This is a genomic window from Pseudomonas sp. GD03944 (assembly GCF_029839275.1).
In the GTDB taxonomy this organism is placed as follows: domain Bacteria; phylum Pseudomonadota; class Gammaproteobacteria; order Pseudomonadales; family Pseudomonadaceae; genus Aquipseudomonas.
In genome coordinates, this window is sequence record NZ_JAOCAH010000002.1 from 113,499 (window position 1) to 225,259 (window position 111,761).

Below are 111,761 nucleotides of genomic sequence, written 5' to 3' on the forward strand. Positions count from 1 at the left end.
CACGGCGGACGATCAATTTTTTCGCTTTCGTCTTATAATCGCGCCCCGATTATAAGGTCGTCTCCTGATCGGGCCCCGCTGTCCCGCTGATGCCCCTGGCAATCAGCCCCGCCCCAGAGAGTCGCCCACTTCGCGCTGCCTCACCGGTTAGCCGTCTTACCCACCCCGCAGAACGCCTTGCCTACGCGCACGGGCCTTGTGCGCGAACGAAAAGACAGGCCTGGCAAGCGAGCTTTTTTGAGGTTCACGGCTCCAAAAGAGCGTGAAAAGAATGGTTTCAACAACTTCACAAGAGTGTGGCGGATATGAACAATCGTGCGGCTGGTAACGCCCCCAACCCCTTCCCCAACCCCAATCTGCGGTTTGGCGACCACTGACAGGCATCGCTTCATGCCGAGGCCTCGGGCCGTCAATTGGGTGCTGCAATTTCTGGAGACGTGGTAATGGCGCAAAACGATTACGAAACTGTGGATGTGGTGCTGGTCGGTGCCGGCATCATGAGCGCAACCCTCGGGGTGATGCTCAAGGAGCTCGATCCGGCGATCAAGCTGGAAATCGTCGAACTGATGGCGTCCGGTGCGGTTGAAAGTTCCAACCCGTGGAACAACGCCGGTACCGGCCACGCAGGCCTGTGCGAACTGAACTACACGCCGGAATCGGCCGATGGCTCGATCGACATCAAGAAGTCGGTGACCATCAACACCCAATTCGAAGAGTCCAAGCAGTTCTGGGCCTACCTGGTCGAGAAAGGCACCTTCGGCTCGCCCAAGACCTTCATCAACCCGGTTCCCCACCTGAGTTTCGTGCGCGGCGATTCCGGCATCGAATACCTCAAGAAGCGTTTCAAGGCGCTGACCGCCCACCACGCCTTCGCGGAAATGGAATACACCGAAGACCGCGCCACCATGGCGCAGTGGATGCCCCTGATGATGCCGGGCCGCGATCCCAACGAGCCGATCGCCGCCACCCGTGTGATGTCCGGCACCGACGTCAACTTCGGCGCCCTGACCAAACACCTGCTCGACTACCTGGGCAGCAAGCCTGACGCCCGTGTCACCTGCAACCAGAAGGTCACCGGCCTCAAGCGCAACGATCAGGGCTGGCGCGTCAGCATCAAGAACCAGGAAGACGGCAGCCACCGCGAGATCCAGGCCAAGTTCGTCTTCCTCGGTGCCGGCGGCGGCGCCCTGCCCCTGCTGCAGCTGTCCGGCATTCCGGAAGGCAAGGGCTTCGGCGGTTTCCCGGTCAGCGGCCAGTGGCTGCGCTGCGACAACCCGGAAGTGGTCAAGCAGCACCAGGCCAAGGTCTACAGCCAGGCCGAAGTCGGCTCGCCGCCGATGTCGGTCCCGCACCTGGACACCCGCGTCGTCGACGGCAAGACCTCCCTGCTGTTCGGCCCGTACGCCGGCTTCTCCACCAAGTTCCTGCGCCATGGCTCGCTGCTCGACCTGCCGCTCTCGGTGCGCCCGAACAACATCGGCCCGATGCTGGCCGTGGCCCGCGACAACTTCGACCTGACCCGCTACCTGATCAAGGAAGTCATGCAGTCCGAAGAAGCGCGCCTGAAGACCCTGCGCGGCTTCTACCCGGAAGCCAAGGCCGAGGACTGGCGCCTGGAGATCGCCGGGCAACGCGTGCAGATCATCAAGAAGGACCCGAAGAAAGGCGGCATCCTGCAGTTCGGTACCGAACTGGTGGCGGCCCAGGACGGCTCCATCGCCGCCCTGCTCGGCGCCTCGCCAGGTGCCTCGGTGACCGTGTCGATCATGCTCGACCTGATCCAGCGCTGCTTCCCCGAGCGCGCCAAGTCGGCCGAGTGGACGAGCAAGCTCGACGAGATGTTCCCGGCGCAAGGCAAGGTGCTGGCCGCCGATGCCGAGCGCTACCGCGAAGTCCAGGCGCGCTCCAACGCCCTGCTGCAGCTCGCCGAGCCTGCTGCGATCTGACGCGTTGCGCTGAAATGAAAAAACCGCCTTCGGGCGGTTTTTTCATTTCAGCCAGCCTGATCGACCGACACAAGGCAACTCAGGCGTTGAAGCCCGCATCCACCGTGACCACCGAGCCGGTCATGAACGCGGCTGCCGGGCTTGCCAGGAACGTCACCGCCGCCGCCACGTCAGCCGGTTTGCCGTATCGCCCCAGGGACGTCAGGCTGCGGTTGATGTCCGCCCAGGCGCCGTCCGCGGGGTTCTGGTCGGTGTCGATCGGCCCCGGCTGCACCAGGTTCACGGTGATGGCCTGGGGCCCGAGTTCACGCGCGAGCCCACGGGTAAAGGCAAGCAACGCGGACTTGGTCATCGAGTACACCGTGAGCCCCGGAAACGGCACCCGCTCGGCAACGCAGGAGCCTACGGTGACGATGCGCCCACCCGACTTCAGGTGAGGAATGGCCGCTTGCGACGCCAGCACGGCGGCGCGCGCGTTCACGTTCATCAGGGCGTCGATATCGGCCAGGCTCATGTCGACGAAGGCACCATCACGGGCAATCCCGACGTTGTTGACCAGAATGTCGAGGCCGCCCAGTCCCTTGACCGCTTCCTCGATCGAGCGCTTCACCGCAGCCGGGTCGGCGCTGTCGGCGCGAATGGCCAGCGCCCGCCGGCCTTTCGCCTCGATCGCCCGCACCACGTCGGCGGCGCGGTCAGGCGAGTTCAGGTAGGTGATGACCACATCCGCGCCTTTGTCCGCGAGCGCCAGGGCGATGCCCGCGCCGATGCCCCGTGAGGCACCGGTCACCAGCGCGCGCTTGCCCGCCAGATCCTGCGCCGGTTTCGCCTCGCCGGGTTGAACGGTAGAACTCGCGGCAGCGGCCGACGACGCCGCGATAGCGGCCAAGCCGGCGGCCGCGCCGATCAGGGCAGTGCGCCGGGTAATGCCGTACGTATTCTTCTCTTGCATGGTGCTCTCCGCACATCAGGGGCGATTGAGGATTGCTGTGGTCATCGGCACGCGGCACGTACCTGTAGGGCGAGCGGGAAATGACCGTCCCACGCACGGCGCGTGATACGCCTTGCGTCAGGTGTTCAGGCCACCGTCGACCGTGAGGATGGCACCGGTGATCTGCCGCGCGGCCGGGCTCGCGAGAAACGCCACGGCAGCCGCCACATCTTCGGGTTCGCCGAAGCGGCCGAGCGGCATCAGGGCACGCTGGATATCGGATAAGGCGCCGTCCGCGGGATTCATGTCGGTATTGGTCGAGCCGGGCTGGACCAGATTGACCGTGATGTCGCGCGGCCCGAGTTCGCGGGCAAGACCGCGGGTAAGCGAATGCAGCGCGGATTTGGTCATGTAGTACACCGCACCGGTGTCACCCACGATGCGCTCGGCACCGACCGACCCGATGTTGATGACCCGCGCGCCCGCCTTCAGATAAGGAATGGCAGCCTGGGCCGTAAGGATGGGCCCACGCACGTTCACATCCAGCAGCGCATCGATGTCTTCGACGGAGAACTCGGCAAAGGTGTTGAAGAGCGCGATACCGGCGTTGTTGACCAGGATATCGAGGCCGCCGAGGGCCTGGGCCGTTTCATCGACCGACCGCTTGATCGCGACCGGATCGGCGCTGTCGGCCTGAATGGCGATCGCTGTGCGCCCCTTGGCTTCGATCGCCCGCACGACCTCGGCGGCCCGTTCGGCCGACCGCTCGTAGGTGATCGCCACATCCGCCCCCTTGTCGGCCAGCGCCAGCGCGATGGCCGCGCCGATGCCTCTGGACGCCCCGGTTACCAGCGCGCGCTTTCCACGTAATTCACTCATGACAGTCTCTTTATGTGTTGATCGATACAAAAATAGTAAGAAGGCGCAGCGAGGACTGTCAATTTATTTTGTATCGATTGACACAAAATAAATCACCTTACGTTGTGAGGGGTTGGCGATGGTCTTACAATGCCGCCATGCAGACGCCAGACGACACCGCGAAAACCGACACGACGTGCACGCCCCGTACACGCGGACGGCCGCGCGTTTTCGATCGCGAGGCCGCGCTGGCGCAGGCCATGCGGATCTTCTGGCTCAAGGGCTATGAAGCGACGTCGCTGACCGACCTCACCGAAGCCATGGGCATCCGCTCCCCCAGCCTGTACGCCGCGTTCGGCTCCAAGGAAGCGCTGTACGCCGAGGCGCTGCGCCATTACGCCAGCACGTACGAAACCATCGGCTGGAATGAGTTCTATACCGCCACGACGGCCCGTGAAGCGATCCTGGCCTGGCTGCAGGGCGCCGCGGCCTTCCTGTCCGGCTCGCTGACGGACACCCCACGCGGCTGCATGGTGACGCTGTCGACCGTCGCCAACGAGGGCCACAAGGAACTCGGCGAGCTGGTACAACAGGCCCGCAGCGTGCCGTTCGAGCGGGTGAAGGCGCGCATAGCCCTGGCCATCACCGACGGTGAAATCCCGGCCTCCGTCGATCCCCACGCCCTCGCCCGCTTCGTCCAGGCGGTGCAGAACGGCATGTCGATCCTGGCCCGTGACGGCGCGAGCCAGGCGGAGCTGGAAGCGGTGGTCGACGTCGCCATGCTTGGCTGGGATGCCCGCACCCGCGTGCAGTGAGCGAGGCCCCGTCAGGGGTCACAGGCCGCAGCAGCCACAAAGGGCACATGAAGGGATGGAGAGATGAGCGTGGGCCGAAGGCACCACGCCAGCTTCGCTACGTCAGGCAGATGCCGCCAGCGGTTTGAAGCTGAAGTAGAAGCGCAGGGCGTCGACCATTTCGACGTAGTCGGCCGGCGGTGCCACCAGGGAGAAGCCGGAGTCGAAGCCACCCGGGGTCACGTCCTCGCGGCACCATTGGCAGGTGGCGGAGAAGTCGATGAAGTGCTGGGTATCCACGCCCGGAATCTTCAGGCGCATGTCGAAGCGCGCGCCCACCAGCATGGGCAGCGGGCTGATCAGCATCAGGCCGTCCAGCGAGACGTTGCCGATGTACCCCATGGGCTTGTCGGTGATGCGGTTGAACACCTTGAGGTAGTAAGGCAACTGGTGACGTTCTATACGGCGATGGATATACATGCTGGCAAATCGCTATAGATGGCCCTTGAGTATGGCCCCGTGGCCTGGCTTAAACCAGATTCAACTGCAGCGTTCGGATACTCGGTCACGAAGCTGACGACGAGCGGCATCGAGTTGTTCGTCACTGTAGTAGGTACGATCGCCGTTCGCCTCCTGGCGAAAGTAGCGGCGTCCCTCGGGCATCTGGGCCAGCCGATGGCGCAGTTCGCTGCATTCCTGCTGCTGTTTGGAGCGGCGCTCCGCCGAGGCGGCCGAATCCTGGGCCTGTTCCTGGCGGCGGGCGTCATAGAACCGCTCCATGCGTTCCATGCGCTCGCGGGTGGCCTGATCGGTCTCGACCACCTGAGGTTTCACCTGGATCTGCTCCGCCCCTTCGACCGCAGGGCGCTGGCCGAAATGCACCCGCCCGTTGGCGTCGGTCCAGCGGTAGATTTCCGCAGCCACCAGGCCAGGCACCATCAGCAGCAGACACAGCAATACGCGCATGTTCTTCCTCCGTGAACGGCCACGTCCCTCCCCGTTCACGCGAAGAGAGGACTCAGAGCGCGGCAGGCGACGCCTTGGCCGGCTCCGGCAACGTACTGTGCCCCAGTTGACGCAAGGTATCCAGCCGGGCGCGGGCGCGGTAGGCGTACTCGCTGGCCGGGTAGCGGCCGATGATGAACTGGTAGGTCTGCGCCGCGTCGACGAACAGGCTCTGGCGCTCCAGGCACTGGCCGCGCAGCAGGGAGATTTCCGGCTGCAGGTAGTTGCGCGAGCGGCTTTTGCGTTCGGCCTGGGACAGCTCCAGCATCACTTTGTCGCACTCGCCCTCTTCGTAGGCGCGGTAGGCGTTGTTCAGGTGATGGTCGAGCGACATACGGGTGCAGCCAACGGCGCTCAGCGCCAGGGTCAGGATCAACAGGGTTCGCATGGGGATTCTCCTTCAATGTGCAGCGTATCGGCTGGCCCGCAGAAAACTGCAGGGGCGCCGAACGGCCCGCCACATCGACTCGCCACGGTGAGGCGATGAGTATATGCCGGCCGCTGCGCGCCGCCAGCAGGCGCCCTCGTTTTTGGCACCCGGCACAACCGCGCTGGCGGATTGCCCGAAAAACAGGCGCCAAGGTAGTGCAGCAGAACAATGACTACAGCGCCGCGCCGTAGTAGCCTCGCCGACAGCTTCAACTCAGGAGTCTGCGCATGACCTTTCGTCGTACCAAAATCGTCGCCACCCTCGGCCCGTCCAGCAACTCGCCCGAAGTACTCGAACAACTGATTCTCGCCGGCCTCGATGTGGCCCGTCTGAACTTCTCCCATGGCTCGCCGGCCGAGCACAAGGCCCGCGCCCAGCTGGTACGCGACATCGCCGCCAAGCACGGCCGCCATGTCGCGCTGCTCGGCGACCTGCAGGGTCCGAAGATCCGCATCGCCAAATTCGCCAACAAGCGCATCGAACTGAAAGTCGGTGACCGCTTCACCTTCTCCACCAGCCACCCGCTGACCGAAGGCAACCAGCAGGTCGTCGGCATCGATTACCCGGACCTGGTCAAGGATTGCGGCGTCGGCGACGAGCTGCTGCTCGATGACGGCCGTGTCGTCATGCGCGTCGAAACCGCCACTGCCGACGCCCTGCACTGCGAAGTGATCATCGGCGGCCCGCTGTCCGACCACAAAGGCATCAACCGCCGTGGTGGCGGCCTGACCGCGCCGGCCCTGACCGAAAAAGACAAGGCCGACATCAAGCTCGCCGCGGAAATGGAGCTGGATTACCTGGCCGTGTCCTTCCCGCGCGATGCCTCGGACATGGAATACGCCCGTCAATTGCGCGACGAAGCCGGCGGCACCGCCTGGCTGGTGGCCAAGATCGAACGCGCCGAAGCCGTGGCCGACGATGAAACCCTCGATGGCCTGATCCGCGCCAGCGACGCGGTCATGGTGGCCCGTGGCGACCTGGGTGTGGAAATCGGCGACGCCGAGCTGGTGGGCATTCAGAAGAAGATCATTCTGCACGCTCGTCGCCACAACAAGGCCGTGATCACCGCGACCCAGATGATGGAGTCGATGATCCAGAACCCGATGCCGACCCGCGCGGAAGTGTCCGACGTCGCCAACGCCGTGCTCGACTACACCGACGCTGTGATGCTCTCGGCCGAAAGTGCCGCCGGCGCTTACCCGCTGGAAGCCGTCCAGGCCATGGCACGCATCTGCCTCGGTGCCGAAAAGCACCCGACCAGCAAGAAGTCCAGCCACCGCATCGGCACCGAGTTCAACCGCTGCGACGAAAGCATCGCCCTGGCGGCCATGTACACGGCCAACCACTTCCCCGGCGTGAAGGCGATCATCGCCCTGACCGAAAGTGGCTACACGCCGCTGATCATGTCGCGCATCCGTTCCTCGGTGCCGATCTTCTCGTTCTCCCCGCACCGCGAAACCCAGGCGCGCGCCGCCATGTTCCGCGGCGTCTACACCGTGCCGTTCGACCCGGCTTCCCTGCAACCGGGCGAAGTCAGCCAGGCGGCGGTGGACGAGCTGCTCAAGCGCGGCGTGGTGGAGCAAGGCGACTGGGTGATCCTGACCAAGGGCGACAGCTACCACACCATCGGCGGCACCAACGGCATGAAGATCCTGCACGTGGGTGAAGCGCTGGTCTGACCCGCGCCACGCTGAACGAAAAAGGCCGCTCATCGAGCGGCTTTTTTTGTGGGCGACGAAAACAACGCTGCATACCGGGCGTAGCCTGGGTAGAGCGAAGCGACACCCGGGTCAGCAGGCCCTAGGCGAACCGCGAGAAGTCCGCCGGGCGCCGCTGCATGAAGGCGGTCAGTGCCTCGATGGCTTCCGGCGAGCGCAGGCGCTGGCCAAACAGCGCGCCCTCCTCCTCGATCACCTGGCGCAGCTCCTCGCGGCCCGGCGCACGCATCAGGCGCTTGCTGTCGATCACCGCCGACGGCGCCAGCTGCAGGAAGCGCTGGGCCATTTCGCGGGCCTTGGCGAGGGTCGCGGCCTCGTCCTCCAGCGCCTGGTTGGCGATGCCCCAGGTTGCCGCCTGTTCCCCGGTGAACGAGGTACCCAACAGCAGCAGTTCGGCGGCCCGGGCATGACCCAGCAGGCGCGGCAGGATCAGGCTGGAGCCGTACTCGGGGCACAGGCCCAGGTTGACGAAGGGCATCTTCAGGGTCGCGTCGCGGCTCACGTACACCAGGTCGCAATGCAGCAACAGGGTGGTGCCGATGCCCACGGCCGGGCCGCTGACCGCCGCCACCACCGGCTTGCTGAATTCGAACAGCGCCTGCATGAACTGGAACACTTCGCTGTTCAGGCCGCTGGGCGGCGCCTGGATGAAATCGGCCACGTCGTTGCCGCTGGTGAAGCAACCCTGGCTGCCGGTCAGCAGGACCGCGCGCACGGTGCGGTCCTGGTCGGCCTGCTCGAGCACCTCCGCCATGCCGCTGTACATGGCGCGGGTCAGCGCATTCTTCTTGTCCGGTCGGTTCATGCGCAGGGTCAGCAAGCCGCCCTCGCGCTCGACCTGCAGATGCTCGTTCATGCAACAGCCCTCGATAGGCACCGAAGGCCGAAGCGGGCGTCAGTGCGCGTGCGGTAGAAACAGGTCCGAGTACATCTGGCCACGGGGCAAGCCGGCGAGATACAGGCGCCGAGTGAAGCCTTCGACCCGGTCGGGATGGCCGCAGAGTAAGGCGATGGTTTGCCGTGAAACAAGCCGCAGTTCCGCCAAAGCCGCAGGCAGCTCGGCCGCCGTCCACAGCTCGACCTGCACCTGCGGATGGTCCGCGGCCAGCGCTGCCAGCGGCTCCGCGAGGTAATGCCCGGCCTGGTCATGGGCCAGGTGAATGACCCGGATGGCGCCCTGATGATCCTGGCGCAAGGCTTCGCGCAGCACGGCGTACAGCGGCCCCAGGCCGGTGCCGGCGGCCAGCAGCCACAGTGGGCGCGCCTGCCAGTCCGGGTCGTACTGCAGGGCGCCGCCACGCAGCTCGCCCAGGCGCAGTCGATCGCCCACCTTGAATTGCCGGGCCGCATCGCTGAAGGCCCCGCTGCGCCGGCAATCGAGGTGAAACTCCAGCCAGGGATCGTCCCCCGGCAGGCTGGCCAGGGAATACGGCCGGGCGATGCCCGTTTCGGTCCACAGCACCAGGTGTTGGCCGGCCCGGTAGCGCAGCGGCCGCTCCGGTTGCAGGCGCAAGCGCAGCACCTCGCCGAGCCAGTCGCACTGCTCGACACGCGCCGGACTGCCGTCGCGCAACGGGTCGAACAGTTCCACCTGCAGGTCATCGACGATGCGGCACTGGCAGGCCAGGCGCCAGCCGGCATCGCGCCGGACGTCATCCAGCGCTTCGGGCTTGCCGTCCAGCGGCTCGCCGCGCACGCAACGCACCAGGCAGGCGTGGCAACTTCCGGCCCGGCAGCTGTAGGGGATGGCGACGTTGGCCTCGAGCAAGGCGTCCAGCAGGTTGCGCGCGGGGTCGACGCTCAGGCGTCGCTCACCCACCTGGAGTTCAGGCATCGGCGTCCTCCCAGGCGGCAGCGCAGCGGTTACGCCCGTTGCGCTTGGCCTGGTAGAGCGCCTGGTCGGCACGTTGCAGTGCCTCGTCCAGGTCATCGTGCTGGTTCAAGAGGGTCATTCCGACAGACAAACTGAGATTATCCACTTTCACCCCCAGCGGTTCAGCCCGGCTGAAGGCCTCGCGCAACCGCTCGCAGCAGGCGGTGAACTGATCCGCGTCGGTATTGGGCAGCAGCAGCACGAATTCCTCACCACCGTAACGCGCAATCACGTCGTCGTCACGCAGGCAGGCCCGGGCGACCCCGGCGAAGGTCTGCAGCACCCGGTCCCCCGCGGCGTGGCCGTGGATGTCGTTGATGCGCTTGAAGTGGTCCAGGTCGATCAGCGCCAGGCCATGCTGGCGGCCGCCGCGCAGCCCTTCCAGCTCGCGCCCCGCCAGGCGCAGGAAGTGCCGCCGGTTGAACAGGCCGGTCAACTCGTCCGTCGCCACTAGGTCTTCAAGCTGACGCATCATGCCGCGCAGGGTGTCCTGGTGGGCCTGCAGGGCGAAGCGCCGCTGCCGCATGCGCTGGCGCATGGCCTGGATGTAACTGGCGAACAGGCTCAGCCAGACCAGCACGATACCCAACGCGCACGCCTGGAGAATGGCATGGGCCGGATCGGCCAGCTGGTAGGTGTAGGCCTCGTAGAGGTTGAGCCCGACGAAGCCGGAGAATGCCAGCACCGCACAGCGGGCGAAGACCCGTGGCTGCAGCTGAAACACACCGAACAGCAGCACCAGGATATAGACCAGTAACAGGCTGCCGCGCGCTTCGCCGAACATCGCCAGCAACACGGTTTGCCAGCCCAGGCCCACCAGGACCTGCGCCTCGGTCAGGCTGGGGTCGCGAAAGCGCAGGTTGCGGCCGCTGAGGAACATCGCCAGGAACGCCACCTGACTCAGGGCGACCGCGCCGAGAAACAGCAGCACCACGCTCATCGGTGCGTGGAACAGGTCGTAGAGACCGGCGACCAGGCACACCAGCGACGTCAGGAAATACGTCGCCGCTGCCATGCCGAAACGCTTCAGCAGCAGGTTTTGCAGAGATCGCTGAGTGACCCGCTGGCTGCTTGCGCTCAAGGGCTCCATCCCATACCGGCATCTAGCCACTACTGTAACGCCGTGATCACAAATTTCCTAGCTGGAAGTAGGGGTATGACCGACCAAGGTCGACCGTCGGCGGGTGTCCCCCCTGCGCGCTGCGCGGTATACTGCCGCGCCTTTTTTACCGCACTCCATGCGCCGGCTCGTGATCCGGCGCCTCAAGAAGTTCCTGCCCTACAAAGGAGCGCCAAGCATGACCGTGATCAAGCAAGACGACCTGATCCAGAGCGTCGCCGATGCCCTGCAGTTCATCTCCTACTACCACCCCGTGGACTTCATCCAGGCCATGCACGAGGCCTACCTGAAGGAAGAGTCGCCGGCCGCCCGCGATTCCATGGCCCAGATCCTGATCAACTCGCGCATGTGCGCCACCGGTCACCGCCCGATCTGCCAGGACACCGGCATCGTCACCGTCTTCATCAAGGTCGGCATGGACGTCCGCTGGGACGGCGCCACCATGAGCGTCGACGACATGATCAACGAGGGCGTGCGCCGCGCCTACAACCTGCCGGAAAACGTCCTGCGCGCCTCGATCCTGGCCGACCCGGCCGGTGCCCGCAAGAACACCAAGGACAACACCCCGGCGGTGATCCACTACTCCATCGTCCCGGGCGACAAGGTCGAAGTGGACGTCGCGGCCAAGGGCGGCGGCTCCGAGAACAAGTCGAAGATGGCCATGCTCAACCCGTCCGACTCGATCGTCGACTGGGTACTCAAGACCGTGCCGACCATGGGCGCTGGCTGGTGCCCGCCGGGCATGCTCGGCATCGGCATCGGCGGCACCGCCGAGAAAGCCGCGGTGATGGCCAAGGAAGTGCTCATGGAGCACATCGACATCCATGAACTGCAGGCCCGCGGCCCGCAGAACAAGATCGAAGAACTGCGCCTGGAGCTGTTCGAGAAGGTCAACCAGCTGGGCATCGGCGCCCAGGGCCTGGGCGGCCTGACCACGGTGCTCGATGTGAAGATCATGGATTACCCGACCCACGCTGCCTCCCTGCCGGTGTGCATGATCCCAAACTGCGCCGCCACCCGTCACGCCCATTTCGTGCTCGACGGCTCCGGCCCGGCCGAGCTGGAAGCGCCGGACCTGGACGCCTACCCGGAAATCGTCTGGGAAGCCGGCCCGAGCGCCCGCCGTGTCGACCTCGACACCCTGACCCCGGAAGACGTGCAGAGCTGGAAGCCGGGCGAAACCGTCCTGCTCAATGGCAAGATGCTCACCGGCCGCGACGCCGCGCACAAGCGCATGGTCGACATGCTGAACAAGGGTGAAACCCTGCCGGTGGACCTCAAGGGTCGCTTCATCTATTACGTCGGCCCGGTCGACCCGGTGCGTGAAGAAGTGGTTGGCCCAGCGGGCCCGACCACTGCGACGCGTATGGACAAGTTCACCCGCCAGATCCTCGAAAGCACCGGCCTGCTGGGCATGATCGGCAAGTCCGAGCGTGGCCCGATCGCCATCGACGCGATCAAGGACAACAAGGCCGTGTACCTGATGGCCGTCGGCGGCGCCGCCTACCTGGTGGCCCAGGCGATCAAGAAGTCCCGCGTGGTGGCCTTCGCCGAGCTGGGCATGGAAGCCATCTACGAGTTCGAAGTGAAAGACATGCCGGTCACCGTGGCCGTCGACACCCAGGGCGAATCGGTGCACATCACCGGCCCGGCGATCTGGAACAAGAAGATCGCCGACAGCCTGGCGGTGGAAATCAAGTAACACCCGCTGCACATGAAAAAGCCCGGCCAATGCCGGGCTTTTTCATGCACCAAAGAAATGCCTGTCGCGGTAGGAGTGGCTTGCTGTAGGAGCGGGCTTGCCCGCGAGCTCTTCATCACCCCACCACCTACGTGCCTACCACGCCCCAACCATCCCTACCCAATAACCGAACCCGATCACCCCGATAGCGACAATCCAGTTCACCGCGCCCCCTGCCTGCGTCGATCATCGCCCTCCACATTCATCGCAGAGGGAACACCCCATGACCTTGCTCAAGCACCTCGTTCAGCGCATTCGCCCAACGTCCCAGTCCGCTGCACCAGAAGCCCAGGAACCGCACCCCAACTTCTGGATGTATCAGTGAGCCTCAACCGGCGCTGCTCACCACCCGCAACGGCTGCACCCGCCCGGCCTTCTGCGCCAGGAAACGGCTGCAACTGACCCGCAGGAACGAGGCGAAGTTGACCACCTCGCCCCGGTACTCCATGACCTCGTCATAGAGTTTGGTGATCAGCTGGTTGGTGGTCATGCCGTCGGTTTCGGCGATCTCGCGCAGGATGTCCCAGAACTGGTTCTCCAGGCGCAGGGTGGTCACCACCCCGCGGATGCGCAACGAGCGCGAGCGCGACTCGTAGAGAATCGGGTCGGCTTTGACGTACAGCTCGCACATGGCGGCCTCCGGTCAGGGTTTGATTTCGGTCCCGAGCACCTGCAGGAAACCCGCCAGCCAGGTCGGGTGCGCCGGCCAGGCCGGGGCGGTCACCAGGTTGCCCTGGATGTGGGCGTGGTCCACCGCGATCTCCATGTAGGTGCCGCCGGCCAAGCGCACTTCAGGCGCACAGGCCGGGTAGGCGCTGCACTCGCGGCCCTTGAGCACACCGGCCGCCGCCAGCAGCTGCGCGCCATGGCACACCGCCGCGATGGGTTTCCCGGCCTTGTCGAAGGCTTGCACCAGCGCCAGCACCTCCGGGTTCAGGCGCAGGTACTCCGGCGCCCGGCCGCCCGGGATCAGCAGTCCCTGGTAATCCTCAGCGCTGACCTTGGCGAAATCGAAGTTCAGGGCGAAGTTGTGCCCCGGCTTCTCGCTGTAGGTCTGGTCGCCTTCGAAATCATGGATGGCGGTGCGCACCGCCTGCCCGGCGACCTTGTCCGGGCACACCGCGTGCACCGTATGGCCGACCATCTGCAGCGCCTGGAACGGCACCATCACTTCGTAGTCCTCGACGTAATCGCCGACCAGCATCAGGATCTTTTTCGCACTCATGGCCGTTCTCCGGGCTCGGTGGATGAGCCAGCAGTATTCGCCGCTTTCGCAGCCGTCGGGTAATAGCCTAGAACTACGTGGAAAAAAATCCGGCCGGCGGATTAGCGGCGGCGATCGAGCAAATTGACCACCAGGCGATCCAGCCAGCCCCACACCCGCTGCTGCGCCCGCCGCCACCAGGGCCGTGCGCGCCAATGGGCCATGTCCACCTCACGGCTTTCGGCGAAATCCGCCTGCAGGCTGGCCATCACCGCCGCGGTCAGCTCCGGGTCGAGGGCCTCGACGTTGGCGTCTAGGTTGAAACGCAGGTTCCAGTGATCGAAGTTGCACGAGCCGACGCTGACCCAGTCGTCCACCAGCACCATCTTCAGGTGCAAAAAGCGCGGCTGGTACTCGAAGATCTTCACCCCGGCCTTGAGCAGGCGCGGGTAGTAGCGCTGGCCGGCATAGCGCACCGGCGGGTTGTCGGTGTAGCGGCCGGCGAGCAGCAGCCGCACGTCCACGCCCCGGGCGGCGGCCTTGCGCAGGGCCCGGCGGACCTTCCAGGTCGGCAGGAAATACGGCGTGGCGAACCAGATACGGCCTTTGGCGTGCTGCAGGGCGCGCACCAGCGACTGCAGGATGTCCCGGTGCTGGCGCGAGTCGGCGTAGGCCACGCGCCCCAGCCCTGCCTCCGCCGCCGGAATCAGCGGCAGGCGTCCCAGGCCCATGGGCAGCGAGGGACGCCAGGCGAAGCGCGCATGGCAGGCGTGCCACTGGTGGTCGAACAGCTGCTGCCAATCCAGCACCAGCGGGCCGCTCATCTCGACCATGGTTTCGCGCCAGGCGCTCTGTTCGTCACCCGGCACCCAGAATTCATCGGTGGCACCGGTACCGCCGACGAAGGCCGATTGCCGATCGACCACCAGCAGCTTGCGGTGGTCCCGGTAGAAATTGCGCCAGCCGCGGCGCCAGCGCAGCGGGTTGTACCAGCGCACCTGGACCTTGGAAGCCAGCAGGCGATCGCGGTCGGCGGGCAGGATGCCCTGGGCACCGAAATCATCGAACAGGCAGCGCACCGCAACGCCCCGCTCCGCCGCGGCTATCAGCGCGGTGAACAGCACCTCGCAACAGGCGCCCCGTTCCAGCAGGTACAGCTCCAGTTCGACCTGGTGCTGCGCGGCGTCGATGGCCTCGAGCATGCGCGGGAAGAACACCGGCCCGTCGTTGAGCAACGCAAACCGGTTGCCACTGCGCCAGGGGAACACCATGCCGGGCATCAGCGCTCCGTGAAAATCAGCACGGCACTGACCGGCACGGCCAGGCTGATCGCCGACAGGCCGGCCACTTCGCGCAGGCGCTCGACGCCGGGCGCGAGGTCGAAGGCATCGAGGTGCAGCACCAGCGGCGCCAGGGTCACCACCTGGAAGCGGCGGTCGTCCAGGCGCGTGGCCAGCAACTCGGCGTCCAGGCGCTGCTCGCGACCGTGCAGGCTGATGGTCAGTGGTAGGCGCAGTTCCAGCTGGGCACCGGGGGCCAGGGTGCTGATCGGCCCCAGGTCTAGATCGGTCTCGACCTTCGCTTCGGCGAACTGCCGGGTGTCGAACAACAGGCTGCGCAGGCGCTCGTCACGCAGGGCGATGCCGGTGCTGACCGACTCCAGGTCCACCCGCAGGCGCGCCTTGCCGGCGTCGCTGACCTGGCCGTGCAACGTCAGGAAGCGATGCACTTCCGAGACGTTGACCGCCTTGGTGGAAATGAACGACAGCCGCGACGACTCGTTGTCCAGGTACCAGCCGGCCTGTGCCGGTAGCGCCATGCATGCCGTCGTGATCAGGGCGAAGAGCCTGCGCATAAATCCTCGAACATCAACCGATCCAGGCGCCACGATAGCGACCCGGCCGGTGCGTTGCAAAGCCCGTTACGGCCCTCAGCGTTCCGGCAGCGGCAGCGCCTCGGGCAACAACTGGCAGCCCTGGCGCGGGCTCAGCCACTGCGCGCTCTGGGTGCTGCCCAGGCCACGGGCGGTCACGCGCTTGTTGGCCGCATCGTCGAAGAAGCCGCTCAGGGGCACGTACTGCTCGACGTAGGCCAGGCAGTACTCCGCCGGGTTGTTCATGACGTAGCGGCAGGAGCAGTACTCCTTGGCCGAATAGGCCCCAATGATGCCGGGGAACGCCTGCAGGTGGGTGCGGTTGCTCCAGGCCAGGGCCAGGAGCAGCACAACGACCAGCAGCAACAGCGAGGTGAACGGACGGCGGCGGATCATGGCTGCACCTCCTCGGCAAAGGCGGCGGTCACGCGTTTCAGCAGTTCGTTGTGCTGGTAGCTGCCATCGCGGTCATCGGCGTAGCGCACCACCACCAGCTTTTCTGTCGGCAGCACATACAGCGCCTGCCCCCAGTGGCCGAGCGCGGCGAAGGTATTGCCCGGTGCATCCGGCCAGGGCTTGGCGATGGCGCCCACGGCGGCGTTCAACCACCACTGGCCACCGGGCACCGCGTCGCCAGCCTTGTCCGGTTGCGGCTGGTAGTTAGCGAACGGCGTGCGGTTGAACTCGACCCAGGCCTTGGGCAGCACCTGGCGCTCCTGCCAGCGGCCGTCGCGCTGCATCAGCAGGCCGATGCGCGCCAGGTCGCGGGCGGTGAGGTAGGCGTAGGACGAACCGACGAAGGTCCCGGCGGCATCGGTTTCCCAGACCGCCGAGGTGATGCCGATCGGCTCGAACAGCGCGGTCCAGGGGTAGTCAGCGTAGTTGCCCTGGGGCCCCAGCATGCCGCGTAGCGCGGCGGACAGCACGTTGCTGTCGCCGCTGGAGTAACGGAAGCGCTGGCCCGGCGCGGCATCGGCCTCATGTTCGGCGGCGAACTGCGCCATGTCGCTGCGACCGCGGGTGTAGAGCATCGCCACCACCGAGGATTTCAGCGGCGCGTATTCGTAGTCTTCCTGCCAGTCGAGCCCGGAGGCCCAGTTCAGCAGGTGGCCGACCTTGACCCCGGGGTGCCGGGCGAACGGCGGGTAATACTCGGCGGCCGGCGCATCGAGCTTGAAACGCCCTTCGCCATAAGCCACGCCGAGCACGGTGGCCATGATGCTCTTGCTGATCGACCAGGTCAGGTGCGGCGTGTCGACCTGGGTCGGCCCGGCATAACGCTCGTAGACCAGGATGCCGTCGCGGATCACCAGCAGGGCGTCGGTGCGCACGCCCTGGCGGGTCGCGTCATCACGCGCGGGGAAGGCATAGGCGTCCAGCGCCTCGATGGCCGGGCTGCCGGCGATCTTGGTCCGCGGCCACTCGGTGGTGGGCCAGGCCTCGGCCAGGGCCAGTCCAGGGGTCATCGCCACGGTCAGCGCGAGCGTCAACCGGCGCAGCAGGGAAGCGGGCATTGGAACGCCTCTCACGAATCAGGAGGCCGGCACCCTATCACGGCTGAAATGACAGTAAAAAGCGCCGAACGCGCCGAGTCAGCGGGCTATTCGGCGCAAAACGTCAGTTCACTTGGGCAGGCGGTAGTCGTCCGGCCCCATCAGGTCCAGGCCGCATTCGAGGTTTTCGATCCAGTACAGGAATGCGCTGATCATTTCTTGTCCCACGAACGGCCGGCCGTGCTGCGGCACGATCATCTCGATGTCCATGTCCCGCACCATCGCGGCCCACAGGCGGCAGGCCTTGTTGCCCGCCATGTAGCGGCGGTGGAAGCCCTCCATGTTCGGCACATGGTTGACGAAGTCCTGCACCGGACTGGCGTCGTCCACCATCGAGGCGCCCATGTCGCCGGAGAACAGGATCTTGCTGACCGGGTCGTACAGCTGGAAGTTGCCCACCGAGTGCAGGAAGTGCGCCGGCACCGCCTTCAGGCTGCAGCGCCCGAGCGGAATCGACTGCCCGCGGTCCGGCAGCGCGATGATGCGGTCGTAGGTGGAAATGCCGTGGTTGATCGACAGGTAGTTGGCCGTGAGGTGCGGCAGGAAACGCGCCCACAGCTTGGAGCAGATGACCCGCGCCCCGGTGTGCAGCAGCCACTTGTCCAGGGAGGCGATGATGTCCGGGTCCTGGTGCGAGGCGAAGATGTAGGTCAGGTCCTGCACCGGGATGAACCGCGACAGCCCCAGCGACAGCGGCGTGTAGGTCAGGTCGCCGCCCGGGTCGAGCAGCAGGTACTGGCCGTGGTCGGTGATCAGAAACTGATTGGACTGCACCCCCTCGCCGCTGACCAGATCATCAAACATCAAGCATTGGTGACTGCCGTTGTCGAACAGCACGATAGGTTCGCGTCGCATGGAGGGCTCTCTGTCTAAACCACGCGACTCTAGCCCCGGCGCCCCTCCGGCTTACTGATCTGGATCAAGGCTTTGGTGAGCGGCTGCCGCTCACCCCAGGGTCAGCGCCGCCTTCGCCTTCTCCAGGCGCTTGGCGCGGGCCGCCGCGGCCAGCTGCAGGATGCCCTTGTCGCGCGCCCACAACCCGACCCACTGCGCAGGTCCGGCGGCGAAGGCGGCATCGAGTTCCGTCTCCAGACTGGCGAACTGGGCGTACACCCCGGCCAGCATCAGGTGCGTGGCCGGTGCCGCCGGCGGCAGGCGCGTCACCTCGGCGCAGCCGGCCAGCACGCCGAGCAGGCGCAGCTGAACGGGCTGCGGCCAGGCGCACCGTTGCCCGATACCACTCAGCCAGGCGCACAGGGCCGTGAGCACATAGGTGTCTTCGATGCTGCGAAACGGCTTCACGTAGGCGTCCCAACCGTCGCCCGGCAGGCGCTCGCACTGGGCGTCCTCCAGGTGCAGGCGGCCATGGTCGATATCCGGCACCAGGGGCAGTGCCGGCAGCCGCTCCACCCGTACCCCGGGCGCGCCGTTGCGCACCACGCCCAGCGCCAGCTTCACACCGTCCCCCGGCGCCTCTTCCCGGGCCGCCACCAGCAGCCAGTCGGCGGCGCTGGCCGCGGTGACGAAATCCTTGCGCCCGTTCAGGCTCAGGCCGTCGAGCCGGGTGTGCATGTCCGCCGGGCGCACGCTGCGGTTCTCCGTGGCGCACAGGGCGCCGAGCGAGCGCGGTGCCGACGGCCAGAGCACGCGCAACGCACTCTGGTAACCGGCGAGGAACGCCAGGCCCGGCGTGGCCGCCAGGCGACCACCCAGCACCGCCAGTTCGAGGGCGGAACACTGGCCTGCACGCGCCAGCAACTGGGCGTACCACTCGTCCAGGCTGGCCTGCTCGGGCAGGTGGCCATCGGTCTGTAACAAGGTCGGCCAGGGCATGCACAACTCCTCGGTTTCGGGGTCTTGGTCCGGCGTCACACAAGCATCACCAAAGCTTCACAGTGGTGACACTCGTCCTGCCTAGCCTGAGCTTGCCCAACAAGATCGACCGGCTGCAACCCACAAAGCCGGCTTACGGAGGCATAGGCATGACCCAGAACGCTACGAACACCGCTCGCCGCCTGCAGGCCGAACGCCTGGTTGGCCCCTCTGCCCTGCGTGAAGCCCAAGCCTTGCGCTTCCGGGTCTTCAGTGCGGAATTCGATGCCAAGCTCAAGGGTGCCGAACTGGGCCTGGACATGGATGACTACGACGTGCACTGCATGCACATCGGCGTGCGCGACCTGAACAGCGGCGAGCTGGTGGCCACTACCCGCCTGCTCGACCACCGTGCCGCCGCCGGCCTCGGTCGCTTCTACAGCGAAGAAGAATTCAGCCTGCACGGCCTGCCGCACCTCGAAGGCCCGGTGCTGGAAATCGGCCGCACCTGCGTCGACACCGCCTACCGCAACGGCGGCACCATCGCCGTGCTCTGGGCCGAACTGGCCGAAGTGCTCAACGAAGGCGGCTACCGCTACCTGATGGGCTGCGCCAGCATCCCGATGCAGGACGGCGGCATCCAGGCCCAGGCCATCATGCAACGCCTGCGCGAGCGCTACCTGTGCACCGAACACCTGCGCGCCGAACCCAAGCTGCCGCTGCCGTCGCTGGATGTACCGAGCAACGTCATCGCGGAAATGCCGCCGCTGCTCAAGGCCTATATGCGCCTGGGCGCGAAGATCTGCGGCGAGCCCTGCTGGGACCCGGACTTCCAGGTCGCCGACGTGTTCATCCTGCTCAAGCGCGACGAACTCTGCCCGCGTTACGCCCGCCACTTCAAGGCGGCGGTCTGAGGCGCGACGGATCGCCTGGCCGCTTGCAGGAACCGCCGGCACTGTGTAGACAATGCCGGCTTTCGTGTCTGTACCCGTGGAACCCTCGATGAAGAAACTGCGCTTGTACCTGCGGCTCGTTCGCCTGGTGGGGGTCATCGCCCTCGGCACCCTGTTCGCCGCCACCATCAGCCTGCTGGAACGCGTGGTACGGCATGACCTGATGGGCCTGCGCCAACGCCTGACCCGCTGGTTCATGGCGCGCCTGAGCGCGGCCCTGCCGTTCCGCCTCACGGTTCAGGGCGAACTGCCCCGCGAGCCGATGCTGTGGGTCAGCAACCACGTGTCGTGGACCGACATTCCCCTGCTCGGCATGCTCACCCCGCTGTCCTTCCTGTCCAAGGCCGAAGTGCGTGCCTGGCCGGTGGCCGGCTGGCTGGCACTCAAGGCCGGCACGCTGTTCATCCGCCGCGGTTCGGGGGATGGCAACCTGCTCAACGAACAACTCGGCCGTCACCTGCAACAGGGCCGCCACCTGCTGATCTTCCCCGAAGGCACCACCACCGATGGCAAGAACGTGCGCACCTTCCACGGTCGCCTGCTGAGCAGTGCCATCGACAGCGGCGTGAGCCTGCAACCGGTGGCGATCCGTTACCGGCGCGCCGGCGCGGTGGATGAGATCGCCCCGTTCATCGGCGATGACGACATGCTCTCGCACCTGCTGCGCCTGCTCGGCAGCGACGTGGCCGATGTGGATATCCAACTGCTGCAACCGATCGCCAGCCGCGACGCTAACCGCAACGAACTGGCGCGCCGTGCCCAGGCCGCGGTGGCCGCTGCCCTGGCCGGCCAGCCACTGATCGACGACACCCTGACCGTGGAAGACATCGCCGCCTGAGGCAGCGTCAGCCCCGCTCCTGCTCGCGGGCCACGAAGGCCTGCAGTTCCGGGTAGAAACGCTGGAAATCCCCCATCAGCGGCTCGTACAGCCGCTGCAATTCCAACATCGAACCGTCCAGCCCCTCGGGGCGCGACAGACGCCGCTGCATGCCGCGCACCACGTCATTCAATACCTCGAACTCGGTGTAGCTGCCCAGCCAGTCCTGCGCCGCCATGCGCGGCGCGATCAGCGCCAGGCGCCCCGGTAACACCGGTTCGGCCGCCAGCACCCGGTACACCCGCCCGGTGAACTGCGCGAGCGGCTCGTCGGCGTAATCCGTCCAGTTCAAGGCCAGGCAGTGGTCGAAGAACAGGTCCAGCAGGATGCCGGCATAGCGGCGCCGCTCACGGGGAAAACGCGCCCGCGCCTCGGCCTGCAACGGATGGCTGTCGGTGAAGGCATCGATGCGCCGGTGCAGGTGGATGGCCGCCTCGATTTCCGCCGGCCACTGCCCGGCCAGCGGCCCTTTGACGAAGTCGCCGTAGAGGCTGCCGAGCAGTTGGGCCGGCGCAGCGCCGCCAAGGTGCAGGTGAGCGAGGTAGTTCATGCCCTCAGCTTACACATCAGCCCTGTCGATGAGCACTATTGCCCGGAACGATCTGTATATCGCCCGAGACCGATATAAGGTTCGCCCTATCGCGATACAGCGTTACAGCCTTCCCGGAACCCGCCCATGCAGATCGACATCGACGACGTCATCAAGGCCCTGGCCCACCCCGTGCGCCGCGACATCCTGCACTGGCTGAAAGACCCCGAGGCGTATTTCCCCGAGCAGGAGCATTCGCTGGAAATCGGCGTGTGTGCCGGGAAGATCGACCAGCGCACCGGGCTCTCGCAATCGACGGTCTCCGCCCACCTGGCGACCCTGCAGCGGGCCGGCCTGATCACCAGCCGCAAGGTCGGCCAGTGGCATTTCTTCAAGCGCAACGAACCCGCCATCCAGGCCTTCCTGCAGCACATCGGCACCGAACTCTGACTCCCCTTCCCTTCATCGTTCAATCAGGAGCTGGCGGCATGCCCACAGCACTTCTCGTCTTGGCGTTGTCCGCCTTCGCCATCGGCACCACGGAATTCGTCATCATGGGCCTGCTGCCCGAAGTGGCCGCCGACCTCGGCGTGTCGATCCCCGGTGCCGGCTGGCTGGTCACCGGCTACGCCCTGGGCGTGGCCATCGGCGCCCCGTTCATGGCCCTGGCCACCGCCAGTTGGCCACGCAAGGCGGCGCTGCTCTCGCTGATGGGCATCTTCATCGCCGGCAACCTGTTCTGCGCCCTGGCCAGTGACTATCAGATGCTGATGCTGGCGCGGGTCATCACCGCCCTGTGCCATGGCGCGTTCTTCGGCATCGGCTCGGTGGTGGCAGCCAGCCTGGTGCCGGCCAACCGCCGCGCCTCCGCCGTGGCCCTGATGTTCACCGGCCTGACCCTGGCCAACGTGCTCGGTGTGCCCCTGGGCACCGCCCTGGGCCAGTACGCCGGCTGGCGCTCGACCTTCTGGGCGGTGACGCTGATCGGCGTGTTCGCCCTCATCGGCCTGTGGCGCGTGCTGCCGAGCAAGACCGACGAAGCCAAGGCCGACCTGGCCAGCGAAGTGCGTGCCCTGAAAGGCGCAGGCCTGTGGCTGGCCCTGAGCACCACCGTGCTGTTCTCGGCCTCGATGTTCGCCCTGTTCACCTACATCGCCCCGCTGCTCGGCGACGTCACCGGCGTGTCGCCCAGCGGCGTGACCTGGACCCTGCTGCTGATCGGCCTGGGCCTGACCCTGGGCAACGTGATCGGCGGTCGCCTGGCCGACCGCAACCTGAAGAACACCCTGCTCGGCGTGTTCGTCGCCATGGCGGTGGTCACCAGCCTGTTCACCTGGACCAGCCAGGCGCTGGTGCCGGCAGAAATCACCCTGTTCCTCTGGGCCATGGCCGCGTTCGCCGCCGTGCCGGCCCTGCAGGTCAACGTGGTGGCGTTCGGTAGCGGCGCGCCCAACCTGGTCTCGACCCTGAACATCGGCGCCTTCAACGTCGGCAACGCCCTCGGCGCCTGGATCGGCGGCGTGGTGATCGCCGAAGGTTTCGGCCTCACCCGCGTGCCGCTGGCCGCAGCCGCCCTGGCCGTGCTGGCGCTGCTCGCCACCCTGCTCACCTTCCATTCCCGCAAACCCGAACCTGAACTGGCACTCGCCGACTAACAGAGGACTGTCCCCATGACCACGCTTTTCGACCCGATCACGATCGGCGACCTGGAACTGAGCAACCGCATCATCATGGCGCCGCTGACCCGTTGCCGCGCCGACGAAGGCCGCGTGCCCAACGCGCTGATGGCCGAGTACTACGTGCAGCGTGCCTCCGCCGGCCTGATCATCAGCGAAGCGACCTCGGTGACGCCGATGGGTGTGGGCTACCCCGACACCCCCGGCATCTGGTCCGACGCCCAGGTGCGCGGCTGGCATAACATCACCCGCGCCGTGCACGCGGCCGGTGGCAAGATCGTGCTGCAGCTGTGGCACGTCGGCCGCATCTCCGACCCGCTCTACCTGAACGGTGAAACCCCGGTCGCGCCGAGCGCCCTGCAACCGGCCGGGCACGTCAGCCTGGTACGCCCGAAGAAGGCCTTCGTCACCCCGCGCGCCCTGGCGACCGAAGAAATCGCCGACATCGTCGAGGCCTACCGCCTGGGCGCCGAGAATGCCAAGGCCGCCGGTTTCGACGGCGTGGAAGTCCATGGTGCCAACGGTTACCTGCTGGACCAGTTCCTCCAGGACAGCACCAACCAGCGCACCGACGCCTACGGCGGCTCCCTGGAGAACCGCGCGCGCCTGCTGCTGGAAGTCACCGACGCGGTGATTGGCGTGTGGGGCGCCGGCCGTGTCGGCGTGCACCTGGCACCCCGTGCGGACAGCCATGACATGGGCGACTCCAACCGCCGCGAAACCTTCACCTACGTGGCCCGCGAGCTGGGCAAGCGTGGCGTGGCCTTCCTCTGCGCCCGCGAGGCCGAGGCCGACGACAGCCTGTCGCCGAGCCTGAAGGACGCCTTCGGCGGCGTCTTCATCGCCAACGAAGGCTTCACCAAGGACCAGTCCAACGCCTGGCTGGCCAGCGGCAAGGCCGATGCGGTGGCCTTCGGCGTGCCGTTCATCGCCAACCCGGACCTGCCTGCGCGCCTGGAGCAGGACGCCCCGCTGAACGAAGCCCGGCCGGACACCTTCTACGCCGGCGGCCCGGTGGGCTACATCGACTACCCGCGTCTGTAACCGCAAAAGGCTGAGACAAAGGCGCCCAATGCAAGGCACTGGGCGCCTGGTGCAGGGGGGCGATCCGGTTCCGTACTCTGTAGGAGCGGCCTTGGCCGCGAGCTCGGCAGCCTGCATGACGCATCGGACGAGGCGTAGAGCAAGAGCTCGCGGGCAATCGGAATGCCGCCCAGCCGCTCCTACAGGTTCAGCCCGTAACCGGGGAAAAACCAGGACCACAATAGAAAACGCCCGATACAGGACGCATCGGGCGTTTTGTCATACGGGTGTAGCCTGGGTTGAGCGAAGCGATACCCGGGACACCTTGCGCCCTGAGCAGGCCAGCCTGCTCAGGTCTCGACGAACTCAGCGCGCGTCGATCTGCTGCTGCAGGTTCTGCACCTGGGCTTGCAGGGTGCTGATGTTGCGGGTCATCTGCGCGCGGAACGCATCGAACTCGGCGGTGTTGTTGCTCGGTGCGGGACGGGTTTCCAGGTCGCTCTTGAGCACCAGCAGGTCCTGCTCCAGGCGACCGATGGCCTGGTTCGGGTTGCCGATCTTCTTCAGGGCCTCGACATCGGTGCCCAGGCGCTTGAGCTGCTCCTCGACCTTGCCCAGGCCGCCCTGGGCGGACTTCAGGCTGGCCAGCTCGGCCTTCAGCGATGCCTGCTCGGTGGTCAGGGTCTTCAGCGGGGCTTCGAACTTGCTGGCAGCGCCTGCCTGGCCTTTCAGGTCCGCGCCCAGTTGCTCGAGGCGCTTGGTTTGCTCACCCTGCTGGCTGGCGATGCCCTGCTGCTGCTTGGTCAGCTCGGCGAGCTTGCCTTCCAGCTGCTTGACCTGCAGCTTCAGCGCTTCGCTGCCGCTGGTGACGTTGGATTCGGTGGCCACCACCTTGCCGGAGATGTCCTGGATGCGACCGGCGGCTTCTTCGCTGATGCGCGCGAAGCTTTCCTGGGTGGCAACCAGTTGCTGCTCCATCAGGCTGATCTGCTGGAAGCTCCACCAGCCGAGGCCACCGAGGGCGATCATCAGGGCCCCGACCAGCGCCCACAGCGGCCCGGTGCTGGCCCCTTTGACGGGGGCTGCCGCAGCCGTGGAACGGCCATAGGCGGGCGCACGCGCGGGCTCCGGATGATCGGTCTCGTAGTCATCGTGATCGCGCTGGTCAGCCTTCAGGCTGGGCACGTGATCGAGTTCGTCGTGAGCATCGTTACGCATGGATAAACCTTCATGAATACGCCGTAGAGGCACTTTGCCGCGCAGTATAACGGTTCGCGCGTCGCGCTTCAGTGTCGCACCGCACCGGTGCAACACGCGCTGACAAAGGGCGAGAACCCAGGCTCCTTGACCGTGCCCACCCCGCGCAGTTCCTCGCGTTGTGAACTGGTATGCACTTTGCACCGGCCCGCTTGCGACGTATTCACACGCCTCGGGAAGAATATCCGGCGATGTAGGCGCAACCCGTACGCGGTCAACGCGACAAGATCAGCTCGGTGCGATTCGGGATGAACGCCACCCGGCTACTTCCGCAAGCAAGGGGGTACAGCCAATGGAATTGAACAGAGAAGTGCTCGACTGCATGAAAAGCCTGCGCCGCCGGCTTCGCGACGAACTGGCGGTGGATATCCGCATGAGCCAGCCCGACGCGGTCACCAGCATGCTCAGCGCCTGCCTCACCTCCGCCAGTGAAGAAACCCGGCAACTGGGCAAGCGGCTGGCCAGTTACAGCGACCAGCCCTTCGAAACGCCAGAGGACGAGCCGGCGCCGCGCCTCCAGGCCGGCCGCCCACTGCTGGTGGACACGCCACCGCCGCCCTCGACGAGCCCCTCGGTGCTGATCTACCGCGGTCAGCGGGTGCACGCCTGAGCGACGGGTTCAGGCCGGATGGTGGGCCTTCCACCAGTGGCAGAACTCATCCAGGGCGGTCCACAGGCTGACCCTGGGGTCGTAGTCCAGGTACTGCCGGGCCTGGCTGATGTCCAGGGAGAAGTCCTTGGCCATCACCGCCACGCCCAGGCGAAACAGGGTCGGCTCCGGTCGGCCCGGCAGCAGCGCGCACACGCCCTCGTTCAGGGCCGCCGCGCTGTAAGCCAGGCCGTAGGGCATGTGCCGGGTGACCGGTGGCAGCCCCAACTGGCGCATCACGTAATTCACCAGGTCCCATAGCGGTACGGGCTCACCGTTGCTGATGTTGTAGGCTTTGCCAAGGGCCGGGCCGGCGGCCAGCAAGGCGCTGAGCAGGGCATCGTTGAGGTTGTGGACACTGGTGAAATCGACACGGTTCAGGCCGTTGCCGATGATCGACAACCGCCCCTTGCGCTGCATGTTGATCAAGCGCGGGAAGATGCTGGTGTCGCCGGCACCGGTCACCGAGCGCGGCCGCAGCGCCAGCACTTCGAGGCCGAACTCCTGGGCATCGAACACCTGCTGCTCGGCCAGGTACTTGGTCTTGCCGTAGTGGTCGAAGAAACGCGACGGCACCTGCTCCTCGCGAATCCCCACATGGGAGTGGCCATCGAAATAGATCGACGGCGACGACAGGTGCACCAGGCGCCGCACGCGCTGCTTGAGGCAGGCCTCGACGACATTGCCGGTCACCACCACGTTGGCCTGGTGGAAGTGCTCGTAGCGCCCCCATACGCCGACGGCACCGGCGCAATGCACCACCGCCTCGACGTCCTGGCACAGCTGCTGCACCAGCTCGGGGTCGGACAGGTCGCCCTGGATGAACTCGGCTCCGCGCTTGACCAAGTGCGCCACGCCGTCCGCCCGGCGCCCGTTGACCCGCACGCTCAGCCCCTGCTCCAGGGCGAACCGTGCAAACCGCCCCCCGATGAAACCACTCGCCCCTGTCACCAGAATCTTCATGCAGGTTCTCTCATCACCCATGACGTTGAGGGCACTCTAGCAGCGCCGCCTGGCCGCCGCCGTGGCGTTGCACGCCAGAACGACGGCCCTGCGAGCCGCGAGCGGCTACCCTGTATCGCTCAGACACCCCACTTCACAGGAGTTCGGCATGCCCCGGCACAACTGGCTGATCTACGGCGCCAATGGCTACACCGGCCACCTGCTGGCCGAGCAGGCGCGGCGCGAGGGGCTGACGCCGATCCTCGCCGGCCGCAGCCCGGACGCGGTGCATGCAGTGGGCAGCGCCCTGGGCCTGGAATGCCGGGTGTTCGATGTGCAGCACCCTGAGCGGACGCTGGAGGCCCTGGCGGACGTGGCGGTAGTGGCCCATTGCGCTGGGCCCTTTTCAGCCACCAGCGCACCGATGATCGACGCCTGCCTGGCCAGCGCCAGTCACTATGTCGACATCACCGGCGAAATCGGCGTGTTCGAGGCCGCCCACGCCCGCGATGCCCAGGCCCGGGAGCTGGGCGTGGTGGTCTGCCCCGGGGTCGGCTTCGACGTGATCCCCACCGACTGCCTGGCCGCCTGCCTGCACCAGGCCATGCCGGACGCCCGGGAACTGGCCCTGGGGTTCGACACCGCCAGCGGGCTTTCGCCTGGTACCGCCAAGACCACGGTGGAAGGCCTGTCCCTCGGCGGCAAGGTACGCCGGGGCGGCGTCATCACGGACGTGCCGCTGGGCTACAAACGCCGGACCATCGACTTCGGCCGGGGGCAGAAAAGCGCGGTGACCATCCCCTGGGGCGACGTGGCCACGGCCTACTACTCCACCGCCATCGACAACATCGAGGTCTACCTGCCCACCCCACCCGCGCTGGCCATGGGCATGCGCCTGATCGATCCGCTGCGCCCGCTGTTCGGCCTGCCCAGGGTGCAGGACTGGCTGAAGCAGCAGGTGCAGGCGCGTATCCAGGGTCCCGACCAGAACGCTCGGGAGCGGCTGCGCACCTGGGTCTGGGGCGAGGTACGCAACGCTGTCGGCCAGGTGAAGAGCGCACGGGTGGAGACCGCCAACGGTTATGAGGTGACGGTGCATGGCGCCCTGCTGGCGGTGCGTCACCTGCTCGCCTACCACGGCGCTGGCGGCTACTTCACGCCGTCCCGCCTGCTCGGCGCACGCTGCGTGGAACAGCTCCCGGGCTCCGGCAGCATCGTGCTGGCCTGACCACTGCGCAGCAGTCCTAGGGCAGCGGCACCAGGCAACTGGCAGACGCCCGGGCCAGGTGCCCGGTCAGGCTGGCGAGCAGCTCGCCGCCGTTACGCCAGTGGTGCCAGTACAACGGTACATCGATCACCTGCTGCGGAATCAGCTCGACCAGCTCGCCCCGCGCCAGCTCCTCGGGAACCTGGTGTTCGGGCACCAGCCCCCAGCCCAGGCCGCCGAGCGCCATGCGCACGAAGCCCTCTGACGACGGGCACAGGTGATAGGCAAAACCGCCCCCGACGCCGAGCGCCGCCAGGTAGCGGTGCTGCAACTGGTCGTCCGGGCCGAAGACGATGGCCGGCACCCGCGCCAGCTCACTGGCCACCACACCCCGAGGAAAGTGCCGGGCGATGAACGCCGGGCTGGCCAGTGCCCGGTAGCGCATCGCCCCGAGCGCCAGGCTGCGCGCGCCGGCCACCGGACGATCGCTGGCGCACACGCAGGCCGCCACGTCACCGGCGCGCATGCGCTTGAGGCCGACCTCCTGGTCTTCCACCACCAGGTCCAGCAACACCCGGTGCTCGGCGCAGAAGTCGCCCACCGCCGCCGCCCACCAGGTCGCCAGGCTGTCGGCGTTCACCGCGATGCGCAGTCGCTCCGGCAGGCCGCCTTCATCCAGGGCCGGCACCTGGCCCTGCAGGTCGCGTTCGAGCAGGCGCACCTGCTGTACGTGGTTGAGCAGGCGCCGGCCGATCTCGGTCGGCGTGGGCGGTGTGGCGCGCACCAGCACCGGCTGGCCGACCCGCGCCTCGAGCAGCTTGATGCGCTGCGACACCGCCGACTGCGACAGCCCAAGGACCTGGGCGGCGCGCTCGAAGCCCGTCTGTTCCACCACCGCTGCCAGGGCGGCCAGCAGTTTGTAATCGAACAAATCAGTTCTCCTAATGAGCGATCAGCAAGATTGCTTTTTCTTATACAGGCAATCCCCGCAGACTGGCCACCTCCCAACGCGACAGAGCACCTTTTCAATGGCCGGCGAAACCTCCCTTTCCACCCTGCTGCGCAGCATGAACCCCGTACTCAACGACGGCGCCTATGTGTTCTGCACCCTGGCGGGCCGAGAAGCCCTGCAGGGCCTCGAACCACTGGGCAGCTTCCACGAACGAGAAGGCCTGACGGTGATCCTGCCGCAGCAGGACGCGGAGCGACTGGGCCTGACGGTCGATTACGTGGCAGCCTGGATCACCCTGGAGGTGCACTCGGCCCTCAGCGCCGTGGGCCTGACCGCCGCGGTGGCGGGTGCGCTGGCAGCGGTCGGCATCAGTTGCAACGTGGTGGCCGCCTACTACCACGACCACCTGTTCGTCGCCCAGGTCGACGGTGCGCGTGCGCTCGACGCCCTGCGCCACCTGGCGCAGACGGCGGAGTGACGGCCATGTGGCAGAGCTACAGCAACGGCCTGCTGATCGCCGCCGGCCTGATCATCGCCCTCGGCGCACAGAACGCCTTCGTCCTGGCTCAGAGCCTGCGCCGGGAACACCATCTGCCGGTGGCGCTGCTGTGCATCGTCTGCGATGCGCTGCTGGTGGCCGCCGGCGTATTCGGCCTGGCCGCGGTACTGACCCAGAGCCCGTTGCTGCTCGGCGTGGCGCGCTGGGGCGGCGCGGCCTTCCTACTCTGGTACGGCGCCCAGGCCCTGCTGCGCGCCCTGCGCCCACAAGGCCTGCAAGGCGAGCAGGCGCATACGCCGAAGTCGTTGCGCACGGTGATGCTGGCCGCCCTGGCGGTCACCCTGCTCAACCCCCACGTGTACCTGGACACGGTGCTGCTGATCGGCTCGCTCGGGGCGCAGCAGAGTGTGCCCGGGGCCTACGCCCTGGGGGCAGCCAGCGCCTCGATGATCTGGTTCCTGACCCTGGCCCTCGGCGCCGCCTGGCTGGCGCCCTGGCTGTCGCGCCCGGCCACCTGGCGCCTGATCGACCTGGGCGTGGCCGCCATGATGTTCAGCATCGCCTGGCAACTGCTGCGCAACGGCGCCGCCACCTGACCGCCAGCGGGTGGCCAGGGCGACAGGCCGGGGGCTATGATCGACCCACCTCCGGCTCCGTGCCCTGCCTGCCGAACAAGGACCTCCCGCTTGCCCACCTCGGTCTTCATCGCCGTGATGGTTGCCGCTGCGCTCCATGCCGGTTGGAACGCGCTGCTGAAAATCGGCCTGGACCGCTTCCTCACCGCCTCGCTGATCCAGATCGCCGCCGGCCTCATCGCCCTGCTGGCCCTGCCGTTCGTGGCCTTCCCGGTGGCGGCCGCCTGGCCCTGGATCGCCCTCTCGGCGCTGCTGCACATCGGCTACAACGTGTTCCTGGCGCGGGCCTACCAGCATGGCGACCTGGGCCAGGTGTACCCGATCACCCGCGGCAGCTCGCCCCTGCTGGTGGCCGGGCTGTCGCTGCTGTGGCTGGGCGATACGCTGTCCACCGGCCAGTTGATCGGCCTGCTGATCCTGGTGGGCGGTATCTGGCTGATGGCCCTGCGCGGCGGGCGCCAGGCTGCACCGCTGAACCTGCCGCTGCTGGGCAGTGCGCTGCTGACCGCGGCGTTCATCGCCGGCTACACCTTGTCCGATGCCGCAGGCGCCCGGCTCAACCAGGATGCGTTGTCCTACTCGGCCTGGCTGTTCGCGGTGAACGGCGCGGTGGCGGCCGCGGTCATCGCCCTGCGTCGCGGCCCACGGGTCTTTCTCCAGCTCGGCGCCCACTGGCGCGGCGGCCTGGGCGGTGGCGCCCTGTCGCTGCTGGCTTACAGCATCGTCATCTGGGCCATGACCCAGGCGCCGGTGGCGCTGGTGTCGGCCCTGCGAGAAAGCAGCGTGGTGTTCGCCCTGCTGATCGGCTATGTGCTGCTGAAGGAGCCCATGCCGCCGATTCGCCTGATTGCCTGCGGCGTGATCGTCGTCGGCGTGGTGCTGATGAAACTCGGTTGATGGAACCCTGCCCGGGCGATCCGTTCCATACAGGAAGAGGCCCTGGCACCGGCTTTCCCACACAGTTGCTGCGTGGTTATGACGCAGGCCCGGTGCTATGATCCTCGGTCTGCGTCGCAAAGAGTAAAAACTCCCGGCGTATGTCTGGCCGCCCGTGATCGGCCTTGCGCTCACCGCAACTGACCTGATTATTAGGAGATAAACCATGGCTTTCGAATTGCCGCCGCTGCCTTACGCTCATGACGCCCTGCAGCCGCATATTTCCAAGGAAACGCTGGAATACCACCACGACAAACACCACAACACCTATGTCGTGAACCTGAACAACCTGATTCCAGGCACCGAGTTCGAAGGCAAGACCCTGGAAGAAATCGTCAAGACCTCCTCCGGTGGCGTGTTCAACAACGCCGCTCAGGTCTGGAACCACACCTTCTACTGGAACTGCCTGTCGCCGAACGGCGGTGGCCAGCCGACCGGCGCCCTGGCTGACGCGATCAACGCAGCCTTCGGTTCCTTCGACAAGTTCAAGGAAGAGTTCAGCAAGGTCTCCATCGGCACCTTCGGTTCCGGCTGGGGCTGGCTGGTGAAAAAGGCTGACGGTTCCCTGGCCCTGGCCAGCACCATCGGCGCCGGCTGCCCGCTGACCAGCGGCGACACCCCGCTGCTGACCTGCGACGTGTGGGAACACGCCTACTACATCGACTACCGCAACGTGCGTCCGAAGTATGTCGAGGCGTTCTGGAACCTGGTCAACTGGGACTTCGTAGCCAAGAACTACGCTGCCTGATACCGCGTTCCGCTCCCGAGAAGCCCGGCCCTTGCCGGGCTTCTTGCGTTAGGGCCCTGGCATTTGCCGCCGCACTGGCACCCACCCTGCATTGACCTGCCCGGCGGTCCATGACATACCGGGTACGAATGGGGTGAAACCAGCAGGCACCAGGAGGGTCAGGAGAAGAACAGGGAATCACGCCGCCCGCACCGGAACGAATCGCCGAATGGCATTCAAGTCTGAGGCAGGCGCACCGACACAGTACGAACGGGATTGAAAGACCCTTGCGACGCACCATGGCGGCGCAGAATGCTGGCACAATCGCCTCCGCCATACTGGCCCTTTGACGGCAACGGCGACTTTGCCAATACTCACAACGGTCTGAGGCCTTTGGCATCGAACAAGGAATCGTCACTTGAAGCTGGAACTCAAGAACAGCCTGTCCCTGAAGTTGCTGCGCGTCGTGCTGCTCTCGGCACTCGTGGTTGGCGTGGTACTGAGCTGTGCGCAGATCGTCTTCGACGTGTACAAGACCCGTCAGGCCGTCGCCAACGATGCACACCGGATTCTCGGCATGTTCCGCGACCCATCCACCCAGGCGGTCTACAGCCTGGACCGCGAGATGGGCATGCAGGTGATCGAAGGCCTGTTCCAGCATGAATCGGTGCGCGTCGCCTCCATCGGCCACCCCAACGAACCCATGCTCGCCGAGAAGTCCCGCGACCCGGTCCAGGTGCCGACCCGCTGGCTGACCGACCCGATCCTCGGCAACGAACAGAACTTCAGTACCCAACTGGTCGGCCGCGGCCCCTACAGCGAGTACTACGGCGACCTCAACATCACCCTGGACACCGCTCCCTACGGCGAGAGCTTCGTCACCAACTCGGTGATCATCTTCATCTCCGGGGTCCTGCGCGCCCTGGCCATGGGCCTGGTGCTGTACCTGGTCTACCACTGGCTGCTGACCAAACCGCTGGCGAAGATCATCGAGCACCTGTCCAACATCAACCCGGACCGCCCCAGCGAGCACAAGCTGCCCATGCTCAAGGGCAACGAAAAGAACGAACTGGGCCTGTGGATCAGCACCGCCAACCAGCTGCTCGCCTCCATCGAACGCAACACCCACCTGCGCCGTGAAGCGGAAAACAGCCTGCTGCGCATGGCTCAGTACGATTTCCTCACCGGCCTGCCGAACCGCCAGCAGCTGCAACAGCAACTGGACCAGATCCTCGACGACGCCGGCCGCCTGCAACGTCGGGTCGCGGTGCTGTGCGTGGGCCTGGACGACTTCAAGGGCATCAACGAACAGTTCAGCTACCAGACCGGCGACCAGTTGCTGCTCGCCCTTTCCGACCGCCTGCGCAGCCACAGTGGCCGCCTCGGTGCCCTGGCCCGCCTCGGTGGCGACCAGTTCGCCCTGGTGCAGGCGGACATCGAGCAGCCCTACGAAGCCGCCGAACTGGCGCAGGCGGTGCTCGATGACCTGGAAACCCCATTCCTGCTCGACCAGCATGAAGTCCGCCTGCGCGCGACCATCGGCATCACCCTGTTCCCGGAAGACGGCGACAGCACCGAGAAGCTGCTGCAGAAAGCCGAGCAGACCATGACCCTGGCCAAAAGCCGCTCGCGCAACCGCTACCAGTTCTACATCGCCAGCGTCGACAGCGAGATGCGTCGCCGCCGCGAGCTGGAGAAGGACCTGCGCGAAGCGCTGGCGCTGAACCAGCTGAGCCTGGTCTACCAGCCCCAAGTGGACTACCGCGACCACCGCGTGGTGGGCGTCGAGGCGCTGCTGCGCTGGCAGCACCCGCAACACGGTTTCGTCCCGCCGGACCTGTTCATCCCGCTGGCCGAACAGAACGGCACCATCATCGCCATCGGCGAATGGATTCTCGACCAGACCTGCCGCCAGCTGCGCGAGTGGCACGACCAGGGCTTCAACAACCTGCGCATGGCGGTCAATCTGTCCACCGTGCAGCTGCACCACGCCGAGCTGTCGCGGGTGGTCAACAACCTGATGCAGGTCTACCGGCTGCCGCCCCGCAGCCTGGAGCTGGAAGTCACCGAAACCGGCCTGATGGAAGACATCAGCACCGCCGCCCAGCACCTGCTGAGCCTGCGCCGCTCCGGCGCGCTGATCGCCATCGACGACTTCGGTACCGGCTATTCGTCCCTGAGTTACCTCAAGAGCCTGCCGCTGGACAAGATCAAGATCGACAAGAGCTTCGTTCAGGACCTGCTGGAAGACGAAGACGACGCGACCATCGTTCGCGCCATCATCCAGCTCGGCAAGAGCCTGGGCATGCAGGTCATCGCCGAGGGGGTGGAGACCGCCGAGCAGGAGGCCTACATCATCGCCCAGGGCTGCCACGAAGGTCAGGGCTACTTCTACAGCAAGCCGCTGCCGGCCCGCGAGCTGACCCTCTACCTCAAGCAGGCCCGACGAATGATCGCCGCCGCCAACAACCCCGCCACGCTCTGAGCCCGTTGCATGAAAAAGCCCGCCATCATGGCGGGCTTTTTCGTTCAGGCACTACCACTGCTCAGACCTGCTGCACGCCCAGCATCCAGGCCGTGGCCAACGCACCGGTCAGGCACAGCACTGCGCCGCCGGCGGCCTGCCAGTAGAAGCTGCGGGCGACTTCATCCTCACCGGCATTGGACAGGATGAACGGCCGCGACTCGCCCGGCTTGCTCATCTGGTTGCGAGCGGGCTGGCTACTGGTGTTGCGGTGACGGTCCTCGGCTTCCAGCTGGGCAGCCAGTTGCACCCGGGACCACTCACGCTCGTCCAGCTGGCCATTGCTGTCGCCGTCGAAGCGACGCAGCAGACCGGCGTAGTCCTGCTTCCACTCGCGGATCACCTGGCCCTGGGCCGCGACGGCATCGAACCCCTGCTGGCTGGCGCCAGAGGTGCGGAAATCGCCGATGGCGTAGAGCGGCTGCTCGGCATGGAACCGCTCTTCGGTGTAACGGTAGCGCTTGCCGCCGGTGAAAAGCGCCAGGAAGCCGGTCTTTGCCACGCCCATGGGGTGGCGCAGGCTGCCTTCCCAGACTTCGCGGACCGCCGGGCGGATTTCAGCGCCGCGCGGGTCGATCAGGCACTCGCCGGTGCCATCGGACAACGACAGCCAGGCGTCGCTGGTACCGCTTTGCACCACGTGCCAGCTTTTCTTCTTGTCGCTGCCGCTCCTGTATTCCTCGATGCTAAAGCGCCACCACAGGCAGGGTTTGCCCGTCAGCGGGCCGCGCACGTCAGCGCCGGGTAACTCCTTGAGCAAGCCGTAAAGTTCAACATAGCCCTGGGCGGCGGAGCGGATCTTCGAGGTCGGCGTGTCCAGCAGGTAGCGGGCCTGCGACAAGCGCCGCATGCTCCACCAGGCACCGCCCACGCAGGCGCCGCCACTGAATGCGAGGGCGAGCAGGTAGCCGCCGAGTTCTCCGTCGACCACGTCAGTTGAACAGCGACTTGAGGTTGACGTCGGCCTTCTCGGCGTCGCTGAACACCAGCAGGTCGGCCGACTTGAAGCCGAACGCGCGGGCGACCAGCACATCGGGGAACTGCTCAATGCGCACGTTGTTCAGGTTGACCGCCTCGTTGTACAGCTCGCGGCGATCGGCGATGCCGTTCTCCAGGCCGCTGATGCGCTGCTGCAGGTGCTGAAAACTGTCGTTGGCCTTGAGCTCAGGGTAGTTCTCGGCCAGGGCGAACAGTTGCCCGAGGCCGGCGCGCAGGCCGCTCTCGGCCTTGCCCAGGGCGCTCACATCCTGTTGCTCGCGGGCGCTGGCCACGGCACTGCGTGCAGCGATCACGCGCTCCAGGGTCGCGCCTTCGTATTGCATGTACTGCTTGCAGGTTTCCACCAGCTTGGGCAGCTCATCGTGGCGCTGCTTGAGCAGCACGTCGATGTTCGACCAGGCCTTGCTGACGCCATGCTTCAAACGCACCAGGCCGTTGTACAGCCCCACGGCGTAGGCCGCGGCCAATCCGAGGGCGACGATCAGGGCAATGCTGGTAAGGCTCATGCAGTGTTCTCCATTCATAGACTGCGACAGGTTCCGTGCTGGCATTCTAACGGTGCGGCGCTGCAAACGCGGAGACGCTGTGCACGACTCCCGCGGGATTTATTCGCCGTCACCCTTTGCGCAAAATGCAAATCTTTCGCATTATTACGCGGCTCACGTGCGCATTCGTGCACGCTCCCCCGTTCACACGCAAAGGATTTCGTCATGATTCGTATGCCTCTGGCATCTGCCAGCCTGCTGGCCATCGCTATTTCCCTCGCCGGTTGCGGCGACGACAAAGCGCCTGCGACCCAAGCCGCAGCACCAGCAGCCAGCAGCGCCAGCGCACCCGCCACGGCCGGCACACTCGACGAAGCCGCTGCCAAGGCGGTCGTCAGCCACTACGCCGACCTGGCCCTGGCCGTGTTCAGCGACGCCGCCAGCACCGGCAAGAACCTGCAGGCCGCTGTCGATGCCCTGCTGGCCAATCCGAACGACGAAACCCTGAAAGCCGCCCGCGACGCCTGGCTGGCCGCCCGCGTGCCCTACATGCAGACCGAAGTGTTCCGTTTCGGCAACCCGGTGGTCGATGAGTGGGAAGGCCAGCTCAACGCCTGGCCGCTGGACGAAGGCCTGATCGACTACGTCGCCACCGACTACCAGCACGCCCTGGGGAACCCGGGCGCCAGCGCCAACATCATCGCCAACACCGAGATCCAGGTCGGCGAAGACAAGATCGACGTCAGCGAAATCACCGGCGAGCTGCTGGCCAGCCTTAACGAGCTGGGCGGTTCCGAAGCCAACGTCGCCACCGGCTACCACGCCATCGAATTCCTGCTCTGGGGCCAGGACCTGAACGGCACCAACCCGGGTGCGGGCGAGCGTCCGGCCACCGATTTCGTGGTGGGTGACGGCGCCACCGGCGGCCACAACGAGCGCCGCCGTGCGTTCCTCAAGGCCGCCACCGACCTGCTGGTGAGCGACCTCGACGAGATGGTCGAACAGTGGAAAGGCGGCGTCGAAGGCAACTACCGCGCGAGCCTGGAAGGCGAATCCGCCGAGAACGGCCTGCGCAAGATGCTGTTCGGCATGGGCAGCCTGTCCCTGGGTGAACTGGCTGGCGAGCGCATGAAGGTCGCGCTGGAAGCCAACTCCACCGAAGACGAGCACGACTGCTTCAGCGACAACACCCACAACTCGCACTTCTACAACGGCAAGGGCATCCGCAACGTCTACCTGGGCGAGTACAAGAAGGTCGACGGCACCACCCTGACCGGCCCGAGCCTGTCTTCCCTGGTCGCCAAGGCCGATGCCCAGGCCGACACCACCCTGAAGGCCGACCTGGAAGCCACCGAAGCCGCCCTGCAGAAGCTGGTCGACAGCGCCGAGAAGGACAACGTGCACTTCGACCAACTGATCGCGGCCGAGAACACCGACGGCCAGCAGATCGTGCGTGACGCCATCGCCGCCCTGGTCAAGCAGACCGGTGCGATCGAGCAGGCTGCCGGCAAGCTGGGCATCAGCGACCTGAACCCGGACACCGCCGACCACGAGTTCTGATCGGCTGCGTGACCTGTGTGGTGTGCCCTTCGGGGCACACCATTTCCCATCTCGCTCCCCCGCCCGCGCGGCCCCAGCCGGCGCCCTTCCCCACTGAACCGCCCCTCGCCTTCTTCCGGCGAACCGCAGATTCACACACGACCCAATTTCAGGCGTATCGACGGCGATACGAACGGAAACGGGGCGTTTTCTCGCCATCAAGAACCCCAAACCCCGCTGCGGTCACAGGCTGAACGCCGTTCGCGCCTTGGCACAGGGATTGCCTTTTCCCTCTGCGAACGGCCCATAACAACAACGACCGCCATCCCCTTCGGGCACGCCCCTTCACTTCCACTGCCAATTCCGACCACAAGAACGTATCGAGGATTGATTGATGGACGAGCAGAAGACACCCCCTACTCTGGAGGAGCTGCAGGCTCTGATAGAGATGACCAACACCCTGAACATGGAAATCTTCTACTGGTGGTGCATTGCCCTGATGATCTGCATCCACGCCGGTTTCCTGTCCTATGAGATCGGTGCCTCGCGCCTGAAGAACGCCCTGGCGGCCGGGGTGAAGAACATCCTGGCCTTCGGCTTCATCGTGCCCAGCGTGTTCCTGCTCGGCTGGGCGGTGTACAACGCCTTCCCGGACGGCCTGGTGCCGCGCATGGACGCCTTCCTCGCCGGCATGCCCTGGAGCCAGTCCATGGGGCCGAACATCCAGGACAACGCCACCGGCATCTTCTGGGGCGCCTTTGCCCTGTTCGCCGCCACCACCGGCTCGATCCTCTCCGGGGCGATCATCGAGCGGGCGCGGATGAGCGCCTTCCTCATCCTGACCATCGTCCTCGGCGGCTTCCTCTGGCTGCTGGCGGCCTCCTGGGGCTGGCACCCGGAAGGCTGGCTGACCGTGAAGTGGGGCTACCATGACGTCGGCGCCGCCGGCGTGGTGCACATGATTGCCGGCTTCTTCGCCCTCGGCGTACTGATCAACCTCGGCGCGCGCATCGGCCGCTTCAACGCCGACGGCAGCGCCAATGCCATCGTCGGCCACAGCATGCCCATGAGCGTGGTCGGCCTGATGCTGATCATCGTCGGCTTCTTCGGCTTTCTCGGCGGCTGCATCATCTACAACAGCGGCGCACAGTGGATCACCATCTACGGCCAGCCGACCAACCTCTCGGCCTTCGCCTTCAACACCCTGATGGGCTTTGCCGGCGGCCTGATCGGCGCCTACCTGACCACCCGCGAACCCTACTGGATGATGTCCGGTGGCCTGGTGGGGATCATCTCCGTGGCCCCGGGCCTGGACGTCTACCACCCCGGCCTGGCCTACCTGATCGGCATGGGCGTGTCGGCCCTGGCGCCGCTGGTCAACAACCTGCTGCTCAAGTTCCGCCTGGACGATGCGGTCGGCGCCTTTGCCGTGCACGGTTTCGGCGGTTTCGCCGGCCTGGTCATCAGCGGCCTGTTCCTGTCCGGCTACCCGAACATGAACGGCATGCCGGAGGTCAGCTTCTTCGGTCAGGTGGGCGGTGCCCTGGTGATGGCAGCCCTGGGCTTCATTCCCGGCTACGCCATTTCCTACGCTCTCAAGCGGTTCGACATGCTGCGGGTACCGGCCCATGCCGAAGAGCGCGGCCTCGACCTGACCGAGGTGCCGGCCCAGGCCTACCCGGAATGGAATTCGCTGTACGGCCCGCGCACCGAGGTGGGCGGCTCCGCCCAGCCGACGCTCACTGCCGAAAGCAAACCGGCCTGAAGCGAATCAACTGACCCGCTGCCCACCCGGGCAGCCCCTGTGAGGACACCGTCATGAGCATTTCCACCTACGAAGGCGCCAGCGCCGTGTTCACCTTCGCCGACAAGCCGGCGATCCTGGTCGTCATCAGCCTGCTGGTCGCCGGCGTCAGCCTCTATGCGCTGATCGCCACCATGATCCACGAGAAACACAGCTACGCCTTGCCGGATGAGGAACTGAGCAAACTCAAGTAGCCGCCAGGCACCCGCAGCGGTGCGGGCAAGGCTGTGGGTGCGCGGGAGGAAGGTCGCCAGGAAGGCGTGGGAAACGGCAGCCGCCAGGGTGCAGGACGCACCCTGGCGGTGGCCGGCAACACTCAGAGCTTGTCGTCGCGCAGACCGGCGTACAGGCGGGTCATTTCGTTCAACTGGCGGAACATGGAGTCCGCGTTGACCGCGATGATGGTCGGTGTGAAATCAGTGGAGGCAAACGCCTTGCTCGCAAACTGCCATTTGACTTCGGTCTTGCGCAGGGCCTCGGCGATTTCCGCGTTCGGCGCGCCTTCGGCGTGCAGCTCCTTCATCACCGCGTCGAACTCGGCGACCGACTCGTTGAAGGTGGCTTCCAGGTTCGGCACCTCTACGCCCCAGGCGCGCGCCATGTAGAACATCGCGGTGCGCTGGGTCAGTACGCGGTTCCAGCCGCTTCGGTTGATTGAGTGCGAGGCGGCGTCGCCGTTGTGCTTCTCGAACAGGTCGGTGACGTGCTGGGTCTGCTTCACCAGTTCCTCGGCCTTGGCCAGCATGGCCGGCGCCTGGGCCTTGTCCGGCGTGGCGGTGGCCAGGGCACGGAAATCGGTCCACAGACGCTCCACCTCACCCAGGGCAGCCTGGATTTCAGGGTTGGACGGCTGGGCCTTGAGCTTGGCGTGGTGATCTTCGAACAGGGCGATGCTTTCATCGCGCTGTTTGAGCGCTGCGTCGGCCCGCACATCGGAGCCGATCATCAGGTAGTTCTTGGCCACGATCTGGCCGAGGGTGCGCTGCAGGCCCGCCATGTTCATCGCTTCCAGGGGCGCCATCTGCCCCCAGCACGCGAAACTCAGCAAGCTACAGCCCATCAGAAGTGCACGCATACAACCTTTCATCGACACAAAGTCCTTTGTTGATCAAAAACGTCGGCAAAGAGCGAGCGCGCTCCCAGCGCCGACAAAGGCGGGAGCGAACGGTGGACGAAGTCCTGTTATTGGAGGGGGCAAAAGGGGGCGAAGCGCTGCCAGACGATGCTGGCATTCAGCCACCCGTGACCAGGTCGGCGCATTCTAAACCAGCCGGTCACGAATAACGCGGCACCTGCGACATCCCGTCACACAAGGCCCGGGGTTTGTGCAGCAAACGACGATGCCCGTCACACTTTTCAGGCCAGCGACCGGCCTTCATCAGGGCTTGAAGGGCGTTTCCAGCGCCTGAAACCGCCTGCTGGCGACCTTTCTGGCCTGCCGATCAAACGCTAATTCATCTTATTTAAAGTCCGTTAGGGTGCTAATCTTGGCGCCCCGTTTTTCGCTCGCCCGGACTGCCTCTCGATGTCGCCGCTCCTGCGCCGCCTGTTTCCCCTGCTGGCACTGGCCCTCGTCGCCTGCGACCAGCAACCGCGCTTCACCGCCGCAGAACCGGGAGAAGCCCGCTCCGGTGGCGCCGCCACCTCCCGGGTGTTCGATCACAACGCCTTTTCCATGCCCTCGGCCAACCTCTCGCCCAGCCGGCGCCTGGACTTCAGCGTGGGCAACAGCTTCTTCCGCAACCCCTGGGTGATTGCCCCCGCCACCACCACCGCCCGCGACGGCCTGGGGCCGCTGTTCAACACCAACGCCTGCCAGAACTGCCACATCAAGGACGGCCGCGGCCACCCGCCGGAGCCGGACGCGATCAACGCGGTCTCGATGCTGGTGCGCCTGTCGCTGCCAGCCAGTGCCGAGCAGGCGCGGATCGTCGAGCGCCTGGGCGTGGTGCCGGAACCCACCTACGGCACCCAGCTGCAGGACATGGCCAACCCCGGCGTGCCCCCCGAGGGCAAGGTCCGCCTGCGCTACAGCACCCACACCGAGACCTTCGCCGATGGCCATGCGGTCGAACTGCGCCGGCCCGAGCTGCAGCTCAGCCAGCTGGGCTACGGCCCCCTGCACCCTGACACCCTGTTTTCCCTGCGCATCGCGCCGCCGATGATCGGCCTCGGTCTGCTCGAAGCCATTTCCGAGGCCGATATCCTGGCCAACGCCGACCCGGACGACGCCAATGGCGACGGCATTGCCGGGCGCCCCAACCGGGTCTGGGACGATGCCCTGCAGAAGACCGTGCTCGGCCGCTTCGGCTGGAAGGCCGGGCAACCCACGGTCAACCAGCAGAACGCCCACGCCTTCGCCAGCGACATGGGCCTGACCACCTCCCTGCTGCCCAGCGACCAGTGCACCGAGGCGCAACGCGAGTGTCGGGCCGCGCCCCACGGCGGCGAGCCGGAGGTCAGCGACAACATCCTCGCCACGGTGCTGTTCTATAGTCGAAACCTGGCGGTGCCGGCACGCCGCGACGTGGATGACAAACAGGTACTGGAGGGCAAGAGCCTGTTCTTCCAGGCCGGCTGCCAGGGGTGCCACACGCCGCAGTTCACCACCGCCAGCGACGCGGCCGAACCGGAACTGGCCAACCAGGTGATCCGCCCCTACACCGACCTGCTGCTGCACGACATGGGCGAAGGCCTGGCGGATGGCCGCCCGGAGTTTCTCGCCAGTGGCCGCCAGTGGCGCACACCGGCCCTGTGGGGCATCGGCCTGACCGAAACGGTCAATGGCCATACCCAGTTCCTGCACGACGGGCGCGCGCGCAACCTGCTGGAAGCCATTCTCTGGCACGGCGGCGAGGCGCAGGCGGCCAAGGATCGCGTACTGAGGTTCAATGCCGACGAGCGCGCCGCGCTGTTGGCCTTTCTGAATTCGCTGTAAGGAGCCACCCATGATTCGCTCACCCCTTTCCATCGTGCTGCTGGGCCTGGCCCTCAGCGCCTGCACCCCGTCCGACCCGCAGCAGAAGGTCAGCACCGCCCTGGCCGACGGCGTCTTGCTGCCGGCCTACAGCGCCTGGAGCGAAGCGGACCGGCAACTGGCCGCCAGCGGCAAGGCGTTCTGCGCCGGTGAGCAGGACGTCACCGAGGCGCGCCAGGCGTTCCTCGCCGCCCAGAGCGCCTGGGCCGGCCTGCAGCCGCTGCTGCTGGGACCGATGGCCGAGGGCAACCGGGCCTGGCAGGTGCAGTTCTGGCCGGACAAGAAGAACCTGGTGGCGCGCCAGGTGGAAGCCCTGCTCAAGAACAAGCCGGCCCTGACCAACGCCGACCTGAAGAACGCCAGCGTCGTGGTGCAGGGCCTGACCGCCTACGAGTACCTGCTGTTCGACCCGGCCATCGACCTCAAGGACGCCGAGCAGAAAGCCCGCTACTGCCCGCTGATCAGCGCCATCGGCGAACACCAGCAGCAACTGGCTGCCGACGTGCTGCAACAGTGGCAGGCCAAGGGCGGCATGGCCGACCAACTGAAAACCTTCCCCAACGACCGCTACGCCGAGGCACCCGAGGCCATGGCCGAGCTGCTGCGTACCCAGGTCAGTGCCATCGACGGCCTGAAGAAAAAGCTCGGCACCCCGCTGGGCCGCCAGAGCAAGGGCCTGCCGCAGCCGTACCAGGCCGAAGCCTGGCGCAGCAAGGCGAGCCTGGCCAACCTGGCCGCCAGCCTGGCCAGCGCCGAACGCCTCTGGCACGGCGCCGAGCAGAACGGCGTGCAGGCCCTGCTGGGCAGCGATCAGGCCGAGCTCAAGCAGCGCCTCGACAACGCCTACAACGACACCCGCCAGCGCCTGGCCGCCCTCGAGCGCCCGCTGGGCGAGCTGCTCGCCGACGACGCGGGCCGCCAGGAGCTGAATGCCCTGTACGACAGCCTCAACAGCCTGCACCGCCTGCATGAAGGCGAGCTGGCCAGGGCCCTGGGCATCCAGTTGGGCTTCAACGCCCACGACGGTGACTGAGCCATGCACTTGAAACGCAGAGCCTTCCTCGGCCTCACCGCGACGCTCGCCACCGCGGCAGCCGCCACCGCTGCCGGTGCGTTCAACGGCTGGACCCTGATCAGCGGCGGCCCGCAGCCGCTGCTGGTGTCGGCACGCAACGACGCCCAGGGCGTCCACTACGCGGTGGGCTATCGCCTGGACGGCACCCAGGTCTTCGCCACCCCGGTCGCCGAACGCTGCCACGACGTGGTGCCGCACCCGAGCCTGCCCATGGCATTGTTCGTCGGCCGCCGCCCGAGCACCCAGAGCTACCTGATCGACACCCGTGACGGTCGCCTGCTGCAGACCCTGGATTCGCCCGCGCACCGGCACTTCTATGGCCACGCGGTGTTCCACAAGGACGGCGAGTGGCTGTACGCCACCGAGAACGACACCTCCGACCCGGGCCGCGGGGTGATCGGCGTCTACCGCCTGAGCGCCGACGCGCAACGCCTGGAACGCACGGACGAGCTGTCCAGCCACGGCCTGGGCCCGCACCAGCTGCTGTGGATGCCCGATGGCGAAACCCTGGTGATCGCCAACGGCGGTATTCGCACCGAGGCCGACAGCCGCGTGGAAATGAACCTCGACGCCATGGAAGCCAGCCTGGTTCTGCTGGGCCGCGACGGCACCCTGCACAGCAAGGAACAACTGCCCGAGCGCATGAACAGCGTGCGCCACCTGGCCGTGGCCCGCGACGGCACAGTGGTCAGTGGCCAGCAGTACATGGGCGAGATGACCGACAGCGCCGCCCTGCTGGCAATCAAGCGGCCGGGGCAGCCGTTCCAGCCCTTCCCCCTGGCCGAAGCGCAGCGCCTGGTGATGAACCAGTACACCGCCAGCGTGGCCATCCACGACGAGCTGCGCCTGCTGGCCCTGACCGCCCCGCGTGGCAACCGGGTGTTCATCTGGGACCTGGACACCGCGGCCCTGCGCCTCGACGCGCCGCTGGCCGACTGCGCCGGCGTCGGTGCGGTGGCCGACGGCTTCGTGGTCACCTCGGGCCAGGGCCGCTGCCGCCTCTACGACTGCCGCCAGGCCACGATCGCCACCCGCCCCCTGGAGCTGCCCGCCGGCCTGTGGGACAACCACCTGCGCCTCGCCTGACCCGCCGCGCCCCGCGTCCCACCCGGGAAACGGGGCGACCGCCCATCCCCTTGTCTCGCAATTGTCATCAAACCGTCATCTGTGACGGCTAAAAGCCATTACACCGTAACCAAACTGTGCTCCAGCGACCGGCGCCCTTCCCGGCGTCGATCCGATAGGGATATCGCTCGACGCGTCACCGTTGGCCTCCCACCGTTCTTTCTCCGAGGCGTGTATCCCATGCAAACGTCCCTGCGCACCCAGATCCTTACCCTGCTGGGCGGCAGCCTGGCGCTGATCCTGCTGATCGCCCTGGCCTGCTTCAGCTTCCTGTCCAACGGCATCCAGTCCTACCGTGGGCTGGTCGACGGCACGCTGCACGCCTCGCGCCTGGTCGATGGGGCCAACGTCGAGTTCAAGGTCCAGGTCCAGGAGTGGAAGAACGTGCTGCTGCGCGGCAAGGACACGGCCCAGCGTGACAAGTACTGGGCCCAGTTCCAGGCCCAGGAAACCCAGGTCCAGCGGATTCTCGGCGAGCTGCTGAGCAGCGCCGACCAGCAGCAGGACAACGCCCTCAAGCAGCAGATCGAACAGCTGCGCAACGAACACCGCAGCATGGGCGCCGCCTACCGACAGGGCTACCAGGCATTCGTCGCCGCCGGTGCCGACGCCGCGGCCGGGGACGCCGCGGTCAAGGGCATCGACCGTGCCGCCAGCGAGCAGATGAGCGCGCTGGTCAAGCAGCTCGGCGAACGGGGTAGCGAACAATCGGCGGCGATCAGTGCCGCCGCCGACCAGACCCTGCGCGCCGGGCTGGCGGTGATGCTGATTTCCAGCGTCCTGATCGGCCTGCTCGCCCTGTGGCTGATCAACCGCAGCCTGATCATCCCGATCCGCGAGCTGATCGAGCACATTGCCCAGCTCAGCCATGGCAACTTCGGCCAGCGCGTGGACGCCAGCCGCCGCGACGAACTGGGGCGCCTGGCCGCGGCCGCCAACACCCTGCGTGATTTCCTCGCCGAGACCTTCAGCCGCCTGCAACGCAGCACCACCGACCTGGACAACGCCAGCGGCGAACTCAACGCCATCGCCGCGCTGATGGCCCAGGGCACCCGCGAACAGTTCTCGCGCACCGACCAGGTGGCCACCGCCATGCACGAGATGTCCGCCACCGCCCAGGAAGTCGCGCGCCATGCCGCCGAAGCGGCGAACGCCGCCGACGAGGCCGACCGCTCCGCCCAGGAAGGCGAACGGGTAATGCAAGCGACCATCCACACCATCACCGACATGCGCGGCGAGATCGCTAACACCGCCGAGGTCATACGCCGCCTGGAAAGCGACAGCGGCCGCATCGGCAAGGTGCTCGACGTGATCCGCGGCATCGCCGAGCAGACCAACCTGCTGGCCCTCAACGCCGCCATCGAGGCCGCCCGGGCCGGTGACGCCGGCCGCGGTTTCGCCGTGGTCGCCGACGAAGTGCGCACCCTGGCGCAGCGCACCGCCGAATCCACCGCCGAGATCCACCAGATCATCGACACCGTGCAGACCGGCGCGGTGAACGCGGTGCGTGCCATCGAAAGCGGCCAGAGCCGCAGCGACGAAGGGGTCGAGCAGGTCACCGCCGCCGGCAGCATGCTGCAGCGCATCACCACCTCGGTCGAAGCGATCCGCGACATGAACCGTCAGATCGCCACCGCCGCCGAGGAGCAGACCTCGGTGGCCGAGGACATCTCGCGCAACCTGGTGGAAATCACCGCCATCGCCACCACCAACCAGGAAAACGTGCAGCGCACCGAAGCCGCCAGCAATGACCTGCACGGCCTGTCCGGCCAGCTCAGCGACGTCACCCGCCGCCTGCACGCCTGACGTCTCCCGCGCGTTGCCCGCCCGCTCGGGCAACGCCGCGCCTGCCGCCCGCACAGGGCAAACAGCCAGTATCTGCTGCCAATTGCATCGATTTACCGGACAGTTCGTTGCGTTGATAGCACCTCGCAACCTTTTGCAAATCCGCTCCTTTGACTTGCCGACGCAGCCGGACTAATGTGCCCGTCTTGCCTATTCCCAGGCCCCATCTGCCTTGCCAAGGAAACGGAATATGTTGCTCCGCCGCATGCTCATCATGCTGGGCGTCGTCGTCCTCGTGGTACTCGCACTCGCCGCCTATAAAGGCTTCTCGATCTATCAGCAGATCCAGCAATTCTCTGCACCGCAGCCGGCCATCAGCGTGGCCGCCGGTACGGCCGAGCAGATCCCGTGGCAGGGTCGCCTGCCGGCGATCGGCACGCTGAAGGCCTTGCAGGGCGTGGACCTCACCGTGGAAGTGGTGGGCACCGTGCGCGACGTGCTGTTCGAGTCGGGGCAGAAGGTCACCGTCGACCAGCCGCTGCTGCAGATGGACAGCGCGGTCGAACAGGCCAGCCTGGCCACCGCCGAAGCCGAGCTGGGCCTGGCCCGCGTCGAGTTCGAACGGGGCCGCAGCCTGGTCAGCCGCTCGAACATTTCCAAGAGCGAGTTCGACCGGTTGTCCGCCGAGCTGCAGAAATCCAACGCCAGCGTCGCCCAACTGAAGGCCCTGCTGGCCAAGAAGCGCATCCTCGCGCCCTTCTCCGGAACCATCGGCATCCGCCAGGTGGACGTCGGCGATTACCTGGCCTCGGGCACCACCATCGCCACCCTGCAGGACCTGAGCAAGCTCTACGTCGACTTCTTCCTGCCGGAGCAGACCGTGCCCCAGCTGGCCATCGGCGAACGCGTGCGCTTCAGCGTGGCGGCCTACCCGGGCGAGGTGTTCGAAGGCGAGATCACCGCGATCAACCCGAAGGTCGAAGACACCACGCGCAACGTGCAGGTGCGCGCCATGCTGGCCAACCCGGACGAGAAACTGCTGCCGGGCATGTTCGCCAACCTGGAAGTGCTGCTGCCCGACCGCCGCGAGCAGGTGGTGGTACCGGAAACCGCCATCACCTACACCCTCTACGGCAACTCGCTGTATGTCGTCGCCGAGAAGAAGGACGACGACGGTGCCGTGGTGAAGGACGACAAGGGCGATCCGCACCTCATCGCCGAGCGCCGCTTCGTCAAGACCGGCGAACGTCGCGAAGGCCAGGTGGTGATTCTCGAGGGCTTGAAAGCGGGTGAGCAGGTGGTCACCGCCGGCCAGCTGAAGCTGGACAACGGCGCCCACATTGCCATCGCGCCCAATGCCGCCGCCGTCGACAGCCAACCCGCCGCCCAGCCGTAACGGACGCTGACGCAAAGGAACAGAGCCATGGCTTTTACCGATCCCTTTATCCGTCGCCCGGTGCTGGCGACGGTGGTCAGCCTGCTGATCATCCTGCTCGGCTTGCAGGCGTTCAGCAAACTGACCATCCGCCAGTACCCGCAGATGGAAAACGCCCTGATCACGGTGACCACCGCCTACCCCGGTGCCAACGCCGAGACCATCCAGGGCTACATCACCCAGCCGCTGCAGCAGAGCCTGGCCAGCGCCGAGGGCATCGACTACATGACCTCGGTCAGTCGTCAGAACGCCTCGATCATCTCGATCTACGCGCGCATCGGCGCCGACAGCGACCGCCTGTTCACCGAACTGCTGGCCAAGGCCAACGAGGTGAAGAACCAGCTGCCGCAGGACGCCGAAGACCCGGTGCTGAGCAAGGAAGCCGCCGACTCCACGGCACTGATGTACATCAGCTTCTACAGCACCGAGTTGTCCAACCCGCAGATCACCGACTACCTGTCCCGGGTGATCCAGCCCAAGCTGGCCACCCTGCCCGGCATGGCCGAGGCGGAAATCCTCGGCAACCAGGTGTTCGCCATGCGCCTGTGGCTCGACCCGGTGAAGATGGCCGCCTACGGCATCACCGCGAGCGATTTCAACGAAGCGGTGCGCGAGTACAACTTCCTCGCCGCCGCCGGTGAAGTGAAGGGCCAGTACGTGGTCACCAGCATCAACGCGGAAACCGACCTGAAATCCGCCGAGGCCTTCGCCGCCATCCCGCTGAAGACCGTCGGTGACAGCCGCGTGCTGGTACGCGACGTGGCGCGGGTGGAAATGGGCGCGGAAAACTACGACTCGATCAGCTCGTTCGACGGCATTCCGTCCGTGTACATCGGCATCAAGGGCACGCCGAGCGCCAACCCGCTGGACGTGATCAAGGAAGTGCGCGCGGTCATGCCGGAGCTGGAATCCCAGCTGCCGCCGAACCTCAAGGTGTCCATCGCCTACGACGCCACGCTGTTCATCCAGGCCTCCATCGACGAAGTGGTGAAGACCCTGGGCGAAGCGGTGCTGATCGTCATCGTGGTGGTGTTCCTGTTCCTCGGCGCCTTCCGCTCGGTGCTGATCCCGGTGATCACCATCCCGCTGTCGATGATCGGCGTGCTGTTCTTCATGCAGCTGATGGGCTACTCGATCAACCTGCTGACCCTGCTGGCCATGGTGCTGGCGATCGGCCTGGTGGTGGACGACGCGATCGTGGTGGTGGAGAACATCCACCGGCACATCGAAGAGGGCAAGACGCCGTTCGACGCGGCCATCGAAGGGGCGCGGGAGATCGCCGTGCCCGTGGTGTCGATGACCATCACCCTGGCGGCGGTGTACGCCCCCATCGGCTTCCTGGAGGGCCTCACGGGGGCGCTGTTCAAGGAGTTCGCCCTGACCCTGGCCGGCGCGGTGATCATCTCCGGGATCGTCGCCCTGACCCTGTCGCCGATGATGTGCGCCAAGCTGCTGCGCCACGAGGAGAACCCTTCGGGCCTGGCGCACAAGCTCGATGAACTTTTCGACCGCCTCAAGCGCCGCTACCAGCGCGCCCTGCACGGCACCCTGAATACCCGGCCGGTGGTGGTGGTGTTCGCGGTGATCATCCTGTGCCTGATCCCGGTGCTGCTGATGTTCACCAAGAACGAACTGGCGCCGGACGAAGACCAGGGCATCATCTTCATGATGTCCCAGGCCCCGCAGCCGACCAACCTCGACTACCTGAACACCTACACCAACGAGTTCGTGACGATCTTCAAGGAGTTCCCCGAGTACTACTCGTCCTTCCAGATCAACGGCTTCAACGGGGTGCAGGCGGGTATCGGCGGCTTCCTGCTCAAGCCCTGGGACGACCGCGACCGCACCCAGATGGAAATCCTGCCCGAGGTGCAACAGCGCCTGGCGCAGATTCCCGGCCTGCAGATCTTCGGCTTCAACCTGCCGTCGCTGCCCGGCACCGGTGAAGGCCTGCCCTTCCAGTTCGTGATCAACACACCCAACGACTACGAGTCGCTGCTGCAAGTGACCGAGCGCATCAAGCAGCGGGCCGAGCAGTCCGGCAAGTTCGCTTTCCTGGACATCGACCTGGCCTTCGACAAACCGGAAGTGGTGGTGCAGATCGACCGGCAGAAAGCCGCGCAAATGGGCGTCTCCATGCAGGACCTCGGCGTGACTTTGGCCAGCCTGCTGGGTGAAGGCGAGATCAACCGCTTCACCATCGACGGGCGCAGCTACAAGGTCATTGCCCAGGTGGAGCGCGCCTACCGCGACAACCCGGGCTGGCTGAACAGCTACTACGTGAAGAGCCAAAGCGGCGACATGCTGCCGCTGTCGACCCTGATCACGGTCAGCGACCGCGCCCGGCCGACCCAGCTCAACCAGTTCCAGCAGCTCAACTCGGCGATCATCCAGGGCTTCCCGATCGTGAGCATGGGCGAAGCCATCGAAGCGGTCCGGCAGATCGCCATCGAAGAGGCCCCGCCCGGCTTCAGCGTCGACTACGCCGGCGCCTCGCGCCAGTACGTACAGGAAGGCAGTGCGCTGTATGTGACCTTCGGCCTGGCCCTGGCGCTGATCTTCCTGGTGCTGGCCGCGCAGTTCGAGAGCTTCCGCGACCCGCTGGTGATCCTGGTGACGGTGCCGCTGTCGATCTGCGGGGCGCTGGTGCCGCTGTTCCTCGGCTTCTCCAGCATGAACATCTACACCCAGGTGGGCCTGGTGACGCTGATCGGCTTGATCACCAAGCACGGCATCCTGATCGTCGAGTTCGCCAACCAGCTGCGCCGCGAGAAAGGCCTGGGACGCCGCGAGGCGGTGGAAGAAGCCGCAGCGATCCGCTTGCGCCCGGTGCTGATGACCACCGCAGCCATGGTGTTCGGCATGGTGCCCCTGATCCTGGCCACCGGCGCGGGCGCGGTCAGCCGCTTCGACATCGGCCTGGTGATCGCCACCGGCATGAGCGTGGGCACCCTGTTCACCCTGTTCGTGCTGCCGTGCGTGTACAGCCTGCTGGCCCGACCGGATACGGCGCCACAGGCACGACCGGCCACGGTCCACGACGCCCGGCCGGAGCCGAGCTGACCCGGCGTCGGCTGATCCGCACCACGCCCCAACGAAAACGCCCGATGCAGTGCATCGGGCGTTTTCGTTTTCGGCCTTGCTCGACCGCAGGGCTCCCCTGCCCTCTCGCGCCTGTGCGTCAGCCATGAAAAAGCCCCGCCTGAGCGGGGCTTTTTCATGACGGACTAGCCGTTCAACCCTGAGGGCCCATGCCCTGGGACAAGCCGAACATCAGCAGCAACAGGTCCTGGTCGGGACGCATCTGCTCCGACACCTTCGCCACAGGCGGCATCGGGCAGTAACTTCGGTCCTCGTGGGTCAGCACCCCAGGCTGCGGTTCGTGCCAGGCCGCGGCGGCGATCGACGCCACGCCCAATGCGGTGACCAGGAACAGACCTCGTGCAATTTCTAACTTCATCACCACAACCTCTTGATAGCGCTGCCAAACGCTGTTCGCTAACCCTAGAACACCCCTTCCGGTTTCGTTGCCTGATGCGACGAACGGTACATTTCTTGATCAACCCGGCCGGCAGGCGGCGAATGCCGCGTCGCGGGGTACCTTTTGCAAGGTTGGAGTTGAATCGTTCGGTGGGGTGTTTCACCGCGGTAACACCGCAAGGGTCACCCAAATGCCCACCTTTTCGGGGAGGGCCACAGTACCGTCGCTTCATGACAATTCGTGTGCGGGATCACCATGCCGCATGCCAGAGCCCGTCCTGGGACCACAGGGCCGACGACAAGTTGCCGTGGGCCGATAGCGCGGACGAAATAAAGCAAAGGGCGTACCGCTTTGCTGACCGCAGGGCAAAAAAAACCCCGCGACAGGCGCGGGGTTTTCGGTACAGCTCAGGGTGCCGGCTGGCTTACATCATGCCGCCCATGCCACCCATGCCGCCCATGTCCGGCATGGCCGGAGCAGCCTTGTCGTCAGCCACTTCAGCGATCATCGCTTCGGTGGTGATCATCAGGCTGCCGATGGAGGCAGCAGCTTGCAGCGCGGAACGGGTGACCTTGGCCGGATCGAGGATACCCATCTCGATCATGTCGCCGTAGACGCCAGTTGCAGCGTTGTAGCCGAAGTTGCCGGAACCTTGCTTGACCTTGTCGACCACGACGCTCGGCTCGTCACCGGCGTTGGAGACGATCTGGCGCAGCGGGGCTTCGACAGCGCGACGCAGCAGGGCGATACCGACGTTCTGGTCGTCGTTGTCGCCTTTCAGCTCGGAGATGGCCTGCAGGGCACGTACCAGGGCCACACCGCCGCCAGGTACCACGCCTTCTTCGACGGCTGCGCGGGTCGCGTGCAGGGCGTCTTCAACGCGGGCTTTCTTCTCTTTCATCTCGACTTCGGTACCGGCACCGACCTTGATCACGGCAACACCGCCAGCCAGCTTGGCCAGACGCTCTTGCAGCTTCTCTTTGTCGTAGTCGGAGGTGGTGTCTTCGACTTGCTTGCGGATCTGCGCAACGCGGGCTTCGATGTCGGACTGCTGGCCAGCACCGTCGATGATGGTGGTGTTTTCCTTGCTCAGCACGACGCGCTTGGCTTGACCCAGGTGCTCCAGGGTGGTGCTTTCCAGGCTCAGGCCGACTTCTTCGGAAATCACGGTACCGCCGGTCAGGATGGCGATGTCCTGCAGCATGGCCTTGCGGCGGTCGCCGAAGCCCGGTGCCTTGACGGCAGCGACTTTGACGATGCCACGCATGTTGTTCACGACCAGGGTCGCCAGGGCTTCGCCTTCGACGTCTTCAGCCACGATCAGCAGCGGGCGGCCGGCTTTGGCAACGGCTTCCAGCACCGGCAGCATTTCGCGGATGTTGGAGATCTTCTTGTCGACCAGCAGGATCAGCGGGCCGTCGAGCTCGGCGACCATGGTGTCCGGCTTGTTGATGAAGTACGGGGACAGGTAGCCACGGTCGAACTGCATGCCTTCTACGACGGACAGTTCGTTTTCCAGGCCCGAGCCTTCTTCAACGGTGATCACGCCTTCTTTACCGACTTTTTCCATGGCTTCGGCAATGATGTCGCCGATGGAGTTGTCGGAGTTGGCGGAGATGGTGCCTACCTGAGCGATGGCCTTGGTGTCGGCGCACGGCTTGGACAGCTCTTTCAGTTCCTTGACGATGGCGATGGTCGCCTTGTCGATGCCGCGCTTCAGGTCCATCGGGTTCATGCCGGCAGCGACGGCTTTCAGGCCTTCGTTGACGATGGCCTGAGCCAGAACGGTGGCGGTGGTGGTGCCGTCACCGGCCGCGTCGTTGGCCTTGGACGCAACGTCCTTGACCAGTTGAGCGCCCATGTTTTCGAAGCGGTCTTTCAGCTCGATTTCTTTGGCGACGGATACGCCGTCCTTGGTGATGGTCGGAGCGCCGAAGCTCTTTTCCAGGACCACGTTGCGGCCTTTCGGGCCGAGGGTCGCTTTGACGGCGTCAGCCAGGACGTTCACACCGGTGAGCATTTTCTTGCGGGCGGAGTCGCCGAATTTAACTTCTTTAGCAGCCATGGAAATGGTTCCTCAATTCTTGACGTTAAACGGAGATTCGCGGGGATCAGGCTTCGATGACAGCGAGGATTTCGCTCTCGCCCATCACCAGCAGGTCTTCGCCGTCGACCTTGACGGTGTTGCTGCCGGAGTAAGGACCGAATACCACCTTGTCGCCGACCTTGACGGCCAGGGCGCGCACTTCGCCGTTGTCCAGCACGCGACCGGTACCAACAGCCACGATCTCGCCCTGGTTAGGCTTCTCGGCAGCGGAACCCGGCAGCACGATGCCGCCTGCGGTTTTGGTTTCTTCTTCGCTGCGACGGATCACGACGCGGTCATGCAGAGGACGAAGCTTCATTGTCGATCTCTCCCAATAGGTTGTTTTAAGCGGCCGGTGCTGTCACCGGCGGGTTAGCAAAGTCCGGCGGGGCCGGTTGCGCTGCGCCAGGCACAACGCTGAAGTCTGATCTGCCGAAACCGGCAGAAAACCTTGCGGTGTCCGCTACATAAGGGCGTACAAGGGGATTTCAAGGGCGTCTGGTGAAAATTTTTTGACCTGCCGCCCTGGCGAGCAGGCAAGGAAAAGGCAGGCAGCCCAAGGGCTGCCTGCCTGACAGCGGGCATCGGTCAGTCGCGGCGCTCGTACTCGCCTTCCAGCACATTGGGGCGGGTCTGCCCCGAGCGGGCGGCCAGGTCATCGGCGAAGGCGCGCTGACGCATGGCCTGGTCGGCGGCACGCTGGCGCACCTTGTTCACCAGCAGGCGGCGGGTGAAGGGGATCAGGCACAGCACGCCGAAGAAGTCGCTGATGAAACCCGGCAACAGCAGCAGGCCGCCACCGACCGCGATCAGCAGGCCTTCGAGCATTTCCTGCTCGGGCAGCTCGCCGTGGGCCAGCTTCTCGCGGGCCCGCCAGGCCGTGGCGACGCCGGCCACGCGCAGCAACACGCTGCCGAGCACGGCGGTACCGATGATCAGCAGCAGCGTCGGCAATACGCCGATCATGCTGCCAACCTGGATCAACAGCGCCAGCTCGATGATCGGGAACAGCAGAAAGAGGAACAGAAAAACTCGCATCACAGGGTCCTTAAAGGAAGAACGGCTTCCAGTCAGTAGGAAGTATGGGGCATTGCTCTTAATTCAAGCTGAAGCCGGTCCGGAAAGTATGTAAAAGCGTTACAGCGCGTCGGGTACCGCCGTTGGCCAGGCTTCGGCTCGCGCCAGCAATACCAGGGCCTGGCGCACTTCACCGGGGTTGCGGCACGGCGTCGGGAACGCCAGCCAGTGCAGTCCCTGGCCGATGCGCAGGTGGAAGCCTTCGCTGTCGATGCCCGCCAGGTGCGCCGGAGCATGGGTCGGCAAGCCACTCAGCTCGACGTAATGGGCGATGGCCGACGCGTGGTCTTCGTTCATGTGCTCGACCATGCTGCGCTCGGCCTCCCCGGCGAAGGCGTTGGCCAGCGCCACCTGATCCAGCCAGTGGATCGCACCGAAGCCGCCGATGTAGCGCCAGCGCACCGGTTCCAGGCGCCAGAAATCGAAATCGTGGGCCTGGTGGTAGCCCTGGGACTCGGGGAAGTAGCGGTAGTAACGCTCGGCCGCCCCCGCGATCTCGGCCTCCTCCTGCAGTTGCCGGGCCTCGGCCAGCAGGGTCAGGCGGCCAACGGCCTGCACGTCCTTGGCGCCCCGCTCGCCTACCAGCAGGGAGCACTTGGCGTCCTGCTTGAGGTTGTGGGTGTGCTGGGCAATGCGGCTGATCAAGATCAGCGGATAACCCTGGGCATCCAGGCAGTACGGCACCACTGATCCGAAAGGAAAGCCAGGCATGGCCTTGGACAGGGTGCTGAGCACGCCGCGGTATTCCTTGAGCAACAATTCTCGTGCATGCTTGCCGGCTTTCACGCTCACCTTATGACTCCTTGCATAGAATCCGTCACAAACGGACAGGCGCCTCGACCAGCGGTTACCGCGCCAGCAAGGCCAATCAAGCACCATCTTGAGGGGAAAACCATGCAGCTCAAAGACAAAGTCATCATCATCACCGGCGGCTGCCAGGGGTTGGGCCGTGCCATGGGCGAATACCTGGCGGCGAAAGGCGCCCGTCTGGCCCTCGTCGACCTCAACCAGGAGAAGCTCGACGAAGCCGTGGCCGCCTGCAAGGCCGCCGGCGGTGACGCCCGCGCCTACCTGTGCAACGTGGCCAATGAAGAGCAGGTGACCCACATGGTCGCCCAGGTGGCGGAAGACTTCGGTGCCATCAACGGCCTGGTGAACAACGCCGGCATCCTGCGCGACGGCCTGACCATCAAGGTCAAGGACGGCGAAATGAGCAAGATGAGCCTGGCCCAGTGGCAATCGGTGATCGACGTCAACCTGACCGGCGTGTTCCTCTGCACCCGTGAGGTCGCGGCCAAGATGATCGAGCTGCAGAACCAGGGCGCGATCGTCAACATTTCCTCGATCTCCCGCGCCGGCAACATCGGCCAGGCCAACTACTCCGCCGCCAAGGCCGGTGTCGCGGCCGACACCGTGGTCTGGGCCCGGGAACTGGCGCGCTACGGCATCCGTGTCGCCGGCGTGGCGCCGGGTTTCATCGAAACCGAGATGACCGGCAACATGAAGCCCGAAGCCCTGGAGAAGATGACCGCGGGCATTCCGCTGCGCCGCATGGGCAAGCCGGTGGAAATCGCCCACTCGGTGGCCTACATCCTGGAAAACGACTACTACACCGGTCGCATCCTGGAACTCGACGGCGGCCTGCGCCTGTAACCGTCGCCGCCGCGAAAAGCCCCGCCAGCCACGGCGGGGCTTTTTTATGGGCGCATGAAAAAGCCCCGCGATCGCGGGGCTTTGCAGAACACGTGGCTTACCAGCCGACGCCGAAGCCCAGGCTGTAGCGGGTCTCGTCGACGTCGCCGTCGGAGCCGCTGAGAATGTCCTTCTCGGCCTTCATGTTCAGCGACGCCCAGTCGGTCACCTTGTAGCGCAGGCCCAACTCCGCATCCAGGGTGTAGCTGGCGGCGTCGTCGAGCGGACGGCCCAGTTCGCCGGTGCTGAACAGCTCGATGGTCTTGCCCACCAGGTAGCGGTTGTAGTCCCAGCGCATGCTGATGGCGTAGAAGTTTTCCTTCTCGCCGGTGGCGTACTCGTGGTCCGTGCGATTCAACAGGCCGGCCACCGAGAAGGCGCCCAGCTCGTTGTCCCAGAACTGGTAACCCGGACCGGTACCGATGGTGCGCTCGCGGGCCAGGTCTTCGATCTTGTCGCGCTTGTAGGCCAGGCGGCCCTGCCAGAACCATTTCTCGTCGATGAAGCGGTCCAGCGCGTAACCGGCGTTCCAGTTGTCGGTAGTGACCACGTCATCCTTCAACTCGCGGTTGTAGCCGGCCTCGGCGTTGTGCCGCCACAGGCCATGGCGTGCCTGGGTCTTGAAGTCGACGTCGTAGTCGTCGGTGTCGTTCTCGGCGCGCTTGTAGTCCAACGCCGCGTCGATGTTGCCCTTCCAGGTCAGGTCTTCGATCACCGGCTTGGGCTTGATGATCTGTTCGATCTTGGCCAGCTCGATGGTGCGTGGCGTGTCGCCATTGGCCAGGATCACCTTGCCCGGCTCGGCGGCCTTCAGCGACTTGGCGCGCTCACCGGTCACCGCGTCTTCCTTGACCAGCAGCTCCTGGTCGCTTTCCAGGGTGGCGATCTTTTTCCAATCCAGGGGGATCGAGCCACCGTAGTCGGTTTCCAGCAGCAACTTGCCGCCATCGAAGAGTTTGATCTTGCCGGTCAGGCGATCACCGTTCTTCAACCAGACGGTATCGGCCATCACGGGCGTCGTGGCCGCAGAAAGGGCCAGGCAAAGCATTGTTCTGGAAAACATAGGCGGACGTTAACTGCTCTGATTCGCAAGGTGCCGGCATTATCCGCAAGCACGGTGGCTGAGCAAGGAGTGACCGACAGAATACGGTCGAGTTCACGTCAATCGATCAATAAATCAACATTTTGCAGCGGCTTTCAGCGCTGCACGGGTAACTGACGCCGCGCAAGACGACGGATTACGGGCGCTCAGGAACTAAGCGAAGCCGCGCCCTTCCAATCCTTCAGTTTCTGGCCGACCTGCCGTTTCAACGCCAGCTGACCGCTGCCACACAGTAGAATCGTGGCGAACACCGGAATGCCTTCGACAGGGCCCATCGCGGCCGACGAAGTACGCCGATTCACCAGCACTGGCAGCGGGATACCGAGCATGGCAGGCAAACGACAGAAGGACCCCGCACAGGACAGCCTGCATGCCACGCAGCCGCCTGCGCCGACGAATCAGGAGATACGCCGTGAAGCCTTGTACATCGCCCTCTCGCAGGTTCCGGAAGGCCACGTGGTGAGCTATGGCCAGTTGGCCGAGCTCGCGGGCCTGGGCCGTGCCGCCCGCTGGGTGGGCCGTACGCTCAGCCAGTTGCCCGAAGGCACCACCCTGCCCTGGCACCGCGTGATCGCCGCCGGCGGACGCCTGAGCCTGGCCGCCGGCACCGTATCCGGCGAGGAGCAACGGGCCCGTTTGCGTGCCGAAGGTGTGTTTATCCACAACGAGCGGGTGGATATCCGACGGCATGGCTGGCGCCCGATGGAGCACAGCGGTTAGAGTGCGCCCTTTGTCCGATCACCCCCAGGCCGAAACCCGCCCAATGCCTCGTAAAAGCTGGCGCGATGCCATCGACGCCTACTCCAGTCCTGCCACGCTGGTTCTTCTGATCCTGGGGTTCGCCGCCGGCCTGCCCTACATGCTGGTGTTCTCGACCCTGTCGGTCTGGCTGCGCGAAGCGGGCGTGGCCCGTGAAACCATCGGCTTCGCCAGCCTCATCGGCCTGGCCTACGCCTTCAAGTGGGTGTGGTCGCCGCTGCTCGACCAATGGCGCCTGCCGCTGCTCGGGCGCATGGGCCGTCGCCGCTCCTGGCTGGTGCTGTCGCAGGTGCTGATCGCCATCGGACTGGCCGGCATGGCGCTGTGCGACCCGCAGACCCACCTCACCTGGTTGATCGCCCTGGCAGTCTTGGTGGCCTTCGCCTCCGCCACCCAGGACATCGCGGTGGACGCCTACCGCCTGGAGATCGTCGACGATACCCGCCAGGCCGCCCTCGCCGCCAGCTACATGGCCGGCTACCGGGTCGCCGCGCTGCTGGCCACCGCCGGCGCCCTGTATTTCGCCGAAGGCTTCGGTTCCACCGCCCAGCTCTACCAGCACGGCGCCTGGGCCGGCACCTACATGCTGTTCGCCATGCTGATGCTGCCGGGCCTGCTGACCACCCTGTGGATGCGCGAGCCCAACGTGCCGCTGCGCACCCAGCTGGCCGCCGGACGCTACGGGTTCAGCCATCAGATCGCCTCGGTGCTGGTACTGATCGTCCTGCTGATTTCCGTGCCGGCGATGTTCACCCAGCTCTACCACACCGATTTCGAAAGCGTGATCCGCGGCGAAGCCAGCCTGCTCGACCTGCTGCTGGAAGACCGCGCGTTCCTGCGCGCCCTGCTCTACACCATCCTCACCGCCCTGTGCCTGTCGTCCATGGGGCGCCGCGGGCTGGCGCCAGTGCTCACGCCGGTCAACGACTTCATCCTGCGCTACCGCTGGCAGGCCCTGGTGCTGCTCGGCCTGATCGCCACTTACCGCATGTCCGACACGGTCATGGGCGTCATGGCCAACGTGTTCTACATCGACCAGGGCTTCACCAAGGACCAGATCGCCAGCGTCAGCAAGCTCTTCGGCCTGGTCATGACCCTGGTCGGTGCCGGCGTCGGCGGCCTGCTGATCGTGCGTTTCGGCATCCTGCCGATCCTGTTCATCGGCGGTGCGGCCTCGGCGGCCACCAACCTGCTGTTCCTGGTGCTGGCCGGCATGGGCCCGGACCTGAGGATGCTGATCTTCACCATTTCGGCGGACAACTTCAGCGCCGGCCTGGCGACCTCGGCCTTCGTCGCCTACCTGTCGAGCCTGACCAACCTGAAGTTCTCGGCCACCCAGTACGCGCTGCTCAGCTCGATCATGCTGCTGCTGCCGCGCCTGATCGGCGGCTATTCGGGGGTCATGGTGGAGAAGCTCGGCTACGCCCAGTTCTTCCTGGTCACCGCCCTGCTCGGGGTGCCGACGCTGATCCTGATCGTCCTGCAGTGGCGCCGGGGTGCGCCGCAGCCCATGGACGAAGCGCCCGCGGCACCTGCCAAGTCGCCCGAACAACCATGAAAAAGGCCGGCATCATGCCGGCCTTTTTCATTCCCGCTGATGCCTCACTCCGCCTTGCCGGGCAGCACCTGCAGCAGCCGGGGCGGCTGCGCCAGTTCCACACCCGCTTCGCGCAGGCGATCACGCACCGTCTCGTTGAGCATGAAGATCACGCCCCAGTAGTCGCTGTTGGCGGTCCACAGGCGCAGGGACAGGTTGATCGAGGTTTCGCCCAGGGCCGACACCACGACCACGGGCGCCGGCGTCTCGTGCACGCGCGGGTCCTTGGCCAGCTCCAGCAGAACCTCGCGGGCCTTGGCCAGGTTGGTGTCGTAGTCGACCTTCACGTCATACAGCACCTGGCGCGTGGCCTGGCGCGAGTAGTTGGTGATGATGCCGTTGGACAGGGTGCCGTTGGGCACGATCACCACCTTGTTGTCGCCAGTGCGCAGCACGGTGTGGAAGATCTGGATGTAGTCCACCGAGCCCGAAACGCCCTGCGCTTCGATCCAGTCGCCGGCCTTGAACGGGCGGAACAACATGATCAGCACGCCGCCGGCGAAGTTCGCCAGGCTGCCCTGCAACGCCAGGCCGATGGCCAGGCCCGCGGCACCGATCACGGCGATGAACGAGGTGGTTTCGACGCCGATCATCGAGGCCACGCTGATCACCAGCAGGACCCGCAGGATGATGCTCGCCAGGCTGGTAATGAAGCTGTGCAGCGCGCGGTCGATCTTGCGCGTGTCCATCAGCGCGCTGACCTTGCGGGTCAGGGCGCTGATCAGCCACCAGCCGATCAGCAGGGTAATCAGCGCCAGCGTCAGCTTGCCGCTGTAGTGCAGCACCACCGGTAACCAGGCCTGGGACATGGTTACCAGTTGGTCGAAATTCATCTCCATTGGACACTCCTTCTCATGTTGTCTGGGTCACGCAACCGTTTTCCCGCGCCTGAAACGAAACCGCCATGGCAAGCCATGGCGGTTTATTCGCGACGACACCAGTTGCGACGCCAATCCGTCGCCTGGGTTCAACGCTGGCGGACTCAGTCGCGGAAGTTGTTGTACTGCAGCGGCATGCCGAAGTCCTTGGCACGCAGGCTGGCGATGGCTTCCTGCAGGTCGTCACGCTTCTTGCCGGTGATGCGCACCTGCTCGCCCTGGATGGCGGCCTGCACCTTCAGCTTGCTGTCCTTGATGTGGGCGACGATCTTCTTCGCCAGCTCCTTGTCGATGCCTTCGCGCAGGGTGGCTTCCTGCTTCACGTTCTTGCCCGAGGCGTAGGCATCTTTCAGCTCGAGACACTGCACATCGATCTTGCGCTTTACCAGGCAGAGCTTGAGAATCTCGATCATCTGCTCCAGTTGAAAATCGGCTTCGGCGGTCAGGTTGACGGTCAGCTCTTTCAGCTCGAAGCTCCCTTTTCCACGCAGGTCATAACGACGCTCCAGTTCCTTGATGGCGTTATCGATGGCGTTGGTCACTTCGTGTTTGTCCAGCTCGGACACCACGTCGAACGAGGGCATGGGCTTCCTCCAGATAGACGGCGCGACCCACATCACGGATGGGCTTCGCCTGGCTTGACGGTAAAAAAACGCAGTCATTATATATCCGTAGCGACATAGACTGCCCGGCATTGCACCGGGCCCCCGCGACTTTTAACGAGCCTGTCACCATGCCCAACCCTCATCTCAGCATTCTGGTGGTGGACGACGCCAAGTTCTCCAGCGCCATGATCGGTCGTGCCCTGACCCAGGCTGGTTACCAGGACGTTCGCTTCGCCAACAGTGCCGCCGAAGCCATCCGGCAGCTCGAAGAGCGCCCGGCCAGCGTGCTGCTGGCGGACTGGCTGATGCCGGAGATGGACGGGCTGGAACTGACCGGCCGGGTGCGGCAGCTCGACGAGATGGCGGACCACTACACCTACGTCATCCTGCTCACCGGCAAGGAAGGCGAGAACGTGCTCAGCGAGGCGTTCGATCGCGGCGTGGACGACTTCATCAGCAAGTCGGCGATGAACGAGCAACTGGTGCCGCGCGTGTACGCCGCGGACCGCCTGTGCAACACCCTGCAGCGCCTGCTCCAGGAAAACCGCCTGCTGACCGAGAACATCGCCAGCCTGGAAAAGCGCAACCTGGTCGACTCCCTGACCGGCCTGGGCAACACCCGCTACCTGCGTCAGAAGCTGCTCGACAGCCTGCGCCAGGTCGAGTCCCGCGGCGGCGCCCTGTGCTACCTGCTGATCGGCCTGCAGGAAGCCGGCGAACTGCGCAACCAGTACGGCAAGACCTTCTACAACGAACTGCTGCACGGCGTCGCCCGCCGCCTGCAGCAGCTGGTACGCCCGCTGGACGTGCTGGTGCGCCTGGACGACAACCACTTCGCCCTGATCACCCTGCTCGAAGACCTGCACGAGTGCTCGCCGAGCAGCTTCAAGCGCCTGCACGAGGGCATCAACCTCAAGGCGTTCAAAACCAGCGAAGGCTTCATCACCCTCAAGGCCGGTATCAGCCTGGTGGGCCTGGACAGCAAGGCGCTGCCGATCGAGCCTGAACAGCTGATCGAACATGCCGCTAAACTGTTGCCCGAGTCCTACGGCAGTGGCCGGGTCGCCGCCATGCGCCTGCCCCTGCCGAAGTGATGCCGCACCCGGCGATGGCCGGGGCCTCCTTCACCGCTGAATAGGCAACACAGATGTGGCATATCCTCGGCGCCGGTAGCCTGGGCAGTCTCTGGGCCGTGCGCCTGGCCCGCGCGGGCCTGCCGGTGCACCTGCTGCTGCGCGATGAACAGCGCCTGGCCGACTACCGCCAGGCCGGCGGCCTGACCCTGGTCGAACAGGGCGAGGCCTATCACTGCCCCCTGCCCGCCTCCTGCGTCACCGACAAGGCGCCCATCCAGCGCTTGCTGCTGGCCTGCAAGGCCTACGACGCCGAAGCCGCCGCGACTCGCCTGGCACCGCGCCTGGTCCCAGGCGCCGAGGTGATCCTGCTGCAGAACGGCCTGGGCAGCCAGGATGCGGTGGCCGCCCGCCTGCCCCACGCCCGCTGCATCCTCGCCTCGAGCACCGAAGGCGCGTTCCGCGATGGCCCCTGGCGCGTGGTCTTCGCCGGCCACGGCAACACTTGGCTGGGCGACCCGCATGACCTGACCCCACCGGCCTGGCTTACCGACCTGCAACGCAGCGGCATCGCCCACGAATGGAGCCTGGACATCACCAGCCGGCTGTGGCGCAAGCTGGCGTTGAACTGCGCCATCAACCCCCTGACCGTCCTGCACGATTGCCGCAACGGCGGCCTGGCGCAGCACCCGGCGGAGGTCGCCACCCTGTGCGCCGAACTCACCGAGCTGCTGACCACCTGTGGCCAGCCCGCTGCCGCCGAGAACCTGCTGGAGGATGTGCGCCGGGTGATCCAGGCCACGGCCCTGAACTACTCCTCCATGCACCAGGACGTGAGCCAGGGCCGGCGCACCGAAGTGGCCTATCTGCTGGGCCATGCCTGCGCCACCGCGCAGCGTCATCGCCTGGTCCTGCCGCACCTGACGGCACTGCATGCACGCCTGCTCGACCACCTGGCGGCCCGTGGATTGCCCCGCCAGTGAGCCCCGCGTTACCCTGCGCCAACCTCCTGCCATAGCGACTTTCCCGCCATGCCCCTGCGCCAGCGCCTCGAAAATCTGCCGGTTGGCCGCAAGCTGCTCGCCGCGCTGCTGGTCCTGCTGGCCACCGTCCTGCTGGTGGCCAACCTGGCCTTCATCAGTGCTGCCTACTGGATCTCCCAGGAGAGCGTCGCGCCCCAGGCCCTGAACACCCTCGGCCGGCTCATCGCCAGCCCGTCACTGAGCCGCGAGGCCCTGAGTTCGTCGCAGGCGGCAGAAGAAGTGCTCAAGCGCCTGGACAACTATGCACCGCTGCGCGCCGCGATCATCTACGACAGCAACGGCAACAGCCTGGCCCAGCTGCAACGTGGCGAAAAACTGCAACTGCCGTTGCGCGTCGAGCAGCTGGAGAGCTGGCGCCACAGCGAATTCCGCACCAACCACATGGTCGACCTGCCCCAGCCCAATGGCCGCCCCGGCCACCTGCTGCTGGTGGCCTCCAGCGAGCTGCCCGGCGCCTTCTACACCGGCACCCTGACCGCCAGCCTGGCGATCCTGGCATTCAGCGTGCTGCTCTGGCTGCTGGTGGCACGGCAGATCCGCCGCCTGGTGACCAAGCCGATCCGCAAGCTGGAAGAGCTATCGCGCCAGGTCACCCGCGAGGAGAACTACTCCCTGCGCGCGCGCCGCGGCAACCAGGACGAAATCGGCAGCCTGGCCGATGCCTTCAACACCATGCTGATGCGCATCGAGGCCCGCGAGCAGCAGCTCAAGCGCGCCCGGGACGATGCCCAGGAAGCCTTCGACCAGGCCCAGACCCTGGCTGAGGAAACCCGTCATTCCAACCGCAAGCTGGAACTCGAAGTCCAGGTGCGCAGCAAGATCGAGAAGAAGCTCACCGGCTTTCAGAACTACCTCAACAGCATCATCGACTCCATGCCGTCGGCGCTGATCGCCCTGGACGAGCAGCTCTACGTCACCCAATGGAACCAGGAGGCCAGCGCCCTCTCCGGCACGCCGCTGGACGAGGCCCTGAACCAGCCGGTGTTCCTCGCCTTCCCACCGCTCAAGCCGTTCCTGGTGCAGATCAAGCGCACCGTGGAGCTGCACCGGGTGGAGAAAATCGAGCGGGTCACCTGGAGCAAGGACGAGGAACTGCGCCACTACGCCCTGACCTTCTACCCGCTGATGGGGGGCACCGGCCGCGGCGTGGTGATCCGCATCGACGACATCACCCAGCGCCTGAGCCTGGAAGAAATGATGGTGCAGTCGGAAAAGATGCTGTCGGTCGGCGGCCTGGCCGCGGGCATGGCCCACGAGATCAACAACCCGCTCGGCGCCATCCTGCACAACGTGCAGAACATCCGCCGACGCCTGTCGCCGGAACTGGAGAAGAACCGCGACCAGGCCCAGCAGATCGGCGTGGACCTGAGCACCATCGACCGCTACCTGGAGGCCCGGGAAGTGCCGCAACTGCTCGACGGCATCCAGCAGGCGGGCACCCGGGCCGCCAAGATCGTCACCCACATGCTCAGCTTCAGCCGCCGCAGTAACCGGCAGCTGACGCCCTGCAACTTGCCGGTACTGATGGACCAGGCCCTGGAAATCGCCAGCAACGACTTCGACCTCACCGAAAGCTTCGACTTCAAGAGCCTGCTCATCCACCGCGAGTTCGACGCGCACATCGAACCGGTGCCCGGCACCGCCAATGAACTGGAGCAGGTGCTGCTCAACCTGCTGAAGAACGCCGCCCAGGCCATTCACCAGCGCGAAGACGACAGCATTCCCGGGCAGATCACCCTGCGCATCCGGCAGAGCCCGCCGTGGATGGAAGTGCAGGTGGAAGACAACGGCGTGGGCATGCCGGAGTCCGTACGCAAACGCATCTTCGAGCCGTTCTTCACCACCAAGGAAGTGGGCCAGGGCACCGGCCTGGGCCTGTCGGTCTCCTACTTCATCGTCACCAACAACCACAAAGGGCAGATGGAAGTGCATTCCAAACTGCACCAGGGCACCTGCTTCACCCTGCGCCTGCCCCTCGCCTTCCCCACCTCGGACCTCTGACCATGGGTTATCGACTGTCGAAAATCTACACCCGCACCGGCGACGCCGGTGAAACCGGTCTGGCCGACGGCCGTCGCGTGCCCAAGGACCACCCGCGGGTCGAGGCCATCGGCGAGGTGGACACGCTCAACAGCCAGCTCGGCCTGCTGCTGGCGGAACTGGCGCAGCAGCAAACGACCTGCCCGGGGCTGCTCGAGATCACTGAGGCGCTCACGCCCTGCCAACACCGCCTGTTCGACCTGGGCGGTGAATTGGCCATGCCCGAGTACCAGGCCCTGCAAGCGGGCGAAGTCGAGCGCCTGGAGGCGCTGATCGACCGCTGGAACGAGGAAGTCGGGCCACTGGAAAACTTCATTCTGCCCGGCGGCTCCCGCCTGATCGCCCAGGCCCACGTCTGCCGCAGCCTGGCCCGTGGCGCGGAGCGACGCTGCCAGGCGTTGAACGCCATCGAGCCGATTCGCGGCGTGGGCCTGGCCTACGTCAACCGGCTGTCCGACCTGCTGTTCGTCGCCGCCCGCCTGATCGCCCGGCGTCAGGGCATCGACGAAGTGCTGTGGCAGGCGGCGCCGAAAGCGCCCGGAGAGTAAGGCTGTTGAGCAGGCGAGGCCGCGCGGCCGCTGAAAACGACAAAGCTCGCGGGCAAGCCCGCTCCTACGGAAGGTACCGTCCGCGTCTAGGAGCGGGCTTGCCCGCGAGCGCTTCAGAACGTCATCCACCTTACCGAACGTAGCGGACGCAGAGCGTCCGGGGCTGCATGCCCACGCAGAGGGTGGGAACGAGCGACAGGAAGCGCGCTGTATTCGCGTGATGGCTCCCATGCTCCGCGTGGGAGCCGAATCCCGTGACGCTCTGCGTCACCAGCGGTAGTCCTGGCACCTCCTCCTCCGTAGCGGAGCGTGGGAACGATCAGGCCAACGATCAGGTCAGGCTCAACTGGCTCTCGAAGTACCGCTCGGCGCCGGTCACCGGGTCGATGAAGCGCAGGCTGTGGGCCAGGAGTTTGAGGGGTTTGCTGTAGTCGTCCGGCGCATCGGCGGCATCACTCACCTCGGGGTAGAACGGGTCGTTGCAGATCGGTGCGCCCAGGGCCGCCATGTGCACCCGCAACTGATGCTTCTTGCCCGTCACCGGGTACAGCGCGTAACGCCACAGGTCACCCAGCTTCTCGGCGACGTCGACACGGGTTTCGGTGTTCGCTGCCCCGGGCACTTCCTGCATGCGAAAGAACGGTTCGCCCGCCTCGAAACGGGTGGCCCGGGTCAGCGGGAACGCGAGCCCGGGCAACGCCGGCGCCAGGGCCTCGTAGCGCTTGTCCATCAGGCGTTCGCGAAACAGCGCCTGGTAGGCGCCACGGCTGGCACGGTGGGTGGAGAACAGCACCAGCCCGGCAGTGTGCCGGTCGATACGGTGCAGCGGCACCAGATCGTCATTGCCCAGGCGCTTGGCCAGGCGCGCCTGCAGGGTCTGCTCGACGTACTCGCCGGCCGGCATCACCGGCAGGAAATGCGGCTTGTCGGCCACCAGCAGGTGTTCATCCACGTACAACACGCTTTCGGTGAAGGGAATCGGCGTCTCTGCCGGCACCTCGCGAAAATAGTGCACCCGCAGCCCCGCCTGGTACGGCGCCTCAGGGCCGATCGGCTGGCCGCCGGCATCCAGCACCCGGCCGCGCGCCATGCGCGACAGCCACACCTCGCGGTCGATGGCCGGGAAATGCGCGCACAGGCAGTCCAGCACGGTGTCCCATTGCCCCTGGGGCAGGTGCAGGGTGCTGGGGCGCATGTTCGACGGGGAGCGGGCGGATACGGGCATGGCAGGACTCACGAAATCAGGCGGCTATTAGGCCGCAGCCAGGCGCCCAGCGTCAAAGCGCGAGGCGCTGCCCTACCCCGCGGTTCCCATCAGGTACAGGCACAGCGACAAGGTCACCAGCGAGCCCAGGGTAGAGAGCAGAATCGTGTAAGACACCACGGCGGCTTCGCGCCGGTAGAACTCGGCGAGCATGAACGGCCCGGTACCGGTGGGCAACGCGCTCATCAGCAGCGCGGCATAGGCCCACAGCGGCGGAAGGTTGAAGACGTGGAACGCCAGCACCCAGGTGATCAACGGGTGGGCGACCAGCTTGATCAGCACCAGCGGGATGCTGCCCTCCCCGCGACCGACCTGCTTGTGGGCCAGGAACAGGCCCAGGGAGATCAACGCACAAGGCGCGGTGGCGCTGGCCAGCAGGGTCAGGAACTGCTCCACCGGCACCGCCAGCGATTGCCCACTGGCGGCCCACAGGCCCCCGAGCAAGGGCGACACCACCAGCGGGTTCTTGGCCAGCGCCAGAGCCACCTTGGCCACGGCGCGGTGCAGGCTCTTCTCGTCCTGCAGCGCCACTTCGATACACACCACCGCCAGGGCGAACAGCACGCATACCACGATCAGCGTGGCCACCAGGGCCGGGGCCAGGCCGGCGTCGCCCAGCACCAGCAGGCACAGGGGAATACCCATGTAGCCGGTGTTGGCGTAGGAGGCGCTGAGGCCCTGGATGCTGGCGTCGGCCAGGTTGCCGGTGTGGCGCAGGCGCCAGAGCAGGGTGACGGCGAACACCGCCAGCGTGGCGCCGCTATAGACCAGGATGAACTGCGGCTGCCAGATCTGCTCCCAGGCCGCCGTTGCCGTGGCCTTGAACAGCAACGCCGGCAGGCACAGCCAGACCACCATGCGGTTGATTTCCGATGCGGCGCTGGCGCCGAGAATACCCCAGCGGCGGCACAGGAAACCGGCCAGGATCAGGGCGAAGACCGGCAGAATGACGTTGAAAACGGAGGCCATCGAAATACTCGGCGTGCAATCGCGAACGGTGGGCAAGCGTAGAGCTGGCAATCGATACCGTCTAATGCTATTTGAAGGCTCTATCCATACCCGAAACGCATCGATGATCGAATTTCGCCAGTTGCGCTATTTCACCCTGCTCGCCGAGACCCTGCATTACGGCCGGGCAGCTGAATTACTGCACATCACCCAGCCGCCGCTGAGCCGGCAGATCAGCGCCCTGGAGCAGGGTCTCGGCGTGCAATCGCGAACGGTGGGCAAGCGTAGAGCTGGCAATCGATACCGTCTAATGCTATTTGAAGGCTCTATCCATACCCGAAACGCATCGATGATCGAATTTCGCCAGTTGCGCTATTTCACCCTGCTCGCCGAGACCCTGCATTACGGCCGGGCAGCTGAATTGCTGCACATCACCCAGCCGCCGCTGAGCCGGCAGATCAGCGCCCTGGAGCAGGAACTGGGGGTGCAGTTGTTCAACCGCACGTCGCGCACCGTGCAACTGACCCAGGCCGGCGAGCAGTTCTACCGACAGGCCAAGGCCCTGCTCGACGGCCTGGATGGCGCGCGGCGCAATGCCCAGGCCACCGCCCGGGGCGATCAGGGCGAGCTGCGCCTGAGCTTCACCATGAGCGCCGCCTGGAACCTGCTGCCCAGGCTGATCAAGGCCTACACCGCCGAACGCCCATCCGTGCAACTGCACCTGAGCGAAACCCTGCCCCGGGACCTGCAGAGCGCCCTGAGCAGCGGCAGCACCGACATCGGCATCGCCTTCCCCAGCCACCTGCCGCGGCACCTGCGTTACCAGGCGCTGCACCACGAGCCGCTGTGCGCGGTGCTGCCGGCCGACCATCCGCTGGCTGCACAGGCACGCATCGACGTGGCACAGCTGGCCGATGAGCCCTTCATCAGTTTTCCCGCCAGCACCGCACCGGCGTTGCACGAAGCGCTGTTCCGCTGCTGCCGGGAGCACGGCTTCACCCCGTTGATCCGCTTGGAAACCCACCTGCAGCAGACCATCGTCAACCTGGTGTCCGCCGGCCTGGGTGTGGCCCTGGTGCCGGACTCGATGCGCCGCATGCAGCTGGAGGGCGCGGTGCTGCGCCCGCTGCTCGACTCGCCGCGCATCGAGCAGGGGCTCTACTGGAATGGGGACAACGACAACCCGTGCCTGCCGGGCTTTCTCGACTGTGCCCGGCGACTGCTCGGGATTCAGGAGCGAACGGAATAGGTTTCCAGGGAGACGCGGAACAGCGCGGCCACCAGGTCGGACTGGGTGATGATGCCCAGCAGGTGCCTGTCTTCGTCGACCACCGGCACCTTGTGCTCCAGGCCGTCGGACAGGGTGTCGACCAGGTAGGTGATCGGCCAGTCGGCGCGGCAGGTGCTGACCTGGCGGCGCATCTGGCTGCGCACCGACAGCGCGGCATCGTCGAGGTCGACAGTCAGCAGGTCGTGCAGGTACAGCATGCCCTGCAGCCGGTTGTCCTCATCGATCACCGGCAAGGCGCCCAGGCGGTGTTCGGCGAGCTGGGCCATGGCGTCGGCCAGGCTCGCATCCGGCAGGACGCTCAGCACGTCCCGGGACATGATGTCTTCGCAGCGAATCTCGCCGAAACGTCGGCGGTAAGCGCGCAGCTCGGTCTGCTGGAGGATTTCTTCCAGGTCGTCGCGGCTGATGTCCAGCAACTCGCCCCGGGCCTCCAGCACCGCATCCAGGTCTTCCGGGGTGAAGCCCAGGCGATCGCGCGGGATGGCATCGCGGGTGCCGTGTGCATTGGCGTGCTCCACCGGACGGTGCGGGTAACGACGGCGCAGGGCGTTGTTGAACAGCAAGCCGAGCAGCAGCAAACCCGAGGCATTGAGCGCCACCGGGTACAGGGCGAAATAGAACCCCAGATCGGACACTTCCGGCCCGGCCAGCACGGCGGTCAGGGCCACGGCGCCGCCCGGTGGATGCAGGCAGCGCAGGCTGAACATCGCGGCGATGGCCAGGCCACCCGCCAGGGCCGCTACGGGGGCGCTATGGCCCAGCCAGGTGGCGCAGGCAACGCCCACCAGGGCACTGAGGGTGTTGCCACCGAGAATGGACCAGGGTTGTGCGAGGGGGCTGGCCGGTACCGCGAACAGCAGCACCGCCGAGGCGCCCATCGGCGCGATCAGCCAGGGATTGTCCAGGCCTTGGGTGTAACCGCACAGCCAGGCGGTGAACAGCAGGCCCAGGCCCGCGCCCAGGCAACTGAGCGCCTGCTCGCTGCGCTTGACCGGCATTGCGGCAGGCCAGAACGACCTCACCCACTCATCGAATGCACTCACCGCCACACCTTACCGCACCATTTGAGGGCGCGAACTATAGCGCGCCCGCACATTCCTGCGTCAAGTCGCAGCCGGTTGCGGCCACAGCGCACGGATACCGGCGATGCCCTGGGCGCCCACCCGCCAGGCCTGTGGCAGATCATCCGGCCCGACGCCACCGAGGACGTAGGCTGGCTGGTTGAAGTCCTGCAGCCATTCGGCGACCCGCTCCCAGCCCAGCGGCGTGGCCTCCGGGTGAGTCTGGGTGGCCTGGACCGGCGACAGGGTCACGAAGTCCACGCCCATGCGGGTGGCCAGCTGCAGTTCCTCGGCACTGTGGCAGGACGCCGCCAGACGCCGCTCCAGCGGGAACGGGCGGCCCTTGTCGACGTACTTGCGCAGTTGCTCGGCCGTCAGGTGCCAACCCGCTGCCGGAAAGTCACCCAACCACTCCAGCGGCCCCTTGAGCATCAATTGCGCTTTCCCAGCGCACAGGCCCTGGATATCCACGGCCAAGTCACGGTACTGGGCGTCGAACATGCCCGGCGCCCGCAACTGGATCAGGCGGATGCCATCGGCCAGCGCCTGGCGCACGCCACTGAGCAGCACATCGGGCGGCAGGCCATCAGGGGTGATCAGGTAACGCTCGGGCAAACGCGCGGCCATCACGATCGGCGTATTGGCGGCGGGGAACGTATAGTCGTCCAGCTGACGCGGGCTCACCCAGGCCAGGGGCTGGCCCTCGGCGCCATGGGGCTCACCGGTGAAGGCCGAGACTTCCCAGACATCCAGCAGCACCTGCTTGTCCGGGTAGTCGTGGCGTACCTGGATCAGCGGACGTGCTGCGGTGGGACGAATGCCCAACTCCTCCTCCAACTCGCGGGCCAGGGCGTCGGCCACCGGCTCGTCCGCCTCGACCTTGCCGCCGGGAAATTCCCACAGGCCGCCCTGGTGTTTGTCGTCCGGCCGCTTGGCGATGAGGATGCGCCCATCCCGTGCGCGGATCACCGCAGCGGCTACATGAATGCGTTTCACGCCAGTCTTTCCTCCTGGGCACTCTGGTACCAGCGCTGGAACGCCGGCCATTGATAAATGGTGTCGACATAGGCCTGGGCCTCGGCCGGCAACGCGACCCGGTAGCTGCGCAGGCGCGCGGCCACAGGCGCGAAAAAGGCGTCGGCCAGGCTGACTTCGCCGAACAGGTAGGGGCCCTGCTGGCCGAAACGGGCCCGGCAATCGGCCCACAGGGCGCAGACACGCTCGATATCCGCCTGGGCGACCTCGGGGATCGCCTCCAGCGCCAGGTCGCGCTTGAGGTCCATCGGCAGGTGCGTACGCAGGCCGACGAAACCGCTGTGCATCTCCGCGCACACACTGCGCGCCACGGCGCGGGCATAAGGCTCGCGGGGCCACAGGGCTGCCTCGGGGAAACGTTCGGCGAGGTATTCGGCGATGGCCAGGGTGTCCCAGACCGGACCGTCCTCGGTTTTCAACACCGGCACCTTGCCTGCAGGAGACTGTTCGAGCATGCGGGCCCGGGTGTCCGGACGGTTGAGCACGATGAGCTGCTCATCGTAGTCGGCTCCCGCCAGTTCGAGCGCCAGGGCGGCGCGCAGGGACCACGACGAAAGGGTTTTGTCACCGATCACCAGCGTAAGGGGCATGGGCATCTCCTGAAGGTCTGCTCACCCGGAATGGGTGAGCGACTGAACATAAGCGGCGCAGCCCCTGGAAGGCCAATTCCCTTTTTTCATCCTCGGATGACTGCCGGGAATGGCCGGCGATCAGGTGCGGTACTCGGCGTTGATCTTCACGTACTCGTGGGACAGGTCGGTGGTCCAGATCGTCTCGCTGCAGGTGCCACGGCCGAGCTCGATGCGGATGGTGATTTCCTCTTGGGCCATCACCGCCGCGCCCTGCTCTTCGGTGTAGGTGCTGGCACGGCAACCGCGGCTGGCGATGCACACCTCGCCGAGGAACACGTCAATCTTGCTCACATCCAGCTGCGCCACGCCGGCACGGCCGACGGCGGCGAGAATGCGGCCCCAGTTGGGGTCGGAGGCGAACAGCGCAGTCTTGATCAGCGGCGAATGCGCCACGGCGTAGCCGACGTCCAGGCACTCCTGGTGAGTCGCCCCGCCATTGACCTGCACGGTGACGAACTTGGTCGCGCCTTCGCCGTCACGGACGATGGCCTGGGCCACTTCCATACACACGGCGAACACCGCTTCCTTCAGCTTGGCGAACAGGTCGCCGCTGGCCTGGGTGATTTCCGGCAGCGCCGCCTGGCCGGTGGCGACCAGCATGCAGCAATCGTTGGTGGAGGTGTCACCGTCGATGGTGATGCGGTTGAACGACTTGTTCGCGGCATCGCGCAGCAGGTCCTGCAGCACGCCCTGGGCGACCTTGGCGTCGGTGGCGATGTAACCGAGCATGGTGGCCATGTTCGGCTTGATCATGCCGGCGCCCTTGGAGATACCGGTCACGGTGACGGTCACACCATCGTGCACGAACTGACGGCTGGCACCCTTGGGCAGGGTGTCGGTGGTCATGATGCCGGTGGCGGCCTCGGCCCAGTTGCCTTCGGACAGGTTATCCAGGGCCGCCTGCAGCGCGCCTTCGATCTTTTCCACCGGCAGCGGCTCACCGATGACACCGGTGGAGAACGGCAGCACCGCGCCTTCGTCCACACCCGCCAGCTGCGCGAGGGCGGCGCAGGTGCGTGCGGCGTTCTGCAGACCCGACTCGCCGGTGCCGGCGTTGGCGTTGCCGGTATTGGTCAGCAGGTAGCGCACGCTGCCCAGCACACGCTTCTTGGCCAGAATCACCGGCGCGGCGCAGAACGCGTTGAGGGTGAAGACCCCGGCCACGCTGGAGCCTTCGGCACAGCGCATCACCACCACATCCTTGCGCCCGGGGCGCTTGATACCGGCAGACGCAATGCCCAGCTCGAAACCTGGAACCGGGTGCAGGGTAGACAGTGGGCCAAGACCGACAGCCATAAAGTGCGCTCCTTGAGATATCGCGCCATCCGGCGCGTCTGAATTCGATGGTAAAACGCCGCGAGCGGCTGGGCCGTTCGCGGCGTTGGGTGGGACGCTCCGGCAAGGCCGAGTGGCGTCCCCTATCCAGCAGTCAGGTCTTCAGGTTAGCCGACCTGGCCGTGGCAGTGCTTGTACTTCTTGCCGGAACCGCAGGGGCACGGCTCGTTGCGACCGATCTTCGGCTCGGTGCGCACCGGGGCAACTGCCGCGGCCACTTCGCCGTCCTCGGCCTGGGCGTCGGGCTCGTCGAGGGCAGAGGCATCGGCATGCTGGAACTGCATGCGCTGGGCCATGGCCTCGGCTTCGCGGCGCAGGCGCGCCTCCTCTTCGGCCGGGTCTTCGCGGCGGACTTGAACGTGCGACAGCACGCGAATGGTGTCGCGCTTGATCGAGTCGAGCAGTTCCTGGAACAGGGCGAAGGACTCGCGCTTGTATTCCTGCTTCGGGTTCTTCTGGGCGTAGCCGCGCAGGTGGATACCGTGACGCAGGTGGTCCATGGTCGACAGGTGGTCTTTCCACAGGTCGTCCAGCACGCGCAGCAGAATCTGCTTCTCGAAGGTGCGCAGCGCCTCGGCACTGGCCTGCTCTTCCTTCTCGTTGTAGGCCGCCAGCAGCTCCTGCAGGATGCGTTCGCGCAGGGTTTCTTCGTACAGCTTGTCGTCTTCGTCCAGCCACTGCTGGATCGGCAGGCGCAGAGCGAAGCCGCTGTACAGCGCCTCCTCCAGGCCGGCGATGTCCCACTGCTCGGGCAGCGACTGCGGCGGCAGGTGAGCGTTGATGGTGTTGTCCAGCACTTCCTGGCGGAAGTCCTCGATGGTCTCACCGATGTTCTCGGCGGCCAGGAGGGTGTTGCGCATGTGGTAGATCACCTTGCGCTGTTCGTTGGCCACGTCGTCGAATTCGAGGAGCTGCTTGCGCATGTCGAAGTTGCGGCCTTCGACCTTGCGCTGCGCCTTTTCGATGGCGTTGGTCACCATGCGGTGTTCGATGGCTTCGCCGGACTGCATGCCCAGGGCCTTCATGAAGTTCTTCACCCGGTCGGAGGCGAAGATGCGCATCAGGCTGTCTTCCAGCGACAGGTAGAAACGGCTGGAACCCGGGTCACCCTGGCGACCGGCACGGCCACGCAGCTGGTTGTCGATACGGCGGGATTCGTGGCGCTCGGAGGCGATCACGTGCAGGCCGCCAGACTCGATGACCTGCTGGTGGCGCTTCTGCCACTCGGCCTTGATCTGGGCGATCTGCTCGTCGGTGGGGTTTTCCAGGGCCGCCACTTCGACTTCCCAGTTACCGCCGAGCAGGATGTCGGTACCGCGACCGGCCATGTTGGTGGCGATGGTCAGCGCGCCCGGACGACCGGCCTGGGCGATGATTTCCGCTTCCTTCTCGTGGAACTTGGCGTTGAGCACCTTGTGCTCGATACCTTCGTTTTCCAGCAGGCGCGACATGTATTCGGAGGTTTCGATCGAGGCGGTACCCACCAGGATCGGCCGGCCCACGGCCTGGCATTCCTTGATATCGGCAACGATGGCGGCGTACTTCTCTTCCTGGGTCAGGTAGACCAGGTCGTTGAAGTCCTTGCGCGCCAGCGGACGGTTGGTCGGGATGACGATCACCGCCAGGCCGTAGATCTGGTGGAACTCGAACGCCTCGGTGTCGGCGGTACCGGTCATGCCGGACAGCTTGTTGTAGAGGCGGAAGTAGTTCTGGAAGGTGGTCGACGCCAGGGTCTGGCTCTCGGCCTGGATCGGCAGCGATTCCTTGGCCTCGATGGCCTGGTGCAGGCCCTCGGACAGGCGACGGCCCGGCATGGTCCGGCCGGTGTGCTCGTCGATCAGCAGGACCTGGTTGTTCTGCACGATGTATTCGACGTTGCGGTGGAACAGCTTGTGCGCACGCAGACCGGCGTAGACGTGGGTCAGCAGGCCCAGGTTGTGCGCCGAGTAGAGGCTCTCGCCTTCGGCCAGCAGGCCGGCCTCGCCGAGCATTTCCTCGATGTACTGGTGGCCCGCTTCGTTGAGTTCGACCTGACGGCTCTTCTCATCGATCTTGTAGTGGCCTTCCTGGGTGACGACGCCCTCTTCTTCCTCGATGTGCTGCTTGAGGCGCGGGATCAGGCGGTTGATTTCGATGTACAGCTTGGAGCTGTCTTCGGCCTGGCCGGAAATGATCAGCGGCGTACGGGCTTCGTCGATCAGGATGGAGTCGACTTCGTCGATCACCGCGAAGTTCAGCTCGCGCTGGAACTTCTCTTCCACGCTGAACGCCATGTTGTCGCGCAGGTAGTCGAAGCCGAATTCGTTGTTGGTGCCATAGGTGATGTCGGCGGCATAAGCGCTGCGCTTTTCTTCCGGCGGCATGAACGGGGTGACGATGCCGACCGTCAGGCCCAGGAATTCATACAGCGGGCGCATCCAGTTGGCGTCGCGGCGGGCCAGGTAGTCGTTGACCGTCACCACGTGCACGCCCTTGCCTTCCAGTGCGTTGAGGTAGACGGCCAGGGTACCGACCAGGGTCTTACCCTCACCGGTACGCATCTCGGCGATCTTGCCTTCATGCAGGGTCATACCACCGATCAACTGGACGTCGAAGTGGCGCATGCCCATCACACGCTTGCCGGCCTCACGCGCAACGGCAAAGGCTTCCGGCAGCAGCTGGTCGAGGGTTTCACCCTTGGCCAGGCGGGCTTTGAATTCTTCGGTCTTGGCGCGCAGTTGCTCATCCGAGAGCGCGAGCATTTTCTCCTCGAAGGCATTGACGGCCTGAACCGTCTTGAGCATGCGTTTGACTTCACGCTCGTTCTTGCTTCCAAAGAGTTTCTTCAACAAAGGCGCAAACATATCGGCAGGATCTTCCACGCTATGGATGGAGGGCGGCCCCGTGAGTCGCCCATGCAGCCCTCATGGCTGCGTGCGAAGCCGGCATTCTACCCGGAAACGCGTATGAGGAAAGGGACGTTATTCGACGCCGTTGGCACGGGCGATGTACAACGCCGGGTTGACCTGGCGGCCACCCTTGCTCACTTCGAAGTGCACATGGTACCCGGTGGACCGCCCACTGCGACCGACCTTGGCGATGGTCTGGCCGCGCTGGACGAGGTCACCGATCTGCACCAGGTTGCTCTGGTTGTGCGCATAGAGGGTCACGTAGCCATCGGAATGACTGATCTCGACAGTGTGGCCGTAACCGTTCTTGCGACCCGAGAAGGTCACCACGCCGGCCGCGACCGCAACCACATCGCTGCCAGCCTTGGCCGCGAAATCCACACCCTTGTGCACGCTCAGGCGCCCGGTCAGCGGATCGCTGCGACGGCCAAAGGGCGACGACATGTAGCCCTGGCGAACCGGGCGGCCGGACAGGTGTTCGGCTTCGCTCAGGCGGCGCTCGCCCATCAGTTGCTCGAGCACTTCCAGCTGTTGCTCGCGGCTGTCGAGGCGCATGGCCAGGTCATCGAGGGTGCTCATGAACGGCGGTGGCGAATAGGCGGAACCATCCACCAGTTCCTCGGGTCCACCTTGTCCGACGTTAAGGGAAAAATCGAATTCGCTGGAGTCCAGTTCGGCCAGCTCGGTGAGGCGTTCGCCCAGGGCATCGAGGCGCGTCAGGCGTGCTTGCAGTTCGGCGACATGGGCGGCGAAAGCGTCCAACTGGCGCTGGGCATCGACCCGCACGGCACCGACTTCGGCGCGCTGCTCGTCCAGGGCCTGGGTAATCAACGCGGTGTCGTCGGTGTGGCCGGTCTGCGGCATCCACCAGGCGCCCATCGCCACACCACTGGCAACGGCCAGGGCGATCAGCATCAGCAGTGCGGCCACCAGCCAGCGTAAATCCAGGCTGAGAGAACGTGCAGCGCCATGGCGCCGGCTGAGAAGAATGATGTGCATGACGTCCCCTAAATACGGTGGAACCCAAGTCGGTAACAGCGTTTCTGCTACCATGGCGGCTCCACAATCTCAGGCGTCCTGCCATGACGTTTCGTCCTTTGCCGGCTCAAGCCCCCGCCGCGTTGTTACGCGAAGCGAAGCCTCTGAAAGCGCTGTTCAGTCAGGCGCAACGCCTCGACCATTTGCAGCGTCTATTGGAAAGCCAGCTACAACCCGCTGCCCGGGAACACTGCCACGTGGCGTCCTGGCGCGAAGATTGTCTGCTTCTTATCGTCACGGACGGCCACTGGGCCACCCGCCTGCGTTACCAACAAAGACGCCTGCAAAGACAACTGCAGGCGCTCGAAGAATTCGCGACCTTAGCGAAAATCCTGTTCAAGGTGCAACCGCCGACCGCTGAAAGGCGTGGACCGGGTCGCACTATCCAGCTCTCCAGCACCGCGGCCGAGAACATCCAGGCCACCGCCGAAGGCATCAGCAATCCCGAGCTGCGCGCGGCACTGGAGCGTCTGGCCCGGCATGGTGCTGCCGGCAAGAAGCCGGACTGAGCGCTGCGACCAAAGGTCGCAGGCAAAAAAAGGCCACCCGAAGGTGGCCTTGATAAAAAGCAAAAGAGAGAGTGTTTACACGGCCGCTACAGGGCGCATGTAAGAGATCGGCGCGGTCTTCGGGTCGTCGAAGGTCACCACTTCCCAGGCATCCGTCTGCTCCATCAGGGTGCGCAGCAGGCGGTTGTTGAGGGCGTGGCCCGACTTGAACCCACGGAACTCGCCAATCAGGCTGTTACCGAGCAGGTAGAGGTCACCGATGGCGTCGAGAATCTTGTGTTTGACGAATTCGTCCTCGTAACGCAGGCCGTCTTCGTTCAGGACACGGTATTCATCGACCACGATGGCGTTTTCCACGCTGCCGCCGAGTGCCAGGTTCTGCGAACGCAGGAACTCGATGTCACGCATGAAACCGAATGTACGGGCGCGGCTGACTTCCTTCACGAACGACGTGCTGGAGAAGTCGACGCTGGCCGACTGGGTGCGATTGCGGAAGACCGGGTGATCGAAATCGATCTCGAAGGTCACCTTGAAACCGTCGAAAGGAACGAAGGTGGCGCGCTTGTCGCCCTCCTGGACCGTCACTTCACGAAGGATGCGGATGAACTTCTTGTGGGCTTCCTGCTCCTGCAGACCCGCGGATTGAATCAGGAATACAAAGGGACCGGCGCTGCCATCCATGATCGGCACTTCGGACGCGGAGAGCTCGACGTAGGCGTTATCGATGCCCAGGCCAGCCATGGCCGAAAGCAGGTGCTCTACCGTATCCACCTTGACATCACCATTGACCAGTGTGGTCGACATGGTGGTTTCACCGACATTCCCGGCCCGCGCGGAGATTTCCACGACAGGATCGAGGTCGGTACGACGGAACACGATACCGGTGTCCACAGGTGCCGGCTTCAGGGTCAGGTATACCTTCTCCCCGGAATGCAGGCCGACGCCAGTGGCGCGGATAATGTTCTTCAGGGTGCGTTGTCTGATCATGGCTTTGGCCGCTATAGCACTAGTTGCGAATTGTTTTCAACAATGGCCGGCGATGATAGCAGAACCGGCCTTTGCTGAACACCAATCACCCCAATACTCCTGATACATTTCATCAATCGGCCTGGCGACGCAGGAACGCCGGGATGTCCAGGTAATCCAGGTCATCCTGAGGGTTCAGCTTGGCCGCAGTGGCCCCGCCGGCGTGGCTTTGACGCTGTACGGTCGGGCGCTCATAGTCCTTGTAGTTGACACTCTGCTCGCTGCGAACCGGCGCGGCGGTCGGTGCGGCTGCGCTGGCAACCTGAACAGTGTTGTCGACAACTTTGACCGGCTTCTCAATACGCGCACCCAGGCCAGTGGCGACCACGGTGACGTGCAGTTCGTCGCGCATGTCCGGATCGATCACCGCGCCCACCTTGACGGTCGCGTGCTCGGAGGCGAACGCCTCGATGATTTCACCGACGGCAGCGTATTCGCCCAAGGACAGATCCAGGCCAGCCGTGATGTTGACCAGGATGCCACGCGCGCCCTGCAGGTTGACGTCTTCGAGCAGCGGGTTGCGGATCGCGGCTTCGGTGGCTTCGCGTGCACGGTTCGGACCGCTGGCGCAGCCGGTGCCCATCATCGCCATGCCCATTTCGCTCATGACAGTTTTCACGTCAGCGAAGTCGACGTTCATCAGGCCTTCGCGCAGCATGATGTCGGAGATGCCACGGACCGCGCCGGTCAGCACGTCGTCAGCCTTGGCGAAAGCAGCCAGCAGGCTGGCGTCCTTGCCGAGGATGGTCAGCAGTTTTTCGTTCGGGATGGTGATCAGCGAGTCGACGCACTCGGCCAGCGCACGGATGCCTTCTTCGGCAACGTTCATGCGCTTCTTCCCTTCGAACGGGAACGGACGGGTGACCACGGCGACGGTCAGGATGCCCATCTCCTTGGCGATCTGCGCGATGATCGGCGCAGCACCGGTACCGGTACCACCGCCCATGCCGGTGGTGATGAAGACCATGTCGCAGCCTTGCAGCACTTCGGTGATGCGCTCGCGGTCTTCCATCGCGGCCTGACGGCCGATTTCCGGATTGGTGCCGGCGCCCAGGCCCTTGGTGATGGCCGTGCCCAGTTGCAGGATGGTGCGCGCGCCCACACGACCCAGGGCCTGTGCATCGGTGTTGGCGCAGATGAACTCGACGCCTTCGATGTTGCTCTTGACCATGTGGTTGACGGCGTTGCCGCCACCGCCACCGACGCCGATTACTTTAATGACCGCACTTTGTGGGACATTGTCTACGAGTTCGAACATTTTCCCTCTCCTTTACTTTCTAGTTGTAACGCCTACTGCAAATCAGAAATTGCCCTGGACCCAGCGCTTGATGCGCTCCAGAACAGGTGTTTTCGGTTCGTCCCCGTAGCTGCCCAGGGCAGACATGGAGACGCCGTCGGACTGCTTCTGCAGCCCGTACAGCAACAGGCCAACGCCTGTGGAATAAATCGGGTTGCGCACCACGTCGGCCAGCCCCTTGACGCTGTGGGGCACGCCCAGGCGCACCGGCATGTGGAAGATTTCCTCGGCCAGTTCGACCGCACCTTCCATCTTCGCCGTGCCACCGGTCAGCACGATGCCGGCCGGGATCAGGTCTTCGTAACCGCTGCGGCGCAGTTCCGCCTGGATCAGGGTGAACAGCTCGTCGTAACGGGGCTCGACCACCTCGGCCAGCGACTGGCGGGACAGGTCGCGCGGCGGGCGATCGCCCACGCTCGGCACCTTGATGGTTTCACCGGCACCGGCCAGCTTGGCCAGGGCGCAGGCGTAGCGGATCTTGATTTCCTCGGCGTACTGCGTGGGGGTGCGCAGGGCCATGGCGATGTCGTTGGTCACCTGGTCACCGGCGATCGGGATCACCGCGGTGTGGCGAATCGCGCCTTCGGTGAAGATGCAGATGTCGGTGGTGCCGCCGCCGATGTCGACCAGGCACACGCCCAGCTCTTTCTCGTCGTCGGTGAGCACCGCGTAGGCCGAAGCCAACTGCTCGAGGATGATGTCGTCGACTTCCAGGCCGCAGCGGCGGACGCACTTCTCGATGTTCTGCGCCGCGTTCACGGCGCAGGTCACCACATGCACCTTGGCCTCCAGGCGGACGCCGGACATGCCCAGGGGCTCGCGCACCCCTTCCTGGTTATCGATCACGTAGTCCTGCGGCAGGGTGTGCAGCACACGCTGGTCGGCCGGGATCGCCACGGCCTGGGCCGCGTCCAGTACCCGCTCGAGGTCGGCCGGGCTGACTTCGCGATCACGGATGGCGACGATGCCATGGCTGTTCAGGCTGCGGATGTGGTTGCCGGCAACGCCGACGAAGGCCGAGTGGATACGGCAGCCGGCCATCAGCTGGGCTTCTTCCACCGCACGCTGGATCGATTGCACGGTCGACTCGATGTTCACCACCACGCCCTTCTTCAGGCCGCGGGACGGGTGAGTGCCAATGCCGACGATTTCCAGCTGGCCATCGGCCGTCACTTCGCCCACCAGCGCCACCACCTTGGAGGTGCCGATGTCGAGACCGACGATCATCTTGCCACTCTGTACGTTTGCCATGAGTCCTGCCTTCTCCTGATTCACTGCACGACAGCGGTTTCGGCCGCCGTGGGCGCGACCGGCTCGTGCCACGCCACGGCCAGGCCGTTGGCGTAACGCAGATCGATCCGCGCGATATTCGTTTGCTGCGCTTTCAGTTCCTTGTCGTAAATGGCGACAAAGCGGCGCATTTTTTCCACCAGATGATCACGTCCCAGCAGCAATTCGATGCCCTGCCCCGTGGACAGGAACCAGCTGCCGCGCTCGCGCAATTCCAGGCGCGCCACCGAGAACCCCAGGGGCCGCAGCATCTGGCTGAGCACCTGGTACTGCTGCATCACTTGCTGCTGCGCACGCTTGGGACCGTACAACTGCGGCAAGTGTTCATAATTCGCCAGTTCCTTGGGCGCGAACGCCTGGCCCTGGTTGTTCAACAGCGCCTCATCACCCCAACGGGCAATCGGCAATTGCTCTTCCAGGCGCACCAGCACCTGGTCAGGCCAGACGCGACGGACTTCGGCGCTGGCGATCCATGGCATCCGCTCCAGCTCGTGACGCATGCCCAACAGGTCGACGCTGAAGAAGCTCGCCGTCACATAAGGCGCGATGCGATGCTGCACGGCCTGCTGGCTGATGTAGCTCAGGTCGCCTTCGACGCTGATCCGCGCAATCGGCCGGTCGGCATAGGGCATCAGGCGCAGGGACAGCTCATACGCGCCCACCCCGAGCACCACCAGCAGCAACGGCCAGGTCAGGCGCTTGAGCAGGCCGAAGTTCGGCTTGGGCAGGCGCACGCTGATCGGCTCCTTGGCCACCAGGCGGCTCGCACCGCGCGGCACAGACTTACCCCCGCGCAGCGGTGCGCGGGTAGAGCCTGGCTGATGACGAAGGGTCGCGCTCATGGTTTAGCCCCGCGCCTCCACGCTGTCGGCGAGAATCGCCAGGACCAGTTGCTGGAAATCCAGACCGGCCGCATTGGCCGCCATCGGCACCAGGCTGTGGTCGGTCATGCCCGGAACGGTGTTCACTTCGAGCAGCCAGAACTGCCCGTCGGCGTCCTGCATCACGTCGGCCCGGGCCCAGCCCTGAATGCCCACAGCCTCGCAGGCCTTGACGGTCAGTGCCTTGAGTTCTTCTTCCTTGGCGGCATCCAGGCCGCAGGGAATGCGGTACTGGGTGTCATTGGCCAGGTACTTGGCGTCGTAGTCGTAGAAGCTGTGCGGGGTGCCCAGGCCAATCGGCGGCAGCACCTGGCCGCGCAGCACGGCGATGGTGTACTCCGGGCCCTGGATCCACTGCTCGACCAGCACCTGGGCGTCGTAACGGCTGGCGTCCTGCCAGGCGGCGACCAGCTCGGCGACGTTGCCCACCTTGGCCATGCCGATGCTCGAGCCTTCGTGGGCCGGCTTGACGATCAGCGGAAAGCCCAGCTCGGCAGCCGCCGCTTCGCAATCGGCGACGGAGCTCAGCACGGCATGACGCGGCGTCGGCAGGCCGAGGCTCTGCCAGACCTGCTTGGTGCGCAGTTTGTCCATGGCCAGCGACGAGGCCAGGATGCCGCTGCCGGTGTAGGGAATCCCGGCGCATTCGAGCAGGCCCTGCATGCTGCCGTCTTCACCGCCACGGCCATGCAGCACGATGAAGGCCCGGTCGACCTTTTCGGCCAGCAGGCGCTGCAGGAAATCGTCGCCCACGTCGATGCCGAACGCGTCCACGCCGGCGCTCTGCAGGGCGCTCAGCACGGCGTTGCCGGACTTCAGCGACACCTCGCGCTCGGCGCTCTTGCCGCCGAACAGGACCGCCACGCGGCCAAAGGCGGTGACCGGCAATTGTGATTTCAAGTTGGCGCCACTCATTTCGACTTACCTTCTGCCGCTGCGAACAGCGGGCTTTGCAGCAGTTGCGGGGCCAGGCCACCGATGTCGCCGGCGCCCTGACACAGCAGGATGTCGCCAGCACGCAGCAGCGGCTTGATCAGCGGCGCCAGGTCGACACCGCGCTCGATATAGATCGGATCCAGCTGACCACGCTGACGAATGCTGTGGCACAGGTGGCGGCTGTCGGCACCGGGAATCGGCTCTTCGCCGGCCGGGTAGACCTCCATCAGCAGCAGCACGTTGGCGTCGGCCAGCACCTGGACGAAATCGTCGTACAGGTCACGGGTGCGGCTGAAACGGTGCGGCTGGTAGACCATCACCAGGCGGCGCTCCGGCCAGCCACCGCGCACGGCCTTGATGACCGCCGCGACTTCACGGGGGTGGTGACCGTAGTCATCGACCAGCATCACCTCGCCGCCCTGGACCGGCAGCTGACCGTAGACCTGGAAGCGGCGACCGACGCCCTGGAACTGCGACAGCCCCTGGACAATCGCCTCGTCGCTGATGCCTTCGTCGGTGGCAATGCAAATGGTCGCCAGGGCATTCAGAACATTGTGGTTGCCCGGCATGTTGACCGAGACATCCAGCGGCTCGCGGTCGGGGCGCAGCACGGTGAAATGGGTCTGCATGCCTTGCTGGCGCACGTTAATCGCGCGCACGTCGGCATCCTCGGTGAAGCCATAGGTCACGGTCGGACGTGCCACCTGCGGCAGGATCTCGCGCACCACCGGGTCATCCACGCACACCACGGCCAGGCCGTAGAACGGCAGGTTGTGCAGGAACTCGATGAAGGTCTTCTTCAACTTGTTGAAGTCGCCCTCGTAGGTGCTCATGTGGTCCATGTCGATGTTGGTGACGACCGAGACCATCGGTTGCAGGTGCAGGAAGCTGGCGTCGCTCTCGTCCGCCTCGGCGATCAGGTAGCGGCTGCTGCCGAGTTGGGCATTGGTGCCCGCAGCGTTCAGGCGGCCACCGATGACGAAGGTCGGGTCCAGGCCACCGGCAGCGAACACCGACGCCAGCAGGCTGGTGGTGGTGGTCTTGCCATGGGTACCGGCAACGGCGATGCCATGGCGGTAGCGCATCAGCTCGGCGAGCATTTCGGCACGCGGCACTACCGGGATGCGGCGTTCCAGGGCGGTGGCGACTTCCGGGTTGGAGGTGTTGATGGCGCTGGACACCACCAGCACATCGGCGTGTTCGGCGTTCTCGGCGCGGTGGCCGATGAAAATCTGTGCCCCGAAGTTTTCCAGGCGCTCGGTGACCGCCGAGTTCTTCAGGTCGGAACCGGAGACTTCGTAGCCCAGGTTGAGCAGCACTTCGGCGATCCCGCACATGCCAGCACCGCCGATGCCCACGAAGTGGATACGGCGGATACGGCGCATGCGGCGGACTTCAGCCTTGGCAGCGGCAGGGGATTTAGCCACGGGCCACCTCCAGGCAGATATCGACCACCGTGCGCGTGGCATCGGGCTTGGCCAGGCGGCGAGCGGTGCTCGCCATCTCATTCAGACGTTCAGGGTGCATCAAGACCTCGGTCAGCTGCGCGGCCAGCGTGGCGGCGTCAGTGGAGCGTTGCGGCAGAAGGACGGCAGCGCCCTCCTTCGCGAGATAGTCGGCGTTGCGGGCCTGGTGATCGTCGATCGCATGGGGCAGTGGCACCAGGAACGACGGCAACCCGGCCGCGGCCAGTTCGCTGATGGTCAACGCACCGGAGCGGCACACCACCAGATCGGCCCACGCGTAGGCACGGGCCATGTCCTGGATGAACGGCGCGACCTGCGCTTCGACGCCAGCGGCGCGATAGCGTTCAGCGGTCACCCCATCATGTTGCTTGCCTGCCTGGTGGAACACCTCGGGACGCAGCTCGGCAGCGACCAGGGACAGGGCTTCAGGCAGCAGTTTGTTCAGCGGTTCGGCACCCAGGCTGCCGCCGAGAATCAGCAGCCGCGGCTGGCGATTGCTCAGGGCCGCGCGGGGCGTTTCCAGGAACAGTTCTTCACGCACCGGGTTGCCGGTGGTGCGACGCTTGGCGCTCGCGCCGAAGGTATTCGGGAACGCCTCGCACACACGGCTGGCGAACGGTGCCAGGCTGCGATTGGCGGTACCGGCCACGGCGTTCTGCTCATGGATGATCAGCGGCACGCCGGCCAGCTTGGCCGCGAGGCCGCCCGGGCCGGTGACGTAGCCACCCATGCCCAGCACGCAGACCGGATTCAGCTCGCGCACGACCTTGCGCGCCTGGAGCAACGCCTTGATCAGCTGGAACGGCGCCTTGAGCAGCGACAGCTTGCCCTTGCCACGCAGGCCGCTGACATCGATCAGGTGCAGCGGCAGGCCCGCTGCGGGCACCAGCTCGTTCTCGATCCCGCGGGGCGTGCCCAGCCAGTGCACGCGGTAGCCGCGGGCCTGGAATTCACGGGCGCAGGCCAGGGCCGGGAACACGTGCCCGCCGGTGCCGCCCGCCATGATCAGGACGTTACCGGACATGAGTCACCTCCTCGGTGCCCTGTCCTTCGAGGAAATCCGATTCGTCGAAGTCGACGTCTTCACTACCCAGCACCGTACGACGCTCCCATTCGATACGCAGCAGCAGCGCCAGGCTGACGCAGCAGATGACCAGCGAGCTGCCGCCGTAGCTGAGGAACGGCAGGGTCAGGCCCTTGGTGGGCAGCAGACCGATGTTCACGCCGATGTTGATCAGGAACTGGCCGATCCACAGGAACGCCAGGCCGTAGGCGACGTAGGCGGCGAAGAATTGCTTGGCCTTCTCGGCCCACAGGCCGATGTACAGGGCGCGCACGCTGACGAAGACGAACAGGCCGACCGTGGCCAGGGCGCCGATCATGCCCAGTTCCTCGGCCAGCACGGCGAACACGAAGTCGGTATGCGCTTCCGGCAGGTAGAACTGTTTCTGGATGCTGTTGCCCAGGCCGACACCGAACCATTCGCCGCGGCCAAAGGCGATCAGCGCCTGGGTCAGCTGGTAGCCGGAGCCGAACTGGTCGGCCCAGGGATCGGTGAAGGTGATCAGGCGTTGCAGTCGGTACTCCTGGGTCTGCACCAGCACGAACACCGCGCCCACGGCCAGGGCCACCATCAGGCTGAAGCGGAACAGGCCCACCCCGCCGAGGAACAACATCGCCGCCGCCGCGCCCATCATCACCACGGTGGCACCGAAGTCGGGTTCCAGCAGCAGCAGGCCCGCCATCGGCAGCAGCACGACGAAGGGTTTGAAGAAGCCGGCCCAGCTTTCGCGTACTTCTTCCTGACGACGCACCAGGTAGGCGGCCAGGTAGATAATCACGAAGACCTTGGCGATTTCCGACGGCTGCACGTTGAACATGCCGAAGCCGATCCAGCGCATCGAACCGTTCACTTCGCGACCGATGCCCGGCACCAGCACCAGCACCAGCAGGCCGAACGCCGCCAGCAGCAGCATCCAGCTGAAGCGCTGCCAGGTGGCCAGGGGCACCATCAGCACCACGCCCGCCGCGCCCAGGCCGATCAGCAGATAGATCAGGTGGCGGATCATGTAGTACAGCGGGCTGCCGGCATTCACCGCCGCCACTTCGGTGGAGGCCGAGGAAATCATCACCAGGCCCATGCCCAGCAACGCCAGGCAACCGGCCAGCAGCGGGAAGTCCATGTCCAGGCCACGGCGGCTGAACAGCGGGGACGGATAGGGACGCAGGAAGGCGAGCATCAGGCGAGCGCCTCCACCGCTTGGGCGAACAGGCGCCCGCGTTCTTCGAAATTCTTGAACATGTCCAGGCTGGCGCAGGCCGGCGACAGCAGCACCGCATCGCCCGGCTCGGCCAGTTCGGCGCACTGCTGGACGGCTTTATCGAGGGTATGCACGCGGATCAGCAGTACGCCGGCGCCTGCCAGCGACTCGCCCAGGCGTTCGGCATCACGGCCCAGCAGCACCACCGCGCGGCAGTAACGACCAACCGGGGCGCTCAGGGCAGAGAAATCAGCACCCTTGCCATCGCCACCGGCGATCAGCACCAGCTTGCCGGCGATATCCGCACCCAGGCCTTCGATGGCGGCCAGGGCAGCGCCTACATTGGTGGCCTTGGAATCGTCGTAGTAGTTGGCGCCCTGGCGCTCGCCCACCCACTGGCAGCGGTGCGGCAGACCGGTGAAGGTTTTCAGGGTGTCGAGCATGGCGGCCATCGGCAGGCCGACGGCATGACCAAGCGCCAATGCTGCCAGGGCATTGGACTGGTTGTGCGCGCCACGCACCTTGAGTGCCGAGACCGGCAGCAAGGTGTCGAATTGATACGCCAGGTACTTCTCGCCGTTCTCTTCCAGCAGGCCGAAGCGCTTGAAGTCAGGCTTGCCCAGGCCGAAGGTCCAGCACGGCACCTGGTCGGCGATCAGCGGACGGGACAGCGCGTCATCACGGTTCACCACGACCTGACGCGCGCCACGGAAAATACGGTGCTTGGCCAGGTGGTACTGCGGCAGGCCGTCGTAGCGGTCCATGTGGTCTTCGCTGACGTTCAGGCAGGTCGCCACTTCAGCGTTGAGCTGGTCGGTGGTTTCCAGCTGGAAGCTCGACAGCTCCATGACGTACAGCTCGACATCGTCCGCCAGCAGGTCCAGCGCAGGCGTGCCCAGGTTGCCACCCACGGCAACCCGCTTGCCCGCTGCCGCCGCCATCTCGCCCACCAGGGTGGTGACGGTGCTCTTGGCGTTGGAGCCGGTGATGGCGATGATCGGTGCCTTGGCGTGGCGCGCGAACAGGTCGATGTCGCCCGAAATCTTCACCCCACGGCGCGCCGCTTCCTGCAAGGCAGGCGTGGCCACGGCCAGGCCGGGGCTGACCAGCAGCTCGCTGGCACGGCAGAGGAACTCCACGTCCAGCTCGCCGCAACGCACTTCCACCTGCGGGAACTGTTCACGCAAGGTGCTCAGCTCCGGCGGGTTCGCACGCGTATCGGCCACGGCAAAGCGCACGCCCTGACGCGCCAGGAAGCGCACCAGGGACATGCCGCTCTTGCCGAGGCCGACAACGATGCGGAAGTGGTCAGAAGCGATCAGGCTCATTCGTTCCTCAACGCAGCTTCAGGGTGGCAAGGCCGATCAGCACCAGAATCACGGTGATGATCCAGAAACGTACGATCACGCGCGGCTCCGGCCAGCCTTTGAGTTCAAAGTGGTGGTGAATCGGCGCCATGCGGAACACGCGCTTGCCGGTCAGCTTGAAGCTGGCGACCTGGATGATCACCGACAGGGTTTCCATCACGAACACGCCACCCATGATGAACAGCACGACTTCCTGGCGGACGATCACGGCGATGGTGCCCAGTGCAGCCCCGAGGGCCAGTGCACCGACGTCGCCCATGAAGACCTGCGCCGGGTAGGTGTTGAACCACAGGAAACCGAGGCCGGCACCGACCAGCGCGGCGCAGAACACGATCAGCTCACCGGAGCCGGCGACATAGGGGATCAGCAGGTATTCGGCGAAATTCACGTTGCCCGACAGGTAGCAGAAGATGCCCAGGGCGCCGCCGACCATCACGGTGGGCAGGATCGCCAGGCCATCCAGGCCGTCAGTCAGGTTGACCGCGTTGCTCGAGCCGACGATCACGAAATAGGTCAGGACCACGAAACCGATGCCCAGCGGAATGCTCACGTCTTTGAGCAGCGGCAGGATCAGGGTGGTTTCCACCGGGCTCTGCGCAGTCATATAAAGGAAGATCGCCGCGCCCAGGCCGAACACCGACTGCCAGAAGTACTTCCAGCGGCTCGGCAGGCCACGGGAGTTCTTCTCGATCACCTTGCGGTAGTCGTCGACCCAGCCAATGGCACCGAACAGCAGGGTGACGATCAGCACCACCCACACGTAGCGGTTGGACAGGTCGGCCCAGAGCAGCGTGCTGACCGCAATGGCGGATAGGATCAGCGCTCCGCCCATGGTCGGCGTGCCCTTCTTCGACAGGTGCGACTGCGGACCGTCGTTGCGCACGGCCTGGCCGATCTGACGGATCTGCAGGGTGCGGATCATCCACGGCCCGAGCCACAGCGACAGCGCCAATGCAGTCAGCACCCCCAGAATGCCGCGCAGGGTCAGGTACTGGAATACGGCGAAACCCTTGTGGAACTGTTGCAGGTACTCGGCCAGCAGCAGCAGCATTTAGTGACTCTCCCCAGATACGCCACAGAGCGCCGCCACGATGTTTTCCATCGCGGCGCTGCGTGAACCTTTAATTAGAATGGTGGTGTCGCCCTGCTCGGCGCGAAGCGCTTCGATCAGGCTGGCTTGATCGGCAAAATGCCGGCCATTTTCGCCAAAAGCTTCGATTGCACGGGCCATCTGTGGCCCTACGGCGTAGAACGCGGATACCTTGCCGACGGCGTAGCTGCCCACCTCGCGGTGCGCCTGCTCGGCCCAGGCACCCAACTCGCCCATGTCCCCCAGCACCAGGACGGTGCGACCGGGAAACCCGGCGAGTATATCAATGCCGGCACGCATCGACGCCGGGTTGGCGTTGTAGGTGTCGTCGATGACCCGCACGCCGTTCGGCGCCAGCTGCGCAACGGCGCGGCCCTTGACCGGTTGCAGGTTTTCCAGCCCGGCCTTGATGTCGACCAGCGGTACGCTCAGGGCCGACGCCGCGGCAGCAGCCGACAGGGCATTGGCCACGTTATGCGCACCCAGCAGGTTGAGCTGGACACGGGCCTGGCCGGTGGCGCAATGCAGGGTGAATGCCGAGCAACCGCGGGCATCGCGCTCGATGTCGCTGGCGTGGAAATCCGCCTGCGGGTCGTTCAGCGAAAAGCTCAGTACGCGCTTGTCGCCGGCGCGGGCTTTCCAGGTGGCGAAGGCCGCGTCGTCCAGGTTGAGCACGGCGACACCGTTCTCGCCCAGGCCTTCGAGGATCTCGCCCTTGGCCAGGACAATCTTGTCCGGGCCGCCGAACTCGCCGACATGGGCGGTCCCGGCGTTGGTGATGATGGCGACATGGGGCTGGGTCAGGCCGACGGTGTAGGCGATTTCGCCCACGCGCGATGCGCCCAGCTCGATGACCGCACCCTTGTGCTCGGCGCCCAGCTCCAGCAGGGTGAGCGGCGCGCCCAGGTCGTTGTTCAGGTTGCCACGGGTGGCGAGCACGGCATTGCCCTGCTCGGTGAACGCAGTACGCAGGATACTGGCCAACATTTCCTTGACGGTGGTCTTGCCACTGGAACCGGTGACGGCCGCCAGCGGGCCGCCGTAGGCCTGGCGGTTCAGCGCACCCAGTTGGCCCAGGGCCTGACGGGTATCGCGCACCAGCAGTTGCGGCAGCGGCGCACCGGCCACTTCGCGCTCGACCAGGGCGGCCACGGCGCCCTTGGCCGCCACGTCCGCCAGGTAGTCGTGCCCGTCGAAACGCGGCCCGGTCAGGGCGATGAACAACTGGCCCGGCTTGATGCCACGGCTGTCGGTGCTGACGGCGTCGAACACCCGATCTTCACCGATCAGGCGCGCATCCAAGGCCACGACCACCTCGCTCAAACGCAGCGGCTTAAGCATGGGCCACCTCCCACGCAGCGAGGGCCTTGGCGGCCTCGTCGAGATCGGAGAAAGGCTGGCGAACGCCGTTCACTTCCTGATAGTCCTCGTGCCCCTTGCCAGCCAGCACCAGCACGTCTTCGGCGGTGGACTCGGCAATCAGTTGGGCGATGGCAACGCCACGGCCATGGACGAAACGCACGCCCTGCGCCGAGGTGAAACCGGGGCGAATGTCGTCGAAAATCTGCGCAGGGCTTTCGCTGCGCGGGTTGTCATCGGTCACCAGCACCGCATCAGCCAGGCGCTCGGCCACACCGGCCATCAGCGGGCGCTTGCCGCGATCGCGATCGCCACCGCAGCCGAACAGGCACAGCAGGCGCCCCTGAACGTGAGGACGCAGGGCCTCGAGCACCTTTTCCAGGGCATCCGGGGTGTGGGCGTAGTCGACCACCACCAGCGGCTTGCCGTGCCCACCGAGGCGCTGCATGCGGCCGACCGGGCCCTGCAAGTTCGGCAGCACCTTGAGAATCTCGTCCAGCGGGTAGTCCATCGCCAACAGCGCACCGACCACCGCCAACAGGTTGCTCAAATTGAACCGACCGAGCAGCGAACTGCGCAGACGGCCTTCGCCGCGCGGCGTGACCAGGGTGGCGCGTACGCCCAGGTCGTCGAACTGGGCGTCATGGCAATACAGGTAGGCGCTCTCGTCTTCCAGGCTGTAGCTGATCAGGCGGGAGTCGTGCTCGGCCTGTGCCAGTTGACGACCGAAGGCATCATCCAGGTTGATGACGCGGCAGCGCAGACCCGACCAGGCGAACAGCGCGGCCTTGGCCTCGCCGTAGGCCTCCATCGAGCCGTGATAATCCAGGTGGTCGCGGGACAGGTTGGTGAACACCGCGACGTCGAACTCCAGGGCCGCGACGCGGCGCTGGTGCAGGCCATGGGACGACACTTCCATGGCCACGGCACGGGCACCGGCCTTTTTCAGGTCCGCCAGGGTGGCCTGCACGCCAATGGGATCAGGCGTGGTGTGGCGACCCAGCTCGAGGGCGTTGTAGAAGCCGTTGCCCAGGGTGCCGACGATGCCACAGCGCTCGCCCAGCAGATCCAGGGCCTGGGCCAGCAGCTGGCTGACGCTGGTCTTGCCGTTGGTGCCGGTGATCCCCACCAGGTGCACGCCACGGCTTGGCTCGCCATAGAAACGGCCGGCGATGGCGGACAGCTGGCCGGCCAGTCCCTTGATCGCGACCAGTTCGGCACTGCTGGCCGTCATGTCGGCAGCGCCTTCGGCCTCGTAGGCCACGGCGGCGGCACCCCGGGCGATTGCGTCGGCAATGTGCACGCGACCGTCCTGCTGGGTGCCGGGCACGGCCAGGAACAGGTCACCCGGACGCACCTTGCGGCTGTCCAGGGTCAGTTCACGAATCAGCACGGCACTGGAGGCTTGCGGCAGGAGTTGATTAAGCGGCATGGGCATCAGATACGCCCTCCCTTACCGTCGTTCACTGCGGCCGTCTGCGATTCGACAGGCGGTGGCAGGTTGTCTGGAACAATGTTCATCAGGCGCAGCGCACCGGCCATCACCTTGCCGAAGACCGGCGCGGAAACCAGGCCGCCGTAGTAGCCGCCCTTGCTGGGTTCGTCGATCACGATGGCCACGGCGATACGCGGGTCGCTCACCGGGCCGAAGCCGGCAAACAGCGAGCGGTAGGCGTTCTCGCGGTAGCCGCGGCTGTCCGAAGACACCTTGCGCGCCGTGCCGCTCTTGCCCGCCACGTGGTAGCCCGGCACCTTGGCCCGGAATACGCCACCTGGCGCTTCGATGACCTGCTGCAGCATGCCTTGCATGGTGATCGCCACGGACTCGGGAATCACTTGCACGGACTCCGGCTTGCGGTCCATGCGCACCATCGACAGCGGTACGCTGCGGCCGTTGTTGGCCAATACGGAATAAGCGTGTGCCAGCTGCACAGCGGTAACCGACAGGCCGTAGCCATAAGAAAGCGTGGCGGTTTCGGCCTTGCGCCACTCGCGGTGGTTCGGCAGACTGCCGACGCGCTCGCCCGGGAAGCCGAGACCGGTGTCCTGGCCCAGGCCGACCTGCTGCATGACCGAGTAGATGGCTTCGCCACCGATGTCGAAGGCGATCTTGCTCATGCCGACGTTACTGGATTTGATCAGGATGCCGGTCAGGTCGAGCACGCCATCGGGCGCGCGGGACACGTCCTTGATGGTGTAGCGACCGATCTGCAGCGTGCCGCCCTGCACGTCCACTTTGTCGGTGGACTTCCAGCGCCCGCTTTCCAGGGCCGCGCTCATGGAGAACGGCTTCATGGTGGAACCGGGCTCGAACACGTCGATCATCGCGCGGTTACGCATCGCGGCAGGCTGCATGTTGCGGCGGTTGTTCGGGTTGTAGGTGGGCTGGTTGACCATGGCCAGCACTTCGCCGGTCTTCACGTCGACCATCACCAGGCTGCCGGCCTGGGCACCGAACTCGACCAGCGCATTGCGCAGCTCGCGGTGGGCCAGGTATTGCAGGCGCAGGTCGATGGACAGGGCCAGGGACTTGCCCGCCTTGGCGTTCTGCGCCACCTGGACGTCCTTGATCAGACGACCACGGCGATCCTTGAGTACCTGGCGCTTGCCCGGTACGCCGGCCAACCAGTCCTCGAACGCCAGCTCCATGCCTTCACGACCGAAGTCGTCGACATCGGTGAAGCCGACGACGTGGGCCGCCACATCACCGGCCGGGTAGAAACGACGGAATTCCTCGATGGCGTAAACGCCCGGGATTTTCAGGTCGAGGATGCGCTGGCCCTGCTCCGGGGTCAGGCCGCGGACCAGGTACATGAATTCGCGCTCGGCATTGGCCTGCAGACGCTGGGAGAACCCGTTCGGGTCCTGGCCGAGGGCCTGGGCCAGGGTTGGCCACTGGGCCTTGCCGGCCTGCAATTCCTTGCCATTGGCCCACAGGGTGGTGACCGGGGTGCTGACCGCCAGCGGCTCGCCGTTGCGATCGGTCATCAGGCCACGGTGCGCTGGGATCGGGATATGCCGCACGCTGCGCGCATCGCCATGGGCCTTGAGGAAGTCGTGGTCGAACACGTGCAGGTCGACGATGCGCCAAGCGATGGCGCCGACCATCAAGGCCAAGAGCAGCAGCACCAGGCGGAAACGCCAGGGGTAGAGTGCGCCTTCGAGGCCGATCATGGCTTCACCATCCGCACTTCGGCCGCTTCCGGGATGCGCATTTTCAGCTGTTCGCTGGCCAGGGTCTCGATCCGGCTATGCGCGGTCCAGGTGCTCTGCTCCAGGATCAGGCGGCCCCACTCGGCCTGCGCCTTGTCCCGTACGCTCAGTTCGCTGTACAGGTTATTCAGCAGTTGGCGGTTCCAGTGGGCGCTGTAGGACACGGCCAACGACGACCCCAGTACCAGCAGGAACAGAATCAGCATCAGCAGGCTGCCCTTCGGCAGGCCACCGCGCAGTTGGCCGCCCAGGAGTGACTTGGCGGAAAAGGCGTTCAACGCAACTTCTCCGCAACACGCATGACCGCGCTACGGGAGCGCGGGTTGGCTTTCAGCTCGGCCTCGGAGGCGAACTGTGGCTTGCCGATCAGCTTGAGACGCGGCTCGAAGGCCTTGGGAATGATTGGCAGGTCGCGGGGCAGCTTGTCCATCTCACCCTTGGCATGCTTGCGCATGAAGAGTTTGACGATGCGGTCTTCCAGCGAATGGAAGCTGATGACGACCAGACGGCCACCGACCTCGAGGTTATCCAGCGCCGCCTCAAGGCCACGCTCCAGATCACCCAGCTCGTTATTGATATGAATGCGCAGCCCCTGGAAGGCGCGGGTGGCCGGATTCTTGCCCTTTTCCCAGGCCGGGTTGGCCACGGTCAGGACATTGGCCAGGTCGGCGGTGCGCTCGAACGGCTGCTCGGCACGACGCTGCACCACGACACGGGCCATGCGCTTGGCGAAACGCTCTTCGCCGTATTCCTTGAATACGCGGGCAATCTCTTCTTCGCTGGCACTGGCAATGAACTGCGCGGCACTGACGCCGCGATCCGGGTCCATGCGCATGTCCAGCGGGCCATCGTTCAGGAAACTGAAGCCGCGCTCGGCGTCATCCAGCTGCGGCGAAGACACACCCAGGTCCAGCAGAATGCCGTTGACCTTGCCCGCCAGGCCGCGGACAACGACTTCGTCGCCAAGTTCCGCAAAACTGCGCTGCACAACGACAAAGCGGCCGTCTTCGGCCGCCAGCGCATTTCCTGTCGCAATTGCGAGGGGATCTTTATCGAACCCCAGTAGGCGACCGTCTGGCCCGAGCCGCTCCAGGATCAGGCGGCTATGTCCGCCGCGCCCGAACGTGCCGTCCAGGTAGCAGCCATCGGCGCGCAAGGCCAGGCCTTCGACGGCCTCCTCGAGCAGCACGGTGATATGGCTATAGGCGCTGGTCATGGTCACAGGATCAGGTCACGTAGTTCGTCGGACAAAGCACCCGGTTGCTTGATGGCCGCCAGATCGGCATCGGCCACGGCATTCCAGGCATCTTCATCCCACAGTTGAAATTTATTGAGTTGGCCAACCAGCATTGCGCGCTTGTCCAGCTTGGCGTACTCACGCAGGCGGGGTGGAACCAGGAAGCGGCCACTGGCATCCAGCTCCAGGTCGACGGCATTACCGATCAGCAGACGTTGCAGGCGGCGGTTCTCTTCGCGGAAAGAGGCCAGCTCGCGCAGCTTGTTCTCGATCAGTTCCCATTCGGCCAGGGGATAGACGCACAGGCAGGGGTCAACGGCATCGATGGTCACGATAAGCTGGCCGGCACAACGCGAAACGAGCTCATCACGATACCGACTCGGCATCGCGAGGCGCCCTTTGGCGTCGAGACTGATGGCGTTAGCTCCGCGAAACACGCTGCGCTCCCCTCTGATTAGCTATCCATGCCCAAAAAAACCCACTTCATGCCACTTTTTACCACCTGCGCACACTATAGGAACGCATCCACCCCACCGTCAAGGCGCGCCAGAACGGAAAAATCCTTACAGGACGGAGATTTAGCGAATATTTGAGGGGTAAAAACGGAGGCTTTCGAGGGTTTTTCGAGCACAAAAAGCAGGCAGCACAAAGCACTGAACTTCGAACTTAAAGTAGTTTGTTAAGAGTAAGAATTTTTCGATCTTAGAAAAGCGAGAGATAAAAGGCGAAACGCGGGAAGAGAAAGGTGGAGAGTCGATCTGTAAGCCGGGTTCTGTCGAGGACAGCCATTCCTCTACGGCGTACATCACTGCACGCCTTTAGCAACCTACCCGGTTCCAGCGCGGGCCACGCCAATGGAACCCTATTTGGTCTTGCTCCGAGTGGGGTTTGCCTAGCCACGGACTGTTACCAGCCGTGCGGTGCGCTCTTACCGCACCTTTTCACCCTTACCGGCGCCGAAGCGCTTAGGCGGTTATTTTCTGCGGCACTTTCCGTAGGCTCACGCCCCCCAGGTGTTACCTGGCACTCCGCCCTATGGAGCCCGGACTTTCCTCCCCCATGCTTCGCGGAACGAAACACGGCAGCGACTGTCCGATCGACTCTCCGCCGCCAAGGTTAGCGGCAGCGACACAATAGAACAAGGCTCACGCGTCTTTCTGTCGCGCCAATGCCGCCTGGTAGAGCAGGTTCTTGCGTACCCCGGTGATCTCCGCCGCCACGGCTGCCGCGCGCTTGAGGGGCATTTCGCCCAGCAGCAGATCTAGCACCCGCATCGCTTCCGCACTGACGGCGTCTTCGTCTTCCGCCGCCTGCCAGCCCGCCACCAGTACCACGCACTCGCCCCGCTGCTGATTGGCATCGGCCGCAACCCACGCGCACAACTCGCCCAGGGGCATGCCCTTGAGGGTCTCGAAGGTCTTGGTCAGCTCCCGCGCCAACAGCGCCGGTCGCTCATCACCAAACACGGTTCGCATGTCTTCCAGGCACTCGAGGATACGGTGCGGCGCTTCGTAGAAAATCAGCGTGCGCGGCTCTTCCTTTACCTGCTCCAGACGCGAACGGCGCCCCACGGCCTTGGCCGGCAGAAAGCCCTCGAAAATGAAACGGTCCGACGGCAGGCCTGCCGCCGACAGCGCGGCAATGAGCGCACAGGCCCCCGGCACGGGGACCACGGCGATGCCGGCCGCCCGGGCCTGGCGCACCAGGTGAAAGCCCGGGTCGGAGATCAGCGGCGTGCCGGCATCGGAGATCAGCGCCACGTCATCCCCCGCCTGCAGACGTGCGATGAAGCGGCTGCCGTGATCCCGCTCGTTATGCTCATGACAGGCAGCCAAGGGCGTGCCGATACCGAAATGCTGCATCAGACGAGCCGAGTGGCGAGTGTCCTCGGCCGCGATCAGCGCCACCTCACGAAGGATCTTCAGCGCACGGGCGCTGATGTCGTCCAGATTGCCGATCGGCGTGGCGACCACATAAAGGGTGCCAGGAGTGGGAGTCGCCGCGCCGGTTGCAGTCACAAGCCATGCCTCTTCAAATCGGGAAAGCGCGCATTGTAGCCCGTTTGCGTCCGCCCCACGATTCACCACCACCGATAGATTTCCGCCCCGCTCCAGCGCCGCACAAGAGAGTTCGTGGACAGGTTCTCGCCCTTCGTCATCGCGTCACCGCCAGGGCTTGGGTACAATTCGACGTTCATTTGATCAAGTATCAGGAACGTTTACATGATCGCTTGCCTGCGCCCGCTTACTCTCGCCTGCATGGTCGGCCTGCTTGCCGCCTGCGCCAGCTCCCCGTCATCCAACCTGGGCGAGTTGCCCCGCACGCCACAAGCCAATATCGACCAACTGCTGCAGCAGGCTGGCAACAGCCAGGCCGAGCAAGCGGCGCTGCTGCGCCTGTCGGCGGCCGACCTGGCGTACCAGCAGAAGGACATCGGCCGCGCCGCCGGCATTCTCGAACAGGTCCCCCTGGAAAGCCTCAAACCCGCCCAGCAAATCTACGCCAGCACCCTGGCCGCCGAACTGGCCCTGGCGCGCAACAAGCCCAAGGCCGCGCTGACCGCACTCCAGCACCCGAGCCTGGAGCGCCTGGCCGAGCTGCCGATCGAGCAGCAGATTCGCACCCAGCTGGCACGCGCCAGCGCCCTGCAGGCCACCGGCCAGCCCCTCGCGGCAGCGCGCGAGCGCGTGTTCATCGCCCCGCTGCTGAGCGGCGAAGCGGCAGCCAGCAACCATGAAACCATCTGGACGCTGGTGTCCAGCCTGCCCGCCGATCAATTGCAGGCCAGCGCCGACGCCGACCTGGCCGGCTGGCTGGCCCTGGCCCGTGCCTCGAAGAGCGCCGGCACCCTGGAACAGCAACAGGCCGCGATCGACACCTGGCGCACGCAGAACGCCGACCACCCGGCGGCCATTCAACTGCCGAAACCACTCGCCCAACTGAAGGAACTGGCCAGCCAGCCACTGACCGAAGTCGCCCTGCTGCTGCCCCAGGAAGGTCAGCTCGCCAGCGTGGCCCGGGCACTGCGCGACGGCTTCCTGGCCGCTCACTACCAGGCTCAGCAGGCCGGCCAGAACCCACCGAACATCCAGGTGTACGACAGCTCGCGCATCAGCTCCCTGGACGACTTCTACCGCCAGGCCCAGGCCGCTGGCGCCCAACTGGTGATCGGCCCGCTGGAGAAGCCGCTGGTCAAGCAGCTGGGTGACCGCGAGCAACTGCCGATCACCACCCTCGCCCTGAACTACGCCGACGCCGGCCAGGAAGGCCCACCCCAGCTGTTCCAGTTCGGCCTGGCTGCCGAAGACGAAGCCCGCGAAGCCGCGCGCCGCGCCTGGGCCGATGGCATGCGCCGTGCCGTGGCCCTGGTGCCGCGTGGCGACTGGGGTGATCGTGTACTCGATGCCTTCCGCCAGAGCTGGCAGGCCCAGGGCGGCACCCTGATCGCCGCCGAGCATGTCGATCAGCCGGTGGAGCTAGCCCGCCAGATCGCCGAACTGTTCCAGCTGCGCCAGAGCGAAGCCCGCGCCAAACGCCTGCAGAACACCCTGGGCGTATCCGTGGCCGCACAACCGTCGCGCCGCCAGGACGTCGACTTCATCTTCCTGGCCGCCACCCCGCAGCAGGCCCAGCAGATCAAACCGACCCTGGCGTTCCAGTACGCCGGCGACGTACCGGTCTATGCCACGTCGCACCTGTTCACCGGCAACCACAGCCAGGCCCAGTACCTGGACCTGAATGGCATCCGCTTCTGCGAAACCCCGTGGCTGCTGGACGTCAACGATCCGCTGCGCCAGCAGGTCGACAGCCAGTGGCCACAGGCCGGTGGCAGCCTTGGCCGCCTGTACGCCATGGGCGTCGACGCCTACCGCCTGGCGCCGCGCCTCAGCCAGCTGAAAGCCCTGCCCGCCTCCCGCGTGGACGGCCTGTCCGGCAGCCTGAGCCTCAATCCGTCGCAGCGCGTCGAGCGCCAACTGCCCTGGGCAGAATTCCGTGACGGCCAGGTCCAGCGCCTTCCTGACACGCCGAATTGATCGGACGACGCGACGCACAAGGCAGCGGCAACGCTGCCGAAGCGCTGGCCCGCCAGCTCCTGGAACGAGAAGGCCTGCGCCTGATTGCCCAGAACTGGCGATGCAAGCGGGGCGAGCTCGATCTGGTCATGCTTGATCGCGATACAGTAGTATTCGTCGAGGTTCGCTACAGGCGGCATACCGCCTGGGGCGGCGCAGTGGAAAGCGTGGATGCGCGCAAGCGCGAGAAGCTCATACTGGCCGCCACGTATTTCTTGCAACAGGATTCGCGCTGGGCCAAGCACCCATGCCGTTTTGACGTGATTGCCATCGACGCCGATGGCAACTCACCCCCGCGGCCGAACTGGATTCAGCATGCTTTTGAAGCCTGAACGGTCGACACACTAAAGGTTATCTCTCCGATGGATATGCAAGCCCGTATTCGCCAGCTGTTCCAAGCCAGCATCGAAACCAAGCAACAGGCCATGGAAGTGCTCGTTCCGTTCATCGAGCACGGCAGCCAGGTCATGGTTCAGGCGCTGCTCAGCGAGGGGAAGATCCTCTCCTGCGGCAATGGCGGTTCTGCCGGCGATGCCCAGCACTTCTCCTCCGAGCTGCTCAACCGCTTCGAGCGCGAGCGTCCGAGCCTGCCTGCCATCGCCCTGACCACCGACAGCTCGACCATCACCTCGATCGCCAACGACTACAGCTACAACGAGGTGTTCTCCAAGCAGATTCGCGCACTCGGCCAGCCGGGTGACGTCCTGCTGGCCATCTCCACCAGCGGCAACTCGGCCAACGTGATCCAGGCCATCCAGGCGGCCCATGACCGCGAGATGACCGTGGTCGCCCTCACCGGCCGTGACGGCGGCGGCATGGCCTCCCTGCTGCTGCCCGAGGACGTGGAGATCCGCGTCCCGTCCAAAGTCACCGCACGCATCCAGGAAGTCCACCTGCTGGCCATCCACTGCCTGTGCGACCTTATCGACAGCTCACTGTTTGGGAGTGAAGAATGACGCGTTCCGCACTGATCCTCGTCACCCTGGCGTTCACCCTGGCGCTTGCCGGCTGCGGCAACCGCAGCATCGGCAACAAGATCGATGACCAGTTCCTCGCACCCGAGGTCAGCTCCAACATCAGCAAGGCGCACAACGACCTGAACAGCCCGACCTCGCACATCGTGGTCACCAGCTACAACGGCGTGGTACTGCTGGCCGGCCAGACGCCGCGCGCCGAGCTCAAGCAGATCGCCGAACAGGCCGCGCGAAAGGCAAATGGCGTGGTGCGCGTCCACAACGAACTGCAGATCCTGCCGCCGACGTCCTTCCTGGCCCGCAGCAACGACTCGCTGCTGACCACCAAGATCAAGACGCAGATGCTGGCCGACAGCAACATCCCCGGCTCGCGCATCAAGGTGATCACTGAGAACGGCATCGTTTACATGCTGGGCCTGGTGACCCGCCAGGAAGCCAACCAGGCGACCAACCTGGTGCAGGGCGTTTCCGGCGTACAGAAGATCATCAAGCTCTTCCAGTACACCAACTAACGCTGCGCAGCAGGCACAAAAAAGGCGATCCTCGGATCGCCTTTTTCATTACTTGACCACTTTCAGGCTGGGGCGTCCGCTCGGCCGTGGCGGCTCGTCATCAGGCGGCCCCTGGTCGTCATCGCCCTCTTCCTCGTCCACCACGGGCGGCTCCAGGTCGAAGACCATGCCCTGGCCATTCTCACGCGCGTAGATGGCCAGCACGGCACTGGTGGGGATGAAGAGGCTGTGTGCCACTCCGCCAAAGCGCCCCTCGAAGCTCACCGCCTCGTTATCCATGTTCAGGTGACGCACCGCACTGGGCGATACGTTGAGCACGATCTGCCCGTCATTGGCGAACCCTGGAGGCACCTGCACCCCCTCGTACTCGGCATTGACCAGCAAGTGCGGCGTGCAGTCGTTGTCGACGATCCACTCGTACAGTGCGCGGATCAGGTAGGGGCGACTGGAGTTCATCAGGGTTTCCTCAAGCCTCAACGCATATCGCGTTCAACGGGTGACAGACTGGCCTGGAAGGCCTCGCGAGCGAACTGGCGATCCATGTAATCGAGCAGCGGCTTGGCTGGCTTCGGCAGTTCGATACCCAGAACCGGCAAACGCCAGAGAATCGGCAGCAGGCAGCAATCCACCAGGCTGAGCTCTTCACTGAGAAAGTAAGGCTTGTCAGCAAACAGCGGCGAAACACCGGTCAGGCTTTCGCGCAATTCCTTGCGCGCCTGCACCCGAGCCGGCTCCTTGCTGCGCGGATCCAGAATCAGATCGACCAGGGCGCACCAGTCACGCTGGATACGGTGGATCAGCAGACGGCTGTTGGCACGCGCCACCGGGTAGACCGGCAACAGGGGCGGATGCGGATAACGCTCATCCAGATACTCCATCACCACGGTCGATTCGTACAAGGCCAGATCGCGATCGACCAGCGTCGGCAAGGTGGCGTACGGGTTGGCTTCCAGCAGCTTCGGCGGGTAACGCCCCGGCTCGACAGTGATGATCTCCGCGCCAACACCCTTCTCGGCGAGCACGATGCGTACGCGGTGGGAATAGTGGTCGGCGGGGTCGGAGTAACAGGCCAACCGATTGGTCACGCCCATGGCGATCCTCCTCGCTTATCAGGTTATGTGGTGCAGAAAAACCTGCGCGCCCAATAGGGCGCGCAGGTCTACAACGGAGAAGCGATAACTTAGTGTATGTCCTTCCAGTATTCACGCTTGAGCAGGTAGGCGAATACAAAGAAGAAGGCCAGGTACAGCAGTACGTAGGTACCGATGCGGCGGCTTTCGAGCTTGACCGGGTTGGACGAGTAAGCCAGGAAGGTCACGAGATTCTGGATCTTCTCGTCGAATTCCGCTTCGTTCAACGTGCCGGTGTTCGGCTCGATGGTCAGCTGGTCGCACGCTTCATGGGTGATCGGCGTACCGGTCAACGGATCGAATTGCTTCTTGCCGTCTTCGACGACCTGAACCTGCTTGCAGCCGATGTACTGGCGACCCTGCAGGCCGACCAGGACGTTGGGCATACCGACGTTCGGGAAGACCTTGTTGTTCGCACCCAGAGGACGGGTCGGATCTTCGTAGAACGTACGCAGGTAGGTGTACAGCCAGTCGGTGCCACGTACACGAGCGACCAGGGTCAGATCGGGCGGAGCCGCGCCGAACCAGTTCTTGGCGTCGTCGGGCTTCATACCGATCTTCATGTGATCGCCGATCTTGGCGTCATTGAATACCAGGTTGTCCAGCATGATTTCGTGCGGGATGCCGAGGTCGTCGGCAACGCGCTCGTAACGCTGGTACTGGGCCGCGTGGCAGCCCATGCAGTAGTTGGCGAAGGTACGCGCGCCGTCCTGCATGGCAGCTTTGTCGGTCAGGTCGATATCCACTTTATCCAGCGGATAGTTGCTCGCAGCACCCATAGCCAGGGCTGGCAGCGCAGCAATAACAAATGCAGCAAATAGCTTTTTCATCAGCCAGTCACCCTTTCCGGAACCGGTTTGGTCTTCTCGAGCTTGGTGTAGAACGGCATCAGCAGGAAGTACGCGAAGTACAGGAACGTACAGACCTGAGACAGCAGCGTACGACCCGGAGTCGGGGACAGAACGCCCAGCACACCCAGAATCACGAACGACACGCAGAAGATCACCAGCCAGGCCTTGCTCATCCAGCCCTTGTAGCGCATGGATTTGACCGGGCTACGGTCCAGCCATGGCAGCACGAACAGAACAGCGATGGCCGCGCCCATGGCGATTACACCGAGCAGCTTGTCCGGAACCGCACGCAGAATCGCGTAGTACGGGGTGAAGTACCAGACCGGTGCGATGTGCTCAGGGGTCTTGAACGGGTTGGCCGCTTCGAAGTTCGGCTTCTCGAGGAAGTAACCGCCCATTTCCGGGAAGAAGAACACCACGAAGCAGAACACGAACAGGAACACCACGACACCAACGATGTCTTTGACGGTGTAGTAAGGGTGGAAGGCGATGCCGTCGAGCGGCACACCGTTCTCATCCTTCTTCTTCTTGATGTCGACGCCATCCGGGTTGTTTGAACCCACTTCGTGCAGCGCCAGGATGTGCAGAACCACCAGACCGAGAATCACGATCGGCAGGGCAACCACATGCAGGGCGAAGAAGCGGTTCAGGGTGATACCGGAGATCAGGTAGTCACCGCGGATCCACTGGGTCAGGTCATCGCCGATCACCGGAATCGCGCCGAACAGAGAGATGATCACCTGGGCACCCCAGTAGGACATCTGGCCCCAAGGCAGCAGATAACCCATGAAGGCCTCGGCCATCAGCAGCAGGTAGATCAGCATGCCGAAGATCCACACCAGCTCGCGAGGCTTCTGGTAGGAGCCGTAGAGCAGGCCGCGGAACATGTGCAGGTAGACCACGACGAAGAACGCCGATGCACCGGTGGAGTGCAGGTAGCGCAGGATCCAGCCGTACTCCACGTCACGCATGATGTACTCAACCGAAGCGAATGCTTCTTCGGCCGACGGGGTGAAGCTCATGGTCAGCCAGATACCGGTAACGATCTGGTTGACCAGCACCAGCAGTGCCAGGGAGCCAAAGAAGTAGAAGAAGTTGAAGTTCTTCGGTGCGTAGTACTTGCTCAGATGGTCTTCCCACATCTTGGTGGCGGGGAAGCGGGCATCCACCCATTCCATGAACTTATTCATCATGCTTGCTCCTGGTCCACACCGATGACGATCACATCATCCGACTCGTACATGTGCGGCGGTACTGGCAGGTTCAAGGGTGCAGGCTGCGACTTGTAGACACGGCCAGCGAGGTCATAGCGAGAACCGTGGCATGGGCAGAAGTAACCACCGACCCAATCCGCGCCCAGGTCCGCCGGCGCGACTTCCGGGCGGAAGGACGGCGAGCAGCCCAGGTGGGTGCACAGGCCGACCAGCAGCAGGATCTCAGGCTTGATCGAACGCGTTTTCGGGTCGACGTAGGTCGGCTGCACGGATGCCTGCGACTCGACGTCGGCCAGTTGGCCTTCGATCTTGGTCAGGTTGCCCAGGATCTCGTCGGTACGGCGCACGATGAACACCGGCTGCCCCCGCCATTCGGCAACCATTTGCTGGCCCGGCTCGATCTTGCTGACGTTCACCTTTACAGGTGCACCGGCAGCTTTGGCCTTGGCGCTAGGGAACCATGACCCCACGAACGGGACCGCGGCACCCACCGCTCCAGCAGCACCCACCACAGAAGTGGCTGCTACCAAGAAGCGACGCCGGCCTGCATTCACGCCGTCATTGCTCATTCAGTCGTCTCCCATCAGCTTTGTGGCCTGTTGTTCAGGCCTCTACTAAGTAAAAATCGAGTCGCGCAAAAAATTCGCCAAATGGTAAAGAAAAGCCCCTTTTCTGACAAGGTAATTACCCCATCAGAAGGCCTTCGAAACCTTACAGGACGCAGGGTTCATGGCTGCGGCATGATGTCGCATAACAACTTAGCAACCATAAAAAACGCCCAGTTCCGGAAGGAAACTGGGCGTTCTTGAACGCAAGTAGCGAATTAACGCTTGGAGTACTGCGGACGCTTACGCGCTTTACGCAGACCAACTTTCTTACGCTCTACTTCGCGAGCATCGCGAGTCACGAAACCGGCCTTGCGCAGGGCAGGACGCAGGGATTCGTCGTAGTCCATCAGGGCACGGGTGATGCCGTGACGGATAGCACCGGCCTGACCGCTGACACCACCACCGACGACGGTGACGTAGATGTCGAACTTCTCGGTCATCTCGATCAGTTCCAGCGGCTGGCGAACGACCATGCGGGCAGTTTCGCGACCGAAGAAGGTGTCGAGGGTGCGGTTATTGATGGAGATCTTGCCATTGCCCGGACGCAGGAATACGCGTGCGGTTGCAGTCTTGCGACGGCCAGTGCCGTAGTTTTGAGTCGCCGACATAATGAACTATTCCGTTAAATCTTCAGTTCTTGGGGCTGCTGAGCAGTGTGCGGATGAGTAGCGCCCGCATAGACTTTCAGCTTACGGTACATGTCGCGACCCAGCGGGTTCTTAGGCAGCATGCCCTTGACCGCGGTCTCGATCACACGCTCTGGCGCCTTGGCGATCAGCTTTTCGAAGTTGATCGACTTGATGCCACCCGGGAAACCGGAGTGAGAGTAGTACATCTTGTCAGAGGTCTTGGCACCGGTGACACGTACCTGCTCGGCATTGATCACGACGATGTAGTCGCCGGTATCAACGTGCGGAGTGTATTCAGGCTTGTGCTTGCCACGCAGACGGCTCGCGATTTCGGTGGCCAGACGACCCAGGGTCTGACCAGCAGCGTCGACGACAAACCAGTCGCGCTTTACTGTTTCCGGTTTAGCAGTAAAAGTTTTCATTCTTTATAGCCTCAGGGGCCGCCCTGATAAATAAGACGGCGGATCTTACTGAATAGTGCGTACTTTGACAAGTCAAAGGCAGCCGCAGACAGACGCTATCGGGGGCTCGGGTCAGCGCGTCCGTGTTACGGCAAGATTCTTCGGCAGGCGGCGCATCACTTCCACCGCTGAAAGAGGTGCGCAATTATGCAGATTGCGAAAATAAATTCAACCTGCTTGTATGCATCCCTTCACGCAGAAGGAGCACCTGATGAATTACCGCAAACTTGGCCGTACCGATCTGAACGTCAGCGCCCTGTGCCTGGGCACCATGACCTGGGGCGAGCAGAACGTGGCCAGCGAGGCGTTCGCCCAGATCGAGCGCGCCAAGGCCTACGGCATCAATTTCATCGATACCGCGGAAATGTACCCGGTACCGCCACGGGCAGAGACCTACAGCAAGACCGAACAGATCATCGGCGAGTACTTCCAGACGCGCGGTGACCGCGCCGACTGGATCCTCGCCACCAAGATCGCCGGCCCCGGCAACGGCATCACCCACATCCGCGACGGCCAGTTGAAATTCAACCGCCAGCACATCGTCGCCGCGCTGGACGCCAGCCTCAAGCGCCTGCAGACCGACTGGATCGACCTCTATCAGATGCACTGGCCGGAGCGTCCGACCAACTTCTTCGGCCAGCTTGGCTACCGTCACCAGGACACCGACTTCACGCCGCTGGAGGAAACCCTCGAGGTGCTCGACGAGCAGGTCAAGGCCGGCAAGATCCGCCACATCGGCCTGTCCAACGAAACCCCGTGGGGCACCATGAAGTTCCTGCAACTGGCCGAAAGCCGCGGCCTGCCGCGCGCGGTCTCGATCCAGAACCCCTACAACCTGCTCAACCGCAGCTTCGAGGTCGGTCTGGCCGAGGTGGCCATCCGCGAGCAATGCGGTCTGCTGGCCTACTCGCCACTGGCCTTCGGCATGCTCTCGGGCAAATACGAAGGTGGCGCTCGCCCGGACAAGGCTCGCATCAGCCTGTTCAGCCGCTTCACCCGCTACACCAACCCGCAGTCCGAGTCCGCCTGCTCGCAGTACGTGGCCCTAGCTCGCCAACACGGCCTGGACCCGGCACAGATGGCCCTGGCCTTCGTCACCGCCCAGCCGTTCGTGACCAGCAACATCATTGGCGCGACCAACCTGGAGCAGCTGGAAAGCAACCTGACCAGCAGCGAGCTGACACTCTCCGAAGAGGTGCTGGCCGGCATCGACGCCATCCACAAGGCCCAGCCCAACCCGGCGCCCTAAAACAGCGACGGCTGACCCCGCCTGGTATCGCGCCGCGATGCCAGGCGGTCGGCCAGTCGGGTCGGCTCGGGCAGGCGATGGCGGCGAACGCAGGCCATCACCAACTCCGGCGCACGCTCGAGACTGACCCGATTTCCCGGCGACACGATCAGCGGCCGTACCCGGTCCTTGCTGCGCAACACCCAGCCGATCAGCTCGCCTTTCCTGTTCAGCAGCTCGACCTGAGCGCCCCGTTCCTGCCCCAGCTCGCCATGGCTGCCCGTGAGAATCTTCTTGGCCACGCCGATGGTGGGAAAGCCACTGACCACCCCCAGGTGCGCGGCAATGCCCAACCCACGCGGGTGCGCAATACCGTGACCGTCGACCATGATCAGATCCGGCTCCTGCGGCAACCCGGCCAGGGCCTGCAGCAACGCCGGTAATTCGCGAAAGGACAGCAGGCCCGGTACGTAGGGCATGCAGGTGGGAATCCGCGCCACGCATTCCGCCAGCGGCTCGAGCGTATCGGCGTCGAGCAGCACCGCGGCGGCGCGGGTGATGCTGCCGCCCTCCTCGAAGCCGACGTCCACCCCGGCCAGCCGCCGCAACGGCGGGTAGTCATCCTCCAGCCGCACCTGCCTGGCCAGGCGCGTCTGCAGCTCACGGGCCGCTGCAGGGCTGCCATCCCAATCGGCAAAGGGGGATGTCGCGAGGTCGCTCAGTCGGGTCATGGGGTTCTCCAGGCATTTCTGCCTTGGAGCCACAGGGCGACGCGCGAGTTCGCCCTATCGATCACCCCACTCACGCACAGGCGAACGCCACTGACTCAGAGCGCGCGGGCAATGATTTCCTTCATGATTTCATTGGTACCGGCGTAGATCCGTTGCACCCGGGCATCAGCCCAGGCACGCGCCACCGGGTACTCCCACATGAACCCGTAGCCGCCATGCAGCTGCACGCACTCGTCGAGCACCTTGCATTGCAGGTCGGTGCCCCAGTACTTGAGCATCGCCGCCGTCGGCACATCCAGCTTGCCCTGCAGGTGCAGTTCCAGGCAGCGGTCGACGAACACGCGCCCCACCTGAATCTCGGTGGCCATTTCCGCCAGTTTGAAACGGGTGTTCTGGAAGTCGGCGACCGACTTGCCGAACGCCTTGCGCTCACGGGTGTAATCGAGGGTCCAGCGCAATGCCGCTTCAGCCGAGGCCAGCGCGCCGATACCAACGGTCAGGCGCTCCTGGGGCAGCTCCTGCATCAGGTAGGCGAAGCCCAAGCCGGCCTGGCCCAGCAGGTTTTCCTTGGGCACGCGCACGTCCTGGAAGAACAGCTCGGAGGTGTCCTGAGCCTTCATCCCGACCTTCTCCAGGCGCTTGCCCTTGGAGAACCCTGGCGTACCGGCCTCGACCAGGAACAGGCTGGTGCCCTTGGCACCGGCCTTCGGGTCGGTCTTGGCGACCACGATCACCAGGTCGGCCAGGTAGCCGTTGGTGATGAAGGTCTTGGACCCATTGATCACGTACTCGTCGCCGTCCAGCACAGCGGTGGTCTTTACCCCCTGCAGGTCGGAGCCGGCGCCGGGCTCGGTCATGGCGATGGCGGTGACCATCTCGCCGGACACCAGCTTGGGCAGGTACTTGTGCTTCAGCGCCTCGGAGCCGTAATGCAGGATGTAGGGCGCCACGATGTCGGAATGCAGGGAGAAACCGATGCCGGTCAGCCCCAGCCGACCGATCTCCTCGATCACCACGGTGCTGTAGAGGAAATCGGCGCCCATGCCGCCATATTCCTCGGGAATGTGCGAGCAGAGCATGCCGGCCTCCCCCGCCTTGTTCCACAGCTGGCGATCGATGTAGCCGTCCTTCTCCCACTGGTGATGAAAGGGCACCGCCTCCTGTTCGAGAAACTTGCGCACGCTGTCGCGAAACAGTTCGTGGTCGGAGCTGAAGATCGTTCTTGGAATCATGGGGGCACCTGAAGGAACATGGGTTGGGCATAACGAGCAGGCGAAAACTGTAGGACAGTCGGCGCAGCACTCACACTGGACACATGCGCCAAAAAATAAGACGATCCAGCCGTATCTTGACCACTTTACCCCCACCCGAACCCACCAGGGCCGCGTGGAACGCGCTCCTCCTTTCGTCATAAGAATAAAAGCAATGAACACTCAGTCGTCCGCGCGGCTCACGCGCGTCAGTATCCTTGCCACCGAAGGCGTGTTCGCCTCCACCCTGATGCAGGCCAAGGATTTCTTCCACATGGCCAGCCTGCGCTACGGCAAGCAACAGGGCTTGGGCCTGACCCCCAGTTTCGAGATCCACCTGGTCAGCCCCGACGGGCAACCAGTACGCAGCTTCAGCAATGTCATGATCCCCGTCGACGGCGCCCTCGATGAGGCCGACATCATCATCCTGCCCGCCTTCTGGGACGACTTCGACGCACTCTGCCAGCGCCACCCCCAGGTGCTCGCCTGGCTCAAGACTCGCCACGCCAGCGGCAGCGCCATCTGCGGCGAGGCCACCGGTGTGTTCTGGATGGCCCAGGCCGGGCTGCTCGACGGCAAGGAGGCTACCACCTACTGGCGGTTCTTCCGCGAGTTCGCCGAACGCTTCCCCAAGGTTCTGCTGAACCAGGAAAAACACCTGTCCGACGCCGACAACCTGTACTGCGCCGGCGGTGTGACCTCTGCCTGCGACCTGTACATTTACCTGATCGAACGCTTCTGCGGCGCCAGCGTGGCCCAGGGCGTGGCCCGCGACATCCTCTACGAGGTGCAGCGCAGCTACACGCCCGGACGCATCGGCTTCGGCGGTCAGAAGCTGCACCACGACCTGACCATCCTGCAGATCCAGCAGTGGCTGGAGGAACACTTCTCCGACAAGTTCCGCTTCGAAGACGTCGCCCGGGAACACGGCATGAGCATCCGCAACTTCATGCGCCGCTTCCAGACCGCCACCGGCGACAAGCCGCTGCACTACCTGCAACGGTTACGCATCGAAACAGCCAAGGGCCTGCTCAGCGCCACGCGCAAGAGCATCAAGACCATCAGCTACGAAGTGGGCTACGACGACGCGAGCTTCTTCGCCCGCCTGTTCCGCCAGCACACAGACCTGTCACCCAACCTCTACCGTCGCCAGTTCCAGCACAAGGACGGCCATGCTTAGGATGGGGATGACAGGAGCCGCCGCGGCGTTCCGCGAGGCCCGACTCACCCTTGGATAGGTAGGCGGCGCAGGGCATCGCCCTATGATCGAGACATCCCCACGGGACTCTTCATCATCACCACAGGTCATTGCCATGCGCCGCCTTCTCACTGCCCTCCTCGTCTTCTGCAGTTTTGCCGTCGCGGCGGAAGACGCCTGGAAACCTTTCCCCTACGACCAGAGCGCCTACGACTACTCCGGCGACAAGCTGCGCCAGGCCTGGCCACAGCTGACCCGGGGCTTCGGCGCCGATTACCCCTTCCCGGATGCCGCCTGGGTGACCGCCATGGCTGCCCGCTACCCGAAAGCCCTGGACGCTAGCGGCAACCCCAGGGATGCCGAAGCCTATGCGGCAAAGCTCCAGGACGTGTGGCGCCTGATGTTCCGCGGCGACTTCGCCGAAGCCCGCCAGCAAGGCGAAGCGCTCGGGGTCGGCGGGCAGATTCCCGCACTGTTCGCCCAGGTGCTGTATGCCATGTTCCTGGCGCCGAACCAGGAGGAGAAGCACCGGTTGCTGGAAGAGGTGATCGCCTACACCGACCAGGCCGGCGACCTGGTGCAGGCCGACACCGTGGCCCAGTTCGGCCGCGTCTATGCCAAGGCCCGCCTGGGCGAAGAGCTGTCGGTGCCGGTGGTGCTGAAGCGCGGCTACACCTCACAGATCCCCGATGAGCTCGACGCCCTGCTGGCCAAGCAGCCGCAGCACCCGTTCGCCCTCGCCCTGTATGGCGGTTACGAGGCCGGCGTGATCCGCAAGGTGGGCAAGCTGGTCGGGAAAATGACCTACGGGGTCAGCGCCGACAACATGGAGAAGTACTTCTCCCTCAGTTTCAAGGCCAAGGATGACCTGCCCATCGGCCACTACGAATACGCCAATGCCCTGGGCTACGTGTACGGCGACGACGAAGAGGCCAAGGCCCTGGAGCACCTGAAGCGCGCCGCCAATGCCCGGCCGATCAGCGCCATGGAGGCCCTGGAAGTGGCCCATGCGCAGAAACTGCTCGCCCAGCACGAGCAGAAACTGGCGAAAAACTGAGGCCCACAAAAAAGGCTGCCTCTCGGCAGCCTTTCTGGTCAGGGCTTGTGCGGTCGCGAGAGGAACTCGTGGGACTGCATCTCCAGCAACCGGCTCAGGGTCCGCTGGAACTCGAAGGTCAGGCGTCCGCCGGTGTACAGGTCCTTCAGCTCCACCTCAGCCGAGATGATCAGCTTGACGTTGCGGTCGTAGAACTCGTCCACCAGGTTGATGAAGCGCCGCGCCATGTCGTCCTTGGCCACGGTCATCTGCTCGACGTTGGCCAGGATCACCGCGTGGAAGATCTTGCCCAGCTCGATGTAGTCGTTCTGGCTACGTGGGCCATCGCACAGTTCGCGGAATTCGAACCAGGCCACATCCTCGCAGACCCGCACGGCGTTAATGGCGCGGTTCTCGATCATCAGCGCTTCGTTCTCGACCATGTGCGTGCAGTCCGGCAGCAGGCTGCGGAAGCTGGTCAGCAGGCTCTCTTCGGCAGCCGGACCGAGCGGGAAGTGGAACAGTTCGGCCTGCTCCAGGGCACGCAGGCGGTAATCGACCCCGCTGTCGACGTTGACGATGTCGGTGTGCTGCTTGAGCAGTGCGATGGCCGGCAGGAAGCGCGCGCGTTGCAGGCCATCCTTGTACAGGCCGTCCGGGACGATGTTGGAGGTCGCCACCAGCGAAACGCCGTTCTTGAACAGCTCTTCCATCAGGGTGGCGAGGATCATCGCATCGGTGATGTCGCTGACGAAGAACTCGTCGAAGCAGATCACCCGCGCCTCGTCGGCGAACCGCTTGCCGATGATGGTCAGCGGGTTCTTCTCGCCCTTGAGGGTGCGCATTTCCTCGTGCACGCGCTTCATGAAGCGGTGGAAGTGGGTGCGCATCTTCTGCTCGAACGGCAAGGCGTCGAAAAAGGTGTCCACCAGGTAGGTCTTGCCGCGACCCACGCCGCCCCAGAAGTACAGGCCCTTGACCGGACCCTGCGGC

General features: G+C 65.2%; 107 protein-coding genes and 1 other RNA gene (1 of these 108 only partly in view). 41 read left to right on the plus strand and 67 right to left on the minus strand.

The annotated features are described in order from the left end of the window. Nucleotides 1-443: 443 nt before the first annotated feature. Nucleotides 444-1,946 (plus strand): malate dehydrogenase (quinone), encoded by a 1,503-nt coding sequence (mqo, locus tag N5C28_RS04220; RefSeq protein WP_279820518.1) that lies wholly within the window; start codon nt 444-446, stop codon nt 1,944-1,946. A gap of 79 nt (nt 1,947-2,025) precedes the next feature. On the opposite strand, the gene N5C28_RS04225 is transcribed toward mqo, so the two are convergent. Together N5C28_RS04225 and N5C28_RS04230 are read right to left on the minus strand one after the other, a co-directional pair. Continuing rightward, nucleotides 2,026-2,898: a 3-oxoacyl-ACP reductase FabG gene (locus N5C28_RS04225; protein ID WP_279820520.1), complete on the minus strand. Its 873-nt coding sequence runs from the start codon at nt 2,896-2,898 to the stop codon at nt 2,026-2,028. A gap of 117 nt (nt 2,899-3,015) precedes the next feature. After that, nucleotides 3,016-3,756: an SDR family oxidoreductase gene (locus N5C28_RS04230; RefSeq protein ID WP_279820522.1), complete on the minus strand. Its 741-nt coding sequence runs from the start codon at nt 3,754-3,756 to the stop codon at nt 3,016-3,018. Nucleotides 3,757-3,995: 239 nt separating this feature from the next. Between N5C28_RS04230 and N5C28_RS04235 the strand changes: the two genes are divergently transcribed. Beyond that, nucleotides 3,996-4,550 carry a TetR/AcrR family transcriptional regulator gene (locus tag N5C28_RS04235; protein ID WP_279820524.1) on the plus strand — a complete coding sequence of 185 codons (555 nt, stop codon included), beginning with the start codon at nt 3,996-3,998 and terminating at the stop codon, nt 4,548-4,550. A gap of 102 nt (nt 4,551-4,652) precedes the next feature. On the opposite strand, the gene N5C28_RS04240 is transcribed toward N5C28_RS04235, so the two are convergent. Genes N5C28_RS04240 through N5C28_RS04250 form a run of 3 tightly spaced genes read right to left on the minus strand, consistent with a single transcriptional unit; the run spans nt 4,653 to nt 5,922 of the window. Further along, entirely contained in the window at nt 4,653-5,009 is a 357-nt protein-coding gene (locus tag N5C28_RS04240; RefSeq protein ID WP_279820525.1) for a PilZ domain-containing protein, read from the minus strand. Nucleotides 5,010-5,069: 60 nt separating this feature from the next. Further along, on the minus strand, nt 5,070-5,495 hold the full coding sequence (locus tag N5C28_RS04245) for a DUF4124 domain-containing protein (RefSeq protein WP_279820526.1): 426 nt from the start codon (nt 5,493-5,495) through the stop codon (nt 5,070-5,072). 52 nt (nt 5,496-5,547) lie between these two features. Continuing rightward, entirely contained in the window at nt 5,548-5,922 is a 375-nt protein-coding gene (locus N5C28_RS04250) for a tetratricopeptide repeat protein (RefSeq protein WP_279820528.1), read from the minus strand. 269 nt (nt 5,923-6,191) lie between these two features. On the opposite strand from N5C28_RS04250, the gene pyk reads away from it, so the two are divergent. Beyond that, complete coding sequence (pyk, locus tag N5C28_RS04255; RefSeq protein ID WP_279820530.1) at nt 6,192-7,643, plus strand: pyruvate kinase; 1,452 nt, start codon at nt 6,192-6,194, stop codon at nt 7,641-7,643. Between the two features lie 121 nt (nt 7,644-7,764). On the opposite strand, the gene N5C28_RS04260 is transcribed toward pyk, so the two are convergent. Genes N5C28_RS04260 through N5C28_RS04270 form a run of 3 tightly spaced genes read right to left on the minus strand, consistent with a single transcriptional unit; the run spans nt 7,765 to nt 10,636 of the window. Then, nucleotides 7,765-8,538, minus strand: a complete 774-nt coding sequence (locus N5C28_RS04260; protein WP_279820532.1) for an enoyl-CoA hydratase — start codon at nt 8,536-8,538, stop codon at nt 7,765-7,767. A 39-nt stretch (nt 8,539-8,577) separates the two neighbouring features. Continuing rightward, the gene (locus tag N5C28_RS04265; protein ID WP_279820534.1) at nt 8,578-9,516 is read right to left on the minus strand and encodes an iron-sulfur-binding ferredoxin reductase; all 939 of its coding nucleotides are present in this window, start codon (nt 9,514-9,516) and stop codon (nt 8,578-8,580) included. After that, nucleotides 9,509-10,636: a GGDEF domain-containing protein gene (locus tag N5C28_RS04270; RefSeq protein ID WP_279820536.1), complete on the minus strand. Its 1,128-nt coding sequence runs from the start codon at nt 10,634-10,636 to the stop codon at nt 9,509-9,511. The genes N5C28_RS04265 and N5C28_RS04270 overlap by 8 nt, the downstream gene beginning before the upstream one ends. 217 nt (nt 10,637-10,853) lie before the next feature. Between N5C28_RS04270 and N5C28_RS04275 the strand changes: the two genes are divergently transcribed. Then, the gene (locus N5C28_RS04275; RefSeq protein ID WP_279820538.1) at nt 10,854-12,377 is read left to right on the plus strand and encodes a fumarate hydratase; all 1,524 of its coding nucleotides are present in this window, start codon (nt 10,854-10,856) and stop codon (nt 12,375-12,377) included. Nucleotides 12,378-12,744: 367 nt separating this feature from the next. Here the strand turns inward: N5C28_RS04275 and N5C28_RS04280 are convergent, their stop codons facing one another. The 8 genes from N5C28_RS04280 to N5C28_RS04315 form a co-directional block, all read right to left on the minus strand. Next, a complete protein-coding gene (locus tag N5C28_RS04280) occupies nt 12,745-13,047 on the minus strand; it encodes a ribbon-helix-helix domain-containing protein (protein ID WP_279820540.1) in 303 nt (100 codons plus the stop codon). Between the two features lie 12 nt (nt 13,048-13,059). Further along, nucleotides 13,060-13,641, minus strand: coding sequence for a DJ-1/PfpI family protein (locus N5C28_RS04285; protein ID WP_279820541.1), 582 nt, complete (start codon nt 13,639-13,641; stop codon nt 13,060-13,062). 101 nt (nt 13,642-13,742) lie between these two features. After that, a complete protein-coding gene (locus N5C28_RS04290) occupies nt 13,743-14,900 on the minus strand; it encodes a phosphatidylserine/phosphatidylglycerophosphate/cardiolipin synthase family protein (RefSeq protein ID WP_279820543.1) in 1,158 nt (385 codons plus the stop codon). After that, nucleotides 14,900-15,475 (minus strand): YceI family protein, encoded by a 576-nt coding sequence (locus N5C28_RS04295; RefSeq protein ID WP_279820546.1) that lies wholly within the window; start codon nt 15,473-15,475, stop codon nt 14,900-14,902. The genes N5C28_RS04290 and N5C28_RS04295 overlap by 1 nt, the downstream gene beginning before the upstream one ends. A 75-nt stretch (nt 15,476-15,550) precedes the next feature. Further along, entirely contained in the window at nt 15,551-15,889 is a 339-nt protein-coding gene (locus N5C28_RS04300; RefSeq protein WP_279820548.1) for an amidase, read from the minus strand. Then, a complete protein-coding gene (locus N5C28_RS04305) occupies nt 15,886-17,007 on the minus strand; it encodes a serine hydrolase (RefSeq protein WP_279820550.1) in 1,122 nt (373 codons plus the stop codon). Before N5C28_RS04305 ends, N5C28_RS04300 begins: the two co-directional genes overlap by 4 nt. Nucleotides 17,008-17,115: 108 nt before the next feature. After that, nucleotides 17,116-17,901 (minus strand): MBL fold metallo-hydrolase, encoded by a 786-nt coding sequence (locus tag N5C28_RS04310; protein WP_279820552.1) that lies wholly within the window; start codon nt 17,899-17,901, stop codon nt 17,116-17,118. A 90-nt stretch (nt 17,902-17,991) separates the two neighbouring features. Next, nucleotides 17,992-18,879, minus strand: a complete 888-nt coding sequence (locus N5C28_RS04315) for an acyl-CoA dehydrogenase family protein (RefSeq protein WP_279820553.1) — start codon at nt 18,877-18,879, stop codon at nt 17,992-17,994. Nucleotides 18,880-19,028: 149 nt separating this feature from the next. Here N5C28_RS04315 and olsB point away from each other — a divergent pair, with 149 nt between their 5' ends. Together olsB and N5C28_RS04325 are read left to right on the plus strand one after the other, a co-directional pair. Continuing rightward, nucleotides 19,029-19,772, plus strand: a complete 744-nt coding sequence (olsB, locus tag N5C28_RS04320) for an L-ornithine N(alpha)-acyltransferase (protein ID WP_279820555.1) — start codon at nt 19,029-19,031, stop codon at nt 19,770-19,772. Nucleotides 19,773-19,860: 88 nt separating this feature from the next. Continuing rightward, nucleotides 19,861-20,649 carry a lysophospholipid acyltransferase family protein gene (locus N5C28_RS04325; protein ID WP_279820557.1) on the plus strand — a complete coding sequence of 263 codons (789 nt, stop codon included), beginning with the start codon at nt 19,861-19,863 and terminating at the stop codon, nt 20,647-20,649. 7 nt (nt 20,650-20,656) lie between these two features. On the opposite strand, the gene N5C28_RS04330 is transcribed toward N5C28_RS04325, so the two are convergent. Then, on the minus strand, nt 20,657-21,238 hold the full coding sequence (locus N5C28_RS04330; protein ID WP_279820559.1) for an ACP phosphodiesterase: 582 nt from the start codon (nt 21,236-21,238) through the stop codon (nt 20,657-20,659). A gap of 126 nt (nt 21,239-21,364) precedes the next feature. On the opposite strand from N5C28_RS04330, the gene N5C28_RS04335 reads away from it, so the two are divergent. From N5C28_RS04335 to N5C28_RS04345, 3 genes are read left to right on the plus strand one after another with little or no spacing between them, the layout of a single operon-like run. After that, nucleotides 21,365-21,667, plus strand: a complete 303-nt coding sequence (locus tag N5C28_RS04335; RefSeq protein WP_279820561.1) for a metalloregulator ArsR/SmtB family transcription factor — start codon at nt 21,365-21,367, stop codon at nt 21,665-21,667. A gap of 38 nt (nt 21,668-21,705) precedes the next feature. Continuing rightward, complete coding sequence (locus N5C28_RS04340; RefSeq protein ID WP_279820562.1) at nt 21,706-22,872, plus strand: MFS transporter; 1,167 nt, start codon at nt 21,706-21,708, stop codon at nt 22,870-22,872. Between the two features lie 15 nt (nt 22,873-22,887). Beyond that, nucleotides 22,888-23,937, plus strand: a complete 1,050-nt coding sequence (locus N5C28_RS04345) for an alkene reductase (protein WP_279820565.1) — start codon at nt 22,888-22,890, stop codon at nt 23,935-23,937. A 345-nt stretch (nt 23,938-24,282) separates the two neighbouring features. Here the strand turns inward: N5C28_RS04345 and N5C28_RS04350 are convergent, their stop codons facing one another. Continuing rightward, nucleotides 24,283-25,134 carry an ATPase gene (locus N5C28_RS04350; protein ID WP_279820567.1) on the minus strand — a complete coding sequence of 284 codons (852 nt, stop codon included), beginning with the start codon at nt 25,132-25,134 and terminating at the stop codon, nt 24,283-24,285. Between the two features lie 331 nt (nt 25,135-25,465). Here N5C28_RS04350 and N5C28_RS04355 point away from each other — a divergent pair, with 331 nt between their 5' ends. Further along, the gene (locus N5C28_RS04355) at nt 25,466-25,783 is read left to right on the plus strand and encodes a hypothetical protein (protein ID WP_279820569.1); all 318 of its coding nucleotides are present in this window, start codon (nt 25,466-25,468) and stop codon (nt 25,781-25,783) included. 9 nt (nt 25,784-25,792) lie between these two features. On the opposite strand, the gene N5C28_RS04360 is transcribed toward N5C28_RS04355, so the two are convergent. Further along, complete coding sequence (locus N5C28_RS04360) at nt 25,793-26,785, minus strand: NAD(P)-dependent oxidoreductase (RefSeq protein ID WP_279820571.1); 993 nt, start codon at nt 26,783-26,785, stop codon at nt 25,793-25,795. A gap of 148 nt (nt 26,786-26,933) precedes the next feature. On the opposite strand from N5C28_RS04360, the gene N5C28_RS04365 reads away from it, so the two are divergent. Further along, nucleotides 26,934-27,992: a saccharopine dehydrogenase NADP-binding domain-containing protein gene (locus N5C28_RS04365; protein ID WP_279820572.1), complete on the plus strand. Its 1,059-nt coding sequence runs from the start codon at nt 26,934-26,936 to the stop codon at nt 27,990-27,992. A gap of 16 nt (nt 27,993-28,008) precedes the next feature. On the opposite strand, the gene N5C28_RS04370 is transcribed toward N5C28_RS04365, so the two are convergent. Then, on the minus strand, nt 28,009-28,902 hold the full coding sequence (locus N5C28_RS04370; protein WP_279820573.1) for a LysR family transcriptional regulator ArgP: 894 nt from the start codon (nt 28,900-28,902) through the stop codon (nt 28,009-28,011). Between the two features lie 97 nt (nt 28,903-28,999). Between N5C28_RS04370 and N5C28_RS04375 the strand changes: the two genes are divergently transcribed. From N5C28_RS04375 to N5C28_RS04395, 5 genes are all read left to right on the plus strand, one after another. Continuing rightward, on the plus strand, nt 29,000-29,401 hold the full coding sequence (locus N5C28_RS04375) for an ACT domain-containing protein (protein ID WP_279820574.1): 402 nt from the start codon (nt 29,000-29,002) through the stop codon (nt 29,399-29,401). A gap of 5 nt (nt 29,402-29,406) precedes the next feature. After that, complete coding sequence (locus N5C28_RS04380) at nt 29,407-30,018, plus strand: LysE/ArgO family amino acid transporter (RefSeq protein WP_279820575.1); 612 nt, start codon at nt 29,407-29,409, stop codon at nt 30,016-30,018. A gap of 90 nt (nt 30,019-30,108) precedes the next feature. Further along, the gene (locus N5C28_RS04385) at nt 30,109-30,954 is read left to right on the plus strand and encodes an EamA family transporter (RefSeq protein ID WP_279820576.1); all 846 of its coding nucleotides are present in this window, start codon (nt 30,109-30,111) and stop codon (nt 30,952-30,954) included. Between the two features lie 205 nt (nt 30,955-31,159). Next, complete coding sequence (gene sodB / locus N5C28_RS04390) at nt 31,160-31,741, plus strand: superoxide dismutase [Fe] (RefSeq protein ID WP_279820577.1); 582 nt, start codon at nt 31,160-31,162, stop codon at nt 31,739-31,741. A gap of 397 nt (nt 31,742-32,138) precedes the next feature. Beyond that, the gene (locus tag N5C28_RS04395; RefSeq protein ID WP_279820579.1) at nt 32,139-34,205 is read left to right on the plus strand and encodes a GGDEF domain-containing phosphodiesterase; all 2,067 of its coding nucleotides are present in this window, start codon (nt 32,139-32,141) and stop codon (nt 34,203-34,205) included. Between the two features lie 61 nt (nt 34,206-34,266). Here N5C28_RS04395 and N5C28_RS04400 read toward each other — a convergent pair whose 3' ends face one another. Then, nucleotides 34,267-35,175, minus strand: coding sequence for a GIDE domain-containing protein (locus N5C28_RS04400; protein ID WP_279820581.1), 909 nt, complete (start codon nt 35,173-35,175; stop codon nt 34,267-34,269). A gap of 1 nt (nt 35,176) precedes the next feature. Further along, the gene (locus tag N5C28_RS04405; RefSeq protein ID WP_279820583.1) at nt 35,177-35,749 is read right to left on the minus strand and encodes a LemA family protein; all 573 of its coding nucleotides are present in this window, start codon (nt 35,747-35,749) and stop codon (nt 35,177-35,179) included. Nucleotides 35,750-35,953: 204 nt separating this feature from the next. Between N5C28_RS04405 and N5C28_RS04410 the strand changes: the two genes are divergently transcribed. The 3 genes from N5C28_RS04410 (at nt 35,954) to N5C28_RS04420 (ending at nt 39,265) form a co-directional block, all read left to right on the plus strand. Then, nucleotides 35,954-37,288: an imelysin family protein gene (locus N5C28_RS04410; RefSeq protein ID WP_279820584.1), complete on the plus strand. Its 1,335-nt coding sequence runs from the start codon at nt 35,954-35,956 to the stop codon at nt 37,286-37,288. Between the two features lie 373 nt (nt 37,289-37,661). Continuing rightward, entirely contained in the window at nt 37,662-39,032 is a 1,371-nt protein-coding gene (locus tag N5C28_RS04415) for an ammonium transporter (protein ID WP_279820585.1), read from the plus strand. 53 nt (nt 39,033-39,085) lie between these two features. Then, on the plus strand, nt 39,086-39,265 hold the full coding sequence (locus N5C28_RS04420) for a hypothetical protein (RefSeq protein ID WP_279820586.1): 180 nt from the start codon (nt 39,086-39,088) through the stop codon (nt 39,263-39,265). 122 nt (nt 39,266-39,387) lie between these two features. On the opposite strand, the gene N5C28_RS04425 is transcribed toward N5C28_RS04420, so the two are convergent. Beyond that, nucleotides 39,388-40,146 (minus strand): type IV pili methyl-accepting chemotaxis transducer N-terminal domain-containing protein, encoded by a 759-nt coding sequence (locus N5C28_RS04425; protein WP_279820588.1) that lies wholly within the window; start codon nt 40,144-40,146, stop codon nt 39,388-39,390. A gap of 450 nt (nt 40,147-40,596) precedes the next feature. Between N5C28_RS04425 and N5C28_RS04430 the strand changes: the two genes are divergently transcribed. The 6 genes from N5C28_RS04430 to N5C28_RS04455 all read left to right on the plus strand — a co-directional run bounded on the left by N5C28_RS04430 (nt 40,597) and on the right by N5C28_RS04455 (nt 50,531). Continuing rightward, nucleotides 40,597-42,009 (plus strand): di-heme oxidoredictase family protein, encoded by a 1,413-nt coding sequence (locus tag N5C28_RS04430; RefSeq protein ID WP_279820589.1) that lies wholly within the window; start codon nt 40,597-40,599, stop codon nt 42,007-42,009. 10 nt (nt 42,010-42,019) lie between these two features. Further along, entirely contained in the window at nt 42,020-43,081 is a 1,062-nt protein-coding gene (locus tag N5C28_RS04435) for an imelysin family protein (protein WP_279820590.1), read from the plus strand. Nucleotides 43,082-43,090: 9 nt separating this feature from the next. Then, a complete protein-coding gene (locus N5C28_RS04440; RefSeq protein WP_279821065.1) occupies nt 43,091-44,209 on the plus strand; it encodes a DUF1513 domain-containing protein in 1,119 nt (372 codons plus the stop codon). Between the two features lie 219 nt (nt 44,210-44,428). Further along, on the plus strand, nt 44,429-46,054 hold the full coding sequence (locus N5C28_RS04445) for a methyl-accepting chemotaxis protein (RefSeq protein ID WP_279820591.1): 1,626 nt from the start codon (nt 44,429-44,431) through the stop codon (nt 46,052-46,054). 229 nt (nt 46,055-46,283) lie between these two features. After that, nucleotides 46,284-47,429: an efflux RND transporter periplasmic adaptor subunit gene (locus N5C28_RS04450; protein ID WP_279820592.1), complete on the plus strand. Its 1,146-nt coding sequence runs from the start codon at nt 46,284-46,286 to the stop codon at nt 47,427-47,429. 27 nt (nt 47,430-47,456) lie between these two features. Continuing rightward, on the plus strand, nt 47,457-50,531 hold the full coding sequence (locus tag N5C28_RS04455; protein WP_279820593.1) for a multidrug efflux RND transporter permease subunit: 3,075 nt from the start codon (nt 47,457-47,459) through the stop codon (nt 50,529-50,531). A 172-nt stretch (nt 50,532-50,703) separates the two neighbouring features. On the opposite strand, the gene N5C28_RS04460 is transcribed toward N5C28_RS04455, so the two are convergent. The 5 genes from N5C28_RS04460 to N5C28_RS04480 form a co-directional block, all read right to left on the minus strand. After that, on the minus strand, nt 50,704-50,928 hold the full coding sequence (locus N5C28_RS04460) for a hypothetical protein (protein WP_279820595.1): 225 nt from the start codon (nt 50,926-50,928) through the stop codon (nt 50,704-50,706). 445 nt (nt 50,929-51,373) lie between these two features. Next, the gene (groL, locus tag N5C28_RS04465) at nt 51,374-53,014 is read right to left on the minus strand and encodes a chaperonin GroEL (protein ID WP_279820596.1); all 1,641 of its coding nucleotides are present in this window, start codon (nt 53,012-53,014) and stop codon (nt 51,374-51,376) included. Nucleotides 53,015-53,060: 46 nt separating this feature from the next. After that, a complete protein-coding gene (locus N5C28_RS04470) occupies nt 53,061-53,354 on the minus strand; it encodes a co-chaperone GroES (RefSeq protein ID WP_279820597.1) in 294 nt (97 codons plus the stop codon). 269 nt (nt 53,355-53,623) lie between these two features. Further along, the gene (locus N5C28_RS04475) at nt 53,624-54,073 is read right to left on the minus strand and encodes an FxsA family protein (RefSeq protein WP_279820599.1); all 450 of its coding nucleotides are present in this window, start codon (nt 54,071-54,073) and stop codon (nt 53,624-53,626) included. A 99-nt stretch (nt 54,074-54,172) separates the two neighbouring features. Next, nucleotides 54,173-54,904, minus strand: coding sequence for a HugZ family protein (locus N5C28_RS04480; protein ID WP_279820601.1), 732 nt, complete (start codon nt 54,902-54,904; stop codon nt 54,173-54,175). Between the two features lie 102 nt (nt 54,905-55,006). Here N5C28_RS04480 and N5C28_RS04485 point away from each other — a divergent pair, with 102 nt between their 5' ends. Beyond that, on the plus strand, nt 55,007-55,765 hold the full coding sequence (locus tag N5C28_RS04485) for an SDR family oxidoreductase (RefSeq protein WP_279820602.1): 759 nt from the start codon (nt 55,007-55,009) through the stop codon (nt 55,763-55,765). A 97-nt stretch (nt 55,766-55,862) separates the two neighbouring features. On the opposite strand, the gene N5C28_RS04490 is transcribed toward N5C28_RS04485, so the two are convergent. Beyond that, entirely contained in the window at nt 55,863-56,867 is a 1,005-nt protein-coding gene (locus N5C28_RS04490) for a DUF481 domain-containing protein (RefSeq protein ID WP_279820604.1), read from the minus strand. Nucleotides 56,868-57,233: 366 nt separating this feature from the next. On the opposite strand from N5C28_RS04490, the gene N5C28_RS04495 reads away from it, so the two are divergent. Together N5C28_RS04495 and N5C28_RS04500 are read left to right on the plus strand one after the other, a co-directional pair. After that, complete coding sequence (locus tag N5C28_RS04495; RefSeq protein WP_279820606.1) at nt 57,234-57,626, plus strand: MGMT family protein; 393 nt, start codon at nt 57,234-57,236, stop codon at nt 57,624-57,626. A 43-nt stretch (nt 57,627-57,669) separates the two neighbouring features. Continuing rightward, nucleotides 57,670-59,223, plus strand: coding sequence for an AmpG family muropeptide MFS transporter (locus N5C28_RS04500; protein ID WP_279820607.1), 1,554 nt, complete (start codon nt 57,670-57,672; stop codon nt 59,221-59,223). Nucleotides 59,224-59,267: 44 nt separating this feature from the next. On the opposite strand, the gene N5C28_RS04505 is transcribed toward N5C28_RS04500, so the two are convergent. Continuing rightward, nucleotides 59,268-60,101: a mechanosensitive ion channel family protein gene (locus tag N5C28_RS04505; RefSeq protein ID WP_279820609.1), complete on the minus strand. Its 834-nt coding sequence runs from the start codon at nt 60,099-60,101 to the stop codon at nt 59,268-59,270. Nucleotides 60,102-60,244: 143 nt separating this feature from the next. After that, nucleotides 60,245-60,724, minus strand: coding sequence for a YajQ family cyclic di-GMP-binding protein (locus tag N5C28_RS04510; RefSeq protein WP_279820610.1), 480 nt, complete (start codon nt 60,722-60,724; stop codon nt 60,245-60,247). Nucleotides 60,725-60,873: 149 nt separating this feature from the next. Between N5C28_RS04510 and N5C28_RS04515 the strand changes: the two genes are divergently transcribed. From N5C28_RS04515 to N5C28_RS04530, 4 genes are read left to right on the plus strand one after another with little or no spacing between them, the layout of a single operon-like run. Continuing rightward, nucleotides 60,874-61,839: a response regulator gene (locus N5C28_RS04515; protein ID WP_279820612.1), complete on the plus strand. Its 966-nt coding sequence runs from the start codon at nt 60,874-60,876 to the stop codon at nt 61,837-61,839. Between the two features lie 53 nt (nt 61,840-61,892). Continuing rightward, nucleotides 61,893-62,801 (plus strand): putative 2-dehydropantoate 2-reductase, encoded by a 909-nt coding sequence (locus N5C28_RS04520; protein WP_279820614.1) that lies wholly within the window; start codon nt 61,893-61,895, stop codon nt 62,799-62,801. 48 nt (nt 62,802-62,849) lie between these two features. Next, complete coding sequence (locus N5C28_RS04525) at nt 62,850-64,862, plus strand: ATP-binding protein (RefSeq protein ID WP_279820616.1); 2,013 nt, start codon at nt 62,850-62,852, stop codon at nt 64,860-64,862. Nucleotides 64,863-64,864: 2 nt separating this feature from the next. Further along, entirely contained in the window at nt 64,865-65,449 is a 585-nt protein-coding gene (locus tag N5C28_RS04530) for a cob(I)yrinic acid a,c-diamide adenosyltransferase (protein WP_279820619.1), read from the plus strand. 331 nt (nt 65,450-65,780) lie between these two features. Here N5C28_RS04530 and N5C28_RS04535 read toward each other — a convergent pair whose 3' ends face one another. Then, nucleotides 65,781-66,674, minus strand: a complete 894-nt coding sequence (locus N5C28_RS04535; RefSeq protein WP_279820621.1) for an RluA family pseudouridine synthase — start codon at nt 66,672-66,674, stop codon at nt 65,781-65,783. 72 nt (nt 66,675-66,746) lie between these two features. Beyond that, a complete protein-coding gene (locus tag N5C28_RS04540; RefSeq protein WP_279820623.1) occupies nt 66,747-67,682 on the minus strand; it encodes an AEC family transporter in 936 nt (311 codons plus the stop codon). A gap of 106 nt (nt 67,683-67,788) precedes the next feature. Here N5C28_RS04540 and N5C28_RS04545 point away from each other — a divergent pair, with 106 nt between their 5' ends. Then, complete coding sequence (locus N5C28_RS04545) at nt 67,789-68,910, plus strand: LysR family transcriptional regulator (RefSeq protein ID WP_279821066.1); 1,122 nt, start codon at nt 67,789-67,791, stop codon at nt 68,908-68,910. Here the strand turns inward: N5C28_RS04545 and N5C28_RS04550 are convergent. From N5C28_RS04550 to N5C28_RS04575, 6 genes are all read right to left on the minus strand, one after another. After that, nucleotides 68,892-69,995, minus strand: a complete 1,104-nt coding sequence (locus tag N5C28_RS04550) for an HPP family protein (protein WP_279820625.1) — start codon at nt 69,993-69,995, stop codon at nt 68,892-68,894. The two genes, N5C28_RS04545 and N5C28_RS04550, sit on opposite strands and share 19 nt — an antisense overlap. 60 nt (nt 69,996-70,055) lie before the next feature. Beyond that, nucleotides 70,056-71,009, minus strand: coding sequence for a Nudix family hydrolase (locus N5C28_RS04555; protein ID WP_279820627.1), 954 nt, complete (start codon nt 71,007-71,009; stop codon nt 70,056-70,058). Then, nucleotides 71,006-71,638, minus strand: coding sequence for a glutathione S-transferase (locus N5C28_RS04560; RefSeq protein ID WP_279820629.1), 633 nt, complete (start codon nt 71,636-71,638; stop codon nt 71,006-71,008). Before N5C28_RS04560 ends, N5C28_RS04555 begins: the two co-directional genes overlap by 4 nt. Nucleotides 71,639-71,758: 120 nt before the next feature. Next, a complete protein-coding gene (gene argJ / locus N5C28_RS04565) occupies nt 71,759-72,976 on the minus strand; it encodes a bifunctional glutamate N-acetyltransferase/amino-acid acetyltransferase ArgJ (protein ID WP_279820631.1) in 1,218 nt (405 codons plus the stop codon). Nucleotides 72,977-73,122: 146 nt separating this feature from the next. Continuing rightward, nucleotides 73,123-75,858, minus strand: coding sequence for a preprotein translocase subunit SecA (gene secA, locus N5C28_RS04570; protein ID WP_279820633.1), 2,736 nt, complete (start codon nt 75,856-75,858; stop codon nt 73,123-73,125). 117 nt (nt 75,859-75,975) lie between these two features. Then, nucleotides 75,976-76,902 (minus strand): M23 family metallopeptidase, encoded by a 927-nt coding sequence (locus tag N5C28_RS04575; RefSeq protein ID WP_279820635.1) that lies wholly within the window; start codon nt 76,900-76,902, stop codon nt 75,976-75,978. An 83-nt stretch (nt 76,903-76,985) separates the two neighbouring features. Between N5C28_RS04575 and N5C28_RS04580 the strand changes: the two genes are divergently transcribed. Continuing rightward, complete coding sequence (locus N5C28_RS04580) at nt 76,986-77,450, plus strand: DciA family protein (protein ID WP_279820637.1); 465 nt, start codon at nt 76,986-76,988, stop codon at nt 77,448-77,450. Nucleotides 77,451-77,525: 75 nt separating this feature from the next. On the opposite strand, the gene lpxC is transcribed toward N5C28_RS04580, so the two are convergent. From lpxC to rsmI, 18 genes are all read right to left on the minus strand, one after another. Continuing rightward, nucleotides 77,526-78,437 (minus strand): UDP-3-O-acyl-N-acetylglucosamine deacetylase, encoded by a 912-nt coding sequence (lpxC, locus tag N5C28_RS04585; RefSeq protein WP_279820639.1) that lies wholly within the window; start codon nt 78,435-78,437, stop codon nt 77,526-77,528. Nucleotides 78,438-78,549: 112 nt separating this feature from the next. Further along, nucleotides 78,550-79,734 (minus strand): cell division protein FtsZ, encoded by a 1,185-nt coding sequence (ftsZ, locus tag N5C28_RS04590; RefSeq protein WP_279820641.1) that lies wholly within the window; start codon nt 79,732-79,734, stop codon nt 78,550-78,552. Nucleotides 79,735-79,776: 42 nt separating this feature from the next. After that, nucleotides 79,777-81,024 carry a cell division protein FtsA gene (gene ftsA / locus N5C28_RS04595; RefSeq protein WP_279820642.1) on the minus strand — a complete coding sequence of 416 codons (1,248 nt, stop codon included), beginning with the start codon at nt 81,022-81,024 and terminating at the stop codon, nt 79,777-79,779. 20 nt (nt 81,025-81,044) lie between these two features. After that, nucleotides 81,045-81,905: a cell division protein FtsQ/DivIB gene (locus tag N5C28_RS04600; protein WP_279820643.1), complete on the minus strand. Its 861-nt coding sequence runs from the start codon at nt 81,903-81,905 to the stop codon at nt 81,045-81,047. A 3-nt stretch (nt 81,906-81,908) separates the two neighbouring features. Next, nucleotides 81,909-82,859, minus strand: coding sequence for a D-alanine--D-alanine ligase (locus N5C28_RS04605; protein WP_279820645.1), 951 nt, complete (start codon nt 82,857-82,859; stop codon nt 81,909-81,911). Continuing rightward, nucleotides 82,856-84,265, minus strand: coding sequence for a UDP-N-acetylmuramate--L-alanine ligase (murC, locus tag N5C28_RS04610; protein ID WP_279821067.1), 1,410 nt, complete (start codon nt 84,263-84,265; stop codon nt 82,856-82,858). Before murC ends, N5C28_RS04605 begins: the two co-directional genes overlap by 4 nt. Before the next feature lie 34 nt (nt 84,266-84,299). After that, nucleotides 84,300-85,370, minus strand: coding sequence for an undecaprenyldiphospho-muramoylpentapeptide beta-N-acetylglucosaminyltransferase (gene murG, locus N5C28_RS04615; RefSeq protein ID WP_279820647.1), 1,071 nt, complete (start codon nt 85,368-85,370; stop codon nt 84,300-84,302). Then, nucleotides 85,360-86,586, minus strand: coding sequence for a putative lipid II flippase FtsW (gene ftsW / locus N5C28_RS04620; protein ID WP_279820649.1), 1,227 nt, complete (start codon nt 86,584-86,586; stop codon nt 85,360-85,362). The genes murG and ftsW overlap by 11 nt, the downstream gene beginning before the upstream one ends. Further along, nucleotides 86,586-87,935 carry a UDP-N-acetylmuramoyl-L-alanine--D-glutamate ligase gene (murD, locus tag N5C28_RS04625; protein WP_279820651.1) on the minus strand — a complete coding sequence of 450 codons (1,350 nt, stop codon included), beginning with the start codon at nt 87,933-87,935 and terminating at the stop codon, nt 86,586-86,588. Before murD ends, ftsW begins: the two co-directional genes overlap by 1 nt. Before the next feature lie 7 nt (nt 87,936-87,942). Next, nucleotides 87,943-89,025, minus strand: coding sequence for a phospho-N-acetylmuramoyl-pentapeptide-transferase (gene mraY / locus N5C28_RS04630; protein ID WP_279820653.1), 1,083 nt, complete (start codon nt 89,023-89,025; stop codon nt 87,943-87,945). Then, nucleotides 89,026-90,405, minus strand: a complete 1,380-nt coding sequence (gene murF / locus N5C28_RS04635; RefSeq protein WP_279820655.1) for a UDP-N-acetylmuramoyl-tripeptide--D-alanyl-D-alanine ligase — start codon at nt 90,403-90,405, stop codon at nt 89,026-89,028. Further along, complete coding sequence (locus N5C28_RS04640) at nt 90,398-91,861, minus strand: UDP-N-acetylmuramoyl-L-alanyl-D-glutamate--2,6-diaminopimelate ligase (RefSeq protein ID WP_279820657.1); 1,464 nt, start codon at nt 91,859-91,861, stop codon at nt 90,398-90,400. The genes murF and N5C28_RS04640 overlap by 8 nt, the downstream gene beginning before the upstream one ends. Next, on the minus strand, nt 91,861-93,597 hold the full coding sequence (locus N5C28_RS04645) for a penicillin-binding protein 2 (protein WP_279820659.1): 1,737 nt from the start codon (nt 93,595-93,597) through the stop codon (nt 91,861-91,863). The genes N5C28_RS04640 and N5C28_RS04645 overlap by 1 nt, the downstream gene beginning before the upstream one ends. Beyond that, entirely contained in the window at nt 93,594-93,887 is a 294-nt protein-coding gene (gene ftsL / locus N5C28_RS04650; protein ID WP_279821068.1) for a cell division protein FtsL, read from the minus strand. The genes N5C28_RS04645 and ftsL overlap by 4 nt, the downstream gene beginning before the upstream one ends. A gap of 23 nt (nt 93,888-93,910) precedes the next feature. Further along, entirely contained in the window at nt 93,911-94,852 is a 942-nt protein-coding gene (rsmH, locus tag N5C28_RS04655) for a 16S rRNA (cytosine(1402)-N(4))-methyltransferase RsmH (protein WP_279820661.1), read from the minus strand. Between the two features lie 2 nt (nt 94,853-94,854). Next, nucleotides 94,855-95,310: a division/cell wall cluster transcriptional repressor MraZ gene (mraZ, locus tag N5C28_RS04660; protein WP_279820664.1), complete on the minus strand. Its 456-nt coding sequence runs from the start codon at nt 95,308-95,310 to the stop codon at nt 94,855-94,857. 308 nt (nt 95,311-95,618) lie between these two features. Further along, nucleotides 95,619-95,977, minus strand: an RNA gene (gene rnpB / locus N5C28_RS04665) — RNase P RNA component class A. A gap of 41 nt (nt 95,978-96,018) precedes the next feature. Beyond that, complete coding sequence (rsmI, locus tag N5C28_RS04670) at nt 96,019-96,891, minus strand: 16S rRNA (cytidine(1402)-2'-O)-methyltransferase (RefSeq protein WP_279820665.1); 873 nt, start codon at nt 96,889-96,891, stop codon at nt 96,019-96,021. Between the two features lie 204 nt (nt 96,892-97,095). Between rsmI and N5C28_RS04675 the strand changes: the two genes are divergently transcribed. The 4 genes from N5C28_RS04675 to N5C28_RS04690 are packed head-to-tail and all read left to right on the plus strand — an operon-like array spanning nt 97,096 to nt 100,432. Continuing rightward, nucleotides 97,096-98,907: a penicillin-binding protein activator gene (locus N5C28_RS04675; protein ID WP_279820667.1), complete on the plus strand. Its 1,812-nt coding sequence runs from the start codon at nt 97,096-97,098 to the stop codon at nt 98,905-98,907. Next, on the plus strand, nt 98,907-99,278 hold the full coding sequence (locus tag N5C28_RS04680; protein ID WP_279821069.1) for a YraN family protein: 372 nt from the start codon (nt 98,907-98,909) through the stop codon (nt 99,276-99,278). Before N5C28_RS04675 ends, N5C28_RS04680 begins: the two co-directional genes overlap by 1 nt. 30 nt (nt 99,279-99,308) lie before the next feature. Continuing rightward, the gene (locus tag N5C28_RS04685) at nt 99,309-99,902 is read left to right on the plus strand and encodes a phosphoheptose isomerase (RefSeq protein ID WP_279820669.1); all 594 of its coding nucleotides are present in this window, start codon (nt 99,309-99,311) and stop codon (nt 99,900-99,902) included. Next, nucleotides 99,899-100,432, plus strand: a complete 534-nt coding sequence (locus N5C28_RS04690; protein WP_279820671.1) for a BON domain-containing protein — start codon at nt 99,899-99,901, stop codon at nt 100,430-100,432. Before N5C28_RS04685 ends, N5C28_RS04690 begins: the two co-directional genes overlap by 4 nt. Nucleotides 100,433-100,480: 48 nt before the next feature. Here the strand turns inward: N5C28_RS04690 and N5C28_RS04695 are convergent, their stop codons facing one another. The 7 genes from N5C28_RS04695 to rplM all read right to left on the minus strand — a co-directional run bounded on the left by N5C28_RS04695 (nt 100,481) and on the right by rplM (nt 105,286). Then, complete coding sequence (locus tag N5C28_RS04695; protein WP_279820673.1) at nt 100,481-100,888, minus strand: ClpXP protease specificity-enhancing factor; 408 nt, start codon at nt 100,886-100,888, stop codon at nt 100,481-100,483. 17 nt (nt 100,889-100,905) lie between these two features. After that, nucleotides 100,906-101,523, minus strand: a complete 618-nt coding sequence (locus tag N5C28_RS04700; protein WP_279820675.1) for a glutathione S-transferase N-terminal domain-containing protein — start codon at nt 101,521-101,523, stop codon at nt 100,906-100,908. A gap of 89 nt (nt 101,524-101,612) precedes the next feature. Further along, entirely contained in the window at nt 101,613-102,392 is a 780-nt protein-coding gene (locus N5C28_RS04705; protein ID WP_279820676.1) for a cytochrome c1, read from the minus strand. Further along, nucleotides 102,392-103,603, minus strand: coding sequence for a cytochrome bc complex cytochrome b subunit (locus tag N5C28_RS04710; RefSeq protein WP_279821070.1), 1,212 nt, complete (start codon nt 103,601-103,603; stop codon nt 102,392-102,394). The genes N5C28_RS04705 and N5C28_RS04710 overlap by 1 nt, the downstream gene beginning before the upstream one ends. Then, nucleotides 103,603-104,196, minus strand: coding sequence for a ubiquinol-cytochrome c reductase iron-sulfur subunit (gene petA, locus N5C28_RS04715; protein WP_279820678.1), 594 nt, complete (start codon nt 104,194-104,196; stop codon nt 103,603-103,605). Before petA ends, N5C28_RS04710 begins: the two co-directional genes overlap by 1 nt. Before the next feature lie 254 nt (nt 104,197-104,450). Continuing rightward, complete coding sequence (gene rpsI / locus N5C28_RS04720) at nt 104,451-104,843, minus strand: 30S ribosomal protein S9 (RefSeq protein ID WP_279820679.1); 393 nt, start codon at nt 104,841-104,843, stop codon at nt 104,451-104,453. Between the two features lie 14 nt (nt 104,844-104,857). Then, nucleotides 104,858-105,286 carry a 50S ribosomal protein L13 gene (rplM, locus tag N5C28_RS04725; protein WP_279820680.1) on the minus strand — a complete coding sequence of 143 codons (429 nt, stop codon included), beginning with the start codon at nt 105,284-105,286 and terminating at the stop codon, nt 104,858-104,860. Between the two features lie 250 nt (nt 105,287-105,536). Here rplM and N5C28_RS04730 point away from each other — a divergent pair, with 250 nt between their 5' ends. After that, nucleotides 105,537-106,574 (plus strand): NADP(H)-dependent aldo-keto reductase, encoded by a 1,038-nt coding sequence (locus N5C28_RS04730; protein ID WP_279820681.1) that lies wholly within the window; start codon nt 105,537-105,539, stop codon nt 106,572-106,574. Here N5C28_RS04730 and nfi read toward each other — a convergent pair. Next, nucleotides 106,571-107,284 (minus strand): deoxyribonuclease V, encoded by a 714-nt coding sequence (gene nfi, locus N5C28_RS04735; RefSeq protein WP_279820683.1) that lies wholly within the window; start codon nt 107,282-107,284, stop codon nt 106,571-106,573. The two genes, N5C28_RS04730 and nfi, sit on opposite strands and share 4 nt — an antisense overlap. Nucleotides 107,285-107,379: 95 nt before the next feature. Then, nucleotides 107,380-108,516: an acyl-CoA dehydrogenase family protein gene (locus N5C28_RS04740; protein ID WP_279820685.1), complete on the minus strand. Its 1,137-nt coding sequence runs from the start codon at nt 108,514-108,516 to the stop codon at nt 107,380-107,382. 292 nt (nt 108,517-108,808) lie between these two features. On the opposite strand from N5C28_RS04740, the gene N5C28_RS04745 reads away from it, so the two are divergent. Further along, entirely contained in the window at nt 108,809-109,714 is a 906-nt protein-coding gene (locus N5C28_RS04745) for a GlxA family transcriptional regulator (protein ID WP_279821071.1), read from the plus strand. A 133-nt stretch (nt 109,715-109,847) separates the two neighbouring features. After that, nucleotides 109,848-110,789 (plus strand): hypothetical protein, encoded by a 942-nt coding sequence (locus N5C28_RS04750; protein WP_279820687.1) that lies wholly within the window; start codon nt 109,848-109,850, stop codon nt 110,787-110,789. Nucleotides 110,790-110,827: 38 nt separating this feature from the next. Here the strand turns inward: N5C28_RS04750 and zapE are convergent, their stop codons facing one another. Continuing rightward, nucleotides 110,828-111,761: the 3' portion of a cell division protein ZapE gene (gene zapE / locus N5C28_RS04755; protein ID WP_279820689.1), read on the minus strand. 161 nt of this gene lie beyond the right edge of the window; 934 of the gene's 1,095 nt are visible here — the last part of the coding sequence; its start codon lies beyond the right edge, outside the window; the stop codon is at nt 110,828-110,830.

Excerpts from the sequence above, each read along its gene's own strand:
- N5C28_RS04455 (WP_279820593.1), top strand. The coding sequence starts at position 47,457 with ATGGCTTTTACCGATCCCTTTATCCGTCGCCCGGTGCTGGCGACGGTG.
- N5C28_RS04325 (WP_279820557.1), top strand. The coding sequence starts at position 19,861 with ATGAAGAAACTGCGCTTGTACCTGCGGCTCGTTCGCCTGGTGGGGGTC.
- N5C28_RS04475 (WP_279820599.1), bottom strand. The coding sequence starts at position 54,073 with ATGCGAGTTTTTCTGTTCCTCTTTCTGCTGTTCCCGATCATCGAGCTG.
- N5C28_RS04705 (WP_279820676.1), bottom strand. The coding sequence starts at position 102,392 with ATGAAAAAGCTATTTGCTGCATTTGTTATTGCTGCGCTGCCAGCCCTG.
- N5C28_RS04275 (WP_279820538.1), top strand. The coding sequence starts at position 10,854 with ATGACCGTGATCAAGCAAGACGACCTGATCCAGAGCGTCGCCGATGCC.
- argJ (WP_279820631.1), bottom strand. The coding sequence starts at position 72,976 with ATGGCTGTCGGTCTTGGCCCACTGTCTACCCTGCACCCGGTTCCAGGT.
- olsB (WP_279820555.1), top strand. The coding sequence starts at position 19,029 with ATGACCCAGAACGCTACGAACACCGCTCGCCGCCTGCAGGCCGAACGC.
- N5C28_RS04750 (WP_279820687.1), top strand. The coding sequence starts at position 109,848 with ATGCGCCGCCTTCTCACTGCCCTCCTCGTCTTCTGCAGTTTTGCCGTC.
- N5C28_RS04695 (WP_279820673.1), bottom strand. The coding sequence starts at position 100,888 with ATGAACTCCAGTCGCCCCTACCTGATCCGCGCACTGTACGAGTGGATC.
- N5C28_RS04365 (WP_279820572.1), top strand. The coding sequence starts at position 26,934 with ATGCCCCGGCACAACTGGCTGATCTACGGCGCCAATGGCTACACCGGC.
- N5C28_RS04245 (WP_279820526.1), bottom strand. The coding sequence starts at position 5,495 with ATGCGCGTATTGCTGTGTCTGCTGCTGATGGTGCCTGGCCTGGTGGCT.
- N5C28_RS04260 (WP_279820532.1), bottom strand. The coding sequence starts at position 8,538 with ATGAACGAGCATCTGCAGGTCGAGCGCGAGGGCGGCTTGCTGACCCTG.
- N5C28_RS04230 (WP_279820522.1), bottom strand. The coding sequence starts at position 3,756 with ATGAGTGAATTACGTGGAAAGCGCGCGCTGGTAACCGGGGCGTCCAGA.
- N5C28_RS04360 (WP_279820571.1), bottom strand. The coding sequence starts at position 26,785 with ATGAAGATTCTGGTGACAGGGGCGAGTGGTTTCATCGGGGGGCGGTTT.
- murD (WP_279820651.1), bottom strand. The coding sequence starts at position 87,935 with ATGAGCCTGATCGCTTCTGACCACTTCCGCATCGTTGTCGGCCTCGGC.
- N5C28_RS04505 (WP_279820609.1), bottom strand. The coding sequence starts at position 60,101 with ATGGAGATGAATTTCGACCAACTGGTAACCATGTCCCAGGCCTGGTTA.
- N5C28_RS04575 (WP_279820635.1), bottom strand. The coding sequence starts at position 76,902 with ATGCACATCATTCTTCTCAGCCGGCGCCATGGCGCTGCACGTTCTCTC.
- ftsZ (WP_279820641.1), bottom strand. The coding sequence starts at position 79,734 with ATGTTCGAACTCGTAGACAATGTCCCACAAAGTGCGGTCATTAAAGTA.
- N5C28_RS04430 (WP_279820589.1), top strand. The coding sequence starts at position 40,597 with ATGTCGCCGCTCCTGCGCCGCCTGTTTCCCCTGCTGGCACTGGCCCTC.
- N5C28_RS04745 (WP_279821071.1), top strand. The coding sequence starts at position 108,809 with ATGGCCAGCCTGCGCTACGGCAAGCAACAGGGCTTGGGCCTGACCCCC.
- N5C28_RS04435 (WP_279820590.1), top strand. The coding sequence starts at position 42,020 with ATGATTCGCTCACCCCTTTCCATCGTGCTGCTGGGCCTGGCCCTCAGC.
- murC (WP_279821067.1), bottom strand. The coding sequence starts at position 84,265 with ATGCGCCGTATCCGCCGTATCCACTTCGTGGGCATCGGCGGTGCTGGC.
- N5C28_RS04690 (WP_279820671.1), top strand. The coding sequence starts at position 99,899 with ATGACGCGTTCCGCACTGATCCTCGTCACCCTGGCGTTCACCCTGGCG.
- N5C28_RS04740 (WP_279820685.1), bottom strand. The coding sequence starts at position 108,516 with ATGATTCCAAGAACGATCTTCAGCTCCGACCACGAACTGTTTCGCGAC.
- N5C28_RS04425 (WP_279820588.1), bottom strand. The coding sequence starts at position 40,146 with ATGCGTGCACTTCTGATGGGCTGTAGCTTGCTGAGTTTCGCGTGCTGG.
- secA (WP_279820633.1), bottom strand. The coding sequence starts at position 75,858 with ATGTTTGCGCCTTTGTTGAAGAAACTCTTTGGAAGCAAGAACGAGCGT.
- N5C28_RS04700 (WP_279820675.1), bottom strand. The coding sequence starts at position 101,523 with ATGGGCGTGACCAATCGGTTGGCCTGTTACTCCGACCCCGCCGACCAC.
- N5C28_RS04345 (WP_279820565.1), top strand. The coding sequence starts at position 22,888 with ATGACCACGCTTTTCGACCCGATCACGATCGGCGACCTGGAACTGAGC.
- N5C28_RS04710 (WP_279821070.1), bottom strand. The coding sequence starts at position 103,603 with ATGAATAAGTTCATGGAATGGGTGGATGCCCGCTTCCCCGCCACCAAG.
- N5C28_RS04540 (WP_279820623.1), bottom strand. The coding sequence starts at position 67,682 with ATGGCCTCCGTTTTCAACGTCATTCTGCCGGTCTTCGCCCTGATCCTG.
- mqo (WP_279820518.1), top strand. The coding sequence starts at position 444 with ATGGCGCAAAACGATTACGAAACTGTGGATGTGGTGCTGGTCGGTGCC.
- N5C28_RS04295 (WP_279820546.1), bottom strand. The coding sequence starts at position 15,475 with ATGCGCAGGCTCTTCGCCCTGATCACGACGGCATGCATGGCGCTACCG.
- N5C28_RS04240 (WP_279820525.1), bottom strand. The coding sequence starts at position 5,009 with ATGTATATCCATCGCCGTATAGAACGTCACCAGTTGCCTTACTACCTC.
- N5C28_RS04470 (WP_279820597.1), bottom strand. The coding sequence starts at position 53,354 with ATGAAGCTTCGTCCTCTGCATGACCGCGTCGTGATCCGTCGCAGCGAA.
- murF (WP_279820655.1), bottom strand. The coding sequence starts at position 90,405 with ATGCTTAAGCCGCTGCGTTTGAGCGAGGTGGTCGTGGCCTTGGATGCG.
- rsmH (WP_279820661.1), bottom strand. The coding sequence starts at position 94,852 with ATGACCAGCGCCTATAGCCATATCACCGTGCTGCTCGAGGAGGCCGTC.
- nfi (WP_279820683.1), bottom strand. The coding sequence starts at position 107,284 with ATGACCCGACTGAGCGACCTCGCGACATCCCCCTTTGCCGATTGGGAT.
- N5C28_RS04410 (WP_279820584.1), top strand. The coding sequence starts at position 35,954 with ATGATTCGTATGCCTCTGGCATCTGCCAGCCTGCTGGCCATCGCTATT.
- ftsW (WP_279820649.1), bottom strand. The coding sequence starts at position 86,586 with ATGCTCGCCTTCCTGCGTCCCTATCCGTCCCCGCTGTTCAGCCGCCGT.
- N5C28_RS04675 (WP_279820667.1), top strand. The coding sequence starts at position 97,096 with ATGATCGCTTGCCTGCGCCCGCTTACTCTCGCCTGCATGGTCGGCCTG.
- rplM (WP_279820680.1), bottom strand. The coding sequence starts at position 105,286 with ATGAAAACTTTTACTGCTAAACCGGAAACAGTAAAGCGCGACTGGTTT.
- N5C28_RS04450 (WP_279820592.1), top strand. The coding sequence starts at position 46,284 with ATGTTGCTCCGCCGCATGCTCATCATGCTGGGCGTCGTCGTCCTCGTG.
- N5C28_RS04495 (WP_279820606.1), top strand. The coding sequence starts at position 57,234 with ATGGCAGGCAAACGACAGAAGGACCCCGCACAGGACAGCCTGCATGCC.
- N5C28_RS04375 (WP_279820574.1), top strand. The coding sequence starts at position 29,000 with ATGGCCGGCGAAACCTCCCTTTCCACCCTGCTGCGCAGCATGAACCCC.
- N5C28_RS04600 (WP_279820643.1), bottom strand. The coding sequence starts at position 81,905 with ATGAGCGCGACCCTTCGTCATCAGCCAGGCTCTACCCGCGCACCGCTG.
- N5C28_RS04415 (WP_279820585.1), top strand. The coding sequence starts at position 37,662 with ATGGACGAGCAGAAGACACCCCCTACTCTGGAGGAGCTGCAGGCTCTG.
- rpsI (WP_279820679.1), bottom strand. The coding sequence starts at position 104,843 with ATGTCGGCGACTCAAAACTACGGCACTGGCCGTCGCAAGACTGCAACC.
- N5C28_RS04280 (WP_279820540.1), bottom strand. The coding sequence starts at position 13,047 with ATGTGCGAGCTGTACGTCAAAGCCGACCCGATTCTCTACGAGTCGCGC.
- N5C28_RS04490 (WP_279820604.1), bottom strand. The coding sequence starts at position 56,867 with ATGTTTTCCAGAACAATGCTTTGCCTGGCCCTTTCTGCGGCCACGACG.
- petA (WP_279820678.1), bottom strand. The coding sequence starts at position 104,196 with ATGAGCAATGACGGCGTGAATGCAGGCCGGCGTCGCTTCTTGGTAGCA.
- sodB (WP_279820577.1), top strand. The coding sequence starts at position 31,160 with ATGGCTTTCGAATTGCCGCCGCTGCCTTACGCTCATGACGCCCTGCAG.
- N5C28_RS04350 (WP_279820567.1), bottom strand. The coding sequence starts at position 25,134 with ATGCGTAACGATGCTCACGACGAACTCGATCACGTGCCCAGCCTGAAG.
- N5C28_RS04265 (WP_279820534.1), bottom strand. The coding sequence starts at position 9,516 with ATGCCTGAACTCCAGGTGGGTGAGCGACGCCTGAGCGTCGACCCCGCG.
- groL (WP_279820596.1), bottom strand. The coding sequence starts at position 53,014 with ATGGCTGCTAAAGAAGTTAAATTCGGCGACTCCGCCCGCAAGAAAATG.
- N5C28_RS04645 (WP_279820659.1), bottom strand. The coding sequence starts at position 93,597 with ATGATCGGCCTCGAAGGCGCACTCTACCCCTGGCGTTTCCGCCTGGTG.
- N5C28_RS04460 (WP_279820595.1), bottom strand. The coding sequence starts at position 50,928 with ATGAAGTTAGAAATTGCACGAGGTCTGTTCCTGGTCACCGCATTGGGC.
- pyk (WP_279820530.1), top strand. The coding sequence starts at position 6,192 with ATGACCTTTCGTCGTACCAAAATCGTCGCCACCCTCGGCCCGTCCAGC.
- N5C28_RS04225 (WP_279820520.1), bottom strand. The coding sequence starts at position 2,898 with ATGCAAGAGAAGAATACGTACGGCATTACCCGGCGCACTGCCCTGATC.
- N5C28_RS04640 (WP_279820657.1), bottom strand. The coding sequence starts at position 91,861 with ATGCCCATGCCGCTTAATCAACTCCTGCCGCAAGCCTCCAGTGCCGTG.
- N5C28_RS04605 (WP_279820645.1), bottom strand. The coding sequence starts at position 82,859 with ATGAGTGGCGCCAACTTGAAATCACAATTGCCGGTCACCGCCTTTGGC.
- N5C28_RS04310 (WP_279820552.1), bottom strand. The coding sequence starts at position 17,901 with ATGCGACGCGAACCTATCGTGCTGTTCGACAACGGCAGTCACCAATGC.
- N5C28_RS04520 (WP_279820614.1), top strand. The coding sequence starts at position 61,893 with ATGTGGCATATCCTCGGCGCCGGTAGCCTGGGCAGTCTCTGGGCCGTG.
- N5C28_RS04300 (WP_279820548.1), bottom strand. The coding sequence starts at position 15,889 with ATGATCCGCCGCCGTCCGTTCACCTCGCTGTTGCTGCTGGTCGTTGTG.
- N5C28_RS04250 (WP_279820528.1), bottom strand. The coding sequence starts at position 5,922 with ATGCGAACCCTGTTGATCCTGACCCTGGCGCTGAGCGCCGTTGGCTGC.
- N5C28_RS04500 (WP_279820607.1), top strand. The coding sequence starts at position 57,670 with ATGCCTCGTAAAAGCTGGCGCGATGCCATCGACGCCTACTCCAGTCCT.
- N5C28_RS04445 (WP_279820591.1), top strand. The coding sequence starts at position 44,429 with ATGCAAACGTCCCTGCGCACCCAGATCCTTACCCTGCTGGGCGGCAGC.
- N5C28_RS04380 (WP_279820575.1), top strand. The coding sequence starts at position 29,407 with ATGTGGCAGAGCTACAGCAACGGCCTGCTGATCGCCGCCGGCCTGATC.
- mraY (WP_279820653.1), bottom strand. The coding sequence starts at position 89,025 with ATGCTGCTGCTGCTGGCCGAGTACCTGCAACAGTTCCACAAGGGTTTC.
- N5C28_RS04315 (WP_279820553.1), bottom strand. The coding sequence starts at position 18,879 with ATGCCCTGGCCGACCTTGTTACAGACCGATGGCCACCTGCCCGAGCAG.
- N5C28_RS04535 (WP_279820621.1), bottom strand. The coding sequence starts at position 66,674 with ATGCCCGTATCCGCCCGCTCCCCGTCGAACATGCGCCCCAGCACCCTG.
- N5C28_RS04290 (WP_279820543.1), bottom strand. The coding sequence starts at position 14,900 with ATGCCCGGCATGGTGTTCCCCTGGCGCAGTGGCAACCGGTTTGCGTTG.
- N5C28_RS04530 (WP_279820619.1), top strand. The coding sequence starts at position 64,865 with ATGGGTTATCGACTGTCGAAAATCTACACCCGCACCGGCGACGCCGGT.
- N5C28_RS04340 (WP_279820562.1), top strand. The coding sequence starts at position 21,706 with ATGCCCACAGCACTTCTCGTCTTGGCGTTGTCCGCCTTCGCCATCGGC.
- N5C28_RS04285 (WP_279820541.1), bottom strand. The coding sequence starts at position 13,641 with ATGAGTGCGAAAAAGATCCTGATGCTGGTCGGCGATTACGTCGAGGAC.
- N5C28_RS04330 (WP_279820559.1), bottom strand. The coding sequence starts at position 21,238 with ATGAACTACCTCGCTCACCTGCACCTTGGCGGCGCTGCGCCGGCCCAA.
- N5C28_RS04305 (WP_279820550.1), bottom strand. The coding sequence starts at position 17,007 with ATGCCCGCTTCCCTGCTGCGCCGGTTGACGCTCGCGCTGACCGTGGCG.
- N5C28_RS04485 (WP_279820602.1), top strand. The coding sequence starts at position 55,007 with ATGCAGCTCAAAGACAAAGTCATCATCATCACCGGCGGCTGCCAGGGG.
- N5C28_RS04335 (WP_279820561.1), top strand. The coding sequence starts at position 21,365 with ATGCAGATCGACATCGACGACGTCATCAAGGCCCTGGCCCACCCCGTG.
- ftsA (WP_279820642.1), bottom strand. The coding sequence starts at position 81,024 with ATGGCAAACGTACAGAGTGGCAAGATGATCGTCGGTCTCGACATCGGC.
- N5C28_RS04405 (WP_279820583.1), bottom strand. The coding sequence starts at position 35,749 with ATGAGCCTTACCAGCATTGCCCTGATCGTCGCCCTCGGATTGGCCGCG.
- N5C28_RS04525 (WP_279820616.1), top strand. The coding sequence starts at position 62,850 with ATGCCCCTGCGCCAGCGCCTCGAAAATCTGCCGGTTGGCCGCAAGCTG.
- N5C28_RS04235 (WP_279820524.1), top strand. The coding sequence starts at position 3,996 with ATGCGGATCTTCTGGCTCAAGGGCTATGAAGCGACGTCGCTGACCGAC.
- N5C28_RS04515 (WP_279820612.1), top strand. The coding sequence starts at position 60,874 with ATGCCCAACCCTCATCTCAGCATTCTGGTGGTGGACGACGCCAAGTTC.
- lpxC (WP_279820639.1), bottom strand. The coding sequence starts at position 78,437 with ATGATCAGACAACGCACCCTGAAGAACATTATCCGCGCCACTGGCGTC.
- N5C28_RS04685 (WP_279820669.1), top strand. The coding sequence starts at position 99,309 with ATGGATATGCAAGCCCGTATTCGCCAGCTGTTCCAAGCCAGCATCGAA.
- N5C28_RS04355 (WP_279820569.1), top strand. The coding sequence starts at position 25,466 with ATGGAATTGAACAGAGAAGTGCTCGACTGCATGAAAAGCCTGCGCCGC.
- N5C28_RS04560 (WP_279820629.1), bottom strand. The coding sequence starts at position 71,638 with ATGCCCCTTACGCTGGTGATCGGTGACAAAACCCTTTCGTCGTGGTCC.
- murG (WP_279820647.1), bottom strand. The coding sequence starts at position 85,370 with ATGTCCGGTAACGTCCTGATCATGGCGGGCGGCACCGGCGGGCACGTG.
- N5C28_RS04510 (WP_279820610.1), bottom strand. The coding sequence starts at position 60,724 with ATGCCCTCGTTCGACGTGGTGTCCGAGCTGGACAAACACGAAGTGACC.
- N5C28_RS04580 (WP_279820637.1), top strand. The coding sequence starts at position 76,986 with ATGACGTTTCGTCCTTTGCCGGCTCAAGCCCCCGCCGCGTTGTTACGC.
- N5C28_RS04730 (WP_279820681.1), top strand. The coding sequence starts at position 105,537 with ATGAATTACCGCAAACTTGGCCGTACCGATCTGAACGTCAGCGCCCTG.
- N5C28_RS04420 (WP_279820586.1), top strand. The coding sequence starts at position 39,086 with ATGAGCATTTCCACCTACGAAGGCGCCAGCGCCGTGTTCACCTTCGCC.